The organism is Sinomonas sp. T428B, assembly GCF_056780155.1.
The window spans coordinates 2,250,490-2,362,291 of record NZ_JBRAZR010000001.1 but is presented as its reverse complement, the minus strand read 5'-3'; the positions used below and the strand labels follow the sequence as shown (position 1 = coordinate 2,362,291).

Here is a 111,802-nt window from a genome sequence, read left to right as displayed (position 1 = left end):
CCTTGGGCATGACCTTGGCGGGGTTCTCGGTCTCGCCGGCGGCGGTGCCGACGAGCTCGACGGAGGCGTAGGCGAACACGACGCCCTGCATGAGCAGGATCATCGGGGCGATGCCCATGGGGAAGATGCCGCCGTTGTCGGTGATCAGGGAGAACCCGGTGGGGGCGCCGGTGGGGGTGCCGAAGAGCACGAAGTAGATGCCCAGGGCCAGGAAGGCCAGCAGGGCGGCGACCTTGATCAGGGCGAACCAGAACTCCATCTCGCCGAAGACCTTCACGGAGACGAGGTTCAGGGCCAGGACCAGGACCAGGGCGATCAGGGCCCAGGCCCACTGCGGGACGGCGCCGATCCAGGGCACGTAGCGGCCGAAGAAGTTCATGTACAGGGCCGCGGCGGTGATGTCCACGATCGTGGTCATGGCCCAGTTGATCCAGTAGAACCAGCCCGAGACGTAGGCGGCCTTCTCGCCGAAGAACTCCCGGGCGTAGGAGACGAAGGAGCCCGAGGAGGGGCGGTGGAGGACGAGCTCGCCCAGGGCGCGCAGGATGAGGAAGACGAACGCGCCGCAGATCGCGTAGGAGAGCACGAGCGAGGGCCCGGCCGCGGCCAGGCGGCCGCCGGCGCCCAGGAACAGGCCCGTGCCGATCGCGCCGCCGATCGCGATCATCTGGATCTGCCGCGCCTTGAGGCCCTTGTGGTACCCCGCGTCCTCGGCATGGAGCACATGGTCCGCCGCATGCGCGTGGCCATGGTCCTCGAGATGATCAGGGATGTCGGCACTCTGAGGCTGGGCGCCCTGGGGCTGGGCAGGGGGGATGGAGGACATCAGTGTCTCTTTCACTGGGGGATGGGGGCAGGGGGCAGGGTCAGGGGGAGGGCGGCCGGGAGGAACCCGGCGCCTACCGGCTCAGGTTCGCGAGCCGCTCGGGGCGCAGGAGCTCCTCGAGCCGGTCGGCGGTCAGGAGGCCGCGCTCGAGCACGAGTTCGGCGACGCCGCGGCCGCTTGCAAGCGCCTCCTGCGCGATGGACGTCGCGGCCGCGTAGCCGAGGTACGGGTTGAGCGCCGTGACGAGTCCGATCGACTGCTCGACGGAGGCGCGGAGGCGCTCCGCGTTGGCCGTGATGCCGCGCACGCAGCGCTCGGTGAGCGTCTCGCACGCGGCCGTGAGGTGGGTGATGCTCTTGTGCAGGCTGTGTACGATCACGGGCTCGAAGGCGTTGAGCTGGAGCTGGCCGCCCTCGGCCGCGAGCGTGATCGTCACGTCGTTTCCAATGACCTCGAACGCGACCTGGTTGACCACCTCGGGGATCACGGGGTTGATCTTGCCGGGCATGATCGAAGACCCGGACTGCACCGCGGGAAGGCTGATCTCGGCCAGCCCGGCGCGCGGCCCGGAGGAGAGCAGACGAAGGTCGTTGCAGATCTTCGAGAGCTTGACCGCCACGCGCTTGAGCACGCCCGAGAGGTGCACGAAGGCGCCCATGTCCTGGGTGGCCTCGATGAGGTCGGGGGCGGTCACGAGGGGCAGGCCGGTCGCCTCGCTGAGGTGTCGGCAGGCGGCCTCGGCATACCCGGGAGGGGCGTTGAGCCCCGTGCCGATCGCGGTCGCGCCCAGGTTGATCTCGTGGATCAGCCCAGAGGCGTCGCTCAGGCGTTCGCGGTCCTCGCCGATGGTGATGGCGTAGGTGCCGAACTCCTGGCCCAGCGTCATGGGCACGGCGTCCTGGAGCTGCGTGCGCCCCATCTTCACGACCGTGCGGAACTCGGCGGCCTTCTCGGCGAACGCGTCCTCGAGCCGCGAGAGTGCGCCGAGCAGCTCCTCGATGCCGGCCACCGTCGCGACCCGGACGGCAGTGGGATAGACGTCGTTCGTGGACTGGCTCAGGTTCACGTGGTCGTTCGGATGCAGGTAGGCGTACTCGCCCTTCGCGTGCCCGAGCAGCTCGAGCGCGCGGTTCGCGATGACCTCGTTCGCGTTCATGTTCGACGACGTGCCGGCGCCGCCCTGGATGACGTCGACGACGAACTGTTCGATGAGGTGCCCGTCGAGGATCTCGCGGCACGCGGCCTCGATCGCCCCGCCGCGCTCGTCGTCGAGCAGCCCGAGCTCGCGGTTGGTCCGCGCCGCGGCGAGCTTGACGGCGGCGAGACCGCGCACGAGGTGCGCGTTGGTCGAGAGCGGCTGCCCGGTGATCGGGAAGTTCTCGACGGCCCGCAGGGTGTGCACGCCCCAGTAGGCCTCGGCCGGGACGTCCCGGTCGCCGAGGAGGTCATGGTCGGTCCGGTATGCACCGTCCTTGGAGTCCTCGAGCGAGGTGGTCGGCTGGGTCATGGCGGTGTCGCCTTTCGGATCGGGTCGCGGGCAGGGGCAGAGGAGGGTGGGCTGGTCAGGAGGCCGGGAACGCGTCGTCGAGGGCCACGAGGATGCCCATCGGCCGGCCGCCGCCGAGCACGTCGGGACGCGCGAGCGGGGCCAGCGGCCCGCCGTCGAGCGCCTCCGGGACGCCGAGCGCCGCGAGCGCGCGCACGGTGATCGGCATGCGGGCGCGGTCGCCGCCGTCGGCGACCTTGAGGGCGAGGCCCCGCCCGTCGGGCAGACCCACGAGCTGGACGCCCTCGAAGCCGTCCTTGGCCACGGACCCGGGGAGGAGGCGCATGAGTGCCGTGACGTCGCGGCCCTCGCCCGCGACCATCTCGGGCCGGGCACTCATCGCGCGGCCGACGGCGGCCTCCGCGCCCGGCTGCGCGGCGTCGCCGTCGTGCGGGCCGGCGCTGGGCGCTGCCTCAGCGGCGGCACGCGCGAGGATGCCGTAGGCGCGGGCCATGCCGGCGAGCGTCACGGCGGGGACGGGCGTGCCGCAGCCGTCGGTGCTCCACGTATGGGGCGTCTCCCCGGTCAGCTCGGCGACGGTCTCGGCGACGAGCCGCTGGAGCGGGTGTGCGGGATCGAGGTATCCCTCGACGGGCCAGCCGTTGAGGGTGCAGACGGCGGCCATCGCGGCGTGCTTGCCCGAGCAGTTCTGGCAGAGCTGGTCCGGCGCGCCGGAGGCGCGGAGCCACGCCTCGCGCTCGGGGGCACCGTAGGGCAGGTCAGTGGTGTTGGCGAGGGCCGAGGCGTCGAGGCCGTGGAGCTCGAGGATCCGCAGGGCGCCCTCGCGATGCTCGGGGCTGCCGCTGTGGCTTGCGGCGGCCAGGGCGAGCAGTCCGTCGTCGAGGCGGAGGCCTGCGCGGACGAGGGCCACGGCCTGCAGGGGCTTGAGCGCTGAGCGCGGGTAGAAGGGCCCCGTATCGCCCGCGGCCCACAGGAGCTCGCCGTCCGCAGCCGTCGCGGCGACGCTGCCATAGTGCACGCTCTCGACGAGGTCCCCGCGCCACTGGGCGGCGAGGGGGACGTGCGCGGGCAGGGCACGCGCGGCGAGAGGCCGCCGGATGGCTGTGGGCAGTGCGGCTTCGGGCAGGGCGGGTGAAGGCGTCATGGTTCCTGAGAAGTCGGGGCGGAAGGGGGTGCTGGCCGGCTGGGGGAGGCGGGCAGGGGCAGTGCGGAGAGGTCAGCCTCCGGGCGTGAGGGAGCCGAGGGCCCGGCCGACGGCCTCGAGATGCTCGGCCATGGCCTGGCTCGCGAGCTCGGCGGAGCCTGCTTCGATCGCGGCGAGGATCTTCTGGTGCTCGACGTCGGAGGCGCGCTGCCGGTCCGCCATGAGGTTGAGGGTCTCGGACTGGTGGGTGAGGGCGTCGCGGAGGTCCGTGACCACGGATTCGAAGACCTTGTTCCCGCTCGCCCGGGCGATGAAGCCGTGGAAGGTCGCGTCGAGACCGACCCAGGTGGCGGGGTCGTCCTCGACCGCCATGTCGGCGACGATGCCCTTGAGCGTCGCGAGGTCCTCGTCGGAGCGGCGCACGGCGGCGAGGCCGGCGGCGGGGATCTCGATGTGGGGCCGGGCCTCCATGAGATCGCGAGCGGAGTACCTGCCGAGGACGAGGTCGCCCGAGACGCGGCCCGAGACGACGAACGTTCCCTTTCCCGTGTGTGTCTCGGTGAGACCGAGGGACGCGCACGAGCGCAGTGCCTCGCGCACCACCGACCGGCTCACGCCGTAGCGGGCCGCGAGGGCCGCCTCGGAGGGGAGCCGCGACCCGACGGGGACGGTGCCGGACTCGATCTCCGAGCGGAGGTCGGCCAGCACCGCCTCGGCAGCGCTGAGGCGGGCGATCGGCCGGCGATCCGCCGATCCCACCGCCCCTTCAGGCTGTCGAGGTGTCGAGCTGTCTGACAGGTTCACGGCAATGACTATGGCAGGCGTCACAGGAGCCTGTCAAGCTCCGGCAGGACAACGGGGACTCAGCGCTGGGATCCAGGGCCGGAGGACTGGGCCGGAGGACTGAGGGCAGGGGGACTGAGGGCAGGGGGACTGAGGGCCGGGGTTCAGCCGGAGGCCGCCGCCACGGGATTCACGAGCGTCCCGACCCCGCCGACCGTGCATTCGACCCTCGCCCCCGGCGCGATCGCCGCCGATACGCCCGGGAAGCCCGCGAGGATGACGTCGCCAGGGTGGAGCGTCATGAAGGAGCTCGCGTAGACGAGGATCTCCTCGAGGCCCCAGCCCAAGTCCGCGACCCGGCCCGCCGGCAGCGGCGAGCCGTCGACGGCGACGCTCAGCTCGGCGTCGTCCGCGGGCCGCCGCGTGACGATCCACGGGCCGAGCGGCGTGAACGTGTCGGCGCTCTTGGCGCTGATCCAGAGTTCGTCGACGCCCTGGGCATCGCGGTCGGTGACGTCGTTGCCGACCGTGTAGCCGAGGACGGCGGACATCGCGCCCTTGCGCGTGAGCCGGCGCGCGGTTCGGCCGATGACGAGGGCGAGCTCCGCCTCGGGCTCGACCCGGGCGCCGGGGGGAACCTCGATCGCGTCGCCGGGGCCGACGACGCTCGTGGCCGCCTTGTGGAAGGCCTGCGGCGGCAGGGCCCGGCCCGCGGGGCCGGTGTTGTGGGCCATGCCGAGGATGTTCGCCGGAACGCACGGGGGCAGGAAGCGGAAGGAGTCCTCGTGCACCTCGTCACCCGGCGCCCAGCCGGGCCGTGCTGGGGAGGACGCGTTCGACGGCGACGGGCCGAGCGGAGACTCGGTCACCGTCCAGAGGCGGCCGGCGGGGGAGGCGAAGTCCTCGGCGTCGCACCCCACCCAGAACGCTTCGGGGCCGGCTGTGCTGGCCGTGCCCTCAGGGCCGGCGAGCGGACGGACGCGGGCGATCCGACGGGGCAGGGCGACGGGCGCCTCGGGAAGCAGGGTCACCCGGCCATCCTAGGGGCCCACGGTTCGCTAGGGTGGGCACCATGGACGCCGTCCCGCCGCGCCGCCGCCGCCTTCGTGGACCCATCGCCGGACCCATCGCCCGCGGACCCCTCGCCGCGGCCGCCCTGGCCACGTGCGTCCTCGCCCTCATCGCCGCGTGCTCGGCCCCGCCCAGCGCTCCTCTGTGGACGGGGACGACGAGCGGGGCGCCGTCGGCCACTCCCGCCGGCTCGGCCGCCGCCAGCCCGAGCGGAAGTGCCACCGGCACCGCAGGCGGCACCGCCACGCCGTCGTCCGCCCCGACCTCCCGCGAGTGGAAGACGTTCACCGACCCCGGCAGGACGCTGAGCTTCGAGCTGCCCGCGGCCTGGATCGTCCAGTCTGCCCCGCCCGATGCGGGGTCGAGGCCCGGCGCGCTGCGGTTCGACGTCAAGACGGGCGAGGGCGAGCCGGTCGCGACGCTGCACACGGGCGTTCCGGTCGCGTTCCCGGAGTCCTGCCCCGAGGGGGAGCGCCACGGGTACACCGTGCTCGTGAGCGAGCCCGTCGATGTCCCGTTCGCCGACATCCCGGGGGCCATCGAGCCGCGGTTCGTCCTGCGGGCCGTGCACTCGAGGTCGTTCATCGCCTCCTACGGCCTCACGAACATGCCGACGGCGGTCGAGGGCAGCGTGTGCCAGCTGCAGAACAGGGTCTCGGGGCCGGAGGGCAAGGGCGGCTTCTGGTTCGCCGACCAGCCGTTCGTCGATCCGGGCTCGGCGGAGTTCGGGTCCACCCGGACGATGTTCGATACCCTTGCCGAGGCGTCGTCCTATGCGAGCAGCTCGCCCGAGTTCGCCGACGCGCGGCGCATGATCACGTCGCTCAAGTTCACGTCCCAGCCCTAGCCCCGTTCGGAGCCCCATGCAGCGAAACGTCAGCGCCCGCCTGTCCTTCACCACCGCGGCGCGGACCAAGCTCGCGATGGCCGTGGCCGTCGCACGCCACCCCGGCTACGCCTCCTTCGAGGAGGAGCTCGTTGTCACCTCCGGCGGCGAGCGGATCGAGGCGCGCGAGCTGCTCGACGGGCACGGCGGACGCTTCCACGTCCTTGAGCTCGACGAGCCCGCGGAGATCGAGGTCGCCTACTCGGCGCGCGTCGGCGGGACGTGCGAGCCCGAGCCGGTCGACGAGATGGAGCTCATCCGGTACGTCCGCCCCAGCCGGTATGCCGAGAGCGACAGGCTCCTGCCGACCTCGTACGCCCAGTTCGGCTCGCTCCGGGGGATGGACCTCGTCACGGCCGTCCGCAACTGGGTGCACGGCCAGCTCTCCTACGTGAGCGGGTCCTCGCGCGGCACGGACGGCGCCGTCGAGACGCTCCTGCACCGCCGCGGGGTGTGCCGCGACTACGCCCACCTGGCGATCGCGCTCCTGCGCGCCAAGGACGTGCCCGCCCGGCTCGCCGCGGTCTATGCGCCCGGCCTGCGCCCCATGGACTTCCACGCGGTCGCCGAGGCCTACGCCGACGGCGCGTGGCACGTCATCGACCCGACCGGCCTCGCGCCGCGCTCGACGATGCTGCGCATCACGGCCGGCCGCGACTCCTCGGACACGGCCTTCCTGTCCACCGTGGGCGGGAGCCTCACGCTCAAGCGCCTCAGCGTGGGCGCCGAGGTCGAGGGCGAACTCCCCGCCGAGGACCCGGCCGCCGTGGTCCGCCTCTCCTGAGGCCGCGCGCAGCGGTGCTGGTTCTCTCCGGGCACTGAGTCTGGACGGCCGTTTGGAGCATCGACTACCGGGTATTTGGGTGAGTCGAATGAGGAGCCCGGCGTGGAGGCCGCTATGAAGTCAAAGATGAAGGTCTTCTTGGGAGTCGCCGCGTTATTGCTGGTCGTTGGCGGAGGACTGTTTCTCTATACCAGCATCCGTCCTGCCCAGAGTTGGGCGGACTACAACCCGCAGATCAACCCAGCTGACTTCACCACTGAGATTTCCAACACGTACTTCGCCCTTCCCCGCGGCAAGAAGCTGGTCTACGAAGCCACCAACAGGGGCGGCAGCGAGAGAATTGAGATTGAGATTCTCAAGGACACCAAGATCATCGAAGGCATCGAGACTGTCACCTATCTGGACAGGGAATTCAAGAACGGGCAGCTCGTCGAGGAGACGAGAGACTATCTGGCCCAGCACAAGAGCGGCGATGTCTGGTACTTCGGCGAAGACGTCAGCAACTACGTGGACGGAAAGCTGAAGGACCATTCCGGATCCTTCCTCCACGGCAAGGACGGTGCAAAAGCCGGCATCTGGATGAAGGCCGAGCAGAGAGTCGGAGATTCCTACCGGCAGGAATACTACCGGGGTCATGCGGAGGACATGCGGGATATTGTCGAAACCGGCCTGACCGTCTCAACGGGAATGGGCACCTTCACCGACTGCGTCAAGGTGTATGACTGGACGCCGCTTGAACTGACGTCCAGAGAGCACAAATACTACTGCCCGCAGGTCAGTTCCCTGGTCCTTATCGAGGACCTGGTCAGCGGCAAACGGACAGAGCTCACACAGATGGATCTGCCCACGACGGGCTAGCGTTCAGTCGCGCTCCGGCGCTCCTGTGTTGAGGACCTGGAAATCCGCTCCCAGTTCCACGTCAACCTCGGAGCCGTCCGGAAGGATGATCTCCACCTCATAGGCGGAGCCGGCCTCGTTCTCACGTTCCACTTCGCCTACGCGGCCCTGGCCAACCCTCGCCAATGCGGCTTGTCCGGCCTTGTCCCTCTCCTCGGCGCTCAGAGTCGCCCCGGAGCCGGACCCGTCATCGTCCTGCTCGGTCGCTACCACGTGGAACGAGCTGTTCAGCTCCACCTCGACAACGCTGCCGTTGTCCAGCCGAACGCCCACTTCATAGGCCGTGTTGGCGTCGTTGTCGGTTTCCGCGCTGGTCACCGTGCCCTGGCCCGTGTGCGCGATGGCCGCATCGCTGGCCTGCTGCAGGGCCGGTCCCGACAATGGCTGATCGTCGCCTGCCGTGCTGCCCGCAACGGCTGCGGACGCCCCGCCCAGGGCGGCTGCGGCTGCGGCAAGGCCGGTCATCCAAAGGGCTTTCCTGCCCATGACAGTCTCCTCTTGTCTGTCCCCAGCCCCACTCGATGTTTTCCCATCATCCTCCGGAGCTCATTCCGAGGAAAGGAAACGGGCTAGGCGAACAGGCCTCGTCTCAGCTGCCTCTCAGGAGCCGCGGACGCACCGTGCGCTAGAGCGGGTGGTTCGCGACGACGTGCTCCCGCAGCCGTGCGGTGAGGCTCTGAAGCGTCGCGAGCTCGTCGCTGTCGAGGGCGCCGTCGAGGATCCGGGCGATCTCGCGCACGTGGGCGCGGCCGATCTCCCGCTGGAGCTCGCGCCCGGCATCCGTGAGCCGAACGACGATGCCGCGCCCGTCCTCCGGCGCGCTCTCGCGCGAGACGAGGCCCTGCTTGTCGAGCCGCTCGACGAGGCGCGAGAGGCTCGACTGGGCCAGGAGCACGTGGTCGTTGAGCTCGTTGAGGCGCAGCCCGCCGCCCGGACAGGAGCTGAGCGTGAAGAGCACGTCGTACTCCTTGATGCCGAGGCGCCGGAAGGCGGGGTCGCGGGAGAGGCGGCGCATGACGGCGACCTGGGCCCGGAAGAGCGACTCCCACGCCTCGGCGGCCTCGCGCACCGTGGAGGTGCGCGGGGCCGCCTGGCCGTCGGCCTTGGACAGGGCTTCGGTCACGGCCGCACCGCCCCGGCTGCCCCGGCGCTGGCCGCATCGGCTCCCGCCGCCCCGGCGCCGGCCGCATCGCCGTCCTCCGCGGCGAGCTCGGCTGCCCGCTTGGCCGCGACCCGGGCGGCATGGGTGGGAGCCTCGGGGACGTCCGCGGGCCGGCCCTCGGCGAAGCCGGCCTTGAGCTGCGGCAGGACCTCGCCGAGGAGGTCGAGCTGCTCGAGGACGGTCTTGAGGGGGAGCCCGGCGTGGTCGACGAGGAACAGCTGGCGCTGGTAGTCGCCGAAGTAGTCGCGGAACGCGAGCGTCTTCTCGACGAACTCGGCCGGGCTGCCCACCGTGAGCGGGGTCTGCGCCGTGAAGTCCTCCATCGACGGGCCGTGGCCATAGACCGGCGCGTTGTCGAAGTACGGGCGGAACTCGCGCTTGGCGTCCTGGGAGTTCCTCCGCATGAAGAACTGTCCGCCGAGGCCGACGATCGCCTGGTGCGCCTTGCCGTGGCCGTAGTGCTCGTACCGCTCCCGGTAGAGGCTGATGAGCCGGATGTAGTGCTCCTTGGGCCAGAAGATGTTGTTCGCGAAGAAGCCGTCGCCGTAGTAGGCCGCGAGCTCGGCGATCTGCGGGGTGCGGATCGACCCGTGCCAGACGAACGGGGCTACCTCGTCGAGCGGGCGGGGGGTCACCGTGAAGTTGTGCAGCGGTGTGCGGAACTTCCCGCTCCACGTCACCGTCTCCTCGTCCCACAGGCGGCGCAGGAGCGCGTAGTTCTCGATCGTGAGCTCGAGGGAGTCCTGCGGGTTCTTGCCGAACCACGGGTAGACGGGCGCGGTGTTGCCGCGGCCGAGCACGAGGTCCGTCCTGCCGCCCACGAGGTGCTGGAGCATGCCGAAGTCCTCGGCGATCTTGACCGGGTCATTGGTCGTGATGAGGGTCGTGGCGGTGGAGAGGATGAGCCTCTCCGTCTGGGCGCCGATGTAGGCGAGCAGCGTCGTGGGCGAGCTCGGGTAGAACGGCGGGTTGTGGTGCTCGCCGGTCGCGAAGACGTCCAGGCCCACCTCCTCGGCGTGCTTGGCGATCTTCACGATCGCCTGGATGCGCTCGCCCTCCGTCGGCATGCGCCCTGTGGTCGGGTCGAGCGTGACATCACCGACGCTGAAGATTCCGAACTGCATGGGAGAGACCCCTTCCTGGAGGATGCTGGCCCTCGGTCTTCCGAGAGTCTAGCAGGATAGATGCATTTGCATCTACTTGAACCCAGCCGGGGGCGGATCCATTCCCGCCCCCGGGATCAGGGCTTCGCCGCGCGCCGTCCGCTGACCCGGGGCACCGCGCCGGTCGTCCAGTCGCTGTCGGCCTCGCGCTCAGACCCGTCCTCGGAGCCTGCCCCGCCGTCGGTTGCCCGGGCGTCGGGCTCTGCCTGCCCGGCCCCCTGCTGCGGCAGGAGCCTGAGCCCGCGCAGGAGGCGGCGTCGCTCGAGCCGGCCCTCGACGAGCCGGTACAGTACCGGGACGATCACGAGCGTGAGTGCCGTCGAGGAGACGAGTCCCCCGATGACGACGACGGCGAGCGGCTGCGCGATGAACCCGCCCCCGCCCGTGAGTCCGAGCGCCATGGGCGTGAGGGCGAAGACGGTCGCGAGGGCCGTCATGAGGATGGGCCGCAGGCGCTGGCGCGCCCCGCGCTCGATCGCCTCGCCGAGATCCAGGGCGGCCCGGCCGGGGGCGGGACGGCGGTACTGGTTGATGAGGTCGATGAGCACGATCGCGTTCGTCACGACGATGCCTACGAGCATGAGCAGGCCGATGAGCCCGGGCAGGCCGAGCGGGATCCGCGCGATGAGGAGGGCCGCGATCGCCCCCGTCGCGGCGAACGGGATCGAGACGAGGAGGATGAGCGGCTGCACGAGGCTCTTGAACGTCGCGACCATGATGACGTAGACGATCACGATCGCGGCAAGGAGGGCGAGCCCGAGCTGGCGGAAGGACTCCGCCTGCTGGGAGCTCGCGCCGCCGACCGTGGCCGTCGCGCCCCGGTCGAGGCTCAGGGCGTCTATCCGCCGCTGGACCTCGGCGCTCACGGCCCCGAGGTTCGTGTCCTCGGGCGAGACCGAGACGGTGGCCGTGCGCTGCCCGGAAGTGCTCGTGACGGTCACCGGGACCTCGACCTCCTCGACGCTCGCGATCGCCCCGAGGGTCAGGCCGCCGGGAGCTCCGGGGACCGGGAGCGAACGGACGGCGTCGACGCTCGTGAACTGCGTCCCGCGCCCGATCCGCACCGGATAGTCGGTCGTGCCGAAGCGCACGGTCCCCGCGGGCAGAGGGCTCGCCGTGGCCGCGAGGGCTCCCGCGATCTGCTGCTCGCTGAGCCTCGCAGCGGCGGCCTTGGCACGGTCGACCCGGACCTGCACGACGGGCTGGCCCGCCGCCAGGTTGCTCGTCACGCCCGTGGCCCCCGGGACGCCCTCGAGGGCGGCGAGGACGTCCTCGTTCGCGGCGGCGAGGGCCTCGGCGTCGGGCGCCTGGACGGTGACGTCCACCGTCGAGGAGGTCCCGAACCCGCCCTGCTGGCGCCCGACGCTCACGGTGCCGACGCCGTCGAGGCGGCCGACGGCGTCGCGCACCTGGGCCTGGAGGGCCGCCTGGTCGCGGTCCTCCTCCGTGATGACCGTGAAGGTCGCGTTCGAGGCGCCGGTCGAGAGGAAGGCGCCGAAGCCCGTGGTCGAGTTGCCGACCGTGACCTGGACGGTCCGCACGCCGTCGGTGCCCCGAAGGAGCCCCTCGACCCGCTCGGCGGCCTCGGCGGTGGCCTCGAGGCTCGTCCCGGGCGCCAGGCTCTGACGCACCGTGAAGCTGTTCTCGCCCGAGCCGCTCAGGAGGTTCGTCTGCAGGAGCGGGGTCATCGCGAACGTCCCCGCGAGCACGAGGCCGCCGGCGACGAGCGTGAGCACGGGCCGCCGCTGGGTCGTGCGCAGGATCGGGAGGTAGCCGCGCTGGAGCCGCGAGGACTTCTCCCTCTCGATCGCCTCGGCGGCTGCCTCGCGCGGATCCCGGGCCTGCGCCGCGTGGTGCCCGAGGAACCAGTAGGCCAGGACGGGGACGATCGTGAGCGCGACGAGGAGGGAGGCGAGCAGCGCGAGCGTCACGGTGAGCGCGAACGGGCGGAAGAGCTCGCCGGCGAGGCTGCCGACGAACGCGATCGGGAGGAAGACCGCGACGGTCGTCAGGGTCGACGCCGTCACCGCCCCGGCGACCTCGCGCACGCCGTTGAGGATCGCCGTCGTCTTCTCCTCGCCGTAGCCGAGGTGGCGCTTGATGTTCTCGATGACGACGATCGAGTCGTCCACGACGCGGCCGATCGCGATCGTGAGGGCGCCGAGCGTGAGGAGGTTGAGCGAGTACTCGGCGGCGTACAGCCCGATGAACGTGGCCAGCAGGGACAGCGGGATCGACACGGCCGTGACGAGCGTCGCCCGCACCGAGAGCAGGAAGACGAGGATCGTCAGAACGGCGAAGCCGAGGCCGAGGAGCCCCTCGGTCGTGAGGTCCTTGATCGAGGTCTCGATGAACGGCGCCTGGTCGAACACCGTGGTGAGCCGCGCGTTCGAGCCGAGCTCGGCCTCGAGCTGGGGGAGGAGGTCGCGGACCGCGTGCGAGATCGCGACGGCGTCGCCCTCGGGCTTCTTGGTCACCGAGAGGGCGAGCGTGGGCACGCCGTCCGTGCGGGTGATCGACGTCGCGTCGTCGTCCTCGAGGGCGACGGCAGCGACGTCGCGGATCGCCGTCGGCGCCTTGGCCCCGGGCAGCGGCAGGGCGCCCACGGCCTCGGGGGACTCAAGCCGGCTCCCGGCCTGGAGGGAGAGCGTGCGGCCCTCCTCCTCGACGGTGCCCACGGGCACGAGGTTCCCGTTGTTCTCCAGCGCGGCGCGGATCGCGCCGACGTCGGTGCCGCGCGCGGCGAGGGCGCCCGGGTCGGGCGTGATCTGGAGGTGGCGGGTCGCGCCGCCGGTGACGTCCGCGCCGCGCACGCCCGGGATGCGCTGGATCTTCGGCACCGCGAGCTCGTCCAGCTGCGCGCTGAGCTCGCTGAGCGGCCTGTCCGAGGATGCCGCGAGGAAGACGATCGGGAAGTCGCTGATGCTCCCGGCGACGGTCTGGGGCTCGACGCCGTCCGGCAGCGTGCGCCGGACGGTCGAGATCGCGCGGTCCACCTGGTTGCGAGCCCGGTCGAGATCTGTCCCGTAGGCGAACGAGAGCCGGATCGTCGAGACCCCCGACCGGGAGGTCGAGGCCGAGCTCTCGAGCCCCTCGACCGCCTGGAGCGCCTTCTCGACGGGCTCGCCCACCTGCCGGTCGACCACCTCCGGGGAGGCCCCGGGCATCGAGGAGACGACCGTGAGCTGCGGGAACTCGATCGACGGGATGAGCTCCTGCTTGAGGCTCCCGGCGGTGATGACGCCGAACGCTGCGGCGCAGACCGTGATGAGGGCGATCAGCGCCCTGTTGGCCATCGAGAGGCGGGCGAGGCTGAACAATGATGCCCTTTCACGTCAGGCGGCGAGCGGCCCGTGCCCTGATGGGCACGGGCCGCTGGCCTGTCTACTGTGCGGGTGCCGCGAGCTGGAGCGCCGAGGCGGTGCTCGCGGCGACCTCGGCCGCGAGGGCCGGATTCTCGTCGAGCTTGACGCCGTAGCCCGGCATCATCTCCCGGAGCCTGCCCTCCCAGCCCTTGTAGAACTTCGGGAAGCAGCGCCGCATGAGCTCGAGCATGATCGGCACGGCCGTCGAGGCGCCCGGGGATGCGCCGAGGAGCGCCCCGATCGAGCCGTCGCGCGCGGTGATGACCTCGGTGCCGAACTGGAGGACGCCGCCCTTGGCCTGGTCCTTCTTGATGATCTGTACGCGCTGGCCCGCGGTGATGAGCTCCCAGCCGTCGCCCTTGGCCTGGGGGAAGTACTCGCGCAGCGCGTCGATCTTCGCGTCCCGGCTCTTGGCGACCTCCTTGATGAGGTAGGCCGTGAGGTCCATGTTGTCCTTCGCGACGGCGAGCATCGGGATGATGTTGCCGAGCCGGATGGAGAGCGGCAGGTCCAAGAGCGAGCCGTTCTTGAGGAAGTTCGTCGAGAACCCGGCGTAGGGGCCGAAGAGCAGGGACCGCTTGCCCTCGACGTAGCGCGTGTCGAGGTGGGGGACGGACATGGGCGGGGCGCCGACGGAGGCCTGGCCGTAGACCTTCGCGTTGTGCGACTCGGACACGGAGTCGTCGGTGCAGCGCAGGAACTGGCCCGAGACGGGGAAGCCGCCGTAGCCGCGGCTCTCGGGGATGCCCGAGGCCTGGAGGAGGTGGAGGGCCCCGCCGCCCGCGCCGACGAACACGAACTTGGCGTGGATCCCGCCGCGCTCGCCCGAGGCGAGGTGCTTCGTGGAGACGTCCCACCCGCCGCGGGAGCGCGTGAGGTCCGTGACGTCGGTGCCGTAGTTGACCTCGACGCCGCTGCGATCGAGGAAGCCGACGAGCTCGCGGCTGAGCTGGCCGAAGTCGACGTCGGTGCCCTCGGCGACGCGGGTCGCCGCGACGCGGCCCTTCCCGCGGCCCTTCATGACGAGGGGGGCCCAGGCCTCGATGACCGCGGGGTCCTCGCTGTGCTCCATCGAGGAGAACAGCGTGTGCGGCTTGAGCGCCTCGTAGCGCTTCTTGAGGTAGTCGGCGTGGGCGTCGCCGATCACAAAGCTCATGTGCGGCACGGTGTGGATGAACTGCGACGGGTCGCCGATGCTGCCCTCGGTCACGAGGTGCGACCAGAACTGGCGCGAGAGCTGGTAGCCCTCGTTGATGCTCAGCGCCTTCGCCGGATCAACCGAGCCGTCCTTGGCCTGGGGGGTGTAGTTGAGCTCGCAGTAGGCCGCGTGGCCCGTTCCCGCGTTGTTCCACGGCCCCGAGCTCTCGAGCCCCACGTCGTCGAGGCGCTCGAAGAGGACGATGCTCCAGCTCGGTTCCAGCTTCTTGAGGAACGCCCCCAGCGTGGCGCTCATGATGCCGCCGCCGATCAAGACGACGTCGGCGGACCGGGTGGTGGAAATGAAGGTCACTGATGTCTCCCTGCGCAAATGGACCAGAGGCAGAATATCCCTCGCCCGGGCGGTTCGCTAAATCCCCGAAGGTCCCTGCGTCAAGGCTTCTCGGCCTATTTTTTCTCTGCTGCTTTCGTCTGCTTTCCTCAGCTCTTCCTGAGCCGGACCTTGTTGAACATCTCGTGGAGCACGGGCGAGGTCGGATAGCTCTCGACCCGGGCCGAGGTCGCCACCGCGGAGATCGGGAACGCGATGGGCACGGCGGGGACGGTCCCGGCGAGCTGGCCATTGATGTCGATGTACGCGTTCTGCCGCTGCGGGCCGTCGGGGAGCGAGCGCGCGCGCTCGATCTTGCTGAACAGCTGGGCGTCGAAGAAGCCGAACTCCCCGTTCCTGGCCCCGAAGAGGGACGTGAGGAAGTTGTCGGGATCGGAGTATGAGCCGTTGAGGCCGAGCAGGTGGAACGCGTGGTCGCCCCGGGAGGTGACCCGGGTGAGGTAGCCCTCGGACCACTCGATGGGCACCGGCTTGATGTTCAGCCCGACGGTCGTGAGCTGGGCGCTGAGCTCGGCGTAGATCTTCTCCGGCGTGGGCAGGTAGGACCGGCTGACGTTGAGCGGGTAGCAGAAGGGGAGCTCCTCGCCCTTGTAGCCGGCCTCGGCGAGGAGGCGCTTGGCCCGCTCGGGGTCGAATCCGGGGAAGTTGACGGACGAGTTGAAGCCCGTCACCCGGGGCGGCACGAACTGGCCCGCCGAGGACGAGTCGTCGACGAAGAACCTCCGGATGAGGGCGTCCTTGTTGATGGCGGCGGCGACCGCCTGACGCACCTTCTCGCTCTGCAGGGGCACCGACTCCTGGTTCATCCCGAGGTAGAAGACGGAGAACGGGTCCCGGCGCGCGACGGGCAGGCCGCGGCGCACGAGGGCCTCCATCGTGTCGACCGTGACGGGGTCGAAGCCGTCCACGCGACCGTCGACGAGGGCCTGCAGGCGGCTCTGGGCGGTGTCGTAGACGACGAAGCTGAGCTTCGCGATCTCGCCCCGTTCGCCCCAGTAGCCCGGGTAGCTCGCGAGCTCGACCCGGTCCGCGGAGCGGGCGACGAACGAGAAGGGGCCCGTGCCCACCGGATGCAGGCCGTAGCGGGAGACGGGGCCGGCCGGGGTGGCCTGGTCGAGCACGTCCGCGGTGCCCTCGGCGAGGGCACGGGGCGAGGAGATCGCGAACGCGGGCATGGTCAGGGCCTCGAGGAACGCGGTGAACGGCCGAGAGAGCTCGATCCGCACCTCGTGGGCCGAGACTGCTGTGCACGCCTTGAAGACCGAGAGGTCCGCCTGGTCGGCGTGGGCCCGGAAGACGGACGTGAAGGACATCGTCGGGTTCGCGGCGCGGAAGTCGGGGCTGGCCGCGAACCACCTGTCGAAGTTCGCTTTGACCGCCGCGGCGTCGAAGGGCGTCCCGTCGTGGAACGTGACCCCCTCGCGCAGGGTGAAGGTGTAGGCGAGCCCGTCGTCGCTCGCTGCCCACGAGGTCGCGAGGGCGGGGGAGGGCTGGGATGTCGTCAGGTCCGCCGCGACGAGCCCCTCGAGGACCTGGCGCGAGACCCGCCACGACTCGAGGTCCGAGGTCGCGGCAGGATCGAGGGATGCGGGGGCGGCCGGGACGGCGAAGACGAAGGACGCCGCGGGCTCCACGGACGACGGCGTGGGGCTGGGGGCGGGGGCGGGCTGCGGCTGCGGCGTGCATCCGGTGAGGACGAGGGCGGCGGCCGCCGCCTGCAGCACGCTCCTGCGCGCAATGTCTCCTGCCACGTTCCCTGCCACAGCCCGCCTTTCCCTGCGCCCCCGCCCATCCGAGGATGCGGGGACGAGGGGAATCTCAAGAGTGCGCGAGGAGGGACTTGAACCCTCACGTCCGAAGACACAGGAACCTAAATCCTGCGTGTCTGCCAATTCCACCACTCGCGCGCGTGTCCCGCGCTGGGGCGGGACCGCCCGGCCAGTCTACCGGGCGGGCCCGCCCCCGAGGCCCGTGACGGCGCCGGGCACGCCGGGACGGATGCGCTACGCGCCGGCCGCCGCGGCGATCTTCAGGTCGCGGTGCAGCTTGGCCACGTGGCCCTTGGCCCGGACGTTGTACTGCGCGAGCCCGATGCGCCCGTCCGGCTCGACGACGAACGTGCTCCGGATGAGCCCCTGGTAGGTCCGCCCGTAGTTGATCTTCTCGCCCCACGTGCCGTAGGCCTCGGCGACCGCGTGGTCCTCGTCGGCGAGGAGGAGGAAGCCGAGCTCCTGCTCGCGCGCGAAGGCCCGGACGGCGTCGGCCGGGTCGGGGGAGACGCCGACGACCGTGTACCCGGCCCCCGACAGGGAGGCGAGGCTGTCCCGGAAGTCGCATGCCTGCTGCGTGCACGCGGGGGTGTCGACCTGCGGGAAGAAGTAGAGGAGGACGCGCTGGCCCGCGAGGTCCTTCAGGGACGTGGTCCCGCCGGCCGAGTCCGGGAGGGAGAAGTCCGGCGCCGGGTCGCCGACTGAGAGGCGGCGCTGTGGAGACTGTGGTGCTGACGTGGTCATCTGGCCAGCGTAGCGCCGGGCGAGAGGGTCCCTTGGGGCCGTGACGCACCTCACCCGCGGAGGCGCCCCGGCCGATTTCACTTGCCCGTCGAAGTCGTGTAGAGTTTCATGTCGTTGCGGGGCACGGCGACGGACCGAGAGGGACGGCGCAGAGCATGCACGGAACGCGCCTCTAGCTCAACTGGCAGAGCAATTGACTCTTAATCAATGGGTTCCGGGTTCGAGTCCCGGGGGGCGCACACCAAACGGATGGGCTCCGTCACCAGCAGGTGACGGGGTCCTTTCGTCGTTAAGGGCTCCGGTGGACGCGAGTCTGGTGCTGTTGTCCTCGAAGCCGAGCAGGTACGTGACGCGGATGCGGCCGGACGTCACGCGCTCGATCGCGAACAGCTCGTCTACGCTCCAGGCTTGCGCGCCACTCAGCCGCCTCGACATGCCCTGCTGGACGATGCCGAGCATGCGGCCGAGCTCGGCCCCGGAGATTCTCAGTTCCCCCAGCTTGCCGCGCAGGCGGCGGGCAACGCCCTCGTGCGGGGCTTCATAGTCGAATGCAGCTTGTGCGCTCATGCAGCGAGCGTACTACACGGAAAATGTGTCACACAACCATTAATCGTGTGGCGTGGGAAGATGGGTCCGGCAGTCGATCTTTGGACCCAGGGCAGAGCTCGCGCTGCCCATCATCCTCCGGCTAGCGGCGCTTGACCAGAATTCGACACAACGGGTTATTGTGCAAACACACGTTATGGATTAGATTTTCACCTTTTCGGCGTGTTGCGCCACGTCGGCTTGTTTGTCACATGGATTTGTTGTTACTGTCCTGCCATGGCGAACCCCATTGGAGAAAGAATCAGGGTAGAAGCCGCCAGGCTCCGCCTCTCTCAGGCCGAGCTCGGTCAAGCGATCGGGGTAACCCAGCAGGCGGTCTCGCGCCGGCTGGCCAACGACGCTCGACTTCGCGCTACTGACATCACTAAGCTCGCCGACCTTCTCGGCGTCAGCGTCTCGTACCTCTACGGAGAGCAGCGGGAGCAGATCCCGGCCTAGACCCCCGGCGCCCGTGGGCCTTCCCCCCATAGCCCACGGGCGCCGGGCCCCTGGAAACAAAGATGACCCTCAGCCGCGCCAACGGCTGAGGGTCGAGAAGGAATCCCCTGGAAAGGAAAACCTGATGTCCATCGTACAGAAGACTGCCCTCGGGGGGCAGTGCGGGCGCCCTGAGGCTGTCCGGTGAGTGCCCTGCAGCTCGAATGGGTCGAGGAGCCGCCCCGCCGCGCCGCCCGCGGGCAGGCGAGCCTGGTCCAGCGGGTGGTGGAGGAGCTGAAGAAGCGCCCCGGAAAGTGGGCGAAGGTCCAGGAGGGCATCGCGAGCACCTCGGGCGCCGCGAAGTGGAGGAAGGCCGGTTGCGAGGCGTACAGCCACCGCCCGGACACCACGTCGAACAAGTGCGACGTCTACGCTCGCTGGCCCGAACCGACGCCCGAGCAGGTCGCGAAGGAAGCCGCGAGGGCGCGCGCGAAGAGCGCCACTCCCGAGGAGCTCGCGGCAGCATATGCAGCGAAGCGCGGCCACACCTCTGCCCCTGCCGCGCCGGCGCCAGACACGCCGGAGGGCGTGAAGGCGCAGCTCGCGGCCCGCCTGACTCATAAGCCGGTGGCCCGATGAGCACGCCGTCGTCGCTGTACTTCGGCTGCTGGGACCGCCCGGACCTGCGCCCTGAGGAGTACGGCGCGACGCCGTCCCCGCTCACGGCCTCGGCGCCCGTGCGCCTGGCTTCCGAGCAGCAGAGCCGTCGCGCGACATTCGACGCCACCGTGCGCAAGGTCGAGGACCTCAAGCAGGCGCTCCTCGCCCTCCGCCGCTTCGACACGACGGGCAACGCGGATCTCGCGCTGGATCACCTCATGGCCACCGAGGGTCAGCTCCGCGCCCAGCTCCGGGTCCTCGTGGACCACGTCGAGGGTGTCTACGCCAGGTTCGCCGAGCCCCTCGGCCCCGTCTCGGAACCGCTGCCCACGCCCGAGCCGGCGTCCGAGCCCGTCCAGGCGCCAGCGCCAGTGTCGGCACCGCCGCGCTCGCCGTCCCCCGCCGACCTCGCGCGGCGCACTGAGCGGAAGGCATCGTGATGGCCAAGCCGTACCGGGTCCGCCAGGATGCCACGATCCAGCCGATCACCACCGCCGAGGGTGGGTCCAAGTCTGCGGGCCGCCCTCTCCGGCAGCGCGCCGCGCTGCCCTGGCGCTCGGGTAGGCCGGCCGAGCTCGAGCACCAGCTCGCGGCGTTCTGCCGCTCGATCTGGCCGTCCGGGCAGATCATCGTCGACCGCACGCCGAAGCACGTTGAGTCCAACGGCAACCTCCGCGCTGACGGGTCGATCTTCGTCGACGGCCGCGAGGCCGCGTACTTCTACCTCAACGACCCGGCTCCCGAGCCGCAGCGGCAGGAGGGGCTCCTGTGATCGCCCTCGCCCTGCCCCAGCGCGCCGCCGCGCGGCGCCGTCGTCTCGCTTTCGTGTACACGCCGACCTTCACGGTCGGCGTCGTGACCCTCGCCGCCGCCGGTCCCGTCGTGAACGGTGCTTGGGTGGCCGGCGCAATCCTCGTGGTCCTCGGCGCCGTCGGCGTCGTCCTTGATCTGGAGCCCGTCATGACCGAACAGCCCATCGAACCCGCCCCCCTCTCCATCACCGAGCAGCAGTGGCTCGGTAACACGCCCGCGGCCAGCCCCGAGGCGGTCGCGCTCGCCGAGACGGGGACGCCTCAGGGAATGGACCCGATCTTCGCCGCGGCGTTTGACAGCGCCTCCGACTCGCTTGACGCCGCCGGGGACGCCCTGGAGAACGGCGACCTCGCTTCTGCCAAGTACCACGCCCTGAACCTCGTCGGTCGCATCGCCCGCATGCAGGCCCTCTCCAGCTAAGGAGCCCCACTCGTGTCCGCAACAACGGTCATGCCCGAAGTCCTGTCGGTCCAGCAGCTCAGACCGCACCCGAAGAATGTCCGCCGCCACGTGGAGCCCTCCGAGGAGCTCGTCGACTCGATCAAGGCCCACGGCGTGCTCCAGCCCCTCCTCGTCGTCCCTCACCCCGACCTTGAGGGCGACTTCCTGGTCATCGCCGGGCACCACCGCCTAGCCGCGGCCCGCCGCGCGGGCCTCCTCGAGGTGCCCTGCACCGTGAACACCTCGCTCACGGACCCGGCCGAGCAGCTCGCCGTGATGCTGGTCGAGAACCTCCAGCGCACCGACCTCACTGTGGGGGAGGAGGCGAAGGCCTATCAGCAGCTCCTCGAGTTTCCCGGCTGGACCGAGGCGAAGATCTCCAAGCGCACCGGTCGCGCGAAGGCCACGGTCCACGGCCGCGTGCAGCTCGCCCAGATGGGCGATCCCGCGATCAAGGCTGTCGAGGAGCGCCGCGCGACCCTCGACGACGTCCTCAAGCTTGCCGAGGCCGGCGTGCCCGAGGAGCAGCAGGCCGAGGCCCTCAGCGTTCGGGACGTGTCGTGGGAGATCAAGCGCGCGATCGGCTCCTGGGAGAAGGAGCAGGCCGCGCCGGCCCTGCGCGAGGAGCTCCGTGCTAAGGGCTTCCCCGTGATGGACCGCGAGGACGTTCCCGAGGGCAGGGGCAAGGTCTACCCGTACGAGTTCGAGGCCGGTGACGCCCGGATCCTCGAGCGCTACGACATCAGCGCCGTCGTCGTCGATGCGAAGTCCGGGTGGGCGCCGGAGTACTTCGGCAAGTACCGATCCGCCAGCAGCTCCGGCATGGCGGCCGCGGCCCCGCGCGAGCTCAGCGAGGCGGAGCAGGCCGACATGGAGCGCCGCAAGGAGCTCGAGGCCGGCCTCCGCATAGCGGCCCAGGTCCACGAGGAGCGGGTCCGCAAGACGATCCGCACCGAGCGGACCATCGAGAACGGCCGCGCCCGCGAGGCCATGACGAGGCTCTGCGCCGACCTCGTCAACGCCTATCAGCGCAAGACCCTCGCCCGATGGCTCGAGGTCAACCCTGACGACGACGAGGCAATCCAGAACGCGCTCGCCAAGCTCAACCTCGGCGGCCTCGTCCTGGTTTACTTCGCGGCCCAGCGCCTCAACGAGCGGACGATGGAGAGCCTCGAGGACCTCGACGAGTGGGACCAGAGCTACTACCTCAAGAACACCGTCGTCCCGGCCCTCTCGATCCTCGGCTCTGACCTCAGCGACGTCGAGCGCGAGGCGATCGACTACTGGAAGTCCCGCTCCTGCCACTCCTGCGGCGAACCCCTCGACGAGGACGGCCAGAGCGACTGCGACTGCGACTTCGACGACGAGGAGGCCGACGATGACGAAGAAGCGTAGCCCGAAGAGGCTCAGCGCCCACTTCGCGCAGCCCCGCTGCACCCCACCGTGGACAACGCCCATCGAATTCCTCGCCGTCTGCGCGGCCCATATCGGCGGGCAACTCGTGATGATCCTGGACAACAGCCTCATCGCATCACTGATCGGGACGGCCGTGGTCATCGTGACCGCGCTCGCCGTCATCGGGGCCCGCGTCCGGGCCGTCTCGCGGGCCCATGACTGCGGCGCCCAGGGACAGGCTGAGGTCCTCCTGAAGGACCTCAAGGACGCCGGCCTGAAGGTGAAGATCATCCGGGTCGACGAGAGCGGGGCGACGGAGCTGTGACGAAGCTTTCCAGCAGCCTCCCCAAGGAGGACACCGGCCGCAACGGGCTGACCGCCGTGAACCAGGACCTGATCGCGGCCCCAGGCGAGCCCGTCTACGTCGTGGCGAAGCTCGTGTGCTCGAAGGTCACGAAGGACATGTTCACCGGCGGCGAGGAGGCGACCGTGCTCGTCGAGCACGTCGAGGTCGCGGACGGTCTCGCTGCCGACACCGTGCGGCAGATCCTCGAGCGCGAGTTCGAGCGCCGCAACCCCCGCCCTGACCCGCTCCCCGGGACCGAGTCTCTGGGGCATGGCGTCACCGTGACGCGGGTCGACTTCGGCACTGGCGAAATCGGAGAAGACGATGACGACGACCTTGCCTGAGGCGCCTATCGATGTCCCCAGCCCCACAAGATCGAGGGAGCACGAGCGCCCGTTTACGGCCGGGCACCAGCGGAAGTGGCCTCGCGCCGGCGTCCGCCGCCGCGAGGATGGCGCATGGGGCCTCATGATCTGGGCCGAGCCCGACGTCTCCGTGGCATGGTACGCGAACGTCGCCTTCGCCGAGCGTGGGGACGCGATCGACCTCGGCGCGACCCTGGCCGGCGCCTACCGCTCTGGGGGCGTGGTGGAGGCCGTCTCATGAGCCGTCACCTCGCCGCCGCGCCCGCCTGGGTCGAGACGCCGCCCCGGAAGGGCCACGGCGGCGGCACGCCCTCTCGGGTTCAGGAGCGCATCGAGGACTTCGACTGGCTCCTCAGCACGGGGGAGGACCCCGTCCAGGCTGCCCTCCGCGCCGGATGGCCCAGTATCGACGCCGCCGAACAAGCTCTCCGCCGCGCCGGCGGCCACCCCCGGCTCCGCGACCTAAGACGCGCCCAATGGGCCGTTCGCCACCGTGACCGCAGGGCTGCGGCATGACGGCCGCCGTTGATGCGCCGACCGCGGCCGATCTCGAGGAGATCGTCGGGCCCCTCGAAGCGATCCCCTGCGAGCTCGATCATCCTGACTCACCACCGGAGGCCAGCGACTACCTCAGGATGACCTGCTGCGGCAATGGCGTCGGCCCCACGTGCGCCGAACACCGCGACTCGTACATCACCCGCTGGTCCAGGGCGTTCTTCATCAGGTGCCGGTTCTGCGAGGCCTGCGCCCCCGGCCGCCTCTGGCACCGCATCTGCCGCTTCGAGCCCATCCCCAAAGGATCCCGCCATGACCACTGACCCCCGAACCAACCTCCGCGAGCAGCCCGCACACCCCGAGCGCTGCCCCTCCTGCAACGGCGTCATCAACCCCCACACCGGAGAGTGCAGGTGCTCCGAATGACCCTCACCGACACCGAGCTCACAGACTGGCTCACCAAGCTCCGCAACGACGCCGCTGCAGCCAGCCGCGCCGCCGCCGTCGCCACCGGCGACGAGAACACCCGAAACATGCTCGCCAGCGCTGCCGACGTCGCCAAGCGCCGCGCCGAGTGGCTGCGCTCGCGGGCACTGCCCGCCGAGGCGTGCACCTGGTGCGACGCCGTCGGGGAGCCGTGCGCGACCTGCAAGGCGCGAGCGGGGGCCGTCAGTGTCGGTTGAGCAGCTCCTCGAGCTCCAGCTCGCCGCCGAGGCGGACGCCACAGAGGCCATGGCCGAGTGGGGCAGCACTCCGCCCGAGCAGGTCGAACGCATCACCGAGCTCGCGCAGCAGCACACTGAGGCGGCCGGCGCCGCCCGCTGGCTCGCCAGAAAGGTGGCCGCCCAGCGGGAAGAGATGAGCGCTCGCGCACTCGCCGAGGAGCGTTACCGCGCAGCCCGCCGCGAGGCCGAAGCGGGCCTACCGCCACTCGTCTCGCCAGACTGCCGGGACGGCAATCACCACAAGTGCTACGGGTCCGCATGGCACGACCAGGAGGATCGGCCCGTGAACTGCCAGTGCACATGCCACGCGAAGGAGACCCTGAACCATGCCTGAGCGCTACGCCAACGGCTATGCGACCCTCATCGCCCGGGCCGAACAGGAGGAGCGGGACGGCCAGGAGAGCGCCGCCGTCAACTGCAAGTGCACCTGCCACTCGAAGGAGACCCTTAACCATGGCTGACGCCAGCATCCCCGAGCACCTCGAAGGTCAGGTGTCCACCTCCTTCACACGTCAGTGCAGAACGTGCGGTCGCACCGTCCATGTCGTCCACACTGAGGCGCAGCCCCACAAGTGCCACCCGATCCCCGAGGCCGCCGTCGCCGCCGCGGCGGAAGCCATGTGGTGGGTTGACCACGCCGAGTGCGAGGACCGCTGTACGTGGGAGCGGCTCGTCAACGTCGAGCCGGAGCAGCACGAGGCGTACAGGAGCGAGGCGCGTGCCGTCCTTTGGGCAGCACTGCCGGCACTGGCAACTGAGTGGAAGGCCCGCGCCGAGCTGGCCGAGGAGGAAGCCCACGAGCAGGCCAAGCTCGTGGCTATCTGGTCTGACCGAGCCGAGAAGGCTGAGGCGAAGCTCGCCGAGGCCGAGAAGCAGGTTGTCACCGCCGAGGAGGAGCTCGACGCGCTCCCGGTCGGGTCCGTCGTGCTCTCGGGCGTCTACGACACCCCCGTGGTTGGCGGGATCGCGTTTCAGAAATGGGAAGACGGATGCTGGCACCGCGGACGCCGCACGGGAGACACCCACCCCGACAACTTCGTGCCCGCCACGGTGCTGCACAGGGGGCAAGGATGACCGAGGCCCAGGCCATCGGCCTCGTCGTGACGGCGGCGCCACTCGTCGCCGCCGTCGTGGTCCACACCTGGCTCACAATCCGGCGTGAGCGGAGGCGCCGCAGATGACCCAACCCGAACCGGACCCGTGGCAATGCGCCAGCTGCGGTACCACGTACGTCGTCTCTAGCCTCGCAAGGATCTGCGAGGCCAAGCACAGGAAGAACGAGGAGGACCAGGCGGATGCCATGGCTGAGGCAGAGCGACACGGCGGCGAACCACCCGATCGTGCTCGCAGCCCTCGAGATGGACGACGCCGATGACCGGATCCTCAACGAGCTCTTCGGCTTCGTGCTCCGCTGCGCCACGCAGTCCGCCGCCTATGAGACCGACTACGTCGTCACCGTCGGCACCGCCCGCGCGCTCGCGGGCGGCGTCGGCCGGTACCGGGCCCTCGCGGCCGCGGCTAAGCGCTGCGGCTACTGGACCGAGACAACGATCCTCGTCGACGGCGAGGAACGCCCAGCGTGGAAGCTGGTCGAGGACGAGGACCTCTTCCACATGATCCTCAAGGCCGAGCGGGCCTGGACGAACCAGCGGAAGAAGGACTCCCGCGACACGGACCTCACAGTCCCGGTCAGGCTCCGTGATGGCGACGCCTGCCGCTACTGCGGCAAGACGGTGTCGTGGAAGGACCGCAAGAGCGGCCGCTCGGCCACGTACGACCACACCCATCCCGGCGACGCCGCCACTCCAGAGACCTACGTGGTCTGCTGCCGAGAGTGCAACGGCCGCCGCCAGGAGGACCCCGAGAGCGTATGGAGGACGCTCCCCGCCCCCACCGAGCCGCTGTACGGCCCGGAGACCACCGACTTCCTCGCCAAGTACGGCGTCGACGTCGAGCCCACCTACACCAGATCAGAGACTCCCGCGCCGGCCAACGGTACGGGCAGCGGCGAGGCAACGGTTCCTCCGGCCTCGACCAGCGGCAACGGTTCCTCCGGCCGCGAGCTGTCCCCGGACCCGGACGCGGTCGAGCCCCCGACGGCAACGGTTCCTCCGGCCGCGGGGCGCGAGGCAACGGTTCCTCCGGCCTCGCGAGCGGCAACGGTTCCTCCGGCCGCCCGATCTGGTCAGGAATCTGGGTCCGATCTAGGACAGAGGTCTCCCGGTTCTGTCCGCGTCGGGACGGGACGGGAATGGATTGGATTGGAAGGGCCGGGTCTGGACGGGACGGGTCGGCACCCAGGTCCGCCAGCGTGGGCCTTGGATCCTCAGAGACGGTCACGCCCTGGCCGGAAGAGGAGGGGACGATGACCCAGATCAGGATCCCCAAGGGAATGCCCCTGCCTCCGAACTGGCAGTGGGCCAAGAGATACCCCGTGGTCGTCGATGGCAGGGTGCGCATGGTCCCGTACGAGCTGGCGCGCCGCGCTGTCCGCGTCTCGGGCTGGTGCATCACTGCCCACAGCGACGGGCCGGTCCAGGCCGAGGCAGGATCGTGGCTGTGCTGGCGCTGCCGGGATGATCTCAGCACTGCGCTCCTCGGGATCGAACGGGCGTGGCCAGCACTGCAGGATCTGCTGCACCCATCCCGCGCCGGCGGGGAAGTCGGGTCCAAGTCCGTCGACCCCGCCGTGCCCGTCGAGCTCGGCATCATCTCGGTCATCGCCAAGGTCGAGGCGGCGGTGAGCCCGCTCGCCGCGCAGCTCCTCGAGGACCGGCCTGACCTGCAGCTCAGCCGGGGCCAGGACGCGGGCCGGGTGGCCGGTGCGATCGGGCGCTGGCATCTGTCCTGGCTCACTGGGCACCCGAGCTCATCGCTGGTCGAGGCCACGCTCGAGGAAGTGTGGGAGGCGTGGAGCTCGATCCCGCGTGATGCAGGACAGCGCCGCCGAGACCTGCCGCCCGTGACCAGATGGATCGAGCACGCGAGGAGCCAGCATGCCTAGGCCGGCAGCATGGGTCGACGTCGAGTCGGTCAAGCTGCTCACCGGCTGGTCCGCCGGGTGGGTCCGGCAGGTGGCCAGGCGTGACGGGTGGAAGTCGATCGAAGGCAGCCGGCCCCGGCTGTACGCCATGGCTGATGTGCTCCGCTCGGCAGAGGGGCACAAGGCGCACGCCGTCGAGCGGCATCTGACCCGGAAGCATCTCGGCACGACACGCCGGGCAGGGCAGGGCCTGCACAGCACAGATGCTTGACAGGGTGTAACCTCAGGAACTGATGGTGGCGCAGTGTCACCAAGCAAGGGCTCGGCCAGATGGCCGGGCCCTTCGCTGTGCACCCGGAGCCCCCGAGTCGCGGCGGGGCGAGACCGCGGCGACGGGACGGCGCGGTCTGTGCACGAGGCCGCGCCGCCCCACAAACGATTCTCACAGGAGGCCCACCGTGTCTGAAGTCACCGCCAAGGTTCGCTGCTATGCCAAGACCGAGCTGCACGACGGCGCGCAGCGAGTGCAGTTCAACGCGGACTACGCCGACGAGCGGAACAAGGAGTGGTCGCACTACACGCCCGCCCTGGCTATCGACATGACGCTGAGCCCGGAGGCCGGCCACCTGTTCGAGCAGGGCAAGGCGTACACGCTCGCCTTCTCGCCGGAGGAGTAAGGCCTGCCCCGACTGTCCGAGTGGGATCCGAGGCGCGGCCGGCAGGGTCGGGAGTGGCGGCGCATCTGCAGCGAGATCCTCGTGCCCGGCGTCGCATGCGCGTGGTGTGACCTGGAGATTGACGTGACCCTGCCCGCCCGGCATCGCTGGTCCGGCACGGTCGACCACATCGTGAAGCTGGAGGACGGCGGCCACCCGACGGCGCGCTCGAACCTTCAGCCCATGCATCGCAGGTGCAACACGATCAAGGAGAACCAGACCAGGGCCGCACGACGCCGCGCGGCGGCCATGGCACCGGCCATGCAGCGCTCGCGGGACTGGGGCGACTGAGCAGAGTTTCCGCAGATCAGCGCGCACTTCGCTGGTTTTTGGAGAGGCCCCACCGGGCGACCCGCCCGAGGCGACCGTTTTTTCTCCCCCCGCATTTCCCGGGGTAGCGCCCTCGCGGCGTAGCGCGTTTTGATCTGCCCTCGTCTGCCCCGGATTCCCTTGTGTTTCCGCCGATCTTGCTGGGAATGGAGGTGGGATCGTGGCAGATGATTCTGGAGTTGAGAACGTCCCCTTCCTTCACGGGGAGTCCGGGCCGTCCACCACGGGATACCGCAAGGGCTGTCGATGCGGCGGGTGCCGGCGGAAGCACTCAGACAAGATGAAGGCGTACCGCCTCGCCAAGCGGCTGCGCGAGGCTGGAGACATCCCGCCCGAGCGTTTGGCGCCATTGGACTTCGAGCCGTCGTCGGCGGCCATCTCGTGGGACGCGCCCGCCGGGCCGATCGAGGAGACGCTCGCGCGCGAGCTCGAGTCGATGCAGTTCGCCGACCCGCCGTTCAAGGAGACCCTCATCGTGCTGGCCAAGTACGACGCGCGGGTGCTCGACCAGGCGCCCCGCCTCGAGCGGCTCGATCTGGTCAGCGGGATGCAGTCCCGGCTATTCAACGTCTTCGACCGGCTGCGCAAGGCGAACGCCCCGGCCAGCGCGGCCGACGGAGCGGAGGCGTTCCTGCAGTCGCTCGGGATGCCGGAGAGTGACTGACGTCCACAATCCGCCGCCGCGCTGGGGGACACCGCGGAACCCGGCCCGGCCGACGCTCGGTCCCGCGGTGGGCAAGGTCATGGCCGCGTTCGGAAACCCGAGGATGCCCTGGCAGCGGGACTTCCTCGACGTCGCCTGCGAGCTCGACCCAGCGACCGGCCTCTACTGGTACTCGAAGGTCATCCTGATCCTGCCGCGTCAGGGCGGGAAGACCTCGACGTCGCGGGGCAAGGTCGTCCATCGGGCTCTCACCACGCCCAACGGCCGCATCCTGTACACCGCCCAGGATCGGAACAAGGCGCGCAAGCGGCTCGAGGAGAACTTCGAGATCCCGATCAACTCGTCGCCTCTCAAGGCCTTCATGGGCCGCCCGACGTGGCAGAACGGAAACGAGGCTCTGCGGTGGAAGAACGGCGCGAAGCTCTCGATCGACGCCGTGTCCAAGAAGACCGGCCACGGCGACACGCTGCACGAGGCGCACCTGGACGAGTCCTACGCGCACAGGGACAACACCATCGAGGGCGGCATCGGCCCGACGATGGCGACTGTGCCAGGGGCGCAGCGCTGGGTCACCTCGGCGGCCGGGAACCTCGAGTCGGCCTACCTCCTCTCGCAGCGGAACATGGGCCGCGCGCTCGTCGAGTCCGGCCAGGAGTCGAGGACCCTCTACTGGGAGTTCAGCGCAGAGGAGGACGCGGACCCGCACGACCCGGCGACGGCGCTCGCCGCCCACCCCGCGATCACTCACACGATCAGCTTGGACTTCGTCATGAACGAGCTCCGCACCGACCCAGACCCGGCCGAAGTGCAGCGCGCCTACCTCGGCTGGTGGCCGGTCCCGAAGGGGCCGGAGCCGGTCATCCCGGTCGCGTCGTGGGAGGACTGCCACGTCCCGGACGAGGGCGAGTACTGGAAGGGCCAGCCCCTCTGGATCGTCGACGTCTCCCCAGACCGGCAGTGGTCCTCTGTCGGCATGGCGGGCGTTCCCATCGAACAGCGGCCCGGAGGCACCCGGTGCTTCCTCGAGCTGATCGATCACGAGGTCGGGACCGACTGGGTCGTGGACCGGGTCAAGCGGCTGCGCTCGCGGTTCGGCGGCGACGTCGTCGCGCTCGACGGCGGGGGCGGCGCGAAGAGCCTGACGACCGACCTCGAGGAGGCCGGCTTCGAGATCCTCAAGATGCCCTCGGCCGACCGGGCCGAGGCGTGCACGGGGTTCTACGACGACGTCCTGGCGCAGCGCCTCGCGATCGCAAAGCACACCTCGCTGAACAAGGCCCTCGGGGCCGCGAAGAAGATGCGCTCGGGGCCGTCATCCTGGGTGTTCACGAGCAGCACGGGAGAAGACATCTCGCCGATGTACCAGATGGTCGTCGGCCGGTGGGCCGTCGTGAAGCACGGCGACCGGCTGGCCGGGTTCGAGGAGACGCTCGGGTGAGAGGGGGACAGCTGATGCGCGCATGGGTCACGACGGCGCTCGACCTGGTCGGAGCCGGTCTGGTGGTCGCGGGGGTCGCCCTCCTCAGCGTGCCCGCGGCGTTCATCGTCGCGGGCGCTGCCCTCCTCGCGATCTCGTGGAGGTCGAGCCGATGAGCCTGTTCTTCCGGTCCTCCCGTGCCGGCGAGGAGCAGCGCGCCGACACGTGGGGCGCGTTCACCCGCGGCGAGCCGACGAGCTCGGGCGTCGTCGCCGCCCTGCGGGTCGCCCCCGTGTACTCGGCCGTGGGCCTGATCTCGGACTCGCTCGGCATGCTGCCCATGGCCGCGTACCGCGACCAGGGCGGGGTGAAGCGGAAGCTGGACATCCAGCCGAAGCTCGTCACGGCGCCGCACCACAATCCGGGCTTCACGAGGTTCGAGTGGCTGCAGCAGTACGCGGCGTCCTTCCTGCTCCGCGGCAACGCCTACGGGCTGATCACCGGAATCGACTCGGTCGGGACGCCGACGAACATCGCCTGGCTGAACCCCGACGCGATCGAGGTCAAGGACAAGGGCGGGATCCCGCACTACCGGCACAACGGCCAGGAGCTCGACCGGGCCACCATGGTGCACGTGCCGAACCAGGCGCCCCCGGGCGCCGTCGTCGGGCTGTCGCCGATCAGCCTCTTCCAGGCGCAGATCGAGACCGCCGGCTACGCGGCCCGCTACGGGCGCGACTGGTTCCGCCACGGGACCGCGCCCTCGGGGCACCTGAAGTACAAGCAGCGGGCCATCACCGAGGCGCAGGCCGAACGCGCACGCGCTCGGTTCAAGGCCTCGGTCGCGAACAACGACATCTTCGTCTCCGGCAGCGACTGGGAGTGGGAGCAGCTCGCGGTCAAGCCGCAGGAGGCGCAGTTCCTCGAGACCATCAAGGCGACCGCGACCACGATCGCCTCGATCTTCCACGTCGACCCCGAGGACATCGGCGGCGCCAGCGGCTCGTCGATGACGTACTCGACGCTCGAGCTGAACCAGATCAAGTTCCAGGTCCGGGCCCTCATGCCCCTCTTCACCCGGCTCGAGCTGCACCTGTCCCGGCTCCTGCCCGGCGGGCAGTACGTGAAGTTCAACGCCGACGCCATCGTCCGCACCGAGCTCAAGACCCGCATGGAGGCCCACGGCCTGGCGCTCGACAAGGGCGTCCGCACCAACGACGAGGTCCGCGCCCTCGAGGACCTCCCACCGCTCACGCCCGAGGAACGCAACCGCTGGCGCGCGGACTACGGCAAGAACCCCACCCCGGCACCGACAGGAGGCCCCAACGATGCGTGACATCGAGCAGCGCGCGACCCCGCGTCCGGTCGAGTTCCGGGCATCCCCCGACGGCGGCCCCGGCGTCCTCGCCGGGTACGCCGCCGTGTTCAACCGGTACAGCCAGAACCTCGGCGGCTTCGTCGAGCAGGTCGACCCCGGCGCGTTCACGAAGTCCCTCGCCGACGGCGTGCCCGTTGTGGCCCGCTTCAACCACGACGACAGCCTCCTGCTCGGCACCACCGAGGGAGAGACGCTCACGCTCGAGGTCGACGGCACGGGGCTGCGCTACGAGCTCCCGCTGCCGGACACCACCGCCGGCCGCGACGTCGCCGAGCTCGCCCGCCGCGGCGACCTCCGCTACTCGAGCTTCGCGTTCCGCACCCTCGCCGACGACTGGGACTTCACCAAGGAGGGATTCCCGCTGCGGACCCTCCTCGGCGTCCAGCTCGTCGACGTCGCCCCCGTGACGTCCCCCGCGTACCGGGACACCACGACCGGCCTGCGCTCGCTGGCCGAGCACCTCCACGTCGACCTCGACACGGTCAGGACGGCGGCGGAGAAGGACGAGCTGCGCTCGCTGCTCGCCCCCAAAGACACCGGCGCCCACGGCGGCGGTCATCAGGAGCGCGGCGAGGGGCAGGCAGACAGCCACCCCGCGCTGTCGCTCCGTCGGCGCTGGCTGGACCTCCAGACCGGCGTCTAGCTCCGAAACCGTGGGCAGGTAGCCAACCACCCGCATCCCGTCTCTGAGGGCCTCACAGGAAAGCTGTGCGGCTCTCGCCCATGTCCCCTGAAGGAGGGAATCAGCATGTCCAAGGCTCTTGCCCAGGCGCTCATCGAGCGCCGCAAGAACCTCGAGACCCAGGCGCGGGCGATCATCGACCGCGCCGAGTCCGAGAAGCGGGACCTCTCCGCTGAGGAGCAGTCCCAGTTCGACCAGATCAGCGCCGACATGACGGCGCTCCGGCAGCGCTCCGACCAGCTGGTCGAGTTCGAGGCCGAGTCCCGCGCCGCGGAGGAGGCCCTTCGCGGCGCCGGCCACCGCGACGGCCAGGGCGAGGAGCAGCGCGGCGGCGGCAAGTCCATCGCCCAGCAGTTCCAGGAGCTGCGCCACGGCCAGATCCGGGAGCTCGAGATGCGGGCCACGCCCGAGGAGTTCCGCGCCCTCTCCAAGGGCACGGCGACGGCGGGCGGCAACACCGTCCCGACTAGCTTCATCGGCCGCCTCTTCGAGCACCTGATCGAGACGGCGAACCTCATCAACGCCGGCGCCACCATCATCACGACCGACTCGGGCGAGAACCTCGAGTGGCCCGTCACGACGAGCCACGGCACCGCCGCGCAGGTCGCGGAGGGCGGCACGATCGGCGGCACCGATCCGGTCTTTGGGAAGCGCACGCTCGGCTCGTACAAGTACGGCGAGCTGATCCGGGTCCCGCGCGAGCTGCTCGAGGACACCGGCGTCGACCTCGAGGGCTACCTCGCCCGCATGGCCGGCCGCGCCCTCGGCAACGCCATCGGCGCGAAGCTCGTCACCGGCACCGGCACGGGCGAGCCCACCGGCCTGATGGCCTCGACCACGCTCGGCGTCACGTCGGGCACGGGCGTGGCCGGCGCGCCGACGTTCGACAACCTGATCGACCTGTTCTACAGCGTCATCGCGCCGTACCGGAACAGCCCGGCCGCCGGCTGGCTGTTCAAGGACTCGACGGCCGGGACGATCCGGAAGCTCAAGGACTCCTCCGGGCGCTACCTGTGGGAGGCCTCGACGGTCGCGGACCAGCCGGACCGCATCCTCTCCAAGCCGGTCTACACGGATCCTAACGTCGCGGCCACGGCCGTGAACGCGAAGTCGATCGCCTTCGGCGACCTCTCCGCGTACGTCGTCCGCCTGGTCAACGGCATCCGCTGGGAGCGCTCCGACCAGTTCGCCTTCGACACGGACACCGTCGTATTCCGGGCGATCCTCCGCGGCGACGGCGTCCTCGCGGACCAGACCGGCGCCGTGAAGCACTTCGTCGGCGCCGCGACCTGATTAGCAGCTGAAGACACGGCGGCGCGCCGGAGGACCCCTAGAGCCCCGGCGCGCCGCCGCTCCCAACCCCGCCACGACCTGGAAGGACAACGAGCATGGCACGCACCACGAAGCCCGCAGACGAGCCTCAGGCTCCCATCGAGAAGGCCGTCACGCCCGAGCCCCAGAAGGCCGTCGACCAGCCCGCCGAGGCCGCGTCTCCGGCGGCCGTCGAGACCCGCACGGTCGTCATGAAGGGCCGGATCTCCGGCACCCGCGACGGCGAGGACTGGCCCGCCCCGGGCGAGACCATCGAGCTCCCGGCGGACGAGGCCGAGGCTCTCATCCGCAATGGCATGGCCGCGCTCGAGGCCGCCACGGACGACGCGCCGCCGCCCGGCCTCCCGGGCGACGAGCAGCAGCAGACCGGCGGCAGCATCCGCGCCGCGGAGGCGGCTGACGACTGATGCCGTCCATCGACCTCGGCGCGAAGGCCACCGTGAAGTGGGCCACCGCGCCCAGCACGGGAACGTACGCGCTCGCGGTCACCCGCCCCGACGGGACGGCACTGAGCCCGGCCCCCACCGTCACCGGCTCGGGCGCCTCGGTACAGGCGGAGCTCGTCCCCACGATGGCCGGCCGGCACCTGCTGTCCTGGTCGGTCGCGGGCACGGCAGCGTACACGGACATCCTCGACGTCTGGCCCGCCGACCCGCGGTTCCTCGTCGGCCTCGATGACGCGCGGAACTCGCTCAACCTCACGGCGGCGCAGACCTCCCAGGACTCGGACCTGCGCCTGTACGTCGCTGCGGCGACGCCGGTCATCGAGGACATCACGGGCCCCATGCTCTCCGCGCAGCGCTCGTACACCGGCGCCGGCGGCCGCGGCGCCGTCGTCCTGCCAGACGACGCGACGGAAGTCGTGTCGGTCGCGGTCGAGGGCGTCACCCTCGCGCCGGACCTGTACTGGGAGGAGCACGGCGTTCTCTACGCCGGGTCGAGACTGTCCCCCTCGACGTTCTCGAGCGGCGGCGTGGCCGTCGTGTACAAGGTCGGCTCCGGAATCGTCCCGCCCAACGTGCAGCTCGCAACGCGCGAGCTCGTGCGCCACTGGTGGCAGCTCGGCCGCCAGGCAAACCGGGGCGCACCCTCGTTCGACCAGACCGGGGCCGAGTTCACGCCTTCGGGCTTCGCCGTCCCGCGCCGCGTGATCGAGCTCTGCGCCCCGCACGCCCGCCTCGGAGGGTTCGCCTGATGCCCGTCTCCACCACCACACACGACTTCAAGACGGCGTTCCATGCTGCCGTCGTCGCGCTGTACGCAGCGGCCGAGGGAACCCGGGCCGTGCACGTCGTCTTCGGCCAGCCCGGCACCCTCGACCCAGACGACATTGTCAGCGTCGGCCGGGTGTCCGTCGGCCAGGCGCCGGCGACCCTCGGTACGAACCGGTCGCGCGAGGAGACCCTGCAGCTCGACGTCCTCCTCTCCTGCTACCGCGGCGGGGGAGAGGAGGCCGAGCAGATCGCGCACGACCGCGCGTTCGAGCTGCTCGGCCTCATCGAGCGGCACGTGCGCATGACCGACCCCACCGTCGGGGGAACAGTCCGCGACTGCGCCCTCACGCAGATCGAGAGCGACGGCCGCACCCCGCCGGAGCTCATCGCCCAAGGCCGCGTCCTCGAGGTCACGGCCACGTTCACCGCGCACGCGCGGATCACCGGATAGGAGCAGCAATGCCCAAGATCAGGAACGTCTCCCCGCTCGGGGAACTCGACGTGCCGCTCCTCGGCGCGGTGGTCGAGCACGGCGCCGCCGTCGACGTCAGCAAAGAGCACGCAACCGTGCTCCTCGCCCAGGAGGCCAACTGGGAGCCGGCCGACAAGGCCGCGAAAGACATCCTCGCCGCGCTCGCGGGCGAGGGCGACGAGGAGCCCGCGCAGGACGCGGCGGAGGAAGGCGGTGATGGCCAGTGACCACGCAGCAGGACTGCAGCATCGGCCTCGCGAAGGAGACGACGTACGGCACCGGCGTCACGCCGACGGTTTTCCCGGAGTTCCTCACGGAGTCCCTCGCTTGGCAGCCGGAGTTCAAGCAGGGCGCTGGGCTGCGCGTCGGCTCGCGCTTCGCCCGCTCCGCCCGCCGCGTGCTCGGGAAGCAGCAGGCGGGCGGCGACATAGAGGTCGAGATGGTCTCCAAGGGCCTCTCCAAGATCCTCGAGGCGCTCTTCGGCACGGGGACCTCGACGCTAGTCGAGACTGGCGTCTACCAGCACCTGTTCACGCCCACCACCACGGACCCGCTGCCGTCGTACACGGTGCAGAAGGGCATCCCGACCATCGGAGGCGGGGCGACCCAGGCGCTGACCTTCCGCGGCGGCGTGTGCACATCGGGGGAGTTCTCGGCGTCGAACGGCGACATCGTCAAGCTCAAGACGACCTGGAATTTCAAGGACGTCGACACGGCCACCGCATACGCGGCGCCGTCGTACGCCGTCGCCCCGCAGCTGTTCAGCTTCGTCCACGGCGCGATCACCATCGGCGGGTCGGCGACCATGCCTACGGCCACCGCCCTCGCGACTGGCGGCGCGGTCGCAGCGAACATCGCCGACTTCAGCCTGTCCCTGGACAACAAGCCCGACGAGGGCGGCTTCACGCTCGGCGCCGGGGGCAAGCGCGGCCGCAAGCCCGTCGTCGGCATGGCCGAGGCCAAGGGCAAGATCACGGCCGAGTACACCGACAACACCCTCAGGGACGCCTTCCTGAACCAGACACCGCTCTCACTGGTGCTCACGTTCACGGGCCCGACCCTGATCGGGGCCACGAAGTACCCCGCACTCCAGATCGCGATCCCGGAGATCCGCCTCGAGGGCGAGCTGCCCAAGGCGAACGGCGGCGAGCTCGTGACGCAGTCGATCGACTTCGCGGTCCTCGACGGCAGCGTGGCCTCGTCCCCGCTGTACGCGGCGCTCGTCACGACTGACACCGCGATCTGATCGGCCATGGCTGACCCGACGACCGAGATCTCGGTCCGGATCGACCCGGGCAGCCTGCGCACCCTCGTCCAGGCGTCCCGGGCATGGGACAAGGCGGCCCGCCGCGGCCTGCGGGACAACCTGCGGGCCGCGGCCGAGCCTGGCGTCGCAGCCGTGCGCGCCGAGGTGTCGGGCCCGGCCCCTGCCCAGGAACGCGCCTCGGGCGCCCGGCAGCGGGACCGCAAGGTCATCCGCGGCGCGCTCGAGGCCGGCGTCTCCGTCTCTATCCGCACCGGCCGGGTCTCGAAGAAGACCGGCGACGTCACCGGCGAGGGCGTCCGCGTCGTCGCCCGCGGCACCCGCCTGCCCGAGGGCCACAAGGAGATGCTCTACCTCTACGGCCGGGCGGCGTTCCGCCATCCCGTGTTCGGGGACACCGAGACGTGGGTGACCCAGCGCGGCAAGCCATGGTTCTACCGCCCCATCGCACGCCAGCGCGCGGCCCTGCAGCGCGCCGTCGTGCAGACCATCGAAGAAGCAGCCCGGGAAATCGGAGGCACCACCGCATGAAGCTGATCGTCGGAGAACGCTCCTACGACCTCGAGGCAGGCATGCAGGGCACGTCCCTGCTGGACCTCATGGAGTTGCAGGCCAAGGCCGGGCTCGGCATGAAGGGCCTGCTCAAGGCCGCGGAGCGGATGAAGAAGGCGAAGAATCCTCTCGACTTCCTCGACGACTACGAGATGACCCGGGCCTTCGCCGGGATCATCTTCCTCGCCCGTCGCGCCGCCGGGGAGAAGACCACGTGGGAGGAGGCCGCTGGCACGCCGCTGAGCGCCTATCGGATCGAGGGCGACCCTGAGGCCCCGGAGGCGGATGCCGAGGACCCTACGCAAGCCCCGACGGCTTCCGCTCCGGCCGCCGGGAAGGGCAAGCCCAGGGAGACCTGAGCCGGCACGTCGAGGACGTGCGCCAGTCCGTCGTCGACAACATCGCGTTCCTCGCCAGGTTCTTCTCGGTCGACCCGGCCACCGTCATGCAGATCCGCTACGACGTCTGGCTGCGGCTGCTCGCGGCCGCGACGGAGCTCAGGGCGGAGCTCAAGAAGAGGGGGTGAGCCGGAGTGGCGCAGCTGTTCTTCGATATCTTCGGCCGTGACCAGGGCGTCGGCGACATGCTCGACGGTGTCTCCGGCAAGGCCAAGGGCATGGGTGGCGTCTTCGCGGGCGTGGCCGCCGCGGGCGCCGCTGTGGGCGCGGCCGTCATCGGCGGGGCGGCGGGGCTCTTCGCTGTCGGCGCCGTCTTCGACGACGTCGCCGACACGATCCGCGTCGGCACCGGAGCCTCGGGGGAGGCCCTCGACGGGCTCGTCGACGTCGCCAAGCAGGTCGGCACACAGGTCCCGGCCAGCTTCGACAAGATCGGCCCCGTCGTCGCCGACCTCAACACCCGCCTCGGCCTCTCTGGGGACACCCTGCAGACCGTCGCCTCGCAGTACCTCGAGGCCGGCCGAATCCTCGGCGAAGAGGTCGACATCAACGCGACCTCGGCCGCGTTCTCCGCCTTCGGCATCGAGGGCGAGGCCGTCTCCGGCGCCATGGACCAGCTCTTCCGGGTCGCCCAGGCCACCGGGCTGGGCATGAACGAGCTCGCCGGCATCGTCCAGTCCGCGGCCCCCGCCATGCAGAACCTCGGCTTCAGCTTCGACGAGACCGCCGCGCTCGCGGGCACCCTGGACAAGGCAGGCCTGAACACCGAGCAGGTCATGAACTCGATGTCCAAGGGCCTCGTGACGCTCGCGAAGGCGGGCGAGGAGCCGCAGGAGGCCTTCCGGCGCACCGTCACGGAGATACAAGGCTTCCTCCAGGCCGGGAACGATGCCGGCGCCCTTGACCTCGCGAGCAAGGTCTTCGGCACAAAGGGTGCGACTCAGTTTGTAGGGGCGCTGCAGGCCGGGAAGATCGACCTTGACAACCTCGCGGGCGCGGCTGGGACGACCTCGGACACGATCCTGGGCCTCGGGCAGGAGACCGCCGACGCCGCCGAGGCGTGGCAGCTCATCCAGAACAAGGGCCTCGCCGCCCTCGCGCCCCTGGGCGAGGCCGTGTTCAACCTCGCCGGGCAGGGCCTCGGCTGGGTGGCGTCCAACATGGACGTCGTCACGTCCAAGGTCCAGCCGCTCATGGACGGCGTCTCGGGAATCTTCGGGATCCTCACGAGCGGGGACTTCTCCGGCCCGATCTTCGGGCTCGAGGAGGACTCCGCCTTCGTCGACTTCCTGTTCAGCATCCGCGAGAGCTTCCAGGGGATCCTGCCCGTCGTGCAGGAGCTGTTCGCCCAGCTCGGGCCGGCGTTCGGGCAGATCATCCCCATGGCCCTGCAGCTGTGGCAGGCGATCTCGCCGCTCGGGCTCATCTTCCAGATCATCGGCCCGCTCGTGCCGATGCTCGCCGCGGCATTCGCCACGCTCGTGCCGGTGATCGGTGGGCTTGTGGGGCAGATCGTCCCGCTCGTCACGCAGCTGACGGGTGCCCTCGTGCCCATCATCGTGCAGCTCGTCGCGGCGGTCCTGCCGCCCGTGGTCGCGGTGTTCGCGCAGCTCGTCGCCGCGGTCGGGCCCTTCGTGACCATGATCGCCGGCCTGCTCATCCCCATCGTGCAGGCCCTGCTGCCGGTCATCACGACGGTCTTCACGGCCGTCGCGTCGATCGTGCAGGCGGCCATGGGCATCGTGCAGGGGATCATCCAGGTCGTCACGGGCATCATCTCCGGCAACTGGTCCATGGTCTGGGAGGGCATCCAGAACGTCTTCGCCGGGATCTGGAACACCATCGGGGCCATCCTGTCCGGGGCGTGGTCGGTGATCCAGTCGCTCATCTCGGCCGGTCTCGGGATCATCCGCGGCCTCTGGGAAGGCGCCTGGAACGGCATCACCGGGTTCTTCAGCGGGATCTGGGACGGCCTCTCGCGCGCCGTCTCCAGTGGCCTCGACGGGATCTTCGGGTTCTTCCGCGACCTGCCGGGCAAGATCGGTGGCTTCTTCGCCGGCGCCGGGCAGTGGCTGTGGAATGCCGGCGTGGACCTTGTCAACGGCCTCCTGAACGGCGTCCGCTCCCTCGCGGGGACGATCGGGAACTTCTTCCTCGACCTCATGCCCGAGTGGATCCGGGGCCCGTTCAAGGCCGCGCTCGGTATCGCATCCCCGTCGCGCGAGTTCATGGGCTACGGCCGCAACATCGGCGAGGGCGTCCTGCTCGGCGTCGGCCAGATGGCCGGCCGCATCCAGGACACCATGGGCTCGCTCGTGCAGGTCCCGGACCTTCCGGCCATAGGCGGTCCTGCGCTCGCGGGCGTTGGCGGCGGCGGCCAGGGTGGCGGCTCAATCGCCGGGGAGCTGGCCGAGATCAAGGAGCTCCTGCGCTCCCAGCGGCCGATCGAGGTCCGCCCCGCGCCCGGCATGTCTGAGGAAGCCGTGGGGCGGATGACGGCTGAGCAGCTGATGTGGAGGGGAGGCCTCAGGTGACTGCGGCTCGAACGGTGACCGTGGAAGGCCTCTCGTGGGGCACCGAGGGCGCCCCCAGCGCGGACGGCTTCACGGGTTGGCTGAACGACCTCAAGGGCTGGGAATCGGGCCCCGGCGTGCGTCGCGACCGGGCCCCGCGCATGTGGGCGCATGGCGAGTTCGGGGAGCGCGGCTGGCGGGACGCCCGGCTCCTGACCCTCGAGGGGGACCTGATCGCCACCTCGCTCATCGGCGCGCAGGCGGCTGCGGACAGCTTCGCCGCGGTCCTCGCCGACGGCGAAGCCGGGACCCTCACCGTGGTCGACGCTGCGGCGCCGACGAAGACGGCCGAGGTGTACCTCGCGTCGGAGCCGAAGATCGAGCCGATCAATGACCTGTCGTACGCGGTGCAGCTGCAGCTCCTCGCGCCGGACCCCAGGAAGTACGGGGCGGCACAGACGGGGACCACGGCGCCGCCGACCGCGGGCGGCGGGCTGGCGTTCCCGCTCTTCTCGCCGGCGCCCCCGGGAGTGCTGGACTTCGGGGCGGCGGGGACGCCAGGGACCGTGACTCTGCAGAACATGGGCACCGCCGACACGGCGCCGAAGTTCTCCGTCACGGCCGCGTCCGCGCCCTCGGGCTTCTCGATCCGCGAGGTCGCCTCCGGGCGCCGGCTCGTGTACTCGGGCGCCGTCGCTCCGGGCCAGACCATCGTCCTCGACGCCCGCGACGGATCCGTGCTCCTGGACGGCTACGCCGATCGCTCGGCACAGCTGACGGTGCGTGAGTGGACCCGGCTCGCGGCGAAGTCCTCGGGGACGTGGCTCTTCGAAGCCGTCGGCGCGTCGGCGGCTCAGCTGACTGTGGAGGTGAAGCCGGCGTGGTGGTAGATCCCGGGTTCCGGCTCTTCGTGGGCGACCTCGTCACGGGCCGGATCACCGCGGACCTCCCTGCCGCGTCCTGCAAGTGGGGCATGCGCCTGAACGGCCCCGGCCTCGTGGATACCTCGACACGCCCCCGCGCTCGTGAGCTCGCGACCATGGACGTCAGCGCCGCCACAGCACCCCTCAAGCAGTACCTCGCCGTCGCCTTCGAGGACCGCATCCTCGAGGCTGGCCCGATCTGGAAGCGGAAGTGGTCGGCCCGCTCTGGCGAGCTCACCGTCTCCGCTGCAGGGCTCTGGTCTCTGCTGGACCGGGTCAAGATCCTCTCCTGGGGGGCCATCAACGCCGGCACCCCAACGACCCGAACGTCCGTCGACGTCACCGGCCGGTCTCTCGGATCGATCGCGCGCGAGATGTACAGGATCGCCATCAACCTCAACCCCGGGAACCCCGGCCTGCCCGTGGCCCTCCCGGCCGACGTCGCAGGCGCCCACGAGCGGCACGTGAAGGGCTACGAGCTCCAGTGGCTCGGCGAGTACCTCAAGAAGCTCACCGAGGTCGACGGCGGCCCAGACATCGACTTCCGGCCCCGCTTCACCGCCGACCGGCGCGGGATCGAGTGGGCCATGGTCACAGGGTCCGACGCGAACCCGCTGCTCTGCCAGGCTGGGCAGGACTGGATCTGGGACGGCACGGTCGAGGGCTCCGGCGTTGCCGAGCTCGACGTGGACGAAGACGCTACCGGCATGGCCGCCCGGGTCTGGCAGCCCGGCGAAGGGTCCGAGCTAGACATGCGGCTCGCCACCGCTGTCGACACGACCCTCATCACGCAGGCCGGATATCCCTGGACCGAGGCAGACCGGGCATCCAAGGACGTCGACGACCTGGGCCTCCTGAACGACTACGCGCTCGCGGGCCTTGCGGCGGCCCGGCGTCCGGTGGAGACGTGGGGACTGACCGTCAGGGCCGATTCGAGCCCACGTCTCGGGGAGTACCGGCCCGGCGATTTCGCCGTGATCCACACGCCCGGAGGGCATCCCCTCGTGGGGGAGGGCGAGCACCGTGTGCGGCTGATGGCGGTCGACGGCGACGGGACCCTCGGCGTGAAGCTCACCCCCGCGCCGCTGCCAGGGCAGCTCGGCCAGACCGCCCGAGGCGACTCCCGGACGGAGTACGCGCCGGCCACGGCCGTCTTCCCCTCAGAGGACCTGTACCCGTCCTCGTCCATATATCCGGGCATCTCAACCGTCCGCATCGATCTCTGAACGGAGGGGACCCAATGGACGACATCCCTCGCAGCGTGCCCGACCCCGACCCGCAGGCGAGGTTCTGGGAGCGGCAGGGGCAGACCCAGACCGCGGTGGAGCGCCTCGAGCGCGGCGCGCCGCAGCGGTCGATGTCCATCAGCGACGACACCGGCCGCGGCATCCGCGCCGACGAGACGGGCTTCCGGACGGTCGACGCCGACGGCGACACGATCGCCATCCTCCAGACCTCCGACGGCACCTTCGTGGTCCTGGACCCCGCCACGGGCGCGCCCCGCGCCCGATTCGGCGCGCTCCTGTCCGCCCCGGGCGAGTACGGCGGCGAGATCTGGGACATCACGAACGGCGTCTGGGTCCGGCTCGTCACCGGCGCCTCGGTGTCCTGGGAGGCGATCACCGGAAAGCCGGCCACCTTCCCACCCTCGTCGCACACCCACGCCGGCGGCGACGTCACGTCCCGGGTAGCATCCGCGACCGACGCGATCGGCACCGCCTCCGGCTGGGCGAACAACGTCCAGGGGACCACGTTCTACGCCATGTGGGCCGGAAACGACGGCGCGTTCAGCTTCGGCCGGAACACCTCCTCGCTCCGGTACAAGCAGAACGTCCGCGACCACCCCGTGGACCCCGCCGCCGTCCTCAAGCTGAGGCCGCGGCTCTTCGACCGCAAGGACTACAACGACGCCGAGACCGGCGAAGTCAAGCAAGGCGCCCGGAACGAGTACGGCCTGATCGCCGAGGAGGTCCAGGAGCACGTCCCCGAGCTCGTCACGTGGTTCGAGGGGCAGATCGACGGCATCCGCTACGACCTCATCGGAGTAGCCCTCCTCGACGTCGCCCGAGCCCAGCAGACCCGCATCGAAAAGCTCGAGCAGCGCCTCGCCGCGCTCGAAGGAGGAGGCATCATTCCATGACCGCGAACCGCGCCATCGGCGTCCCCGTCAACGGGAGCGTCGGCACCACGCCCCTCGAGGCGCGCCTCGCGCTCGCGGGTCTCTACGCCGAGAACGCCCCCGGCGTACCCCGCTCCGGGGTCCTCGCGCAGTCGTCCTCGAACCTCGTGACCGCCTCCGCATCCGACATGTCCTACAACATCGGGCCATGTCAGCTGGTCATCAGCCGCTCCGCCTCCGAGGGCGTGTACAACCCGACCCTGACCGGGACCTCGAATATCGCCACGACGGCGGCCCCGGTCTCGGGATCCCGCTGGGACCTCGTCTACGTCCTGCAGCGGGACCAGGCCAAGGGCGACGCGGACAACGCGCCCATCATCGGCGTCGTGCAGGGAACCTCGGGGGCGACTCCCACGAAGCCCTACGCCTCCGTTCCGGCAGGCGGCTACGTGCTCGCAGAGGCGCAGATCTTCGCCGGAACGGCCAACGCCGCGGCGGCGCCCAACACAGTCGCCCAGGTATGGCGCCACACGGCGACGCGCGGTGCGCCGGTCCCGGTCCGGAGCGCGACGGAGCGGGCCGAAATCACAGCCCCGCAACTGGGCATGGTTGTCGCCCGCCTGGATCTTGGCGGCACCTTGCAGGTATGGGACGGGACCGCATGGAGGTGGACGTCCCCGGTCCAGTTCGAATCGAACGTCGCCAAGCCGGCCGGCTCCGAGTGGAGGACGTTCAACGGTCTTGTCAGTGCAGTGGCGGGAACTGATGCCAACGGCTACGGGGAGTTCCAATTCGGGGTCAACGGACTGCCGACCTTCACCGGCGTAGCCAACGTTCAGCTGACGGCTTTCCACCCCGTCGACACCTTCATGTTCACGGCTACTGTCCAGGTCTTCGACACGACCAAGATCCGCTTCCGTGCCCGCCGCCTTGATGGCTCCGGGTGGGCGAATGGCTATGGGTCGATCTCTTGCTACATCTCCGTGGTCGGCTGGTGATCCTGTCCCCGATGCGCTGTGACTACTAAGGACGGACAAGACGTGTGGACCTTCAATGGCTCGTGCCCGTCACGGGACTCCTCGGCGCTATCGGGACGGGGGTCGGGTTCCTCATCAGCAGGGCCGACAAGCGGCGCGAGGCGAGGGAGGGTGCCGTGATCGCGACCCTCAAGGAGATCATCGCCGAGCTCAAGGGCCAGAAGCGGCGCCTCGAGCGGAAGGTGCACATGCTGCGCCGGACGGCGGGCAGTTGGCGAGAGCAGCTCATCCGCCACAACATCACCCCCGATCCAGAAGAGTGGCCGGAGGACCCAGAAGATGACGAGCAGTGAGAAGGACTGGGACGCGGACCTTGAGCAGCAGGAGTCGGACCTCCGCCGCCGCAACCGCGCAGTCAGGCGCAGGAACCTCCTGCTCTTGGCAATCGCCGCGCTCGCGGTGATGTTCGCAGCCGTGAGCATCGGCCTCGCGCTGGAGAACCAGCGCCTGGCGGCGACACAGGCAGCCGAGAAGAAGAGCCTGGCCGAGGAGTTCGCCGCCGCGTGCGAGCGGGAGGACTTCGCGTCGTCGACGGCCGGACGGAACATCTGCGCCAAGGCCGCCACGGTCGCCGCGTCGCCGGAGCCCGTCGCGGGCCCGGCCGGAAGGGACGGCATCGACGGCAAGGACGGCGCCGAAGGGGCTCCCGGCGCCCAGGGCCCCGCAGGTCCCCCGGGCCCCGGTGGGCCGCCAGGTGAGCCCGGACCCCAAGGGATACAGGGAGAGCCGGGAGCGACGGGCCAGACGGGCGCCACAGGGGCGACGGGCGCGACCGGGCCACAGGGCGAGCCCGGCCCCCATGGAGAACCCGGTCCGCAGGGCGAGCCGGGTCTAGCAGGTCCGGCGGGACCGGCCGGGCCGCAAGGCGAGCCCGGCGCAGCGGGCCCCGCGCCGTCTTCGTTCACCTTCACCGACGTCACCGGCCGCACCTACAGGTGCACCCCCAACCCGCCGGGCTCGACCACCTACACGTGCGAGCCCACCCCGACAGGAGTCCCCTGATGGTCAACCTCGCCGTCACATATCAGCGGCCGGACGGGGCCTCGGCCTCGCTGTGGGCGGAGATCCAGGCATGGGCTGGGTCGAGGGCGCAGACGAAGGGCTTCGTGGCAGGGTCGGGCGCGACCACATGGAACATCACGAGCCACAATGCAGACCGCCTGGGCGTCGCCCATGCGGTGGATATCGGCGTCGACATCGAGGGCGATGGGACGGGCTTGACCCTCGCCCAAGCCGAGTGGCTCGCCGAGCATCTGCGCGAGCTCGGCCGCGTCGACTACGCCGCCGGCAGGCCGGGCCGCCTCGCGTACATCATCTACCGCGGCCGAATCGCTGGCGACCACACGGGCTGGGCGTGGGTCGCCTACACGGGATCCTCTCCGCATCTGGACCACATCCATGTGTCCACGTGCTTCGACTTCTACTGGGGCGATCCCGTGTGGGGGACACCCCAGTCCGTGTGGGACGACCGCTCATCGTGGGGCGTCTCCGGCATCAACCCCGCCGGCGGCGGAAACACCACCCCAATCGAAGTTCCCGAGGAGGACATCATGGCATCCATCGAAGACCTGAAGGCGGCGCTTACCAGCCCGGAGGTTCTGAAGGCCCACTATCAGGCGGTCTGGTTCGGCGTCCCAGGAGCGGACCTGATCCTGAACCACCGGCTCAACCGTGGCGAGTGGCCGAACACTCTCCTGGGGGCGAGCGAGCGCCGTATCGCCCTCGAGATTCTTCCCGCCGCTCTCGGCGCCATCAAGGCGGGCGGGGAAGTTGACCCGGAAGCCATCGCCAAGGCCGTCGTGGACGCCTTCGGTTCGGATGTCGCCACGCTCGTGGCCGACAAGCTCAAGGTGGTCGCCAATGGCTGAGCACCGCGCGACTCAGACCGAGCACCCGTGGCGCGCCGCGATCCGGACGTTCGTGCAAACCGTGATCCCCGCGCTCATCGGTCTCGCGCTCATCGTCCCGCTGGTAGTCCAGACCGCGCTCGACGGCGTGGGGCACCTGATCCCGCCGGAGTGGGCCGCGGCCGCGACCGGCATCGCCGTGTCGATCGCGGCGGTCGCCGCCATGGTCGCGAGGGTCATGGCCCTGCCCGCCGTCGTCGAGTGGACGAAACGCTGGGTGCCCTGGCTCGCGCCCACCGCACGGGATGAGGGGGACGGATGACGCGCAACTGGGTCGACGGCGCCGCCGGCGGGACGCCGATCAATGCCGCCCGCCTCAACGGCATGGAGGCCGACATCCTCGCCGCCCTCGGGGTACCCGACGCTGCGCTCGCGGGCCGGATCTCGAACACCGGATCGCAGGCGCACGCCGCACTATCCGATGCATTTGTGAAGAAGGGCGCCCTCGTCCTCAACGTCAAGGACTACGGCGCGAAGGGCGACGGCGCCACCGATGACACGGCAGCGATCCAAGCGGCCATCACCGCGGCCACGGCCGGCGCAACGATCTTCTTCCCATGGACCGGCTCGGCTGCCTACTACAAGACCACGGCCAAGATCACCGTCACCAAGGCCAACCTCCGATTCCTCGGCGCACCACGGGATGGGTACGCCGTGTCCATCCGATGCGCCACCGCGAGCGTCACCATGCTCGAGGTCAAGGCGTCCGGGTTCGTCCTCCAGGACATCGCCCTGTTCGGGGACTCATCCGCGACCAACGGTGCAGGGGCAACCGTGACCGGGCTGGATCTCTTCGGGGACACGGATGGGAACATCGACGCGGCGATCCGCGGAGCCACGTTCCAAGGCCTCGCTGTCGCGGCGAAGACCCGTGGCCGCAACGCCGTGTTCTCGGCCGAGACCATCGTCTCGAACTGCCTCAAGGGCTTCGTGATCGACGGGAAGGATGCCGTCTACCACACCGGCCCGAATGCGGACCAGAATCGCGGCAACACCGTCAAGGACTGCCGGTTCCACAACATCGGGAACGCCTCCACCGACGCCGCTGTCGAAGTCACAGTTGCCGCGAAGATGCTCCACGGGATCATTGAGGGGAACTTCTTCGACTCCAACGGCGTCGGCCGCCACATCGTCGCGACGGGTGACGCGACCAATCCATGCAAGGGCCTGACCATCCAGGGGAACAAGCACACCGAGACGCAGGCCGACGTCTACGCGCTCACCTACGTGCACAACACCACGCTCCGGGGTGCAGACATGATGGGCAACGCCGGGGTTGGCGGGTCGCTGTCCAACGGGATCGTCGCGAACAACTGCGACACGCTGCGCATCCTCGACGTGTCCGGCCTCCAGCTCGGCAAGTCCGGGCTCATGGCCCGCAACTGCATCCGCCTCGTCGTCCGCAACGTCCACTTCCGAGCCATCGGCACCGACTCCGGTTCGACCGGACACGGGTTCGATGTGGACTCCACGAACAGCCAGTGCGACTTCACCAACCTGAGCGTCGAGACCACGGACGGGTGGGGCTTCACCGGATCCCCCACGACCTCGAAGCTCGGCCGCTACGCCTTCCGTTCCTGCACCCTCGGAGGGATCGACTCGACCACGTTCATCCCAGATCAGGTGTACCTTCCCGCGTCCGAGATGGGTGCGATCACCGGCTCCCCGACCCTCGCAGGCCAGCCCGGCGTCGGCTACCCCATGGCGTGGCAGCTCGACGCCACGACCGTCGAGCAGGTCGTCGGCCAGATCAACGCCCTCCCGAACGACTGGGAGACCTTCGACGCCTACATTGTGTGGGCGGCGACGGACGGCGCGGCTGGGAACGTCATCTGGGACCTGAACTACTCGTTCATCATCCAGGGCCAGCTCACGAGCAACGGCAATACCGCGAATCCGGGCACGGCGCAGGCAGTGCCTGGTGTCGCGGGGCAGGTGATGAGGTACAAGATCGCCTCGGGGAAGGCGCGGAGCACGGCCCCGATGGTCATCCGGGTGGACCGCAACGCGGCCAGCGGCAGCGACACGTACGCCGCCGACGCCTCGCTTCTCGGCGTGCAGCTCGTCCGCGCCTCCTAGGTACGGCGGCGCGGGGAGACTGACCCTCCCCGCGCCGCCACTGACGGGCGTTTGAACCGAGTACAGGCGCCGTGGCTTAAGTCAGTCCCGGGAAATTAAGCGAGTAGCCATTACGGTTGTTTGGGGAATCCCTGACGGATAGCTTCTTCATATGGCGAGGGAGTCCGACAGGAATGACCAGCCGGCATCCCCAAACGGAGCCGGCGTAAAGCGGCGCGGGGTAATCCGATTCGGGACACTAATAGCCGCGATTACCGGCGCGTCAATTTCAGCCGTCGGCACAAATGGTGCCGTGGCTGCACCCCCCAAAGACAACACGGCGTACGTGCCCACTGCCGAGAAGGGCGCCCCGTCGGGTGTGGCGACACTGGACGCCGTGTCGAAGATTCCGACCGTGCAGATTCCAGACCTCTCGGGCATCTATGGGCGCAGGAACGACACCTTCATCGACGACTTCCCGAGGCGGGATGGGGAGGCCGACGATGCGCCGCGTCTCGGCCGAGCCGTTGCCGCCGCGGTCGCGGGCAACGGGCCCAGGGTGATCCGGTTCGGGACCGGCACCTACACGCTGAATGCCAAGACGACCATCTCCGATTCCGAGATCTGCTTCGTAGGCAATGGGGTCTCCACAGTCCTGACCAATGGCAACGACGCCGTGATGGTCGATGTGACCGGCGCCGGGTTCCAGATGCGAGACCTGAAGGTGGGGGTGACGGACACCGCCAGGAGCAATTTCCCGGTCACCGTCACGGGAGGCGTTCGGCCCTTATTTGAGAACCTGTACTTTGACGGGGTCGCGGGGTCTAACCGGGCGGGGATCAATTTCGTCAGCGGCTCGATGGGGACCGTTCACGAATGCATCTTCAACCATTCCTGCATCAGGATCAGTACATGGGATGTGAAGATAGACAAGGTCTATGTCTGGGCGATGACCTGCGAATTCGGCGTCGGCATATTCAACGGTGCCGGGAATACCACGATCATGAACACCGACCTCGTCCCGCCGCTGCAGAGCACGCCGGCCGCGGTCGCGGCGATCTTCACATCCGGGGCGTGCTTCAACACCAAGCTGAGCAACATCTACCTCGACGGCAACCCCACGCTGGACACCCGCAAGGGCATCTACATTGGCCCGAGCGCGGCGGGTGTCCTCATGGAGAACATCAACGCGAACCGGATGGACGATGACGTCATCACCATCGACTCGGCCTACAACGTCCTCCTCAACGGCTACTCCGGGCACACCAACAATGACCGCGGGCGGGGGTCGCGGGAGATCGTCGTCACCAGGACGGGCGTGCAGGGCGTGGAGAACGTCCGCCTGACTAACGTCCAGTGCCTCCGGACGACTCCGGTCACCGGCACTCCGGCCGCCGCCATCGAGGTCGACCCTTCCGTGGACGGCTCGCAGGTCAGCATCGAAGGGTTCGGGATCAAGCAGCCATCCAGGGGCGGAGGCTACACCGTTCCGGAGGTCAAGGCCGATGCCACCAAGACCTCCCTGTCGGGCAAGGGGCAGCTCTCCAGATACGCAGCGCAGGGGTCGGTAGCGTTCGCTGCCGGCGCCACGGGAGTCACGATCGCTCTCTCGACGCCGTACCCACTGGCCTACCGCCCGCTGTCCTCTGACATCGCCCTGACGTTCGACACGGCTGTCCCCTCGTCGCCCAGGATCCAGTTCGTCACCGACAACCAGGTCTACGTGTCATGGTCCGGGTCAGCGGTGAGCGCGGGGCGGGTCTTCTGGCGAGTGGATTTCCGGCGCTAGTCTTCCTCCTCGCCCCTTCGCCATTGCCACCACCACAGGACCGCGCCTAGGGCGACCATGCCCACTATCACCGGTGGCCCGACCGGGCCGTGGACCACCCCCGACGCCCACGCCGTGAGGGACGTGGCCAGGACGCCGAGGGCGATCACCAACGCGAGGGGACGGGTCAAGGGTAGTCCTTCCCGGCTTCCTCGAATGCTTGACCATGAGGTACCAGAAGTAGATGACGAACAAGTTCTCGATGCGGAGCATGATGCTCTCGGAGTTGAAGTAGAAGCACGTGGCGATGAGGAATGCGATGTCGGTGTGTCGGCCGGCGCGGAAGAGATTCTTGGTGGCCCGGTAGAACAGGACGACCACGATCCCGCAGAGGAGGATCCCCCCGCCCACGAGCAGGTGCAGGTATGAGTTGTCCACGATGGTCACGACTCGGTCGAAGTACTTCACGCCCGTGGACAGCAGGTAGTCGTCGGGCCGCAGAGCGCCGAGGAACGCGGCGTACCAGCGCGGACGGTTGCTCCAGAGGGCGTTCGCGGCCGGGTCATCGGCGAGGCTGGCGAGGCCGAACGCGACGGGCAGGAAGATCAGCGGCAGAAGGCCCACCAGGACCCGGAGCAGATGGACCCGCGCCAGGTGCGGGACCACGAACAGGAGCCCCACGAACGCCAGCAGGGAGAAGTAGCCACCGCGGGCGTCCGTGGCTAGGAAGAGGCTCGTGGCGAGCCCGAGAGCGGCCAGCAGGACCAGCGTGCGCCGGCTGCGGCGCCAGGCCTTCCGGGTGTAGAGGATCGCGAGGGCACACGCCCCGTAGACGAGGTTGAAGAAGAACGGGACGCCGTCCGTGCCGAACGTCTGACGCTCCCGCAGGGCCAGCACCTCGTTCTGGGTCACGCCGGTCCAGAGGAAGACGAACACCAGAAGCAGCGACACCGCCGATCCGAATGCCAGCGCTCGGGTCACGCGTCGCTCGTCCAGTGGGAGCATGCCCGCCACGAGGAGCAAGACGAACACGTAGGAGAGCTGGTCAGGGTTGTCCCGGATCAGGAACAGCCCCAAGGACATGACGATCGTCAGTGGGATCAGTCGTGGGATGCGGGTGTCGTTGAAGAACATCGCCACGACCAGCAGCCCCATCGACCCCACGCGGAGCACGTTCTTGAGCTGCGACTCTTCCGGCACGACGGTCTGGATCAGGACGGCGTTCACCGCGAGTACCATGAGGACCGCGTAGACGACCAGCTCGAGCCCGCCGTCGCCGAAGGTCTTCCCCCGCGCAGGCAGCGCGAGTGTGTTCATCCTGGACAAAGGCGTCCCCCAATTACCTTCGAAGTGACAGGATCAGAGTCTAGCCCCCACCCGCCCTCAAGGGTGGGGGCTAGACCTATCGTCTGCCCCCACCTACGGCCAGATGCGGCCCGGGTGGGGGCGCTTTCGTGCGTCATAGGGGCGGCGCACACTGGCGGCATGGAGTGGGTAGCCGACGGCAAGCGGCATGTGTACGAGTTCGAGGACCCCGACCCGAGGGAGATCACGAGCGTCCCCTACGGTGAGGACGTCCGCGTGCAGGTCACGTTTCCCACTTGCTCCGTGTACGCCCAGACCCGGTTCTGGACTAAGGACAAGGTCTGCGTCCACTGGCACGACGAGGAGTCCTGGTACAAGACCTGCTGGGTCCCCGCCGACTGGGTGCGCAGGGTCAGCGCGGAGGAGTATGGCGTCTACATCGAGGAGCAGATCAACAGGATCCGCCGCCCCGGCCCAGACGAGCCGTGGAAGGGCTATCCGCTGCCGGGCTGAGTGCGCCGCGTGAGACGCCGCTCACGTCTCACCTGCCGCCAATTTCCCATGCGCACCCGCCAGTTTTGGGCTCGAATGCGGATCGAGGTCCTCGGCGGCTTCCCGCTCCGGACGAGGCGCAGGACCTCGTCATGGGTTCTTATCCAGTCGAGGGTCATCGCGTTTCGCCCCGGACCCCAGACCATGTCCGGGTCACCGGTGAGGCCCTCCTGCACCCTCTGGAGGTCCTCGGAGATTCCGAAGAAGCCGTACGCTGCGGAGTGGATCTTGTGGTCCGCGACGAGCTCGATGTACGACACCAGGCTGCGCATCTCCTCGATCTCCCTCGCCGTCTCAGCCGGGTCCACGCGCTTGGCCCCGCCCGCCGGGTTGGCCACCGCGTCGAAGGCGTAGTAGACGATCCTTCCCTTGGCGAGGAGGTCCGCTACATGCTTGCGAACGTCATGGAGGACCGTCTGCTTTCGCTGCCACCGAATCGACATGTAGCTGATCCCCGAACCGACGAGTACGCCGAGAAGGGTAAAGGCCGGGGTCAAGAGGGGAGCATAGGTGGGGTCGATCAATTGCGCGCCCATGGGGGAATCGTAGGTCACGACGCGGCCGCGAGGACGGCATTGCGCAGCGCGTTGGTGGGGATGGCGGTGTAGCGCCGCGTGGTCTCTGGCATCGAATGCCCCAGCAGCTCCTGGACGGCGAGCAGGTCGCGCTCGGCCGAGTAAGCCACGGAGGCGAAGCGGTGCCGCAGCGTGTGCCCCGTGTACGTGCCCGGCAGTGCCGCGGAGAGCAGCTTTGAGACGTACGCCGAGGACAGGTGCCCGTCGATCCTCCCCGGGAAGATCCAGCCGCGCTCGCGGGCCAGCAGCTGCGCGGCGAGACCGGGGGAGAGAGGCACGACACGGACGCGGTCGCCCTTGCCGACGACTCGCAGGGTGTGCCCGTCGAAGGCGTCGGGTTCGACGTCGTCGGTGTGGACCTTGCAGATCTCGCAGCAGCGCAGGCCCGCCTCGGCCGCGAGCCGGATCATGAGCTCGTCGCGCTCGTCGGCCGCGAGCCTCGCGGTGCGGATCACGATCTCCGGCGCGGGGCGTGGCCGGCCGATCCTCGGCCGGACGCTGGGCAGCAGCGCGGCCGGGTTCGAGTCGGCGCGCCCGGTGCTGTGCCCCCAGCTGTAGAAGGACCGGAGCATGGCGCGGTGGCTGCGCAGCGTCTCGGCGGCCCACTGGTGCGAGCCGAGCCAGGCCGCGAGCTCGTCCGTGCTCAGGTCGAAGGGACTCCGCTCGGCATACGCCTCGGCCAGGCGGCGCAGCTGCGTGCGGCGGAGCTTGATGGTGTTCTGTGGCTTGCTGGAGGCTCTGAGCCAGGACAGCCAATCAGTGGCAGCCGGCGCCCATCCCCCAGGCACTGGGCGTTCGACAATCATGGCCTGACCGTAGGGCGACAACAAGCTTGAAGGTCAAACCGAATCAGCGGCCAGGAGGGCCGGGAGGCAGCTGCAGTCCCCGTCGGCGTCGTGGTGGTAGCCGATGCAGCGGTCGTCGGGGCAGCCGCATCGGTCGCCGTGCCACCTCCCGTCCTCCCAGAATCGGAGGGAGTACGTCTTCGTGCTCATGCCGTGCTCGTGGATGGCGCGGCGTGCTGGCATGCCGAGGACGGCCATCAGAGGGCCGCCTTCCGCTCGAGGGGGAGCACGACGGCGCTGAGGCGCTCGCTGGCGGCCTCGCGGCGCCGGGCGAGGGGGATGACCTCGCCGAGGTCCTCCTCGGGCTCCGTGGGGGCGTCTGCCGGCTCCTGGGCGGGGAAAGCGATGATGTCGGCCTCGCCTTCGGGGGCCTCGGGTGTTAACCAATGGGTTCCGGGTTCGAGTCCCGGGGGGCGCACCGAAGAGATCGAAGGGCTCCGGCTGATGCCGGAGCCCTTCGGCGTTCCTGGCCCCGCTCAACTGGTCTGCGGGCCCAACCGGTCTGCGGGCCCAACAGGCCTGCCGGCCGTCAGCCTGGTCTGTCAGCCCGGCCTGCGGGCCGCGAGGAGCCGGTGGCGCCCGCGGCGCGACGTCGAGCCGTCCTCATGCAGGATCATCCACGTCCCGAGGGCGAGGGCGATGCACGCCGAGATCAGAATGAGCAACCAGTCCATGGCGTTTCCTTCGCGCGGCCCCCGTCCGGTGGAGGCGGATGAGGCCATTGAACGACGAGCCGTTCGGCGTGTCCACCACCGCGGCCGGCGCAGATCCGGCATGTCGGGCCGGACGTGGCTACAGGCCGGCGAGCTCCTCGAGGAATGCGGCGAGGTCGGCCGCGTCGTCCTCCTGCTCCAGCACCCCCGCCGGTGCTCCGGGGAGGGGGAGCGCGCACTCGGTGCGCAGCGTGAAGGTCACGACACGCCCAGTGCTCGTGGCGACGTCGAATGCGCCCTGCCCGGCCACCGTGACGTAGGCGAGGTTCGTCAGGTCGATCGTCGTGGGCTGGCCCGCGGGGGCGAGGCTCGTCCGGTCGAAGGGCGCGAGCACGAGCTCGACCGGCCGGCGCCGGTAGCCGAGGACGAGGCCCCGCGCCGCCGGAGCCCCGGGGACCTGCCCTGTGACGGTGCCCCCGCACTCCGTCGCGCACACGAGGTTGTAGTCGCCGTAGTTCGGGATCTGGCCGTCGAAGACACGATGGAGCGCGGCCTTCAGAAGGCCGTCGGACTCCGCGTCCCGCAGGCTGGACTCTGCTGTGCTCGCGTCGCTGCTCACGCCGGGAGGCTCCTTTCGCCGCCCCCAGTCTACGGACAGTCCTAGACTGTGCCCCATGACCGATGAGAGCCAGGCCACAGGATCCCGCGCGGACGTCGACGTCAAGCCCCGCAGCCGAGCAGTCACGGACGGCATCCACGCAGCCCCCTCCCGGGGCATGCTGCGGGCGGTCGGCTTCGGCGACGAGGACTTCGCCAAGCCGCAGATCGGCGTCGCGAGCTCGTGGAACGAGATCACCCCCTGCAACCTCTCCCTCGACCGGCTCGCCAAGGCGGTCAAGGAGGGCGTCCACGCCGCGGGCGGGTTCCCGATGCAGTTCGGCACCATCTCCGTCTCCGACGGCATCTCCATGGGCCACGAGGGCATGCACTTCTCCCTCGTCTCGCGGGAGGTCATCGCCGACTCGGTCGAGACCGTCATGCAGGCCGAGCGCATCGACGGCTCGGTGCTCCTGGCCGGCTGCGACAAGTCCCTCCCGGGCATGCTCATGGCCGCGGCCCGCCTCGACCTCGCGAGCGTCTTCCTCTACGCCGGATCGATCATGCCCGGCTGGGTCAAGCTCGAGGACGGCACCGAGAAGGACGTCACGCTCATCGACGCCTTCGAGGCGGTCGGAGCGTGCGCCGCCGGCAAGATGTCGATGGGGGACCTCGACCGGATCGAGCGGGCGATCTGCCCGGGCGAGGGCGCGTGCGGCGGCATGTACACCGCAAACACCATGGCCAGCGTGGCCGAGGCCCTCGGCATGTCCCTCCCGGGATCCGCGGCCCCGCCCTCGGCGGACCGCCGCCGGGACGCGTTCGCCCACCGCTCCGGAGAGGCCGTCGTCAACCTCCTGCGCAGCGGCATCACCGCGCGCGACATCCTCACGCGCGAGGCGTTCGAGAACGCGATCGCGGTCGCCATGGCCTTCGGCGGCTCCACGAACGCCGTGCTCCACCTGCTCGCGATCGCCCGCGAGGCGGAGGTCGAGCTCGAGCTCGAGGACTTCAACCGCATCGGCGACCGCATCCCCCATCTGGGCGACCTCAAGCCCTTCGGCCGCTACGTCATGAACGACGTCGACCGCGTCGGCGGCGTGCCGGTCATCATGCGCGCGCTGCTCGACGCCGGGCTCCTGCACGGCGACGCCCTCACCGTCACCGGCAGGACTGTCGCCGAGAACCTCGCGGACATCAACCCGCCGGACCTCGACGGGAAGATCCTGCGGGCCCTGGACAACCCCATCCACGCCACCGGCGGCATCACGATCCTGCACGGCTCGCTCGCCCCGCAGGGCGCCGTGGTCAAGACGGCGGGCTTCGACGCCGAGGTGTTCGAGGGCACGGCCCGCGTCTTCGAACGCGAGCAGGGCGCGCTCGACGCGCTCGACGCCGGGCAGATCACGGCGGGGGACGTCGTCGTCATCCGCTACGAGGGCCCCAAGGGCGGCCCCGGCATGCGCGAGATGCTCGCCATCACCGGGGCGATCAAGGGCGCCGGCCTGGGCAGGGACGTCCTCCTGCTGACCGACGGCCGCTTCTCGGGCGGGACGACCGGGCTGTGCATCGGCCACGTCGCGCCGGAGGCGGTCGACGCCGGCCCCATCGCCTTCGTGCGCGACGGCGACCGCATTCGAGTGGACATCCCCGCGCGCCGCCTCGACCTGCTGGTCGACGACGCCGAGCTCGCGCGCCGCAGGGAGGGCTGGGAGCCGCTGCCGGCGCGCTACACCCGCGGCGTGCTCGCGAAGTACGCCAAGCTCGTGCACTCGGCGAGCGAGGGCGCCGTCGTCGGCTGACCGCCGGCTGAAGACCCTCTGCTGAAGACCCTCGGCCGAGGAGGGCAGCGGCGGCCGAAAATCGGCCCACAGTCTCACGTGCTGGAAGAGGGTCCGCAATGTGAGACGCCCTTGGGGCAAATTGACACTCTTGCTGGCCAGCGGCAAGACTGTGGGCATGCAGACCGAACCGACCGGCATGGTGCTCGATGTCGTCGTCCTTGCCAAGCGCGTGGCTCACTGAGCCCGTCTGGCACGATCTGTCACGCGCAACCCCTCGCAAAGCCTCAAGGCTGCAGGGGTTGTTTTTATTTGAGCACAGCACTTCGCCACGAAGATCCTAAGGAAGAGACTGATGAGCAAAGGAACGCCGATCAGCCCATCGCTGATGGCTTCGAAGCCGTCCGCGGCCAAGGCCGCGGATTCTGTCGACACCGTCGACTCTGCCTCTGCCGTCCTGGGGCCCAACCGCGTCGTTGAGCCCACAGAGATGACTGGATCTGAAGCAATTGTCCGCTCGCTCGAGGAACTGGGCGTGGACGATGTCTTTGGTCTTCCGGGCGGCGCGATCCTGCCGACCTACGACCCTCTGATGGCTTCGAAGATCAACCACGTGCTGGTGCGCCACGAGCAGGGCGCAGGCCACGCTGCCCAGGGGTATGCGATGGTCACCGGCCGTGTGGGAGTCTGCATCGCGACGTCGGGACCGGGAGCCACCAACCTGGTGACCGCGATCGCCGATGCGCACATGGACTCCGTTCCCCTCGTCGCAATCACCGGCCAGGTCTCGAGCGCGGTCATCGGCTCGGACGCCTTCCAGGAAGCGGACATCGTGGGCATCACCATGCCCATCACGAAGCACTCCTTCCTCGTCACAAAGGCCGAGGACATCCCGCGCACGCTCGCCGAGGCCTTCCACCTCGCCTCGACCGGCCGCCCGGGGCCCGTCCTCGTGGACATCACGAAGGACGCCCAGCAGGCCAAGACGACGTTCAGCTGGCCGCCCAAGATCGACCTGCCGGGCTACCGCCCCGTGACCCGCGGCCACAGCAAGCAGGTGCGCGAGGCCGCCCGGCTCATCGCCGCCTCGTCGAAGCCCGTCCTGTACGTGGGCGGCGGCATTGTCAAGGCGCACGCCTCGGCGGAGCTCCTCGCCCTCGCGGAGGCCACGGGCGCCCCCGTCGTCACGACGCTCACCGCGCGCGGCGCGTTCCCCGACTCGCACCCGCAGCACATCGGCATGCCCGGCATGCACGGTGGCGTCGCGGCCGTGACGGCGCTCCAGCAGGCCGACCTGCTCATCACCCTCGGCGCCCGGTTCGACGATCGCGTGACCGGCGTCCTGAGCACCTTCGCGCCGAACGCCAAGGTCGTCCACGCCGACATCGATCCCGCCGAGATCTCCAAGAACCGCACGGCTGACGTGCCGATCGTGGGCTCGGTCAAGGAGATCATCCCGGAGCTCACCGAGGCCGTCCGCGCGTCCGGCGCCGCTCCCGACCTGGAGTCGTGGTGGTCGTTCCTGCGCCGCCTCCTCGAGGACTACCCGCTCGGGTGGACCGAGCCCGAGGACGGGCTCATCGCCCCGCAGCGCGTCATCAAGCGAATCGGCGAGCTCACCGGCCCCGAGGGCGTCTACGTCGCCGGCGTCGGCCAGCACCAGATGTGGGCCGCGCAGTTCATCCAGTACGAGCGTCCGCACGCATGGCTCAACTCGGCCGGCCTCGGCACGATGGGCTACTCGGTCCCGGCCGCCATGGGCGCCAAGGTGGGCAACCCGGACCGCGTCGTGTGGGCGATCGACGGCGACGGCTGCTTCCAGATGACCAACCAGGAGCTCGCGACCTGCGCCCTGAACAACATCCCGATCAAGGTCGCGGTCATCAACAACTCCTCGCTGGGCATGGTGCGCCAGTGGCAGACCCTCTTCTACGACGGCCGCTACTCGAACACCGACCTGCACACGGGCCACGAGACCGTGCGCATCCCGGACTTCGTCAAGCTCGGCGAGGCCTACGGCTGCGCGTCCTTCCGCGTCGAGCGCGAGGAGGACATCGACGCCGTGATCAAGGAGGCGCTCGAGATCAACGACCGCCCGGTCGTGATCGACTTCGTCGTGAGCCCCAACGCGATGGTGTGGCCCATGGTGCCCGCCGGCGTGAGCAACGACCTGATCCAGGTCGCCCGCAATTCCACCCCCGACTGGGAAGAGGAGGACTGAGTGTCCCGCCACACCCTGTCCGTGCTGGTTGAGGACAAGCCGGGCGTCCTGACGCGCGTCGCCGGCCTCTTCGCCCGCCGGGCCTTCAACATCCACTCGCTCGCCGTCGGCCCGACGGAAGTGGACGGCGTCTCCCGCATCACGGTCGTCGTCGACGCGGAGGGCGACCTCCTCGAGCAGGTCACGAAGCAGCTGAACAAGCTCGTGAACGTCATCAAGATCGTCGAGCTCGTCCCCGAGAACTCGGTCCAGCGCGACCACGTGCTCATCAAGGTCCGCGCCGACGCCGTCACGCGCCTCCAGGTGACGCAGGCCGTCGACCTCTTCCGGGCGTCGATCGTCGACGTCTCGACCGACTCCCTCGTGGTCGAGGCCACGGGGACCACCGAGAAGCTCGACGCGCTCCTGGGAGTGCTCGAGCCCTTCGGGATCCGCGAGATCGTCCAGTCGGGCACCCTTGCGGTCGGCCGCGGCTCGCGGTCCATGAGCGACCGCGCCCTGCGCGCGAGCTAGCCCCCCAGTTCCCAGTCCCAGCCAAGGAGAAAACCAAGTGACTGAGCTCTACTACGACGACGACGCCGATCTTTCGATCATCCAGGGCAAGAAGGTCGCCGTCATCGGCTATGGCAGCCAGGGCCACGCCCACGCCCTCAACCTGCGCGACTCCGGCGTCGACGTCCGCGTCGGCCTCAAGGAGGGCTCCAAGAGCCGCCCGAAGGCCGAGGAGGAGGGCCTGCGCGTCCTGACCCCGCGCGAGGCCGCGGAGGAGGCCGACGTCGTCGTCATCCTCGCCCCGGACCAGGTGCAGCGCCACCTGTACGCCGAGGACATCGCCCCGGCCCTCAAGGATGGCGACGCCATCGTCTTCGGCCACGGCTTCAACATCCGCTTCGGCTACATCAAGCCGGCGCCGGGCGTCGACGTCATCCTCGTCGCCCCGAAGGCTCCGGGCCACACGGTTCGCCGCGAGTACGTCGCGGGCCGCGGCATCCCGGACATCATCGCCGTCGAGCAGGACGCCACGGGCAAGGCCTGGGATCTCGCGAAGTCCTATGCGAAGGCCATCGGCGGCACCCGCGCGGGCGTCATCAAGACGACCTTCACCGAGGAGACCGAGACCGACCTCTTCGGCGAGCAGGCCGTGCTCTGCGGCGGTGTCTCCCACCTCGTCCAGGCGGGCTTCGAGACGCTGACCGAGGCCGGCTACCAGCCGGAGATCGCCTACTTCGAGGTCCTCCACGAGCTCAAGCTCATCGTCGACCTCATGTGGGAGGGCGGCATCGCCAAGCAGCGCTGGAGCGTCTCCGACACGGCCGAGTACGGCGACTACGTCTCCGGCCCGCGCGTCGTGACCCCCGCGGTCAAGGAGTCGATGAAGGAGATCCTCGCCGACGTCCAGTCCGGCGCGTTCGCCAAGCGCTTCATCGACGACCAGGACAACGGCGCCAAGGAGTTCCTCGAGCTCCGCGAGAAGGAGGCGGAGCACCCGATCGAGGCCACGGGCCGCGCGCTGCGCTCCCACTTCTCCTGGAAGCAGCAGGACGCCGACTACACCGAGGGCTCCGCAGCCCGCTAGCCGGGCACGGCGGCGGGCGCGAACGTGGTGCCCGCCGCCGCCCGCCGTCGTCCACCCCTTCCCCTCGCATCTTTCATCCCCTGAAACCGAAAACTGGAGAGGCCCCCCAGTGAGCACCGAGAAGCCCGTCGTCCTCCTCGCCGAGGAACTGTCCCCTGCCACCATCGAGGCCCTCGGCCCGGACTTCGAGATCCGGCACACCGACGGCGCCGACCGCGCCCAGCTCCTCGCCGCGATCGCCGACGTCGACGCGATCCTGGTGCGCTCGGCGACGCAGGTCGACGCCGAGGCCATCGCCGCCGCGAACAAGCTCAAGATCGTCGCCCGCGCGGGCGTCGGACTCGACAACGTGGACATCAAGGCCGCGACCCAGGCCGGCGTCATGGTCGTCAACGCCCCGACCTCGAACATCGTCTCCGCCGCCGAGCTCACGTGCGGGCACATCCTCTCTCTCGCGCGCAACATCCCCGCCGCCAACAGCGCCCTCAAGGGCGGGGAGTGGAAGCGCTCGAAGTACGCCGGCACCGAGCTGCTGGACAAGAAGCTCGGCGTCATCGGTCTCGGCCGCATCGGCGCGCTCGTGGCCGCCCGCATGCAGGCCTTCGAGATGGAGATCCTCGCGTACGACCCGTACGTCACCGCCGCGCGTGCCGCCCATCTCGGCGTCAAGCTCGTCACGCTCGACGAGCTCCTCGAGCAGAGCGACTTCATCACGATCCACATGCCCAAGACCCCCGAGACCGTGGGCATGCTCGGCAAGGACGCCTTCGCGAAGATGAAGCGCAGCGCCTACGTAGTCAACGTCGCGCGCGGCGGCCTCGTGGACGAGACGGCCCTCGCCGAGGCCCTCGACGCGGGCGAGATCGCCGGCGCCGGCATCGACGTGTTCGCGAAGGAGCCGAGCACCGACCTGCCGTTCTTCGGCCACGACAACGTCGTGGTGACCCCGCACCTCGGCGCGTCCACGGACGAGGCCCAGGAGAAGGCCGGCATCTCGGTCGCGAAGTCGGTCCGGCTGGCCCTTGCGGGCGAGCTCGTGCCCGACGCCGTCAACGTCGCAGGCGGCGTCATCGCCCCCGACGTCCGCCCCGGCATCCCGCTCATCGAGAAGCTCGGCCGCGTCTTCACGGCCCTGGCCCACGAGTCGTCGGTCACGCAGATCGACGTCGAGGTCGCCGGCGAGATCGCCGCGCTCGACGTCAAGGCGCTCGAGCTCGCGGCGCTCAAGGGCGTCTTCACCGACGTCGTGTCGGAGAACGTCTCCTACGTCAACGCCCCCGTGCTCGCCGAGCAGCGCGGCGTCGCCGTGCGCCTGCTCACGACCACCGAGGCCGAGGACTACCGCAACGTCCTCACGATCCGCGGCCTGCTCCAGGACGGCTCGCAGGTCTCCGTGGCCGGCACGCTCACCGGGCCCAAGCAGATCCAGAAGATCGTCGGCATCAACGGCTACGACGTCGAGATCCCCGTCACGGAGCACCTCGTCGTGATGTTCTACTCCGACCGCCCCGGCGTCATCGGCACGATCGGCCACATCCTCGGCATGAACGAGATCAACATCGCCGGCATGCAGGTGGCCCGCTCCGAGGCCGCCGGCCAGGCCATGGCCCTGCTCACCGTCGACTCGGCGATCCCGTCGAATGTCCTCGAGACGGTCAAGAGCGAGATCGGGGCCTCCGTGGTCCGCGAGATCGACCTCGAGGACTAAAGGCCCGGCGCACGACGGCGACCCCACCGCATGCGGTGGGGTCGCCGTCGTCTTTAACGCCGGTGCCCGGGACTGCGGTAATTTCTTAGGGTGACGTCGACTGCCAAGACCCCCTTCTACATCACCACCGCCATCACGTACCCGAACGGCGAGCCGCACATCGGCCACGCGTACGAGTACATCTCGGCGGACGCGATGGCGCGCTTCAAGCGCCTCGACGGCTACGACGTCTTCTTCCTCACGGGCACGGATGAGCACGGGCTCAAGATCGCCCAGACCGCCCAGAAGGCCGGGCTCACCCCCAAGGAGTTCGTGGACCGCCAGGCGGAGGTGTACCGAGAGGTGCACGAGCTCGTCGGCACGACCTTCGACCGCCTCATCCGCACCACCGACGCGGACCACTACGCCGCCGCCCAGGACATCTGGAAGCGCATGGAGGCCAACGGGGACATCTACCTCTCCAAGTACGAGGGCTGGTACTCCGTGCGGGACGAGGCCTTCTACACCGAGGAGGACACGGTGGTCCGCGACGGCGTCCGGTACTCGAAGGAGACCGACACCGAGCTGACCTGGACCGCCGAGGAGAGCTACTTCTTCCGGCTGTCCGCGTACCAGGACAAGCTCCTCGCGCTCTACGAGGCCCAGCCAGAGTTCGGGGCCCCGACCTACCGGTTCAACGAGGTCATCTCGTTCGTGCGGCGCGGCCTCGAGGACCTCTCGATCTCCCGCACGTCCTTCGACTGGGGCGTCCCCGTCCCGGGCTCCGAGAACCATGTGATGTACGTGTGGGTCGACGCACTCACCAACTACCTGACCGGCGTCGGCTACCCCGACGTCGAGTCGGAGCAGTTCACGAAGTACTGGCCCGCGGACGTGCACATCATCGGCAAGGACATCTCGCGCTTCCACGCGATCTACTGGCCCGCCTTCCTCATGAGTGCGGGGATCGAGCTGCCCAAGCGCGTCATGATCCACGGCTTCCTGCAGAACAACGGCGTGAAGATGTCGAAGTCGCTCGGCAACGTCGTGGCTCCGCGGGACATGATCGGCCAGTACGGGCTCGACACGATGCGCTACTTCCTGCTGCGCGAGGTCCCGTACGGCGCCGACGGCTCCTACAACCACGAGGCGATCGTGTCCCGCATGAACGCGGACCTCGCGAACAACCTCGGCAACCTCGCCCAGCGCTCCCTGTCCATGGTCGCGAAGAACCTCGACGGCGTCGTGCCCGAGCCGGGGGAGTTCACCCAGGCGGACCGCGCCATCCTCGACGCCGCCGCCGGGCTCCTTCCGGCCGCGCGCGCCGCGTTCGAGAAGCAGGAGTTCTCCCGCGCCCTCGAGGCCATCTGGGGCGTTCTCGGCGACACGAATGCGTACTTCGCCGACCAGGCGCCGTGGGTGCTGCGCAAGACGGACCCCGCCCGCATGGCGACGGTCCTGTACGTCACCCTCGAGGTCGTCCGGCAGGTCGCGGTCCTGGTCCAGCCCGTCATGCCGGGCTCGGCGGCGACGCTCCTCGAGGTCCTCGGCCAGCCCGAGGGGGAGGCGCGGCAGTTCGCCGCCCTCGCCACGCCGATCGCGCCGGGCACCCAGCTGCCCGCCCCGGCGCCGATCTTCCCCAAGTACGAGGAGCCGGCCGGCGCCTGACCTCGGCCCCCGCCCGCCGAGGTGGGGGTTTCTGCCGCCGAGGTGGGGGCCTGTGCCGCCGAGACGGGGCCTGCACCGCCGGGGTGGGGGCTTGTGCCGCCGAGGTGGGGGACACACGACGGCGACCGCTCGCCGTCGTGCCCCCGGCCCCGCCACCGCTCGGGGCGCTCGACGCGACCGAGTCGGGCCCGTGGGGAGGCGTGAGGAACGCGCGCAGGGCCTCGACGTCGTCGAGCTCCGGCCAGTAGATGTTCAGCACCCGCCATCCAGCCGCGATGAGCCGGGCCTCCCGTGCCTGCTGCGCGGCCACCTTGGCGTCCGGCGGGCCGTAGTCGAAGTACGTCGCGAAGCCGTGCACTTCGATCACGAGCCGCCGCTCCGCCCAGCCGAAGTCCACACGCTCGCGCCCGCCCGCCGTCGTGATCCAGAGCTGAAGCTCCGGCTCCGGCAGATTCCACTCGGCCAGGAGGAGCCTGAGGCGCGTCTCGGCGGGGGACTCGGACCTGCCGTCGGCGGCCGTGAGGACCTCGCGGACGCGACGGATCCCGCGTGTTCCCTTGCCCTCGAGGACGAGCCGACGGAGTTCCCCGACATCGGCGCCGTGAGCCAGGCCAGAGTCGGCGACGATGACGGCCAGCTCGAAGGGCAGGAGCCGCGCGCAGTCGATGATGGTCCGCTCGAGGGACGTGACGCGTATGCCGTTGTGGATGCGGATGTCGCGATCCGGGATCCTCTGATTGTGCCGGACCACATCGTCGCGGACCCCGGTCTCGCCGGCGCGGCTCGCGTGCCCACATGCACGAGCGGCCGGGCCCGCCACAGCGACAATCCCCAGAGCAGTGCCGCAGACGTGTGCGTATACACATGGGACTCGCCCGACGCCGCGGCGTTGTGCGCGCAGATCCGCACGATCATCGGATCCGGCGTCCCGGACAGGTTGGGCGCATAGTTCCCCCGCTCGTGCCGGGTCAGTTCCCCGGAGTCGACCAGCCCACGGATGCCGGTCCTGTCCACGCCCCATGCGAGGAGCTCCGCCGTCGTGAGGACGGGCGACAGCGCGTGGCTGGCAAGGGCGTGAAGGCGTCTGCGGGCGTCCGGGTCCAGATTGAGGTCCATGCTCGGAGTGTCCCGTGAGATCCTCGGCCTGCGGCGTCCTTGTCACTGGATGTGGACAAGGTGGCCGAAACTGTGGGGCTGTGGAGGAGGTTTCGACGCCCCCATGTCGGCGGCGTACACCCCCATCTCGGCGGTGCGCGCCCCCATTTCGGCGGCCTGGCGGGAGGAGTCTTCTATCCTGTGGGGCATGGACTCGACGGCCGCGGTGCGGCAGCGCCTCGCGACCCAGCGGCTCACCGCCGAGCCCCTCGGCTCTGCCGGGGACGCAGTGCGGCTCCTGCTGGGGGTCCAGGCCCAGGAGCGTGAGCACGCCCTGTCGTCCCTCGTGCTCCGCTCGCGCGTCCCCTCCATCGCCGCCGCCAGGGCCGAGCTGGACACTGGGTCGTTCGTCCGGACCCACATCCTGCGCCAGACGTGGCACTTCGTCGCCGCGGAGGACCTGCGCTGGCTGCTCGATCTCACGTCGCCCAGAGTCGAGGCGAAGGAGATGGCCCATGTGCGCAAGTTCGTGCCGGAGCCGCGCGACCTCGACCGCGCCCTCGACCTCATCGGTTCGGCGCTGGCGGGCGGAAGGCTCTCGACCCGCAAGGAGCTCGGCGCGCTCATGGCAACGCACGGCCTGCCAGGGGCGGGGGAGGCGGTCGGCCACGTGCTCATGATCGCCGAACTGCGCGGCCTCATCTGCGGGGGTCCGATCCGCGGCAGGGAGCACACGTACGGCCTGGTTGCGGACCTCATCGATGCGCGACCGGACACGCCGAGCCCGGACGGGATGTCGGGTTCGCGCGAGGCCTCCCTCGGCAGGCTGGGCCTGCGGTTCTTCGCCGGCCATGGACCCGCCTCGGCCAAGGATCTCGCGCGGTGGGCCACGCTCACTGCCGCGGACGCGAAGGCCGCCGTCGCCGCTGCGCGCTCCTCCGGCGACCTCGAGGAAGTCCAGGTCGACGGGATCCCGCACTGGTTCTCGCCCGCAGCGTCGGCGGCGCCGGCCGCAGCCCGGGTGGCGGAGGCCTTCCTGCTCCCGGTCTACGACGAAGCGGTCCTCAGCTATCCGCTCGTCACCTTCCCGTCGCTCGCGGATGCGCCGGCGGTCGGGGGCGTCGAGGCCTCGTGGGGGTGGGTCGTCCTCGACGCGACCCGCGTCGGCCTCTGGAAGCGGACCGTGCACGCGGACCGCGTCACCGTGGAGACGCGGCTCGCCCCCTCGCTCGGCCGCGGGGAACGACGGCGGGTGGCCGCCGCCGTCGACCGCCTCGCCGCGGCCAACGGACTCCCGCCCGAGCACGTCGAGGTCTGATGGCCGGAACCGGGCCGTCCGCACTTCGAGACGACCTGACCAGCATGTGGATGCCGCCGATATCCTAGGGCCATGACGCAGACGCAGCTCGACCTCGCAGTGATCCCCGGCGACGGCATCGGCCCCGAAGTGACGGCCGAGGCCCTCAAGGTCCTCCGCAAGGCCCTCGAGGGCACGGACCTCGATGTCAAGGAGACCCACTACAGCCTCGGCGCGCAGCACTGGCTCGAGACGGGGGAGACGATCTCCGACGAGACGCTCGCCGACATCCGCGGCCGCGACGCGATCCTCTTCGGCGCCGTCGGCGCGGCGCCCGGCGACACGCGGATCCCCTCGGGCCTCATCGAGCGGGAGCTGCTCCTCAAGCTGCGCTTCACGCTCGACCACTGCGTCAACCTCCGGCCGTCGAAGCTCTACGCGGGCGTCGGCAGCCCCCTCGCCAACCCGGGCGACATCGACTTCGTCGTCGTGCGCGAGGGCACCGAGGGCCCGTACACCGGCAACGGCGGCGCGCTGCGCGTCGGGACCCCGCACGAGATCGCCACCGAGGTCTCGGTCAACACGGCGCACGGCGTCGAGCGCGTCGTCCGTGACGCCTTCCGCCGCGCCGAGGGCCGCCGCAAGAAGGTCACGCTCGTCCACAAGCACAACGTCCTCGTCTACGCGGGCCACCTCTGGAAGCGCACGGTCGAAGCCGTCGCCGCCGAGTTCCCCGGCGTCGAGCACGACTACCTGCACGTCGACGCCGCGACGATCTTCCTCGTCACCGACCCGGCCCGGTTCGACGTCATCGTGACCGACAACCTCTTCGGCGACATCCTCACGGACCTCGCCGGCGCAGTCACGGGCGGCATCGGCCTCGCCGCGAGCGGCAACATCAACATCGACCGCACGGCGCCGTCCATGTTCGAGCCGGTCCACGGCTCGGCCCCGGACATCGCCGGGCAGCAGAAGGCGGACCCGACCGCGGCCATCCTCTCCGCGGCCCTCCTCCTGGACCACGTCGGCCAGTCCGAGGCCGCGGCGAGGATCGAGGCGGCGGTCACGGCGGACGTCGAGTCCCGCACCCCCGGCCAGAAGCGCACGACGGCGCAGGTCGGCGACGCGATCGCGGCTCGCCTCTAGTTGTATCTGCCGCTGGCGCCGCCGCCCATGTGGGGCGGAGCCCGGGCGTAAGCTGTAGGAACTGACAGCCCCGATGCGGGAGTGCCAGCGGCTTCCCGGCTCGGAAGATGTGGAGGAATCATGACTCAGAACGCCCTCGGCGTGGAATTCTCGCAGCGCCTCTCGGAGACCCCGAGAAGCGCTGAGGAGCGTGCTGCCATCCTGGCGAACCCGGGGTTCGGCAACCACTTCACGGACCACACCGCGGTCGTCGACTACACCGTCGACGCGGAGGGCAAGGGCGGCTGGCACGATGCACGGATCGAGCCGTACGGCCCCATCGCCATGGACCCGGCAGCCGCCGTACTGCACTACGGGCAGGAGATCTTCGAGGGCCTCAAGGCCTACCGCCACGCGGACGGCTCCGTCTGGTCGTTCCGCCCCGAGGCGAACGCCGCGCGCTTCAACCGCTCCGCCCGCCGCCTGGCCCTCCCCGAGCTCCCGGCAGAGCTCTTCATCGAGTCGCTCCGCCAGCTCGTCTCGGTGGACAGGGAGTGGGTGCCGAACGGCGAGGGCGAGTCCCTCTACCTGCGCCCGTTCATGATCGCGACCGAGGCGTTCCTCGGCGTGCGCCCCGCCCGCGAGGTCTCCTACCGGGTCATCGCGTCCCCGGCCGGGAACTACTTCGGCGGCGAGCTCAAGCCCGTGTCGATCTGGCTGTCCGAGAAGTACGCGCGCGCCGGCCACGGCGGCACCGGCGAGGCCAAGTGCGGCGGCAACTACGCGGCGTCGCTCGCGGCCCAGCTCGAGGCAGAGGCCAACGGCTGCAAGCAGGTCCTCTTCCTCGACCCGACGAACGACTTCGCGGTCGAGGAGCTCGGCGGCATGAACGTCTTCTTCGTGTTCAAGGACGGCACGCTCGTCACGCCGGCGCTCAACGGCAACATCCTCCACGGCGTGACGCGGGACTCCATCCTCCAGCTCGCCGTCGACCGCGGCCTCGCGGTCCAGGAGCGGAAGATCACCATCGACGAGTGGCGCGAGGCCGCCCAGGCCGGGACGATCAGCGAGGTGTTCGCGTGCGGCACCGCCGCCGTCATCACCCCGATCGGCGAGCTCAAGACCGCGGGCGGCTCGCTCGTGACCCCTCCGCTCGAGGGCGAGTCCGTCGCCATGAGCATCCGCGAGCAGCTCCTCGGGATCCAGACCGGCGAGGTCGAGGACCTGCACGGCTGGCTCACGCAGCTCGCCTGAGCCCTTTCCGCACAGCGCACGACGGCGCGTCCCCGCTACCGGGGGCGCGCCGTCGTCGTGCATTGGCTGGCATGCGTTGACAGAGTCTGTTGTGCACGTGTCGTTTCATGAATGGTAGCGTGACAAGGGTCACGCGCATCCGCACTGGATGCCCCACGGGCGGCGAGGGCGCCGCCAGGAAGGCAGCACAGCACATGCACACGAACACCCTGACCCACCCCGTCGCCCGCCGGCTCTCGGCGGCGGTCCTCGCCGGCCTGCTCACGGTCGGCGGGCTCGGAGCCGCCAGCACGGCCGCCCACGCCGTCGGAGAGGGCCCCAACCCGGGGAACGGGTCGGTCCAGACCTCCATCCTGCACACGTACGAGGAGCTCGTCGCGGAGCTGCAGAAGCAGGACGCCGCGCAGGAGAGCCTCGAGCTCGAGGTCATCGGCCAGTCCGTCAAGGGCCGGGACCTCTACCTCGCGAAGTACGTCACGGACCCCTCGAAGCCGACCATTCTGTACCTCACCCAGCAGCACGGCAACGAGCAGCTCACGACCGAGGGCGCCCTGGCCTTCATCAAGTCCCTCGGCAACGCGAGCACGAAGGGCATCCTCGACGGCGCGAACATCCTCGTCGTGCCGATGCTCAACCCCGACGGGGCCATGGGCGACGTCGACTTCAGCCTCGAGGACTACGTCGCCGACGGCGACCGGCACCTCACGCGCTACAACGCCAACAACGTGGACCTCAATCGGGACCACGTGGCCAAGGAGCAGCCCGAGACCCAGGCCCTGCACGAGAACGTCCTCGCGAAGTACGGCGTCGACTACATGGTCGACCTCCACCACCAGGGCACCCAGAGCGAGGTCAACGGCGAGTACGTCTCCGGTTCGATCCTCTACCCGACCTCGCCGAGCGTCGATCCTGCCGTGGTCGAGGGCTCGAAGCGCCTCGGCTCCGTCGTCTACGGCGCGATCCAGCCGACAGGGTGGGGCAGCCTCGGCAAGTACGTCGGCGGGACCGCGAACACGATCGGCCGCAACGGCATCGCCGACCAGTACGGCATCTCGACCCTCCTGTTCGAGATGCGCGGCATGTCGGACCACTACATCGACTCCTACGCGCTCGGCCAGAAGAGCAACGGCTACCTCATCCAGCAGACCGTCCTGACCCTCACCGCGACGGCGCGCGCGGTCGCGGACGGTTCCGTCGAGACGGCGGACGTGTCCTTCTGGGACACCCTGCCCGAGCAGACCACGCGTCCGGGGGCGGCGGGGGAGGACGACGGCGAGTAGCCGCCCCACCCGACACGCGACGGCGCGTCCCCGCTCGCGCGGGGCACGCGCCGTCGTCGACCCGGCATCGCCTGGGGAGGCCCAGCGATAGGGTAGGGGGCATGCGCATTGCCCGTTGTGTCCTGGACTCCGAACCCTTCTACGGCGTCGTGCAGGGGGAGCCCGGCCAGGAGCGGGTCGCCGTCATCAAGGGCGACCCCTTCTTCGCCGGCGTCGAGCCCACCGGCGTCACCCACCCGCTCGAGGACGTCCGGCTCCTCGCTCCGATCATCCCCCGCAGCAAGGTCGTGGGGATCGGCCGCAACTACGCCGAGCACGCGAAGGAGCTCGGCAACGAGGTCCCCGCCGAGCCGGCCATGTTCCTCGTGGCCAACACCGCGGTCGCCGGGCCGGGCGACCCCGTGGTCCTGCCCGAGTGGAGCGAGGAGGTCTCCTACGAGGGCGAGCTGTGCGTCGTGATCGGCCGGATCTGCAAGGACGTGCCCGCCGAGAAGGCGGACGACGTGATCTTCGGCTACACGGTCGGCAACGACTTCACGGCGCGCGACAAGCAGCGCGCGGACGTCCAGTGGGCCCGCGCGAAGTCCTTCGACACCTCGGCCCCGCTCGGCCCGTGGATCGAGACCGACCTCGACACGGAGGACCTGCGCCTCGTGACCCGGCTCAACGGCGAGGTCAAGCAGGACGGCACGACGGCGGACATGATCTTCGGCGTCCGCGAGCTCGTCGCCGCCGTCTCGTCCGCCTTCACGCTCCTGCCGGGCGACGTCATCATGACCGGCACCCCCGCCGGGGTCGGCCTCGTCTCCGAGGGGGACCGGGTCGAGGTCGAGATCGAGGGCATCGGCACGCTCTCGAACCCTGTCGTCCGCCGGTAGCCCTGGGGCTCCCCAGGGCGTCGGGCCGGCGCGGACGACGGCGGGTGCCCGGCCCGCGCGGCCCGGCCACCCGCCGTCGTGCGCGCCCTAGAATGGTGCCACTATGACTTCCTCCGCCGAGTTCAACGCTGCCCCCGCCGCTGCATCCTCCGAGATCCCCTCCGTCACGCCCGACACCCCCGTGCGCGTGCGCTTCTGCCCGTCCCCGACGGGCACGCCGCACGTGGGCATGATCCGGACGGCCCTCTTCAACTGGGCCTACGCTCGCCACACGGGCGGGACGTTCGTGTTCCGCATCGAGGACACGGACGCCCAGCGCGACACCGAGGAGAGCTACGAGCAGATCGTCGAGGCGCTGCGCTGGCTCGGCCTGACGTGGGACGAGGGCATCGACGTCGGCGGCCCGCACGAGCCGTACCGCCAGTCGCGCCGCCTCGAGCTCTACGCGGACGTCGCGGCCAAGCTCAAGGACGCGGGCTACCTCTACGAGTCCTACTCGACGCCTGAGGAGATCGAGGCCCGCCACAGGGCCGCCGGCCGCGACCCGAAGCTCGGCTACGACAACTCCGACCGCGACCTCACGGCGGAGCAGGTCGCGGCCTTCCGCGCCGAGGGCCGCGAGCCCGTCCTGCGCTTCCGCATGCCGGAGGAGGACGTGGTCTTCGACGACCTCATCCGCGGCGAGATCCGCTTCCGGGCCGGCACCGTGCCGGACTTCGTCGTCGTCCGCGCGGACGGCTCGCCGCTCTACACGCTCGTGAACCCCGTCGACGACGCGCTCATGGGCATCACCCACGTGCTCCGCGGCGAGGACCTCCTGTCCTCGACCCCGCGCCAGGTCGCGCTCTACCACGCGCTGCACGCCGTCGGCGTCGCGAGCTACATGCCGCTCTTCGGCCACCTCCCGTACGTCATGGGCGAGGGGAACAAGAAGCTCTCGAAGCGGGACCCGCAGTCGAACCTGTTCCACCACCGCGACCGCGGCTTCATCCCCGAGGGCCTCCTGAACTACCTCGCCCTGCTCGGCTGGTCGCTCTCGGCGGACGAGGACATCTTCACGGTCGACCAGCTCACCGCGCACTTCGACATCGCCTCCGTCCTGCCCAACCCGGCGCGGTTCGACCAGAAGAAGGCCGAGGCCATCAACGGCACGCATGTGCGCATGCTCGGCGCCGACGACTTCCGCAACCGCCTCGTGCCGTACCTTCGGGCGGCCGGCCTCGTTGGGGAGGCCCTCACGCCGCGCGAGGAGGAGATCCTCGCCGAGGCCGCGCCGCTCATCCAGGAGCGCATCACGCTCCTGGGCGAGGCGCCCGAGATGCTCGGCTTCCTCTTCGCCGACGACGACGCGATCGTGATCGCGGACGACGCGCGCAAGGGCCTGCCCGAGAACCTCGCCGAGGTGCTCGACGCCGCCCTGGCCGCGCTCGAGCCGCTCGAGGACTGGACCGCCGAGTCGATCCAGACCGCGCTCAAGGCCGCGCTGGTGGACGGGCTCGGGATCAAGCCGCGGCTCGCCTTCGGCCCCGTGCGCGTGGCCGTCTCCGGCCGACGCGTCTCGCCGCCGCTCTTCGAGTCCATGGTCATCCTCGGCAAGGAGTCCTCGCTCGCGCGCCTCAAGGCCTTCCGTGGCTGAGGACGCCCTGCGCGTCGAGGACGCCGTGGGCGCGGTGGTCGTTCCCCGCGTGCGCGGCGTGCTCCTCGACATCGACGAGACCCTCGTGGACCTCGAGGGCGCCATGGACCGCGCCCTGCGCGAGGTCTCGAGGCCGCTCCTGCCGCACCTGGGCGAGGACGAGTGGGTGACGTTCTGCCGCATCTTCACGCGCGGCTCGGACGACATCTACGCGCGGTACATCGACGGCGAGATCACCTTCGCCCAGCAGCGCGTCCTCCGCGCCGAGCGCTGCCTCGCCCACTTCGGGGCGGCGTTCGGTTCGGGCGAGGACGCGCTCGCGTGGCTCAGCGCCTACGAGACCGCCCAGCCGGCGTACGTCCAGGCGTTCGACGACGTCGCGCCGCTCCTCGACGCCCTCGACGCGGCCGGCGTCGCCTACGGCGCCGTGAGCAACAACGTGCACGACTACCAGCGCGCCAAGCTCGACCACGCGGGCCTGTCCCGCATCGCGGTGCTCGTGGGAATCGATGCCGTCGGGGTGGCCAAGCCGGACCCGGCCATCTTCCGCGAGGGCCTGCGGCGCCTCGGCACGGACGCCGAGGAGACCGTCTACGTCGGGGACAATCCCGACCACGACGTCATCGGCGCGGCCGGGGCCGGCATCCGCGGCATCTGGCTCAACCGGCGGGCCGCCGTCCTGCCGGCCGAGACGGCTTCGTCCGTCCCAGAGCAGGTCAGCAGCCTCGCAGAGCTGCCCCGTCTCATCGGCCTCGGCTGACGGCTCGACTGGGTCTTGCCTGCGTCGCGAGGAGCGAGCGGGGCGATTTGGCGGGGCGGGGACCATCGGGTACAGTAATTACTCGTGCTGAGGGGCACGGAAGGACTGCGAACGGGATTCCTGAGGGACCTGGACGCGGTGCAGAAGGCCTCGAATGCAGTGGGATATGGTGTAATTGGCAACACGACTGATTCTGGTTCAGTTATTCTAGGTTCGAGTCCTGGTATCCCAGCTCCTGATGCTTCGCTCCTGTGGGGCTGAAGGTGTGCCCGGATGGCGTCCGGGCGAACGGTAAAGTACCACGGCCCCATCGTATAGCGGCCTAGTACGCCGCCCTCTCACGGCGGTAACGCGGGTTCGAATCCCGCTGGGGTCACGGTTGGACGCTCCACACGGGGCGCCGCCACAGGATGGCCCGCTCTCGGGCGGGACCATCAAGGGAAGTCCTGCTGCGGCAGGACGTGCGAGGCCCCATCGTATAGCGGCCTAGTACGCCGCCCTCTCACGGCGGTAACGCGGGTTCGAATCCCGCTGGGGTCACCTCGGGAAGGGCCCGGTCTTCGGACCGGGCCCTTCTGCTGTGTCTGGGGCCATGCGGCATGATGAGAGTGTGGACTCTCACACGAGCCCCTCCGGTGCAGGCCAGACGCCCGGGGACGGGACGCTCGCGCGGCTCGAGGCGCTGCGCGAGGCGCTCGGCGCGCTCCGGCTGCCGCTCGCGGCGCCCGGCACGGACGACGCGCGCCGGGACGCGGCGTCGTCCATCGCCCAGCTCGACGACTACGTGCTCCCGCGCTACAGAAGCTTGGATGCCCCGCTCCTCGCCGTCGTCGGCGGATCCACCGGTGCGGGCAAGTCGACCCTCGTCAACGCGCTCGTGGGGCACCCGGTCACCCGGGCGGGCGCCGTGCGCCCGACGACGCGCCAGCCGCTCCTCGTCCACCATCCCGACGACGCCGCGTGGTTCGAGGGGACCCGGATCCTGCCCGGCCTCGCCCGCCTGCGGGGGGAGCGCGCCGCAGCCCCGCGCCCCGCGGCCCAGGCGGGTCCCGCCCCAGACCCCGGGGCCATGGGCACGCTCGTGCTTCTCGCCGAGGACGCCGTGCCCCGCGGCCTGGCCTTGCTCGACGCCCCCGACATCGACTCCGTCTCTGCGGACAACCGCCGTCTCGCGGGCCAGCTGCTCGCCGCGGCCGACCTCTGGGTCTTCGTCACGACCGCCAACCGCTACGCCGACGCCGTCCCCTGGCGCCTCCTCGCCGACGCCGCCTCCCGGGACATCACCGTCGCGGTCGTCCTGGACCGGGTCCCCGCCGAGGTCGAGGACGAGGTCCGCGAGGATCTCGTGGCGATGCTCGCCCGCGAGGGCCTCGGCGGAGCGCGGCTCGTCGTCGTCCGAGAGGCCCGCCTCGACGCGATGGGCATGCTCCCCGCCGGGGCCGTCGAGCCGCTGCGCGAGTGGCTCACAGGCCTCGCCGACGACGCGTCGGCCCGGGCCGCCGTCGCGCGCCGCACCCTCGACGGCGCCGTGAAGGGGATCGTGGCCCGCGCCCGGGGCGTCGCGGAGGCCGGGGCTGCCCAGCGCGCCCTCGCGGCCCAGCTCGCGGAGGACGTCGAGTCGGCCTACGGCAACGCGCTCGCGCGCATCACGGCCGCGACCCGCGACGGCGCGCTCCTGCGCGGCGAGGTCCTCGCGCGCTGGCAGGACTTCGTGGGCACGGGGGAGTTCCTCCGGGGCGTCGAGGAGGGGATCGGCCGCGTGCGGGACCGGATCGGCGCGTACCTTCGCGGCCAGCCGCCGCCCGCCGTCACGGTCGAGACGGCCATCGAGACGGGCCTGCTCGCCGTCATCGTCGACGAGGCGGGGACCGCCGCTGAGGACGCCGACAGGCGGTGGCGCTCCGAGCCCGCCGGCCGCGCGCTGCTCGGTGCCGACGACCTCTCCGGAGTGTCGCCCGGCTTCGAGGACGAGGCAGCGCGGGAGATCCGGGCCTGGCAGGGGGACCTCATGGAGCTCATCCGGGCCGAGGGCGCCGACCGGCGCACCCGTGCGCGCTGGCTCTCGTTTGGGGTCAACGGCCTCGGGGCCGCCCTCATGGTCGTCGTCTTCTCGATGACTGGCGGGCTGACGCTCGCCGAGGGCGGCATCGCCGCGGGCACCGCCGTCGTGGGCCAGAAGGTCCTCGAAGCCGTGTTCGGCGAGGACGCCGTGCGCCGGCTCGCGCAGACGGCCCGCGAGGACCTCACGGCCCGCTGCGGTCGGCTCCTCGACGCCGAGAGGGACCGGTTCGGCCGCCGCCTCGACGCCGTGGACTCCGCCGAGGCGGTCGAAGCCCTGCACCGCGCCGCCGCCGGCGTGGCCCGCCTCGGGGACCTCGGGGAAACAGCGTGAGCCGGCACCGCGCCGAGCGGGCGGGTTCTCGCCTCGACCGGCGGCTCGAGGCCCTCGACGAGGCCCGGAGGCTCGCCGAGGGCGTCCTGCCCGAGGCCCCCCTCGCCGAGGCCTACGGGGTCCTCGACCGTGCGGCCTCCCGCCGCTCGCTCTCGGCCGAGCACACTGTCGTCGGCTTCTTCGGCGCGACCGGGAGCGGCAAGTCCTCGCTCTTCAACGCCGTCCTCGGGGCCGACGTCGCGCGCGTCGCCGCCCGGCGCCCGACGACGAGCGAGCCGCTCGCCGCCGTGTGGGGGACAGAGGGCAGCGACCCGCTCCTGGACTGGCTCGACGTCCCGCACCGGCACGCGGCGGCGCCCGTCGACGGCCTCGCCGACGCCTCGGCGGGCCTGATCCTGCTCGACCTGCCCGACTTCGACTCGACGGCCCGCGAGCACCGGGAGACGGTCGAACGGCTCGTGGGCATGGTCGACGTCATGGTCTGGGTCCTGGACCCGCAGAAGTACGCCGACGACGCGCTGCACTCCGGGTTCCTGGGGCGGCTCGGCGGCCACGGCGCCGTGACCCTCACGGTCCTGAACCAGGCCGACCGGCTCGCGCCGGGGGAGCGCGGCGCGGTCCTCGAGTCGCTCGGGGCCCTCCTCGCCGCCGAGGGCCTCGGCGACGGGCACGGAGCCCGCCGCGTGATCGCCGCCTCGGCCCTGACGGGCGAGGGCGTCGGCGAGGTGCGAGCGGCGATCCGCCGCGTCGTCGCCTCGAAGCGAGCGGCGTCCGAGCGGCTCGAGGCGGATTCCCGCGCCGCCGCGGCTGCCCTCGCCGAGGCGAGCGGGGAGGGCACCCCCGCCGGCGTCACGCCCGGCGCCCGCCGCCTGCTCGCGGACGAGCTCGCCGCCGCCGCCCGGGTGCCGCTCATCGCCGAGGCGGTGCGGCGCTCCTACCGCAGGGAGGCCGGGCGCCGGACGGGCTGGCCGCTCACGCGCTGGGCCGCGCGGCTGGGCCGCGACCCGCTGCAGCGGCTCGGGCTGCGCCGTGACGATCCCGCGCACGTCGTCCGCACGTCCCTCCCTCCTGCCTCCGCGGCCGAGCGTGCGCGGACGGACGCGGCCGTGCGCCAGTTCGCCGACGCCGCGAGCGAGGGCGCGCCGGGGCCGTGGCGCGCTGCGATCCGGGCAGCGGCCCGCGACGGGCGGGAGCGCCTCCCCGATGAGCTCGACCAGGCCGTCGCGGGCACGGATCTGGGAGCAGCGCGGCGCTCGTGGTGGTGGGTCCCCGCGAACCTGCTCCAATGGCTCGCGCTCCTCGCCGCGATCGTCGGCCTGGGCTGGCTCGGCGTCCTCGCCGTCCTCGGCTACCTCCAGCTGCCGGTCCCCGAGGTCCCGCGCGTCGAGGGCTGGCCGATGCCGACGCTCCTGCTCGCCGGGGGAGTCCTCTCCGGGGTCCTCCTTGCCCTCGTGCTGGCTCCGGTGGGGGCGCTGGGCGCACGATGGCGCGCGGCCCGCGCCCGCCGCCGGCTCGCCGAGGCTGTGGGCGCGGTCGCGGAGCGCGAGGTCGTCGAGCCGGTCCGCGGCGAGATCGCCCGGCATGGCGCGTTCGCCGCGGCGCTCGCGCGGGCACGGGACTGAGCCCGGGCGAGCCGCTCAGGCGAAGGCGGCCTGGACCTTGAGGATCGTGCGCAGGTTGCGCGTCGTCGTCGTGGCCTTGAACTTCGGCTTGGCCGTGGCCTTGGACAGGGGGGACTCGAGCGTCGACCCGCGCGGGGCGAGCCACGCCGTCGCCCCCGGGGCGAGGCGCTTCTGCCCGTCCGCGCCGCCGGCCGCCGCGGCGAGCTCGTCGAGGGCCGCCGGGTCGGAGGCGAGCGTGATGTAGGTGTGCGTGGAGGCGTCGTCGGGCGGGTAGGGGCAGGCCTCGACGATCGCGTCCACCTCGGCCCGGGCCAGCACCACGACCCAGGCCTCGTAGCCGAAGGCCGCCCGCAGCGCCTTCTCGACGGCGTCCTTGAGGGCGGCCGCGTCGAGGTCGGTGGACAGGACGATGTTGCCGCTGGCCAGGAGCGTCTTCACGTCCGTGACCTCGAGGCGGCCGAGGACGTCGCGCACCTCGGCCATCTTGAGGGTGATCCCGCCGACGTTCACGCCGCGCAGGAAGACCGCGTACTCAGTCATTGCCCTTGCGCAGGGCCTCGGTGAGCAGCCGTCCGGCGTTGCAGACGACCTCCGCATGCTGACGGCCCGGCTGGCGCGTCAAGCGCTCGATGGGGCCCGAGATCGACACGGCGGCGATGACGCGCCCCGAGGGGCCGCGGACCGGGGCCGAGACGGAGGCGACCCCGGGTTCGCGCTCCCCGAGGCTCTGCGCCCAGCCGCGGCGGCGGACGCCGGCCAGGACGGTGGGCGTGAAGCGGGCCTGGTTCAGGCCCTCGAGCAGGCGGTCGTGGTCCTCCCACGCGACGAGGACCTGGGCGGCGGAGCCGGCCTTCATGCTCAGCTGGGTGCCGACGGGGATCGTGTCGCGGAGGCCGACGGGCCGCTCGGCGGAGGCGACGCACACGCGCCAGTCGCCCTGGCGCCGGAAGATCTGCGCGCTCTCGCCGGTCGCGTCTCGCAGCTGGACGAGGATCGGTCCGGCGGCGGCGATGAGGCGGTCCTCGCCGGCGGCCGAGGCGAGCTCGACGAGCCGCGAGCCGAGCACGAAGCGGCCCTGGATGTCGCGGCTCACGAGGCGGTGGTGCACGAGGGCGAGCGCGAGGCGGTGGACGGTGGGCCGGGCGAGGCCCGTCGCCGAGACGAGCTGCGCGAGGGTCGTCGGGCCGGCCTCGAGGGCGTCGAGCACGAGGGCGGCCTTGTCGATCACGCCGACGCCGCTAGAATTGTCCATAGATTGATATTGCCGTCTCAATATCTGAGATGCAAGTCCGCCGGGTGGCCAGCGCGAGAGCGTCACTGGTCCACTGGAATCCGAGGCGGCCGGACCGGCCGCCGCCAATGCGAAGGGAGCTGGGCCGTGGGACGCACACTGGCCGAGAAGGTCTGGGACGCGCACGTCGTGCGCAAGGGCGACAACGGGCAGCCCGACCTCCTCTACATCGACCTGCACCTCGTGCACGAGGTGACCTCCCCGCAGGCGTTCGAGGGCCTCCGCCTCGCCGGCCGCCAGCTCCGCCGCCCGGACCTCACGATCGCGACCGAGGACCACAACACCCCGACGCTCGACATCGACAAGCCGATCGCCGACCCGACGAGCCGGACCCAGATCGAGACCCTGCGCGCGAACTGCAAGGAGTTCGGCGTCCGCCTGCACCCGCTGGGCGACAAGGAGCAGGGCATCGTCCACGTGGTCGGCCCGCAGCTCGGCCTCACCCAGCCGGGCCTCACGATCGTCTGCGGCGACTCGCACACGTCGACCCATGGGGCGTTCGGCGCCCTCGCCATGGGCATCGGCACGTCCGAGGTCGAGCATGTCATGGCCACGCAGACCCTCCCGCTCAAGCCGTTCAAGACCATGGCCATCACGGTCGAGGGCACGCTCAAGCCCGGGGTGAGCTCAAAGGACATCATCCTCGCCGTCATCGCCAAGATCGGCACCGGCGGCGGCCAGGGCTACGTGCTCGAGTACCGCGGCTCGGCGATCCGCGCGCTCTCCATGGAAGCGCGCATGACGATCTGCAACATGTCGATCGAGGCCGGCGCCCGCGCGGGCATGGTCGCCCCCGACCAGACGACCTACGACTTCATGAAGGGCCGCCCGCACGCCCCGCAGGGCGCGGACTGGGACGCCGCGGTCGCGTACTGGGACACGCTGCACACCGACGAGGACGCCGTGTTCGACGCGGAGGTCTTCCTCGACGCCGACGAGCTCGAGCCCTTCGTCACGTGGGGCACCAACCCCGGCCAGGGCGTCTCGCTCTCCCAGGCCGTCCCGGACCCGGACTCCTTCGCGGACGAGAATGCCAAGGCCGCCGCCCGCCGCGCCCTCGAGTACATGGACCTCGCCGCCGGCACGCCCATGAAGGACATCCGGGTCGACACGGTCTTCCTCGGCTCGTGCACGAACTCGCGCCTCGAAGACCTCCGGGCCGCCGCCGACGTCCTGCGCGGCCGCACCAAGGCCGAGAACGTCCGCATGCTCGTCGTCCCCGGCTCCGCGCGCGTGCGCCTCGAGGCCGAGGCCGAGGGCCTCGACAAGGTCTTCACCGAGTTCGGCGCCGAGTGGCGCTTCGCGGGCTGCTCGATGTGCCTCGGCATGAACCCAGACCAGCTGGCCCCGGGCGAGCGCTGCGCGTCGACCTCGAACCGCAACTTCGAGGGCCGCCAGGGCAAGGGCGGGCGCACGCACCTCGTCTCGCCCGTCGTCGCCGCGGCGACGGCCGTGCGCGGGACCCTCTCCTCGCCGTCGGACCTCGACCCGCTGCCCACCTCCTCCGACGCCGCCAGCACGGCCGCCGCCTAGAAAGGCCCCGAACGAACCATGGAGAAGTTCACGACCCACACCGGCATCGGCGTCCCGCTGCGGCAGAGCAACGTCGACACCGACCAGATCATCCCGGCGGTCTTCCTCAAGCGCATCACGCGCACGGGCTTCGAGGACGCGCTCTTCGCGAGCTGGCGCAAGGACGAGGCGTTCATCCTCAACCGCGAGCCGTTCAGCCGCGGCTCGGTGCTCGTGGCCGGGCCGGACTTCGGCACCGGCTCCTCGCGCGAGCACGCCGTGTGGGCCCTCAAGGACTACGGCTTCAGGGTCGTGCTGTCCTCGCGCTTCGCGGACATCTTCCGCGGCAACTCGGGCAAGCAGGGGCTCCTGGCGGCCGTTGTGGCCCAGGACGACATCGAGCTCATCTGGAAGGAGCTCGAGAACCACCCCGGCACGCAGATCACGGTGGACCTCGAGTCCAAGACCGTCACGTGCGGGAACCTCGTCGCACCCTTCGAGATCGACGACTACACGCGCTGGCGCCTCCTCGAGGGCCTCGACGACATCGGCCTGACCCTCCAGCACGAGGAGGACATCGCCGCCTATGAGGCGACAAGGCCCTCTTTCAAGCCGACCACCCTACCCGCACGCAGCTGATCCGCCGCCACGGGCGGAGCAGCACTCCCGGCTCGCGTCCGGCGTTTTCCCGACGCCGGACGCGAGCTTCTATGCTTAGCTGGGTCCGCCGCAGGGGACGCTCCAGGCCCGGCGCCCGGGCAGCGAGCAGTCAGTGAGGAAAAGGTGCAGATGAGCAGTGTCCTGACCATCCGAGGGGGCATCCCCCTCTCGGGGAGGGTGGCCGTGCGCGGCGCCAAGAACCTCGTCCCCAAGGCCATGGTCGCGGCGCTGCTCGGCAACGGCCCCTCTGTGCTGCGCAACGTCCCCGAGATCAAGGACGTCGCAGTCGTCACGAGCCTCCTGCAGCTGCACGGCATCGCCGTCGACCGCGACCCGGCCACCGGCGACCTCACGCTCGACCCGAAGGCCGCCACCGCAGCCCCCTCGGCCGCGATCGACGCCCACGCGGGCGACTCGCGGATCCCGATCCTCCTGTGCGGCCCGCTCATCCACGCGATCGGCGAGGCCTTCATCCCGGACCTCGGCGGCTGCCGGATCGGCGACCGCCCCATCAACTACCACCTGAACGTCCTGCGCGAGTTCGGCGCCGTCGTCGACAAGCGCCCGGGCGGGATCAGCATCTCCGCCCCGCGCGGCCTCCGGGGTGCGAAGATCGCCCTGCCGTACCCGAGCGTCGGCGCGACTGAGCAGGTCCTCCTGAGCGCTACGCGCGCCGAGGGCATCACCGAGCTCACGGGCGCCGCCACCGAGCCCGAGGTCATCGACCTCATCGCCGTCCTGCAGAAGATGGGCGCGCTCATCAGCGTCCAGACGGACCGCACGATCCGCATCGAGGGCGTCCCCGAGCTCGGCGGCTACAGCCACCGTGCCCTGCCGGACCGGAACGAGGCGGCCTCGTGGGCCTCCGCTGCAGTCGCGACCCGCGGGGACATCTTCGTCGAGGGGGCGTGCCAGCGGGACATGATGACCTTCCTCAACGTGTTCCGGAAGCTCGGCGGCGGCCTGGCGATCGAGGACGACGGCATCCGCTTCTTCCACCCCGGCGGCAAGCTCTCCCCGCTCGTGCTCGAGACCGACGTCCACCCGGGCTTCATGACGGACTGGCAGCAGCCGCTCGTCGTCGCCCTGACCCAGGCCGACGGGGTCTCGATCGTCCACGAGACCGTCTACGAGAACCGCTTCGGCTTCACCGAGGCGCTGCGCCGCATGGGCGCCACGATCCAAGTCCACCGCGAGTGCCTCGGCAGCGTCCCCTGCCGGTTCGGCCAGCGGAACTTCCACCACTCCGCGGTCATCTCGGGCCCCACCGAGCTGCGCGGCGCGGACTTCGACATCCCCGACCTCCGCGGCGGCTTCAGCCACCTCATCGCGGCCCTCGCGGCCCAGGGCGTCTCCCGTGCGACCGGCGTGGACATCATCAAGCGCGGCTACGAGCGCTTCACCGACAAGCTCCAGGCGCTCGGCGCCGACTTCGACCTCGAGGAGAACCGTTGAGACGTCGGCACGGCAGCGAGAGCGCCGGGGAGAGGTTCGCGTTCGCCATCGCGGCGACGATCGTGCGCCCGCTCATGAACCTCCTCATGGACAAGGAGTGGCGGGGCACCGAGAAGCTCGCAGCCCTGGGCAGCCGGCCGGGCGAGTCAAGCTCGGCTTCAGGCAGCGGCGGCTTCATCGCCTGCCCCAACCACTGCACTGAGATCGACCCGCTCACCATCGGCCACATGCTCTACAACAACGGCCGCTTCCCGCACTTCCTGGCCAAGGCCGGGCTCTTCAGGCCGCCGGTCCTCGGCCAGATCATGCGCGGGACCAAGCAGATCCCCGTCGACCGCGGGGGCGCCGGCGCGGGCTCGTCCCTCGAGGTGGCCCGCGAGGTCATCGACGAGGGCGGCGCGATCATCGTCTACCCCGAGGGCACCCTGACCCGCGACCCCGGGCTGTGGCCTATGAAGGGCCACACGGGCGCCGCGCGCCTGGCGCTCAAGACGGGCGCGCCGGTCGTGCCGATCGCCCACTGGGGGGACCACGAACTGTTCCCGCGCTATGCCAAGCGGCTGCACGTGTTCCCGCGGAAGAAGGCCGTTGTGCTCATCGGCGACCCGGTCGACCTCGACGACCTGCGGGGCCGGCCCATGGACAAGACGACGCTCCTCGAGGCCACCGAGCGGATCATGGACGCGATCACCGGCCTCCTCGCGCAGCTGCGCGGCGAGGAGCCGCCGGCCGAACGCTGGGACCCCACCGCGAACGCCCAGAGCCTGCACGGCCGCGACGTCGCACGCGGCTCGCGGGCTCCCCAGGCGGACGACGGCGGGACGGCCGCGTGAGCGCTGCGAACCCGGCGCTGGGGGAGGCACCCGCGGGGACGCGCGAGCCCCTGCGGCGGATCGCCGTCATGGGCGCAGGCAGCTGGGGGACGACCTTCGCGAAGGTTCTCGGCGAGGCGGCCGAGAGCCACGGCACCGAGCGCAGCATTCGCATCTGGGGCCGGCGCGAGGAGGTCGTAGCGGACATCAACGCCCACCGCAACTCGCGCTACCTCGATGCCATCCCGCTGCCGGCCTGCATCACGGCGTCGACCGACCCGGCCGAGGCCCTCGAGGGCGCCGAGGCGGTCGTCCTCGCCGTGCCCGCGCAGTCCCTGCGCGGCCAGCTCACGGCCTGGGCCGCCCACATCCCCGCGGACGCCGTCGTCGTCTCGCTCATGAAGGGCCTCGAGCTCGGCTCGGACGCGCGCATGAGCGAGGTCATCGAGGAGGTCGCGGGCGTGCCGCGCGAGCGCATCGCGGTCGTCTCCGGGCCGAACCTCGCCCTCGAGATCGCACGCTGCGAGCCCACGGCGTCCGTCGTCGCGTGCAGCGACGAGCCCACCGCCCACTGGCTCGCCGAGGCCTGCACGGCCCCGTACTTCCGCCCCTACACGAGCACCGACGTCGTCGGCGTCGAGATCGGCGGGATCGTCAAGAACGTCATCGCCCTCGCCGTCGGCATCTGCGAGGGCAAGGGCATGGGGGACAACACGAAGGCCTCCGTGATCACCCGCGGGCTCGCCGAGACCACCCGCCTGGCCGTCGCCCTCGGCGGCGACCCGCAGACCATGGCCGGGCTCGCGGGCCTCGGCGACCTCGTGGCGACCTGCTCGTCGAAGCTCTCGCGCAACCACACCGCCGGCGCGCTCCTGGGCCAGGGCCTGAGCGTCGAAGAGGTCGGCGTGCGCATGACCCAGGTCGCGGAGGGCATGAAGTCCGCCCCCGCGGTCAACGAGCTCGCCCAGCGGCTCGGCGTCGACATGCCCATCACGGCCGCCGTCGTGGCCGTGCTGCGGGGACAGCTCCCCGTGGACCAGCTCGGACAGCTGCTGCTCGCGCGGCAGCTCAAATCAGAAGGCGACTAGCTGTGGATTCCAACGCAACGACCGGCTCCAAGATCCGCGTCGCGCTCCTGTTCGGCGGCCGCTCGAGCGAGCACGCCGTCTCGTGCGTGACGGCGGCAGGCGTCATGGGCGCGATCGACACGGACAAGTACGAGGTCGTGCCCGTCGGCATCACGCGCGAGGGCCAGTGGGTGCTCTCGGACGGCGACTGGCACGAGTGGGCCCTCAACCAGGGGCAGCTGCCCGAGGTCGGCCCGGCGGAGGGCACGGTCCAGCTCGCCGAGGGCTCGGGCCGCACGCGCCTGGTCGTGTCCGAGCCGAACCGGGTCCCGCGCGAGCTCGGCGAGGTCGACGTCGTCTTCCCCCTCCTGCACGGCGCGTTCGGCGAGGACGGCACGATCCAGGGCCTCCTCGAGCTCGCGGACGTCCGCTACGTCGGCGCCGGGGTCCTCGCCTCCGCCGTCGGGATGGACAAGCACTTCATGAAGGTCGCCTTCGCCGCCGCCGGCCTTGCCGTCGGGCCGTACGTCGCGGTGACCGACAAGCAGTGGCGCCGCGACCCGGACGGGGTGCGCGACGCCGTCGGCCGTCTGGGCTACCCCGTGTTCGTCAAGCCGTGCCGCGCGGGCTCGTCGGTGGGCATCTCGAAGGTCGACGGGCCCGAGGGGCTCGACGCCGCGATCGAGGAGGCCCGCAGGCACGACCTGCGGCTCGTCATCGAGGCGGGCATCGTGGGCCGGGAGATCGAGTGCGGCGTGCTCGAGGGCCGCGGCGCCGACGGCCCGAGGACGTCCCTGCCCGGCGAGGTCTCCGTCGCCGGAGGCGGCCACGCGTTCTACGACTTCGAGGCGAAGTACGTCGAGGACAACGCCGCCGCGCTCTCGTGCCCCGCGGACCTGCCCGAGGAGGCGATCGCGCGCGTGCGCGAGCTCTCCGCGGCCGCGTTCGACGCCGTCGCCGCCGAGGGCCTGAGCCGCGTGGACTTCTTCTACACGCCCGAGGGCGAGTTCATCATCAACGAGATCAACACCATGCCCGGCTTCACGCCCATCAGCATGTACCCGCAGATGTGGGCCGCGACCGGCGTGTCCTATCCCGAGCTCATCGACGAGCTCATCCAGCTCGCCCTCGAGCGCCCGACCGGCCTGCGCTGAGGCCGGCTGGGCCTGTCCAGCCTTCGCGTGTCTCAGCCTGCGGCCGGGAGGCCGGCGAGGTCCTCCTGGCCCACGCACTTGCGCACGGCTGCGATCTTCTCGACGGCCCCGGAGAGGCTCGCGAGCACCGTCGCCGAGCTGACCCGCTCCTCGTCGAGCAGGACCTCGGTGGCGGGCTCGCGCCCGTACGTCGTGAGCGTGTAGTAGGGGTCTCCCTCGGTGATGACCCAGTCGACGCCGTTGACGGTCACGCACCGCTCGGTCGTCGGGCCCGGTGCCGGAACGCCGCAGCGGAGCACGACGGCGGACGGGTCGCCCCACGCGGCGGTCGCCTGGCTCGTCGTCTTGCGCAGCGCGGCGTCGCCCAGGGTGTCCGGGAGCGCGATCATGAGCGGAGCGCAGGCCGGGTTGGCAGCGTCCGGCGCGGGCTCGACCGAGACGGGGGCCGTGCAGCCTGTGAGGGACGCGCCGAGCAGACCGAACAGCCCGAGCAGAGCAGCGGCGGTGCCGCGTCCCACGGTGGCGCGGGAGCGGGCGGGGGTTCGGCGCGCGGGCATGCTTCTCCATCCGGGGTCGTGGGGGTCCATCCAGCCTACCGCCCGGGGGGAAGCGCCACGAAGGGACAGCCGCCAGAGGCGCCGCGGCTAGGCTAAGAGGGTGACGGACACCCAGAGGAAGCCGGCCCTCGTGCGCGAGCTGAGCGAGTCGGAGCTCCTCGAGCGCATCTTCCCCCGGCTCGACGTCCTCGGCGCGGCCCTCCTCGGGCCGGGCGACGACGCCGCCGTCGTCGCCGCCCCGGACGGGCGCGTCGTCGTCAGCACCGACACGCAGACGCAGGATGCCGACTTCCGGCTCGAGTGGCCGAGCGGCTACCGCAGCACGGGTGCCGACGTCGGCTGGAAGGCCGCGGCGCAGAACCTCTCCGACATCAACGCGATGGGCGCCGTCGCGACCGCCATGGTCGTGAGCCTCACGCTCCCGGGCGAGACCGCGGCCGAGTGGGTCGAGGACTTCGCCGACGGGCTCGTCGAGGCCATCCGCGCCCTCGGCGCCGAGCAGTGCACCGTGGCGGGCGGCGACCTCGGGCGGGGCCGTGAGCTGTCCGTGACCGTGACTGTCCTCGGGAGCCTCGAGGGCCGAGCCCCGCTCCTGCGCTCTGGCGCCCGCGCGGGCGACGTGCTCGCCGTCGCCGGCCGCCTCGGCGCCGCCGCGGCCGGCCTGGCCCTGCTCGAGCACGGCCCGTCCCACGCGACGCTCCCGCCGGCCCTGGCGGAGGCCGTGCGCCGGCAGACCCGGCCGGTCCCGCCCCTCGCCGCCGGGCCCGCCGCGGCCCGCGCGGGCGCCCACGCCCTCATGGACCTCTCCGACGGGCTCCTCAAGGACGGCCAGCGCCTCGCGGCGGCCAGCGGTGTCGGCCTCGACTTCGACGCCGAGGCCCTCGCCGCCCACGCCGCGCTCCTGGCCGGGCCGGCGGCCGCGGTCGGGGCGGACCCGCTCGGCTGGGTGCTGGGCGGCGGGGAGGACCACGGACTCCTCGGCGCGTTCCCCGCCTCCGTTCAGCTCCCCGAGGGCTTCGCTGCGATAGGCTCGGTCGTGCCCTCGGCCGGCGGGCCGGGCGGGGTGGCCATTGGCGGGCGCCCCGTGCAACCGAGCGGATGGGATCACTTTGCACGCTAAGATCGCCTCGAATGCCGCGGCCATGCGGCGCTGGCTCGCCGACGCCGAGACCGTCCTGGCCAACCACAGCGACCGCCTGAACGCGATCAACATCTTCCCCGTCGCGGACGGGGACACGGGCACCAACCTCTACCACACGGTCCGGGCCGCCGCCTCGGCCGCAGCGGACACTCCGGGCACGGACGTGGGCGAGGTCCTCGCCGCCGCCGGCCAGGCCGCGATGGAGGAAGCCTGGGGCAACTCCGGGACCCTCCTGGCCGTGTTCCTCGACGCCGTCGCCGCGACCCTCAAGGGGCAGACCCGCCTGAGCGGCCCACTCCTCGCCGCCGCGCTCCACCGCGCCCAGATCCGCGCGTGGTCGGCCCTGAGCGAGCCGGTCGCCGGGACGATGCTCTCGGTGCTCGAGGCCGCGGCCGACGGCGCCGCGTCGGCCCGCACCGCCCACTCTGGCACCGGCGACGGAGGCCCCGACAGCAACCAGGCCCTCGCGGCCGCGCTCGACGGCGCGGTCCAGGCCGCCGTCGGCGCCGTCGTGGACACCGAGTCCCAGCTCGGCGTCCTCACGAGCGCCCGCGTCGTGGACGCCGGCGGCGTCGGCCTGCTGCTCGTCCTCGCCGCCCTGCGCTCGGCGGTCCTTGGCGAGGGGCTCTCCGACGACGTGCTCGACGGCCTCCACGGCTACCGGGTGGACGATCCGCACATCCACGCGGACCAGCCGCACGCCGTCGGCGTCGAGCTCATGTGCACCGTGACCCTGAGCCCGCTCCATGCGGCGGGGCTGCGCCAGCGCCTCGACGAGATCGGCGACTCCGTCATCATGAGCCCCGTCGGGGCGTTCGACGACGGGGCCGGAGTGTGCCGCTGGCGCGTCCACGTGCACGTCGCCGACCCGGACGCCGCGCTGGCACTCATCCGCTCGCTCGCCGAGCCCGAGAAGATCTCCTTCACCGAGCTGCACGCCGAGCCGCCGGCCGGTGAGCACGCCGCCGAGGGCGGAACCGTTGGCCGCTGAGCGGGACCGGCCCCTCTCGCGGCTGCTCGGGGCCTCGTCCGCGAAGAAGATCAGGGACAGCCTCGGGCTCGAGACCGCCGGGGAGCTGCTGGACTACTTCCCGCGTCGGTACGTCCAGCGCGGCGAGCTCACCCCCATCGCGCTCCTGCCGCTCGACGAGGACGTGACGCTCATCGCGCGCGTCGTCAGGGCCGCGACCCGGCGCATGGCCACGCGGAAGGGCTCCATCACCGAGGTCGTCGTCTCGGACGGGTTCGGCGACCACGGCCCGGACGCCATCAGCCTCACGTTCTTCAACGCGTTCCAGGCCTCGAAGCAGCTCACCGTGGGCACGGTCGCGATGTTCTCGGGCCGGGTCGGCCGGTACAAGGGGAAGCTGCAGCTGACCAACCCCGACTACGTGCTCCTCGATCCCGAGGACTCCGCCGAGGGGACCCCGGAAGAGCTCGCCGCGCGGCCCATCCCGGTCTACCCCGCGACGGCCAGGCTCACGACCTGGCGGATCGAGAAGGCCGTCAAGACCCTCCTGCGCCAGATGGACCTCGGCCCGCTGCCGGACCCGCTCCCCGCGGAGCTCCGGCAGAGGTACCGGCTGCCCGGGCTCGCCGACGCCTACCGGATGATCCACGAGCCTGCGACGCAGGAGGCGTGGATGCTCGCCCGCCGCCGCTTCCAGTACGAGGAGGCCCTCGTCCTCCAGACGGCCCTCGCGCGCCGACGGATCCAGCACGCCCAGCTGCCGTCGCGGCCGAGCCCGGCCCGCCGCGGCGGGCTGCTCGACGCGTTCGACGCCCAGCTCCCGTTCGAGCTCACCGCGGGCCAGCGGGAGGTGGGGGAGGAGCTCGCCGCCGAGCTCGCGGCCCCGCACCCCATGAACCGGCTCCTGCAGGGCGAGGTCGGCTCGGGCAAGACGGTCGTCGCCCTCCGCGCGATGCTGCAGGTCGTCGACGACGGCGGCCAGGCCGCACTGCTTGCCCCCACCGAGGTGCTCGCGGGGCAGCACTACGAGTCGATCCGGCGCACGCTCGGCCCCCTCGCGCGCGAGGGGCTGCTCGGGGCCGATCTCGAGGCGGCCGGTGTCGAGGTCGTCCTGCTCACGGGCTCGCAGTCAGCGGGCGAGCGCAAGCGCGCGCTCCTCGCGGCCGCGAGCGGGCAGGCGGGCATCGTCGTCGGGACCCACGCCCTGCTCTCGGAGGCGGTCCAGTTCGCGGACCTGGGCCTCGTCGTCGTCGACGAGCAGCACCGTTTCGGCGTCGAGCAGCGCGACGCCCTGCGCGCCAAGAGCCTCGCGACGCCGCACCTGCTCGTCATGACCGCCACCCCGATCCCGCGCACCGTCGCGATGACCGTCTTCGGGGACCTCGAGACCTCCGTCCTGCGGGAGCTCCCGGCGGGCCGGGCGCCGATCGCGACCCACGTCGTCGGCCTCGCCGAGAACCCCTCGTGGGAGCGCCGGATCTGGGCCCGGGCACGCGAGGAGGTCGACGCCGGGCGGCAGGTCTACGTCGTGTGCCCGCAGATCGGGGAGTCGAGCGGGGAAGAGGGCGACCTCGCGGCCCTCGACGCCGCCACGTGGGGAGGCACGGCCCTGGCCGACGGCGCGCCGGCGCCGCCGCCGGCCGCCTCGGTCGCCGGGACCATGGAGCAGCTCGAGGGGGAGCCCGCCCTCGAGGGCGTCCGGCTCGGCATGCTGCACGGCCGCATGGACAGCGCGGACAAGTCGGCGTCCATGGAGGCCTTCGCCGCCGGGCGCACCGACGTCCTCGTCGCGACGACCGTCGTCGAGGTCGGGGTGGATGTGCCCAACGCGACGCTCATGGTCATCCTCGACGCCGACCGCTTCGGGATCGCGCAGCTGCACCAGCTGCGCGGCCGCGTCGGGCGCGGCGGCCACGCGGGCACGTGCCTGCTCGTGACCGCCCTCGAGCCGGGACACCCGAGCCGGGCGCGGCTCGACGCCGTGGCGGCGAGCACCGACGGCTTCGTCCTGGCCCAGAAGGACCTCGAGCAGCGCCGCGAGGGGGACATCCTCGGGGCGACCCAGTCCGGGCGGCGATCGACCCTGCGCCTCCTGCGCGTCCTGCGGGACGCCGACGTCATCGAGCAGGCCCGCGGCGACGCCCTCGGGCTCGTGGCCGAGGACCCGGCTCTCGAGCGGCAGCCGGCCCTGAGGTCCGCCATCGACGAGTACCTCGGGCCTGAGAAGGAGGTGTTCCTCGAACGTGGATGAGGCACGCACGCAGGCACCCGCGCACGGGGGCGCCGCACGCCGGGGGACTCCGTGAGCCGGATCATCGCGGGAATCGCCGGGGGCACGACGCTCGCGTCCGTCCCGGGCTCGGCCACGCGGCCCACGACCGACCGGGTCAAGGAGGCCCTCTTCTCCCGGCTCGACGCCCTCGGCATGCTCACCCGCTCCCGGGTCCTCGACCTCTTCGCGGGCTCGGGCGCGCTCGGCGTCGAGGCCGCGAGCCGGGGCGCCTCGACGGTCGAGCTCGTCGAGGCGGACGCGAAGGCCGTGCGGGTGTGCGAGCGCAACGCCCGGCTCGCGAACGACGCCCTCGGCCGGCGCGCGGTGACCGTCCACCGATCCAAGGTCGCGGGCTTCCTCGAGCACACCCTGCCCGGGAGGCACTGGGACCTCGTCTTCATGGACCCGCCCTACCCGCTCGGGGAAGGGCCCCTCTCGGCGGTCCTCGCGGCCCTCCTGCCGCACCTCGCCGAGGACGGGCTCGTCGTCGTCGAGCGCTCGGCCCGCTCGCCCGAGCCAGACTGGCCCGAGGGCCTGGTCCTCTTCGCCGAGAAGAAGTACGGCGAGACGCGGCTGTGGTTCGCCGAGCCGGCGCCAGCACCGTCGGAGCCCCCCGCTACGGTGGAGGCATGATCGACCCCCTCGCCCAGGCGGCCGCCCAGACTGGGTCGGAATCCATCCCCCAGTGGTGGGACATCCTCGCGGCCTTCGCCCCCGTCGGGACGTTCGCCGCGGCCGTCGTCGCCGCGTTCGTGGGCCTGAACACCATCCGCCAGCGCTCGTACTCGGACCGGCGCGCGGAGTTCTGGCGGCGCACAGAATGGGCCCTCGAGGCTTCGGTGTCCCCCGACCCGCAGCTCCAGGCGATGGGCACGATGGTTCTCGCGAGCCTGGCCAAGAGCGACCTCATCGCCAGCGAGGAGGAGCTCAGGCTCCTCGACGCGGTCTGGATCGACCCCATCGCAGAGGCCGCGGAGGCCGGGCTGGACGAGGAGCTCGGCGGCGACGGCGGAGGCGACGGTGGCCCGGGGGACCCGCCGGAGGGCGACGACGGCCCGGGGGACCCGCCAGAGGACGGCGGCCGTGGCTGATGCGTGGACGCCCCCGGCGCCGCCGGGGATACTGGGAGGAGAGCTGCGCGGCGGACGCAGCGGCGCGAAGGGGTCTGATGTGAGCAAGCACGAGGCACGTCCCGGCGCAGGCCGCCACACGTCCGAGCCGCCGACCGAACGGCGGCCGGGGTCCTCCGACCGGCGCGTCCAGATCGCGGCCGCGCGGCTGCGCGTCGTGCTCGACGAACGGCTCAACCGGCCCACCCCCGAATGGGTCAAGCGCCTCGCCGAGCAGAAGCTCGCGAGCTGACCCCTCTCAGCAGGGCCGACTCATTCTGACAGCGGGTCAAGATCGACCCCGCGCACGAGCACGCCCGGGTGCGGTCCCGCCGCCTCGAGCCTCTCTGTCCAGCCCTCGGGCCACGGACCCCTGAGCCCGACGGCGACGATGTTGCCCGGGAACCGCCCCGTGAGCATCTCCGGCTCGGTGAGCACGGCGACCTCGGCGAGGACCGAGCGCATGGCCGCGAGCTGGGAGCGCACGAGGGTCAGCGGCGGCTCGTCCCCGATGTTGACCATGAGCGCGCCGCCCGGCGCCAGCAGCTCCGCGGCCTCGGCATAGAAGCCCCGGTCCTCGAGGTGCGCCGGGGCGTCGGGCCCCGAGAACACGTCGAGGACGACGACGTCGTACGGCCCCCGCGCGGCGACGGCGGGCAGCTCCCACCGCGCGTCGCCGATGACGGTCTCGAGGTCGGTCCCCACCGGCAGGGGCAGGTGCTCGAGCACGAAGTCCGCGAGCTCGCGCTCGAGCTCGACGGCGGTCTGCACCGAACCGGGCCGGGTCGCCTGGATGTACCGGGCCAGGGTCAGGGCACCCGCGCCGAGGTGGAGGGCCCTGACCGGGTCCCCGGCGGGGGCGACGGCGTCGACGACGTTCGCGATGCGGCGCAGGTAGGCGTAGAAGACGCGCTCGGGGTGGTCGAGGTCCACGTGGGACTGCTCGGCCCCGCCGATCGAGAGGATCCACGCGCCCGGGACGAACGCATCGGGCTCGACGGAGGCGTGGGCGCCAATGCCGCGCAGCCACCGGGTGCCGCGGGGCCCGCTCTGGCGCCCCGCTGAATCGTGCCTCACGGCGGCCTGCCTCACAGGGCTTCGGCCAGGCCCGAGAGGCGCCGGGCGGCCTCGTGCAGGAGCGGGGCCTTCTTGCAGAACGCGAAGCGCAGGAGCGAGCGCGTGCGCTCGGCGCCCCCCGGGTGGCAGAAGACGGAGACCGGGATAGCGGCGACCCCGACGAGCTGGGGGAGGCGCCGGGCGAGCGAGAGGGCGTCGTCGATGCCCAGCGGCGATGTGTCCGCCGTGATGAAGTACGTGCCCTCGGGGACGAAGACGTCCAGCCCCGACGCGCGGAGGCCCTCGGCGAGGATGTCCCGCTTGGCCCGCAGCGTCTCCGCGGCCCCCTGATAGAACTCGTCCGGATAGCCGAGGCCGAGTGCCACGGCCTCCTGGAACGGCGTCCCGGAGCTGTAGGTGAGGAACTGCTTGATCGTGCGCACTCGCGTCACGAGCTCCTCGGGCCCGCTGATCCAGCCGACCTTCCAGCCCGTGAAGGAGAAGGTCTTGCCCGCCGAGGAGATCGTCACCGTGCGGTCCCGGGCCCCCGGCAGGGAGGCCACGGGCACGTGGCGGTCCCCGAAGACGAGGTGCTCGTAGACCTCGTCGGTGACGATGAGGGCGTCGTGCCGCGCGGCGAGCTCGACGACGCGCTCGAGGGTCTCGCGGGGGAAGACCGCGCCGGTCGGGTTGTGCGGGTTGTTCAGCAGCACGAGGCGCGTGCGGGGCGTGAAGGCGGCCTCGAGTTCGGCGAGGTCGGGCTGGAACGACGGCGCGTGCAGGGGGACGGTCGTGTGCTCGGCCCCCGCGAGGGCGATCATCGCCCCGTAGGAGTCGTAGAACGGCTCGAAAGTGAGGACCTCGTCCCCGGCGCCGGCGAGGGCGAGGACCGCGGCGGCGATCCCCTCGGTTGCCCCGGTCGAGATGATGACCTCCCGCATCGGGTCCAGCTGGATCCCGTAGAACCGCGCCTGGTGCTCGGCGACGGCCTCGCGCAGGCGGGGGATGCCCTGGCCCGGGGCGTACTGGTTGGCGCCGGAGAGGATCGCGGAGCGGGCGGCCTCCATCATCTCCGCTGGGCCGTCCTCGTCCGGGAACCCCTGGCCGAGGTTGATGGCGCCGTGCCGGACGGCGAGGCCCGTCATCTCCTCGAAGATGGTCACGCCGAGCCGGCCGTCGGCCCCGAGGAGGTTGGCGCCTGCTGCTGTTCGCTGCCACGCTGAAGTCATCCGCCCATGCTATGACCAGTGCGGCCAGTGCGGGCGCGGAGGGTGCCTGGCGTCCCCGCCGGGGCGGGGCCCATGGAGTATGTTGGCGGTATGCGACGTGCGGTGTGCCCCGGTTCCTTCGACCCGATCCACAATGGGCACCTCGAGGTGATCGCACGCGCGGCGAACCTCTTCGACGAGGTCATCGTGGCCGTCTCGACGAACTACACGAAGCAGTACCGGTTCACCCTCGACGAGCGGATCGCGATGGCCCGGCGCACGCTCAGCGCCATCAGCGGGATCATCGTCGAGCCCATGGGGGAGGGGCTGCTCGCGGAGTACTGCCGCCAGCGCGGCGCGACGGCGATCGTCAAGGGGCTGCGCTCGTCGAGCGACTTCGACTACGAGCTGCCGATGGCGATCATGAACCGCCAGCTGACCGGCGTCGAGACGGTGTTCCTGCCTGCCGAGGCCCACTACGTCCACCTGTCCTCGACGCTCGTCAAGGAGGTCCATGACCTCGGCGGCGACGTGTCCGAGTTCGTCCCCCGCTCCGTCCTCACGCGCCTCGCCGAGGGCGTGCCTGGCCGCTGAACCGGCTGCGGGCAGCTAGACTGGTCGGGCACAGCGGGCGCGGCCATCGCGGCCTTTTGGCAGCGCGGCCTGGTTTGGGGCAAGCGGTCCCCACAGGCTAGGATGGTTTGTCGGTCTATGTTCTACAGGAGTTCTCATTAAGCGCGAAGCACGTTCGCCTTTGATGTTCGATGTCAAGGACCTCGGGCGCAGCCCGGGGACTATGCGGACCCTCACGGAGCATGTACCCGCACCGAGCGACCTCGGTGTGGCGCTCATCGGCGTCAGCGAAGGATCCCCCGTGGGTCTGGACCTGAAGCTCGAGTCGGTGCACGAGGGGATCCTGGTCTCGGGGACAGCGCACGTCACAGTGACGGGCGAATGCGGCCGGTGCCTGGATCCCATCGAGTACGGACTCGATGCCGAGGTGCAGGAGCTTTTCTTCTTCGAGGGCCACGCGCCCTCGGACGGAGAAGACGATGAAGAGCAACGTCGAGTCGAGCACGAGTCCATCGATCTTGAGCCGGTGTTGCGGGACGCAGTAGTGACCCTGCTGCCGTTCCAGCCGGTGTGCCGGGAAGACTGCGAGGGCCTGTGCTCCGAATGCGGAGCGCGTCTCGCGGACGAGCCGGGGCACCACCATGAGGTCGTCGACCCCCGGTGGGCTGCCTTGGCAGATTTGGTGAAGCCAGACCGGCACGACGATGAGTAAGTGTTGGCACTAGAAGAGAAATGAGTTAGCCGTGGCTGTTCCCAAGCGGAAGATGTCTCGCTCGAATACCCGCGCCCGCCGCTCCCAGTGGAAGGCCTCCGTTCCCACCCTGGTCAAGACCGTGGAGAACGGCCGCGTGACCTACAGCCTGCCGCACCAGGCCAAGGTCGTGACGGACTCGGCCGGGACCGAGCTGTTCCTCGAGTACAAGGGCCGCAAGGTCGCCGACGTCTGAGCGGCGGTTACCCTCGCGCATGAGCACTCATGACGAGCTTTTGAAGCGTCTCGGCGTCGGTATCGACGCCGAGACGCTTCGTCTTGCCCTGACGCACCGCTCCTACGCCTACGAGAACGGCGGCATCCCGACGAACGAGCGCCTCGAGTTCCTCGGCGACTCGATCCTCGGCTTCTCCGTCACGGAGCTGCTGTACCGCGAGCACCCCGACCTCACCGAGGGCGAGCTCGCCAAGCGCCGCGCCGCCGTCGTGAGCACGCGCGCCCTCGCGGGCATCGCCCGCCGCCTCGGCGTCGGCGAGCACATCTACCTCGGCCAGGGCGAGAAGGTCACGGGCGGCAAGAACAAGTCCTCGATCCTCGCGGACACCATGGAGGCGCTCATCGGCGCCACCTTCATCTCCAACGGCCTCGAGACCGCGCGCCAGCTCGTCGTGGACCTCGTCGGGCCGCTCCTGGCCGACGCGGCCGTCCTCGGCGCGGGCACCGACTGGAAGACGCACATCCAGGAGCTCGCCGCCAACCGCCAGCTCGGCGCCATCCACTATTCGGTCGAGGGCGAGGGCCCCGACCACGCCCGGGTCTACACCGCGACCCTCCTCATCGGCGGCACGCCCTACGGCACCGGCATGGGCAACTCCAAGAAGGAGGCCGAGCAGCAGTCCGCGGCGAACGCGTGGAAGGTCCTCGGCCCCGACGGGCAGGGCCCGTCAGCGTCGGCCTAGCAGATGCCCGAGCTTCCCGAAGTCGAGGTCGTCCGGCGCGGGCTCGCCTCGTGGGTCGTGGGCCGCACGGTCGAGGGCGTCGAGGTCGTCGACCCCCGCTCGGTCCGGCGCCACGCCCTCGGGCCGCAGGACTTCGCGGGCCAGCTCGAGGGGGCGACGGTGCTCGACGCCGTGCGGCGCGGCAAGTTCCTCTGGCTCACGCTCGGCGACTCCGACGGCGGTGGCCCGGACGACGCCGCCGGCACTACGCCCGCAGTGCCGCACACCGCGCTCATGGCCCACCTCGGCATGAGCGGGCAGCTCCTCGTCGAGGACGAGGGCCAGCCCCGCGAGAAGCACCTCAAGGTCCGGCTCGAGCTGAGCGAGGCCCGCCACATGCCGCGGGAGCTCCGCTTCGTGGACCAGCGCATCTTCGGCGGCCTCGCCGTCGTGCCGCTCGTCCCGACGCACGACGGCGGGCCCGGCGGCCGCGGCGAGTCGCCCCTCGCGCTCGTCCCGGCCGAGGCGGCGCACATCGCCCGCGACCCGCTCGACCCGCTCTTCGACGCCCACGCCTTCCACACGAGGCTGCGCGCCCGGCGCACCGGCATCAAGCGCGCCCTCCTGGACCAGCGGCTCGTCTCCGGCATCGGCAACATCTACGCCGACGAGGCCCTGTGGGGCGCCCGCCTGCACTACGCCCGCCCCACGGACACCCTGCGCCGGGCGGAGACGGGCCGGCTCGTGGACTCCGTCCGGGACGTCATGGAGCGCGCCCTCGAGGCCGGCGGGACGAGCTTCGACTCGCTCTACGTCAACGTCAACGGCGCCTCGGGATACTTCTCCCGCTCGCTCGACGCCTATGGCAGGGCCGGGCTGCCGTGCCGCCGGTGCGTCGCCGAGGGCCGCACCGGCGTCATCGTGCGCGAGCCGTTCATGAACCGGTCCTCCTACCGGTGCACGCGCTGCCAGCCGGTGCCGCGCAACGGGCGCTGGTAGCCGCGGCCCCCGCGCGGCCGCCCGCCGTCGTGCCCTGAAACCGGGGGCACACCGGCCAGATGCCCGTCCCGCGGGGTGTCGCGGCGTAAATTGGAGCATCATCGGCCGCCAAGCGAGACAGCAGGACCCTTGCACCTCAAAACCCTGACCATCCGAGGCTTCAAGTCCTTCGCCTCGGCCACGACCTTCGAGTTCGAGCCGGGCGTCACCGCCGTCGTGGGCCCGAACGGCTCGGGCAAGTCCAACGTCGTGGATGCGCTCGCGTGGGTCATGGGGGAGCAGGGCGCCAAGACGCTGCGCGGCGGCAAGATGGAGGACGTCATCTTCGCGGGGACCGCAGGGCGCCCGCCCCTGGGCCGCGCGCAGGTCTCGCTCACGATCGACAACGCGGACGGCGCCCTGCCCATCGAGTACAGCGAGGTCACGATCTCCCGCACGCTGTTCCGCGCGGGCGGCTCGGAGTACGCCATCAACGGGACGCCGTGCCGGCTCCTGGACATCCAGGAGCTCCTGAGCGACTCGGGCCTCGGGCGCGAGATGCACGTGATCGTCGGCCAAGGGCAGCTCGACCGCGTCCTGCACGCGACCCCCGAGGACCGGCGCGGCTTCATCGAGGAGGCCGCGGGGATCCTCAAGCACCGCCGCCGCAAGGAGCGCACGGTGCGCAAGCTCGAGGCCATGCAGGCCAACTTGGCCCGCCTGACGGACCTCACCGGCGAGATCCGCCGGCAGCTGGGCCCGCTCGGCCGCCAGGCCGAGGTGGCCCGCCGCGCCCAGCGCATCCAGGCCGACGTGCGCGACGCCCGCTGCCGCCTGCTCGCCGACGACATCGCGACCCTCGCCGCCGCGCTCGAGAAGGAGGACGCCGACGTCACCGCCCTCGTCCAGCGCCGGGCCGAGGTCGAGCGGCGCCTCGACGCCGGGCGCCGCGAGCAGGCCGAGGCCGAGCGGGCCGCCGCCGCCGCGACCCCCGCTCTCAACGCGGCCCGGGACACGTGGTACCGGCTGGCCCAGGGCCGCGAGCGGCTGCGCGCCCTCGCCTCCCTCGCGCTCGAGCGCCGCCGACTCCTCGGCTCGTCGGACGCCCCGGTTCGGGGCCGCGACCCGGAGGCGCTCGAGCGGCAGGCCGAGGCCCTCCGGCTCGAGCTCGAGGCCGTCTCCGAGACCGTCGAGGTCAGGGCCGAGGCCCTCGCCGCGTCCGAGGAGGCCCGCGCTGCCGCCGAGGCCGAGGCCACGGCTGAGGACCGCCGCCACACCGCCCTCCTCCGCGCCCAGGCCGACCGGCGCGAGGGCCTCGCGCGCCTCGCCGGGCAGGTCGCCGCCGCGCGCGGCCGGGTCGAGGCCGCCGAGGGCGAGATCGGGCGCCTCCAGGCGGCCCTCGGCTCGGCGAGCGAGCGCGAGCGCGCCGCGCAGGAGGAGTACACGGCCCTCGAGACCCAGATCGCCGGCGTCGAGGAGGGCGAGGGTGATCTCGACGCCGAGTACGAGGAGGCGGCGGCCGAGCTCGCGGCCGCCGAGGAGGAGCGCGAGGCCGTCCTCGAGCGCCGCCGGAAGGCGGCCGCGGACCGGCAGGCCGGGCAGGCCCGCCTCGAGGCCCTCTCGGCGGGGCTCAAGGACCGCGACGGGACGGGGGCCGTGCTCTCCTCGGCCGCCGGCGTCCTCGGACCGGTGGCCGACATGGTGCGCGTGGCGCCCGGCGTCGAGGCGGCCGCCGCGGCGGTCCTCGGCCCCCTCGCCGAGGGGATCGCGATGGCCGGCCCCGACGAGGCCGCCGCTGCTCTTGAGGGGCTCAAGCGCGACGGCGCGGGCCAGGCCGCCCTGCTCGTGGGCGGGGAGCCGCCCTCGGCAGCCGGCACGGAGCCGGCCGGCGACGACGACGGCACCCGTCCCGCCCTCCCGCCGGGCGCGCGCTGGCTCGCCGACGCCGTCGACCCCGACCCCCGCGTGGCCGCCGCCGTCGGCCGTCTCACCCGGCATGCCGCCGTCGTGCCCTCGCTCGCCGTGGCCGCCGCGCTCGTCGCCGAGCATCCGCGGCTCGTCGCAGTGACGGCCGACGGCGACCTCGTCACCGCCGCGTCGCTGCGCGGCGGCTCGGCGGGCGCGCCGTCCACGATCCAGCTCCAGGCCGACGTCGAGCGCGCCCAGGCCGCCCTCGACGCCGCCCAGGCGGAGTACGAGCGCTGCGGCTTCGCGCTCGCCTCGGCCACCGAGCACGAGCGGGCCGCCCGGGAACGGGCCGAGGCGGCCCTCGCCGCGCTCAACGACTCGGACGCGCGGTTCGCCGCCGTAGCCGAGAAGCTCGCTGCGCTCAACGCCCAGCTGCGCGGCGCGGCCGCCGAGGAGGAGCGCCTCGCCGCGTCGCTCGCGCAGGCCCGCGCCCAGCTCGAGTCGGAGCAGCTCGCGCTCGAGGCCGCGGCCGAGCGGCTCGAGCTCGCCGAGGAGGCACCCGAGGAGGAGCCCGCCGCCGACGAGCGGGACCGCCTGCATGCCGAGGCGGTCGCGGCCCGCTCCGCCGAGCTCGAGGCGCGGCTCGCGCTGCGCACTGCCCAGGAGCAGGAGCGGACCCTCGAGGCGCGGGCCCAGTCCCTCGAGCGCGCGGCCGCCTCCGAGCGCAGGGCCGCCGAGGAGGCCAGACGCCGGGCCGAACGGCGCGCCCGCCAGGCCGCCCGGGCGCAGGCCGTGGCCCAGGCCGCGCAGGCCGGGCTCGCGGCCTTGGACGCCGCCGTCGAGGAGGCGGCCGCCGAGCGGGACGAGGCCGAGGCCCGGCGCGCGCAGCTCGACGAGCGGCTCTCGGGGCTGCGCCGGGGGAACGACGAGCTCGCGCGAGAGCTCGCCGAGCTCAACGACGCAGCCCACCGCGACGAGCTCGCCCGGGCCCAGCAGAGGCTCCGGCTCGAGGCCCTCCACGAGCGGGCCGTCGACGAGCTCGGGCTCTCCGCCGAGGCCCTCGTGGCCGAGTTCGGCCCGCACCGCCGGGTCCCCGTGCCCGAGGGGCCCGCCGACAAGTGGGCCGCCCTCCGCGTCGAGGTCGACGACGACGGCACGCCCGTCGAGGAGGGCGTGCCGTTCGTCCGCGCCGAGCAGGAGAAGCGCCTCCGGCGGGCCGAGCGGGACCTCGCCGCGCTCGGCAAGGTCAACCCCCTCGCCCTCGAGGAGTTCGCCGCGCTCGAGGAGCGCCACCGCTTCCTGAGCACCCAGCTCGACGACCTCAAGGCGAGCCGCAAGGACCTGCTGAAGATCATCGAGGAGGTCGACGAGCGCGTGCAGCGCGTCTTCGCCGAGGCCTTCGCCGACACGCAGGAGCAGTTCGAGCGGGTCTTCGCGCGGCTGTTCCCCGGCGGCGAGGGCCGCCTCGTGCTCACCGACCCGGCGGACCTGCTGACCACCGGGATCGAGGTCGAGGCCAGGCCCGCGGGCAAGAAGATCAAGCGCCTCTCGCTCCTCTCGGGCGGGGAGCGCTCGCTCACCGCAGTCGCGCTGCTCGTGGCCATCTTCAAGGCCCGCCCCTCGCCCTTCTACGTCATGGACGAGGTCGAGGCGGCGCTCGACGACACCAACCTCGGCCGGCTCATCACGGTGTTCGAGGAGCTGCGCGAGTCGAGCCAGCTCATCGTCATCACGCACCAGAAGCGGACCATGGAGGTCGCGGACGCCCTCTACGGCGTCTCGATGCGCGGCGACGGGGTCTCGACGGTCATCAGCCAGCGGCTCGAGAGGCTCGAGCCCGCGCGGTGAGCTGCGAGCAGTGACCGGCGGCCGGCGGCTCCGGGGGCCTGTGAGAAGCTAGGAGGCGTGACAGACCTCTCCGCCATCCTGCCCGTCATCATCGTCGTCGCGATCGCGGTCCTCGTCGTCGCCGGGGCCGTCCTCGGGCTCGTGCGCGGCCGCCGGAAGAAGATCGAGTACACCGGCCCGCGCGACGCCAACGACCCGGTCATCACCCCCACCCGCCCGAGCGCCGTCGACACCGAGCCTGCCCCGTCCGGCGTCGAGACCCTGCCCGAGCCCGCCGAGCCCGAGGCCGAGGCGCCCGCCCGCGACGTCGTCGACGAGTCGGTCGTCGAGGCCGTCCCGACCGAGACGCCGGCCCCCGTCGCGGGCCGGCTCACGCGCCTGCGCGAGCGGCTCGTCAAGAGCAACAGCATCCTCGGCAAGGGGCTCCTCGCGCTCCTCGCGAGCGACAGGATCGACGAGACCGTCTGGGAGGAAGTCGAGGAGACCCTCCTGCTCGCAGACATCGGCACCGAGCCCAGCATCGCGCTCGTCGACTCGCTCCGCGACCGCGTCAAGGTCATGGGCACCCGCAGCCCCGACGAGGTCCGCGCGATGCTCCGCGAGGAGCTCGTCGCGCTCGTGGACCCCTCGCTCGACCGCTCCCTCAGCGTCGACCGCAAGGCCGGCAAGCCCGCCGTCGTGCTCGTCGTGGGCGTCAACGGCGTCGGCAAGACGACGACGGTCGGCAAGCTCGCGCGCGTCCTCGTTGCCGAGGAGAAGGACGTCCTCCTCGGCGCCGCGGACACGTTCCGCGCCGCCGCCGCCGAGCAGCTCGCCACGTGGGGCGCGCGCGTCGGCGTGCCCACGGTGAAGTCCGACGTCGACGGCGCCGACCCGGCGTCGGTCGCCTTCGAGGCGGTCAAGGCGGGCATCGAGCAGGAGGTCGACGTCGTCATGGTCGACACCGCGGGCCGCCTCCAGAACAAGGTGGGCCTCATGGACGAGCTCGGCAAGGTCAAGCGCGTCATCGAGAAGCAGGCCGAGGTCGACGAGGTCCTCCTCGTCCTCGACGCGACGACCGGCCAGAACGGCCTCAACCAGGCCAAGGTCTTCTCCGAGGTCGTCGACATCACGGGCATCGTCCTGACCAAGCTCGACGGCACCGCCAAGGGCGGGATCGTCGTCGCGATCCAGCGCCAGCTCGGCGTCCCCGTCAAGCTCGTGGGCCTCGGCGAGGGCCCGGACGACCTCGCGCCGTTCGACCCCGAGGCGTTCGTCGACGCGATCCTCGCCTAGCGACGCCGCAGGCTCACGACGGCGCCCGTCCCCGCTCGGGGACGGGCGCCGTTGCGCTGTGGTCACGGAAGGCCCACAGCGGCGCCGCGGCAAGGAGGCACGCGCCCGAGACTGCGAATGCCCAGCCGTAGCCGATGCCGTCCGCGAGCGCCCCGGCGACGAGCGGGCCCAGGATGCTGCCGATGTCCGCGGCCATCTGGAACACTGCGAGCGGGCGCCCGCCGCTGCGCTCCGCCCCGATCGTGTCCGCGACTGTGGCCTGGAGGGACGGGCCGAGGAAGCCCGAGCCGAACCCCGCCGCGACGGAGAGGGCAAAGAACGCCGCCTCGGAGCCGCTCACGCCCAGAAGCGCCGTGGGCACGGCCGTCCCGGCGAGCCCGAGCAGGGCGACGGGGCGGCGTCCCCATCGGTCCGTGAGCCGGCCCGAGAATGTCAGCGACGCCGCGGTCCCGGCTGCGAAGAGGGCCAGCGCGAGGCCCGCCGTGCCCGAGCCGGCCCCGAGGGCCGCCGTCGCGAAGAGCGGCACGAGCGCCATCCGGATGCCGAAGGTCGCCCACCCGTTGGCGAAGTTCGACCCCACGGCGGCCCTGAACGCGCCGCTGTCCAGCGCCTCCGCAAGCCCGAGGGGCGGACGCGCTGCCCCCTTGCCGCGACCCGGCGCTCCCCGCCCGAGAAGGAGGTGCACGACGGCGGCGGCCACGACGAGCGCGGCGGCGTAGACGAGGAACGGCACGCGCAGGCCGAAGCCTGCGAGGAGGCCTCCGAGGACGGGGCCCGCGATGCTCCCGAGCAGGAAGGAGGACGCGTAGAGCCCACTCACGCGCCCGCGCGCGTCGGGCGGCGCGAGCCGGACGATGAGGCCCGCCGCGGAGATCGTGAACATCGTCGAGCCGATCCCGCCGAGGCCGCGCACGGCGAGGAGCGTCCAGTAGTCGGGCGCGAAGGCGCACGCGGCGCTCGAGGCGGCCACGAGCAGCAGGCCGGACGCGTAGACCGGCCGCTCGCCGAGCCGGTCGACGAGCCGCCCGGCGGCGGGGGCGAGGCACAGGCGCGCGAGGGCGAAGGCGCTCACGATCACCGATGCCGCCGTGGCGCCGACGCCGAAGCTCGTGGCCAACTGGGGGAGCACGGGGGCGACGAGGCCGAACCCCACCGCGATGACGAACGCCGCGGCCACCATCACCCAGACGTCACGGGGCACGGACGGACGCGCGGGGAGTCGAGGCATGCCTCCACCCTAGGGCAGCGTCGTCCTCACACCGCGATGCGCCCGGTGTGAGGAAGAGAACCCTCGCGGGACGCGGGCGAAACACGCGCGAAACGAACCCGTAGCGAGCGCTTTACGCGCGGGAGCAACTTGTAACGGGAGCGCAATCTGTGCCGCGACCGGCTGAAACACCGCCGCCGGATGCTTGATGTCAGGTTCAGGGCTGCGGGAGGCCGCCTCCGGCGCCATGAACGCCCCTTCGTCGCCCGCACACTCGAAAGGCTCCACCATGGACACTGGTGACACCGCCTGGGTTCTCATTTCCGCGGCCCTCGTGCTGCTCATGACGCCCGGCCTCGCGTTCTTCTACGGGGGCATGACCCGTGCCAAGAGCGTCCTGAACATGATGATGATGAGCTTCGGGGCCATCGCCCTCGTCGGTGTCCTGTGGGTCACCGTCGGGTACTCGATGTCCTTCGGCACTGACATCGGCGCCGGCCTGCTCGGCAACCCGCTCGAGAAGTTCGGCCTCGAGGGCGTCCTCACCACGGGTGAGGCGGCGCCGCTGGCCGGCACGATCCCAGAGATCGTCTTCGTCGGCTTCCAGGCCGTCTTCGCGATCATCACCGTGGCCCTCATCTCCGGCTCGATCGCCGACCGCGCCAAGTTCGGCTCGTGGATGGTCTTCGCCGGCCTCTTTGCGGTCCTCGTGTACTTCCCGGTCGCGCACTGGGTCTTCGACTTCAACAAGGATGCCGAGGGCAACCCGATCGGCGGCTGGATCGGCCAGGGCCTCGGCGCCATCGACTTCGCCGGCGGCACCGCCGTGCACATCAACGCCGGCGCGGCGGGCCTCGCGCTCGCGCTCATCCTCGGCAAGCGCAGCGGCTTCGGCAAGGACCCGAACCACCGCCCGCACAACCTCCCGTTCGTCATGCTGGGCGCCGGCCTCCTGTGGTTCGGCTGGTTCGGCTTCAACGCCGGCTCCGCCCTCGCGGCGAACTCCGTGGCGGGCTACGCCTGGATCAACACCCTCGTCGCCCCGTGCGCCGCGATCCTCGGCTGGCTCATCGTCGAGAAGCTGCGCGACGGCCACGCCACGTCGCTCGGCGCCGCATCCGGCATCGTCGCGGGCCTCGTGGCCATCACTCCCGCCGCCTCGGCGATCACCCCGCTGTGGTCCATCGTCCTCGGGCTCATCGCCGGCGTCCTGTGCGCCCTCGCCGTCGGCCTCAAGTACCGCTTCGGCTACGACGACTCGCTCGACGTCGTGGGCGTCCACCTCGTCGGCGGCGTCCTCGGCACGCTGTTCATCGGCTTCGCGGCCAACCCGGAGTCCCCGGCGGCCGGGCAGGGCCTCTTCTACGGCGGCGGCCTCGAGCTCCTCGGCAAGCAGGCCATCGGCGCCGGCGCGGTCCTCGCCTACTCGTTCGTGCTCTCGCTCGTGATCGGGTGGCTCATCAGCAAGACGCTCGGGTTCCGCGTCTCCTCGGAGGCGGAGGAGGCGGGTGTCGACATCGCGCTCCACGCCGAGACGGCCTACTCGTCGAGCTCGGCGGGCTCCGGCTTCCACCCGCTCGGCCACCGCGCCGAGGCCGAGGTGCAGGCATTCAACGCGGACGACCTCCTCTCCGAGAAGTCCGCCGGGAAGAAGGTTGAGGCATGAAGCTCATCACGGCGATCGTCCGGCCTGAGAAGCTCGATGCGATCCGTGAGGGCCTCGAGGCCTACGGGGTCCAGGGACTGACCGTCAGCTCGGCATCCGGCTACGGCCGCCAGCGCGGCTACACCGAGGTGTACCGCGGCGCCGAGTACAGCGTGGACCTCATCCCCAAGCTCCGCGTCGAGGTCCTCGCGACTGACGAGCAGGCGGACGACATCCTGGACGTCATCATCACGACGTCGAACACGGGCCGGGCCGGCGACGGCAAGGTCTGGACGATCGATGTCCAGGAGGCGGTCCGCGTCCGCACCGGGGAGCGCGGGGCGGCCGCGATCTAGGGGTCGCGGACACAGCAACCGAAGACAGCGCGTTTCGCACGGACGACGGCGGGTTCCTTTCCCGCCGTCGTCCGTGCGAAACACTGCGTTAACACGCCGGTGACGAGGTCTTAACGCCAGGGGGGATTCCTGTAACACGGGTGCAACCCGGATGGCGGCTGCCTGAAACACGGGGACGGGAGTCTATTCGCCAGCGGTCCGCGCGCGGCGCCCCGGGGGGAGCGGCGCGGCGGACAGATGCCCGTCCTCCGCCCCGTGACCTGCGTGAAAGGCACCCCCATGAATGCTGGCGACACCGCCTGGGTCCTCGCCTCCTCAGCCCTCGTGCTCCTCATGACTCCCGGCCTCGCGTTCCTCTACGGAGGCATGACCCGGGCGAAGAGCGTGCTGAACATGATGATGATGAGCTTCGGCGCCCTCGCGCTCGTCGGCGTCCTGTGGGTCACGGTGGGCTACTCGATGTCCTTCGGGACCGACCTCGGCGGCGGCCTCGTGGGCAGCCCGTTCGAGGCCTTCGGCCTCGAGACGCTCCTCGCGACCGGCGAGGACACGCCGCTCGTCGGCACCGTTCCCGAGCTGGCCTTCGCCGCGTTCCAGGGCACCTTCGCCGTCGTGACGGTGGCCCTCGTCTCGGGCGCGATCGCCGACCGGGCCAAGTTCGGCTCGTGGATGGTCTTCGCCGGCCTCTTCGCCGTTCTCGTGTACTTCCCCGTCGCCCACTGGGTGTTCGACTCGAGCACGGACGCCGACGGCGTCTTCGCCGGCGGCTGGCTCAACGGCCTCGGCCTCATCGACTTCGCCGGCGGGACTGTCGTCGAGGTCAACGCGGGGGCCGCGGGCCTCGCCCTGGCGCTCGTCCTCGGCAAGCGCAGGGGCTTCGGCACGGACCCGAACCACCGCCCCCACAACCTCCCGTTCGTGATGCTCGGCGCGGCCCTGCTCTGGTTCGGCTGGTTCGGCTTCAACGCCGGCTCCGCCCTCGCCGCGGACGGCGTCGCCGGCTTCGCGTGGATCAACACGCTCGTCGCCCCGTGCGCCGCGGTCCTCGGCTGGCTCGCCGTCGAGAAGCGCCGCGACGGCCACGCGACGTCCTTCGGCGCCGCCTCGGGCGCGGTCGCCGGCCTCGTGGCCATCACTCCCTCGTGCGCGGCCCTCACGCCGCTGTGGTCCGTCGTCCTCGGCCTCGTGGCCGGCGCCGTGTGCGCCGTCGCCGTGGGCCTCAAGTACCGCTTCGGCTACGACGACTCGCTCGACGTCGTGGGCGTGCACCTCGTCGGCGGGATCGTCGGCACGCTGTTCATCGGCCTCGCGGCCAGTCCCGAGGCGCCGTCGGGCGGCCAGGGCCTCTTGTACGGCGGTGGCCTGGACCTCCTCGCGGTGCAGGCTGTCGGCGTCGTCGCGGTCATGGCCTACTCGTTCGCGGTCTCCCTCGTGCTCGCCCTGGCCATCAAGGCCACGATGGGCTTCCGGGTCTCGGAGGAGGCCGAGGAGACCGGCGTGGACCTCGCGCTCCACGCCGAGACCGCCTACGCCCACGGCACGCCCGGCGCCTCGGGCGGATCGTTCCACCCGCTCGGGCTCAGCATCCCGGAGTCTCGCGCGGAGTCGGGGTCCGGGGACCGCGCGCCGTCCGACGCCGGCGAGCTCGCGGGCGCCGCCGCCCGCTGACGACGGCGTCAGGCGGGGTCACGGCGCGACGTCGCCCACCCCGCGGGCCCGGTCCCGCCGGCCTCGTACTCCTCGAGGGGGACCTCTCCGCGGGCCCACGCCTCGAGGACGAGGCCGACGACCTGCCAGCAGTCCTCCGCCGTGTCGCCGCGGACCGAGAGGAGCGGGTCCCCGGAGAGCACGCCGTCGAGCACCTCGCCGTAGGGGAGCAGGTCCGGGGCGTTGAGGTCGGCGTCGAGCGTGACCCTGTTGAGGCTGAGCACGTCGCCGGGGCCGTTGACGTCGACGTCGAGCCGCAAGGTGTCGGGGCCGAAGCCGATCCGCAACCGGGTCGGTGTGTCCATGCCGCGGAAGCCGTTCGGAAGGTGCGGGACCTGCCGGAAGGTCACGACCGCCTCCTTCCGCTTGGCTCCCATGCCCTTCCCCGAGCGCAGCACGAAGGGGACCCCGGCCCAGCGCCAGCTGTCCACCGTCACCGTGACCTCGGCCAGGGTCTCCGTGCCGCGGGCCGGGTCCACGCCGGGCTCGGCGGCATAGTCGGGCACGCTCCTGCCGTTCAGGGCGCCCGCGGTGTACCGCGCGCGGCGCGTCGTCTCCGTGTAGGGGAGGGGGACCCTCGCGGCCCGCAGCACGGTGCTGACGGCGTCCCGCAGGTCCCGCTCGTGCAGGGCTGCGGGGGCGTCGATCGCGAGGAGGGCGAGGATGTGCAGGAGGTGGCTCTGCACCATGTCGCGCAGCGCCCCCGCGCTGTCGTAGTAGCCCGCCCGGCCCTCGAGGGCGAGGTCCTCGTCGAAGACGATCTCGACCTTCTCGATGTGGTCGCGGTTCCACACTGGCTCGAGGATCCGGTTCGCGAACCGGAGCCCGAGGATGTTCAGCACCGTCCCCTTGCCGAGGAAGTGGTCGACCCGGAACACCTGCTGCTCGGGCACGAGGCGGCGCAGGTGCGCGTTGAACTCCGCCGCTGACTCGGCGCTGGTCCCGAAGGGCTTCTCGAACACGAGCCGGGTTCCGGGCGGGAGGTCCTCGTGGTCGAGCAGGGCGCACGCCGCGACGCTCACGCGCGGGGGGAGGGCGAAGTAGACGGCCACCGGCGCAGGGAGGGAGCCGATGAGCTTCGCGAGCACGCCGGGAGCGGTGACGTCGGCCTGCCGGTAGTCCGATTCGTGCCGGAGCCGCTCGAGGGTCCGGCGGCCCTCCTCCGTCGCATCGGAGAGCGCGCCCTCCGTCGCATCGTGCACGCGCCCGGTCCACTGCTCGGGCGTCCACGGCTCGTGGCCCGCCCCGACGAGGGCCAGCTGCGGGTGCCGGCCCGTCGCGAGCAGCTGGGCCAGGCCGGGGAGGAGCAGCCTGCCGGTGAGATCGCCCGAGGCGCCCAGGACCAGGAGCGTGCGGGTCGGCTCGGACTCGGGGATCGGCGCAGTCACCGTGCCAGCATGCCATCCGCGGGTGGCCGTTGATACCCTTGGGGATGAGCCGCGGCGCGTCGCGGTGCTGGGCGGCGGAGTCAGTTCGCCCGCCGCCAGCCGCGCGCCGGGAACCGGATAGATACCCGTTACTGAAAGAAGTGCACCCCGCGTGTTCAATTCCCTCTCGGATCGCCTGAGCGCCACCTTCAAGAACCTCCGCGGCAAGGGCCGGCTGAGCGAAGCGGACGTCGACGCCACGGTCCGCGAGATCCGCCGCGCCCTCCTCGACGCCGACGTCGCCGTGCCCGTCGTGCGCGACTTCGCCGCGAGGATCCGCGAGCGGGCCCTCGGCGAGGAAGTCTCGGCGGCCCTGAACCCGAGCCAGCAGGTCGTCAAGATCGTCAACGACGAGCTCGTCGGCATCCTCGGCGGGGAGACCCGCCGCCTGCGGCTCGCGAAGAACCCGCCGACCGTCATCATGCTCGCCGGCCTCCAGGGCGCGGGCAAGACGACCCTCGCCGGAAAGCTCGCGAAGCACCTCAAGCGCGAGGGCCACTCGCCCCTCCTCGTCGCCGCGGATCTCCAGCGGCCCAACGCCGTCACCCAGCTCCAAGTCGTCGGCCAGCGGGCCGGCGTCGGCGTCTATGCCCCGCACCCCGGCGTGCAGTCGGAGTTCGAGGCCGCCACCGGCGACCCGGTCGCCGTCGCCCGCGGCGGCGTCGACGAGGCGCGCGCCAAGCTGCACGACGTCGTCATCGTCGACACGGCCGGCCGCCTCGGCGTCGACGCCGAGATGATGCAGCAGGCCGCGGACATCCGCGCCGCGATCAACCCGGACGAGGTCCTCTTCGTCATCGACGCCATGATCGGCCAGGACGCGGTCAACACGGCCAAGGCCTTCGAGGAGGGCGTCGACTTCACCGGCGTCGTGCTCTCGAAGCTCGACGGCGACGCTCGCGGCGGCGCGGCGCTCTCCGTCGCGTCCATCACCGGCCGCCCGGTCATGTTCGCGTCCACGGGCGAGGGCCTCGACGACTTCGAGCTCTTCCACCCGGACCGCATGGCCTCCCGCATCCTCGACATGGGCGACATCCTCACGCTCATCGAGCAGGCCGAGAAGAGCTGGGACAAGGACGAGGCCGCCCGGATGGCGAAGAAGTTCGCCGACCAGGAGGACTTCACGCTCGAGGACTTCCTCGCCCAGATGCAGCAGATCCGCAAGATGGGCTCGATGAAGAAGATGCTCATGATGATGCCGGGCGCGCAGAACTTCCGGCAGCAGCTCGAGCAGTTCGACGAGCGCGAGATCGACCGCGTCGAGGCCATCGTCCGGTCCATGACCCCGCACGAGCGCCTCGCCCCGAAGATCATCAACGGCTCCCGCCGGGCCCGCATCGCCCGCGGCTCGGGCGTCCACGTCTCCGAGGTCAACGGCCTCCTCGAGCGCTTCGGCCAGGCGCAGAAGATGATGCGCAAGATGGCCCAGGGCGGCGGCATCCCTGGCATGCCCGGCGTCCCCGGGATGGGCGGCGCCTCGCGCAAGCCGGCCGGGAAGAACGCCAAGAAGAAGGCCAAGTCGGGCAACCCCGCCAAGGCCGCGCAGCAGCTGCGCGAGGCCGAGGCCCGCCGCGCCGCCGGGGCGCAGTCCGCGCCGGGCTCCGCCTTCGGGCAGCAGATGCCGGAGGACTTCGACCCCTCGGCCCTGAACCTGCCCAAGGGCTTCGAGAAGTTCCTCGGCAAGTAGCCTGGCCGCTCCGGCATCCAACCGGGCACGAGAAAGGGGCGCCTCCGCTGGGAGGCGCCCCTTCGCGTTCCTGGCTACTCCGGAGCGCCGACGCTGATGGTCTCCGGCAGGTAGACCTTGCCGCCCTGGGCGAGGAACTCCTCGCTCTTGCGCCGCATGCCCTCGGCGATGCCGACAAGCTGCTCCTGCGCCTCCTTGGACCCGAACTCGTTCCGGATGTCCTGTGAGATGCGCATCGAGCAGAACTTCGGCCCGCACATCGAGCAGAAGTGCGCGGTCTTGGCCGGCTCGGCGGGGAGGGTCTCGTCGTGGAACGCCTCGGCGGTCGCCGGGTCGAGCGAGAGCGAGAACTGGTCCTTCCAGCGGAACTCGAAGCGGGCCTTGGACAGGGCGTCGTCGCGCTCGTGGGCCCCCGGGTGCCCCTTGGCGAGGTCCGCGGCGTGCGCGGCGATCTTGTACGTGATGACGCCGGTCTTCACGTCGTCCTTGTTCGGCAGGCCGAGGTGCTCCTTGGGCGTGACGTAGCACAGCATCGCCGTGCCGTACCGGGCGATCTCCGTCGCGCCGATGGCCGAGGTGATGTGGTCGTAGCCCGGGGCCACGTCCGTCACGAGCGGGCCGAGCGTGTAGAACGGCGCGCCGTCGCACAGCTCCTGCTGCCGCTCGACGTTCTCGCGCACGAGGTGGAACGGGATGTGACCGGGCCCCTCGACCATGACCTGGACGTCGTACTCCCAGGCCCGCTTCGTCAGCTCGGCGAGCGTGTCGAGCTCGGCGAACTGCGCGGCGTCGTTCGCGTCCGCGGTCGAGCCGGGGCGCAGACCGTCGCCGAGCGAGAACGCGACGTCGTACTGGGCGAAGATCTCGCACAGCTCGTCGAAGTGCGTGTAGAGGAAGTTCTCCTCGTGGTGCGCGAGGCACCAGCCCGCCATGATGGACCCGCCGCGCGAGACGATGCCCGTGACGCGGTTCGCCGTGAGCGGGACGTAGCGCAGCAGGACGCCCGCGTGGATCGTCATGTAGTCCACGCCCTGCTCGCACTGCTCGATGACCGTGTCCCGGAAGACCTCCCACGTGAGCTTCGAGGCGTCGCCGTTGACCTTCTCGAGCGCCTGGTAGATGGGCACGGTGCCGATCGGCACGGGGGAGTTGCGGATGATCCACTCGCGGGTCGTGTGGATGTCGTCCCCGGTCGAGAGGTCCATGACCGTGTCCGCGCCCCACTTGGTGGCCCACTGGAGCTTGTCGACCTCCTCGGCGATCGAGGACGTCACGGCCGAGTTGCCGATGTTCGCGTTGATCTTCACGAGGAAGGCCTTGCCGATGATCATCGGCTCGGACTCGGGGTGGTTGATGTTGCTCGGGATGATCGCGCGGCCCGCGGCGACCTCGCTGCGGACCAGCTCGACGTCGCAGTTCTCCCGCAGCGCGACGAAGCGCATCTCTGGGGTGACGACGCCGGCGCGCGCGTAGTGCATCTGGGTCACCCGCCGCCCGGCCTTGGCGCGGCGGGGAACGGGCTTGGCGCCCCGCCACTCGGCGGACGCCGCGCCGCGGCGCAGCGCCGAGCGGCCGTCGTCGAGCAGGTTCCGCTCGCGGCCCTCGTACTCCTCCGTGTCGCCGCGCTCGGCGATCCACGCCGCGCGGTACGGCGGCAGCCCCACGACGGGGTCGCTGCCCGGGCCGGCCGTGCGGTACACGGTCAGCGGCGGGTTGGCCTCGCCGTTGGGGGAGTCGTCGAGCGCGATCTGCGTGACCGGCACCCGGATCCCGTGCTCCGCGTCCTCGAGGAAGGACAGGGAGTGGGCGGGGTGCTGCTCGCTGGAACTGGTTTCGGTGCTCGCAATGCTCATGATGAGCCCTCACTTCCTACGCCGGCATGACCCGGACAGGTTCGACGGTCGCAGGCCGCGCCAGCCTGATCTCAGCCCCTGCGAGGGCACCCGTGTGGACCCGACGAGACTAGCCCGGGCCGGAGCGGGAAGCCAAAGCGGGGCTCTCGTTACGCTGGAGCGCATGAGCCCCATCATCCATCTCACGGGTCCGGTCCTGCCCGCGGTCAGGGACGAGCGCCCCGAGGCCTGGGCGGTCGACGGCCGCATCACCTACGTCCGGCCGGCGGCCGCGCCGGACGCCACGCTCGCCGGCTGGGCCATGCCGGGCCTCGTGGACGCACACTGCCACCTCGGCCTCGTGGCCGGCGGGGCCGCGGACGACGGCGCGACGCTCGCCCAGGCGCGGGCCGAGGCGGCCGCCGGGGTGCTCCTTGTGAGGGACTGCGGGAGCCCGGCGGACACCCGCTGGCTCCAGGCGCGTGACGACGTCCCGCGCCTCCTGCGCGCCGGCCGGCACATCGCGCGCAGCCGCCGCTACCTCCCCGGCCTCGCCCTCGAGGTCGAGCCCGAGGGCCTCGTCGAGGCGGTCCGCAAGGAGGCCCGCGGGGGCGACGGCTGGGTCAAGATCATCGCGGACTGGATCGACCGCCGCGCCGGCGACCTCGCGCCCGCCTTCCCACCCGCCGTCGTGCGCGATGCCGTGGCCGCCGCCCACGCCGAGGGGGCCCGCGTCACCGCCCACACGTTCTCCGAGGATGCGATCGAGACCCTGCTCGACGCCGGCATCAACTGCCTCGAGCACGCCACTGGCCTGCTGCCGCGGCACATCCCGCGCCTCGCGGACGCCGGCGTGCCGATCGTCCCGACGCTCGTGAACATCGGGACGTTCCCCGGGATCGCCGCCCGTGGCGAGGCGAAGTTCCCGCGCTACGCGGCCCACATGCGCGCGCTCTGGGAGGGCCGGTACGAGCGGATCGCCGCAGCGCACGCCGCGGGAGTGCGG

Annotated in this window: 117 protein-coding genes, 5 tRNA genes and 1 riboswitch (2 of these 123 running past the window's edge); of the genes, 93 read left to right on the top strand and 29 right to left on the bottom strand. The window is 71.2% G+C overall.

The window, feature by feature from the left end; genetic code table 11:
* The 5 genes from ACUYMY_RS10965 to ACUYMY_RS10945 form a co-directional block, all read right to left on the bottom strand.
* Nucleotides 1-826: the 5' portion of an amino acid permease gene (locus ACUYMY_RS10965; protein WP_481703590.1), read on the bottom strand. 719 nt of this gene lie to the left of the window's left edge; only the first 826 of its 1,545 coding nucleotides appear in the window; it begins with the start codon at nt 824-826; the stop codon falls past the left edge of the window.
* Between the two features lie 73 nt (nt 827-899).
* Nucleotides 900-2,333 (bottom strand): aspartate ammonia-lyase, encoded by a 1,434-nt coding sequence (gene aspA, locus ACUYMY_RS10960; RefSeq protein ID WP_481703589.1) that lies wholly within the window; start codon nt 2,331-2,333, stop codon nt 900-902.
* 55 nt (nt 2,334-2,388) lie between these two features.
* Nucleotides 2,389-3,477: an asparaginase gene (locus ACUYMY_RS10955; protein ID WP_481703588.1), complete on the bottom strand. Its 1,089-nt coding sequence runs from the start codon at nt 3,475-3,477 to the stop codon at nt 2,389-2,391.
* 72 nt (nt 3,478-3,549) lie between these two features.
* On the bottom strand, nt 3,550-4,281 hold the full coding sequence (locus ACUYMY_RS10950) for a FadR/GntR family transcriptional regulator (RefSeq protein ID WP_481703587.1): 732 nt from the start codon (nt 4,279-4,281) through the stop codon (nt 3,550-3,552).
* A gap of 143 nt (nt 4,282-4,424) precedes the next feature.
* Nucleotides 4,425-5,291 carry a fumarylacetoacetate hydrolase family protein gene (locus ACUYMY_RS10945; protein WP_481703586.1) on the bottom strand — a complete coding sequence of 289 codons (867 nt, stop codon included), beginning with the start codon at nt 5,289-5,291 and terminating at the stop codon, nt 4,425-4,427.
* A 41-nt stretch (nt 5,292-5,332) separates the two neighbouring features.
* Between ACUYMY_RS10945 and ACUYMY_RS10940 the strand changes: the two genes are divergently transcribed.
* The 3 genes from ACUYMY_RS10940 (at nt 5,333) to ACUYMY_RS10930 (ending at nt 7,859) form a co-directional block, all read left to right on the top strand.
* Nucleotides 5,333-6,178 carry a hypothetical protein gene (locus ACUYMY_RS10940; protein ID WP_481703585.1) on the top strand — a complete coding sequence of 282 codons (846 nt, stop codon included), beginning with the start codon at nt 5,333-5,335 and terminating at the stop codon, nt 6,176-6,178.
* A gap of 16 nt (nt 6,179-6,194) precedes the next feature.
* Nucleotides 6,195-7,001, top strand: a complete 807-nt coding sequence (locus ACUYMY_RS10935) for a transglutaminase-like domain-containing protein (RefSeq protein ID WP_481703584.1) — start codon at nt 6,195-6,197, stop codon at nt 6,999-7,001.
* 102 nt (nt 7,002-7,103) lie between these two features.
* Complete coding sequence (locus tag ACUYMY_RS10930) at nt 7,104-7,859, top strand: hypothetical protein (protein WP_481703583.1); 756 nt, start codon at nt 7,104-7,106, stop codon at nt 7,857-7,859.
* 3 nt (nt 7,860-7,862) lie between these two features.
* Here ACUYMY_RS10930 and ACUYMY_RS10925 read toward each other — a convergent pair whose 3' ends face one another.
* From ACUYMY_RS10925 to bcp, 8 genes are all read right to left on the bottom strand, one after another.
* On the bottom strand, nt 7,863-8,384 hold the full coding sequence (locus ACUYMY_RS10925; protein WP_481703582.1) for a PepSY domain-containing protein: 522 nt from the start codon (nt 8,382-8,384) through the stop codon (nt 7,863-7,865).
* Between the two features lie 139 nt (nt 8,385-8,523).
* Entirely contained in the window at nt 8,524-9,021 is a 498-nt protein-coding gene (locus ACUYMY_RS10920) for a MarR family winged helix-turn-helix transcriptional regulator (RefSeq protein ID WP_481703581.1), read from the bottom strand.
* Complete coding sequence (locus ACUYMY_RS10915; protein WP_481703580.1) at nt 9,018-10,184, bottom strand: LLM class flavin-dependent oxidoreductase; 1,167 nt, start codon at nt 10,182-10,184, stop codon at nt 9,018-9,020. The genes ACUYMY_RS10920 and ACUYMY_RS10915 overlap by 4 nt, the downstream gene beginning before the upstream one ends.
* A gap of 116 nt (nt 10,185-10,300) precedes the next feature.
* Nucleotides 10,301-13,543: an efflux RND transporter permease subunit gene (locus tag ACUYMY_RS10910; protein ID WP_481703579.1), complete on the bottom strand. Its 3,243-nt coding sequence runs from the start codon at nt 13,541-13,543 to the stop codon at nt 10,301-10,303.
* 64 nt (nt 13,544-13,607) lie between these two features.
* Complete coding sequence (locus ACUYMY_RS10905; protein WP_481703578.1) at nt 13,608-15,098, bottom strand: malate:quinone oxidoreductase; 1,491 nt, start codon at nt 15,096-15,098, stop codon at nt 13,608-13,610.
* Between the two features lie 128 nt (nt 15,099-15,226).
* On the bottom strand, nt 15,227-16,888 hold the full coding sequence (locus ACUYMY_RS10900; RefSeq protein WP_481703577.1) for an ABC transporter substrate-binding protein: 1,662 nt from the start codon (nt 16,886-16,888) through the stop codon (nt 15,227-15,229).
* 74 nt (nt 16,889-16,962) lie between these two features.
* Nucleotides 16,963-17,044 (bottom strand) — tRNA-Leu (locus ACUYMY_RS10895).
* Nucleotides 17,045-17,140: 96 nt separating this feature from the next.
* Nucleotides 17,141-17,650 carry a thioredoxin-dependent thiol peroxidase gene (gene bcp / locus ACUYMY_RS10890; protein ID WP_481703576.1) on the bottom strand — a complete coding sequence of 170 codons (510 nt, stop codon included), beginning with the start codon at nt 17,648-17,650 and terminating at the stop codon, nt 17,141-17,143.
* 166 nt (nt 17,651-17,816) lie between these two features.
* Here bcp and ACUYMY_RS10885 point away from each other — a divergent pair.
* Nucleotides 17,817-17,889, top strand: a tRNA-Lys gene (locus tag ACUYMY_RS10885).
* On the opposite strand, the gene ACUYMY_RS10880 is transcribed toward ACUYMY_RS10885, so the two are convergent.
* Nucleotides 17,855-18,217: a hypothetical protein gene (locus tag ACUYMY_RS10880; RefSeq protein ID WP_481703575.1), complete on the bottom strand. Its 363-nt coding sequence runs from the start codon at nt 18,215-18,217 to the stop codon at nt 17,855-17,857. The two genes, ACUYMY_RS10885 and ACUYMY_RS10880, sit on opposite strands and share 35 nt — an antisense overlap.
* A 255-nt stretch (nt 18,218-18,472) precedes the next feature.
* Here ACUYMY_RS10880 and ACUYMY_RS10875 point away from each other — a divergent pair, with 255 nt between their 5' ends.
* The 45 genes from ACUYMY_RS10875 to ACUYMY_RS10655 all read left to right on the top strand — a co-directional run bounded on the left by ACUYMY_RS10875 (nt 18,473) and on the right by ACUYMY_RS10655 (nt 49,661).
* Nucleotides 18,473-18,694, top strand: a complete 222-nt coding sequence (locus tag ACUYMY_RS10875) for a helix-turn-helix transcriptional regulator (protein WP_481703574.1) — start codon at nt 18,473-18,475, stop codon at nt 18,692-18,694.
* A gap of 183 nt (nt 18,695-18,877) precedes the next feature.
* The gene (locus tag ACUYMY_RS10870; RefSeq protein ID WP_481703573.1) at nt 18,878-19,312 is read left to right on the top strand and encodes a hypothetical protein; all 435 of its coding nucleotides are present in this window, start codon (nt 18,878-18,880) and stop codon (nt 19,310-19,312) included.
* Complete coding sequence (locus ACUYMY_RS10865) at nt 19,309-19,773, top strand: hypothetical protein (protein ID WP_481703572.1); 465 nt, start codon at nt 19,309-19,311, stop codon at nt 19,771-19,773. Before ACUYMY_RS10870 ends, ACUYMY_RS10865 begins: the two co-directional genes overlap by 4 nt.
* A complete protein-coding gene (locus ACUYMY_RS10860) occupies nt 19,773-20,105 on the top strand; it encodes a hypothetical protein (RefSeq protein WP_481703571.1) in 333 nt (110 codons plus the stop codon). The genes ACUYMY_RS10865 and ACUYMY_RS10860 overlap by 1 nt, the downstream gene beginning before the upstream one ends.
* Nucleotides 20,102-20,566, top strand: a complete 465-nt coding sequence (locus ACUYMY_RS10855; RefSeq protein ID WP_481703570.1) for a hypothetical protein — start codon at nt 20,102-20,104, stop codon at nt 20,564-20,566. The genes ACUYMY_RS10860 and ACUYMY_RS10855 overlap by 4 nt, the downstream gene beginning before the upstream one ends.
* A 12-nt stretch (nt 20,567-20,578) precedes the next feature.
* A complete protein-coding gene (locus ACUYMY_RS10850; RefSeq protein ID WP_481703569.1) occupies nt 20,579-21,982 on the top strand; it encodes a ParB/RepB/Spo0J family partition protein in 1,404 nt (467 codons plus the stop codon).
* Entirely contained in the window at nt 21,966-22,307 is a 342-nt protein-coding gene (locus tag ACUYMY_RS10845; RefSeq protein WP_481703568.1) for a hypothetical protein, read from the top strand. The genes ACUYMY_RS10850 and ACUYMY_RS10845 overlap by 17 nt, the downstream gene beginning before the upstream one ends.
* The gene (locus ACUYMY_RS10840; protein WP_481703567.1) at nt 22,304-22,672 is read left to right on the top strand and encodes a hypothetical protein; all 369 of its coding nucleotides are present in this window, start codon (nt 22,304-22,306) and stop codon (nt 22,670-22,672) included. Before ACUYMY_RS10845 ends, ACUYMY_RS10840 begins: the two co-directional genes overlap by 4 nt.
* 124 nt (nt 22,673-22,796) lie before the next feature.
* Nucleotides 22,797-22,934, top strand: coding sequence for a hypothetical protein (locus ACUYMY_RS10835; RefSeq protein WP_481703566.1), 138 nt, complete (start codon nt 22,797-22,799; stop codon nt 22,932-22,934).
* On the top strand, nt 22,931-23,209 hold the full coding sequence (locus ACUYMY_RS10830) for a hypothetical protein (RefSeq protein WP_481703565.1): 279 nt from the start codon (nt 22,931-22,933) through the stop codon (nt 23,207-23,209). Before ACUYMY_RS10835 ends, ACUYMY_RS10830 begins: the two co-directional genes overlap by 4 nt.
* A complete protein-coding gene (locus tag ACUYMY_RS10825) occupies nt 23,206-23,511 on the top strand; it encodes a hypothetical protein (RefSeq protein WP_481703564.1) in 306 nt (101 codons plus the stop codon). Before ACUYMY_RS10830 ends, ACUYMY_RS10825 begins: the two co-directional genes overlap by 4 nt.
* A 99-nt stretch (nt 23,512-23,610) precedes the next feature.
* A complete protein-coding gene (locus tag ACUYMY_RS10820) occupies nt 23,611-23,871 on the top strand; it encodes a hypothetical protein (RefSeq protein WP_481703563.1) in 261 nt (86 codons plus the stop codon).
* Complete coding sequence (locus ACUYMY_RS10815; protein WP_481703562.1) at nt 23,861-24,247, top strand: hypothetical protein; 387 nt, start codon at nt 23,861-23,863, stop codon at nt 24,245-24,247. The genes ACUYMY_RS10820 and ACUYMY_RS10815 overlap by 11 nt, the downstream gene beginning before the upstream one ends.
* The gene (locus ACUYMY_RS10810) at nt 24,240-24,374 is read left to right on the top strand and encodes a hypothetical protein (RefSeq protein ID WP_481703561.1); all 135 of its coding nucleotides are present in this window, start codon (nt 24,240-24,242) and stop codon (nt 24,372-24,374) included. Before ACUYMY_RS10815 ends, ACUYMY_RS10810 begins: the two co-directional genes overlap by 8 nt.
* Nucleotides 24,367-24,987: a hypothetical protein gene (locus tag ACUYMY_RS10805; RefSeq protein ID WP_481703560.1), complete on the top strand. Its 621-nt coding sequence runs from the start codon at nt 24,367-24,369 to the stop codon at nt 24,985-24,987. Before ACUYMY_RS10810 ends, ACUYMY_RS10805 begins: the two co-directional genes overlap by 8 nt.
* Nucleotides 24,988-25,208: 221 nt before the next feature.
* Nucleotides 25,209-26,282 (top strand): HNH endonuclease, encoded by a 1,074-nt coding sequence (locus ACUYMY_RS10800; protein ID WP_481703559.1) that lies wholly within the window; start codon nt 25,209-25,211, stop codon nt 26,280-26,282.
* On the top strand, nt 26,279-26,917 hold the full coding sequence (locus ACUYMY_RS10795; protein ID WP_481703558.1) for a hypothetical protein: 639 nt from the start codon (nt 26,279-26,281) through the stop codon (nt 26,915-26,917). The genes ACUYMY_RS10800 and ACUYMY_RS10795 overlap by 4 nt, the downstream gene beginning before the upstream one ends.
* The gene (locus tag ACUYMY_RS10790; RefSeq protein WP_481703557.1) at nt 26,910-27,167 is read left to right on the top strand and encodes a hypothetical protein; all 258 of its coding nucleotides are present in this window, start codon (nt 26,910-26,912) and stop codon (nt 27,165-27,167) included. The genes ACUYMY_RS10795 and ACUYMY_RS10790 overlap by 8 nt, the downstream gene beginning before the upstream one ends.
* Nucleotides 27,168-27,354: 187 nt before the next feature.
* Nucleotides 27,355-27,573 (top strand): hypothetical protein, encoded by a 219-nt coding sequence (locus ACUYMY_RS10785; RefSeq protein ID WP_481703556.1) that lies wholly within the window; start codon nt 27,355-27,357, stop codon nt 27,571-27,573.
* A 123-nt stretch (nt 27,574-27,696) separates the two neighbouring features.
* On the top strand, nt 27,697-27,903 hold the full coding sequence (locus ACUYMY_RS10780; protein WP_481703555.1) for an HNH endonuclease: 207 nt from the start codon (nt 27,697-27,699) through the stop codon (nt 27,901-27,903).
* Between the two features lie 319 nt (nt 27,904-28,222).
* Nucleotides 28,223-28,606: a hypothetical protein gene (locus ACUYMY_RS10775; RefSeq protein ID WP_481703554.1), complete on the top strand. Its 384-nt coding sequence runs from the start codon at nt 28,223-28,225 to the stop codon at nt 28,604-28,606.
* A complete protein-coding gene (locus ACUYMY_RS10770; RefSeq protein WP_481703553.1) occupies nt 28,599-30,044 on the top strand; it encodes a hypothetical protein in 1,446 nt (481 codons plus the stop codon). The genes ACUYMY_RS10775 and ACUYMY_RS10770 overlap by 8 nt, the downstream gene beginning before the upstream one ends.
* Before the next feature lie 14 nt (nt 30,045-30,058).
* Complete coding sequence (locus ACUYMY_RS10765) at nt 30,059-30,199, top strand: hypothetical protein (protein WP_481703552.1); 141 nt, start codon at nt 30,059-30,061, stop codon at nt 30,197-30,199.
* Complete coding sequence (locus ACUYMY_RS10760; protein WP_481703551.1) at nt 30,196-31,359, top strand: phage portal protein; 1,164 nt, start codon at nt 30,196-30,198, stop codon at nt 31,357-31,359. Before ACUYMY_RS10765 ends, ACUYMY_RS10760 begins: the two co-directional genes overlap by 4 nt.
* Nucleotides 31,352-32,044 carry an HK97 family phage prohead protease gene (locus ACUYMY_RS10755; protein WP_481703550.1) on the top strand — a complete coding sequence of 231 codons (693 nt, stop codon included), beginning with the start codon at nt 31,352-31,354 and terminating at the stop codon, nt 32,042-32,044. The genes ACUYMY_RS10760 and ACUYMY_RS10755 overlap by 8 nt, the downstream gene beginning before the upstream one ends.
* 105 nt (nt 32,045-32,149) lie before the next feature.
* Entirely contained in the window at nt 32,150-33,376 is a 1,227-nt protein-coding gene (locus ACUYMY_RS10750) for a phage major capsid protein (RefSeq protein ID WP_481703549.1), read from the top strand.
* 95 nt (nt 33,377-33,471) lie between these two features.
* A complete protein-coding gene (locus ACUYMY_RS10745) occupies nt 33,472-33,822 on the top strand; it encodes a hypothetical protein (RefSeq protein WP_481703548.1) in 351 nt (116 codons plus the stop codon).
* Nucleotides 33,822-34,610: a hypothetical protein gene (locus ACUYMY_RS10740; protein WP_481703547.1), complete on the top strand. Its 789-nt coding sequence runs from the start codon at nt 33,822-33,824 to the stop codon at nt 34,608-34,610. Before ACUYMY_RS10745 ends, ACUYMY_RS10740 begins: the two co-directional genes overlap by 1 nt.
* Nucleotides 34,610-35,080, top strand: a complete 471-nt coding sequence (locus ACUYMY_RS10735) for a hypothetical protein (protein WP_481703546.1) — start codon at nt 34,610-34,612, stop codon at nt 35,078-35,080. The genes ACUYMY_RS10740 and ACUYMY_RS10735 overlap by 1 nt, the downstream gene beginning before the upstream one ends.
* Nucleotides 35,081-35,088: 8 nt before the next feature.
* On the top strand, nt 35,089-35,328 hold the full coding sequence (locus ACUYMY_RS10730) for a hypothetical protein (protein WP_481703545.1): 240 nt from the start codon (nt 35,089-35,091) through the stop codon (nt 35,326-35,328).
* Nucleotides 35,325-36,347 (top strand): phage tail tube protein, encoded by a 1,023-nt coding sequence (locus ACUYMY_RS10725; protein WP_481703544.1) that lies wholly within the window; start codon nt 35,325-35,327, stop codon nt 36,345-36,347. Before ACUYMY_RS10730 ends, ACUYMY_RS10725 begins: the two co-directional genes overlap by 4 nt.
* A 6-nt stretch (nt 36,348-36,353) precedes the next feature.
* A complete protein-coding gene (locus ACUYMY_RS10720) occupies nt 36,354-36,896 on the top strand; it encodes a hypothetical protein (RefSeq protein ID WP_481703543.1) in 543 nt (180 codons plus the stop codon).
* Nucleotides 36,893-37,276 carry a hypothetical protein gene (locus tag ACUYMY_RS10715; RefSeq protein ID WP_481703542.1) on the top strand — a complete coding sequence of 128 codons (384 nt, stop codon included), beginning with the start codon at nt 36,893-36,895 and terminating at the stop codon, nt 37,274-37,276. Before ACUYMY_RS10720 ends, ACUYMY_RS10715 begins: the two co-directional genes overlap by 4 nt.
* Nucleotides 37,277-37,293: 17 nt before the next feature.
* Nucleotides 37,294-37,443 (top strand): hypothetical protein, encoded by a 150-nt coding sequence (locus ACUYMY_RS10710; RefSeq protein ID WP_481703541.1) that lies wholly within the window; start codon nt 37,294-37,296, stop codon nt 37,441-37,443.
* A gap of 6 nt (nt 37,444-37,449) precedes the next feature.
* Nucleotides 37,450-39,849 (top strand): phage tail tape measure protein, encoded by a 2,400-nt coding sequence (locus tag ACUYMY_RS10705; RefSeq protein ID WP_481703540.1) that lies wholly within the window; start codon nt 37,450-37,452, stop codon nt 39,847-39,849.
* Nucleotides 39,846-40,718: a phage distal tail protein gene (locus ACUYMY_RS10700; RefSeq protein WP_481703539.1), complete on the top strand. Its 873-nt coding sequence runs from the start codon at nt 39,846-39,848 to the stop codon at nt 40,716-40,718. The genes ACUYMY_RS10705 and ACUYMY_RS10700 overlap by 4 nt, the downstream gene beginning before the upstream one ends.
* The gene (locus ACUYMY_RS10695; RefSeq protein ID WP_481703538.1) at nt 40,709-41,977 is read left to right on the top strand and encodes a hypothetical protein; all 1,269 of its coding nucleotides are present in this window, start codon (nt 40,709-40,711) and stop codon (nt 41,975-41,977) included. Before ACUYMY_RS10700 ends, ACUYMY_RS10695 begins: the two co-directional genes overlap by 10 nt.
* 14 nt (nt 41,978-41,991) lie before the next feature.
* Nucleotides 41,992-42,891, top strand: a complete 900-nt coding sequence (locus tag ACUYMY_RS10690) for a tail fiber domain-containing protein (protein ID WP_481703537.1) — start codon at nt 41,992-41,994, stop codon at nt 42,889-42,891.
* Nucleotides 42,888-43,868: a hypothetical protein gene (locus tag ACUYMY_RS10685; protein WP_481703536.1), complete on the top strand. Its 981-nt coding sequence runs from the start codon at nt 42,888-42,890 to the stop codon at nt 43,866-43,868. The genes ACUYMY_RS10690 and ACUYMY_RS10685 overlap by 4 nt, the downstream gene beginning before the upstream one ends.
* 44 nt (nt 43,869-43,912) lie before the next feature.
* Nucleotides 43,913-44,200 carry a hypothetical protein gene (locus ACUYMY_RS10680; protein WP_481703535.1) on the top strand — a complete coding sequence of 96 codons (288 nt, stop codon included), beginning with the start codon at nt 43,913-43,915 and terminating at the stop codon, nt 44,198-44,200.
* Nucleotides 44,187-44,909, top strand: coding sequence for a hypothetical protein (locus ACUYMY_RS10675; RefSeq protein WP_481703534.1), 723 nt, complete (start codon nt 44,187-44,189; stop codon nt 44,907-44,909). Before ACUYMY_RS10680 ends, ACUYMY_RS10675 begins: the two co-directional genes overlap by 14 nt.
* The gene (locus tag ACUYMY_RS10670) at nt 44,909-45,775 is read left to right on the top strand and encodes a hypothetical protein (protein WP_481703533.1); all 867 of its coding nucleotides are present in this window, start codon (nt 44,909-44,911) and stop codon (nt 45,773-45,775) included. The genes ACUYMY_RS10675 and ACUYMY_RS10670 overlap by 1 nt, the downstream gene beginning before the upstream one ends.
* Nucleotides 45,768-46,076, top strand: a complete 309-nt coding sequence (locus ACUYMY_RS10665) for a hypothetical protein (RefSeq protein ID WP_481703532.1) — start codon at nt 45,768-45,770, stop codon at nt 46,074-46,076. The genes ACUYMY_RS10670 and ACUYMY_RS10665 overlap by 8 nt, the downstream gene beginning before the upstream one ends.
* The gene (locus tag ACUYMY_RS10660; protein ID WP_481703531.1) at nt 46,073-47,893 is read left to right on the top strand and encodes a glycosyl hydrolase family 28-related protein; all 1,821 of its coding nucleotides are present in this window, start codon (nt 46,073-46,075) and stop codon (nt 47,891-47,893) included. Before ACUYMY_RS10665 ends, ACUYMY_RS10660 begins: the two co-directional genes overlap by 4 nt.
* A gap of 292 nt (nt 47,894-48,185) precedes the next feature.
* Nucleotides 48,186-49,661, top strand: coding sequence for a hypothetical protein (locus ACUYMY_RS10655; RefSeq protein ID WP_481703530.1), 1,476 nt, complete (start codon nt 48,186-48,188; stop codon nt 49,659-49,661).
* Here the strand turns inward: ACUYMY_RS10655 and ACUYMY_RS10650 are convergent.
* Nucleotides 49,611-50,957, bottom strand: a complete 1,347-nt coding sequence (locus ACUYMY_RS10650; protein ID WP_481703529.1) for a hypothetical protein — start codon at nt 50,955-50,957, stop codon at nt 49,611-49,613. The two genes, ACUYMY_RS10655 and ACUYMY_RS10650, sit on opposite strands and share 51 nt — an antisense overlap.
* A gap of 168 nt (nt 50,958-51,125) precedes the next feature.
* Here ACUYMY_RS10650 and ACUYMY_RS10645 point away from each other — a divergent pair, with 168 nt between their 5' ends.
* Entirely contained in the window at nt 51,126-51,458 is a 333-nt protein-coding gene (locus ACUYMY_RS10645; protein ID WP_481703528.1) for a hypothetical protein, read from the top strand.
* On the opposite strand, the gene ACUYMY_RS10640 is transcribed toward ACUYMY_RS10645, so the two are convergent.
* From ACUYMY_RS10640 to ACUYMY_RS10615, 6 genes are all read right to left on the bottom strand, one after another.
* Nucleotides 51,440-52,033: a hypothetical protein gene (locus ACUYMY_RS10640; RefSeq protein WP_481703527.1), complete on the bottom strand. Its 594-nt coding sequence runs from the start codon at nt 52,031-52,033 to the stop codon at nt 51,440-51,442. The two genes, ACUYMY_RS10645 and ACUYMY_RS10640, sit on opposite strands and share 19 nt — an antisense overlap.
* Before the next feature lie 14 nt (nt 52,034-52,047).
* Nucleotides 52,048-52,878, bottom strand: a complete 831-nt coding sequence (locus tag ACUYMY_RS10635) for a tyrosine-type recombinase/integrase (protein WP_481703526.1) — start codon at nt 52,876-52,878, stop codon at nt 52,048-52,050.
* A 33-nt stretch (nt 52,879-52,911) separates the two neighbouring features.
* Nucleotides 52,912-53,067, bottom strand: coding sequence for a hypothetical protein (locus ACUYMY_RS10630; protein WP_481703525.1), 156 nt, complete (start codon nt 53,065-53,067; stop codon nt 52,912-52,914).
* Between the two features lie 47 nt (nt 53,068-53,114).
* Complete coding sequence (locus ACUYMY_RS10625; RefSeq protein WP_481703524.1) at nt 53,115-53,336, bottom strand: hypothetical protein; 222 nt, start codon at nt 53,334-53,336, stop codon at nt 53,115-53,117.
* Between the two features lie 123 nt (nt 53,337-53,459).
* Entirely contained in the window at nt 53,460-53,591 is a 132-nt protein-coding gene (locus ACUYMY_RS10620) for a hypothetical protein (protein ID WP_481703523.1), read from the bottom strand.
* 118 nt (nt 53,592-53,709) lie between these two features.
* Nucleotides 53,710-54,189 (bottom strand): hypothetical protein, encoded by a 480-nt coding sequence (locus ACUYMY_RS10615; protein ID WP_481703522.1) that lies wholly within the window; start codon nt 54,187-54,189, stop codon nt 53,710-53,712.
* Nucleotides 54,190-54,244: 55 nt separating this feature from the next.
* Here ACUYMY_RS10615 and ilvD point away from each other — a divergent pair, with 55 nt between their 5' ends.
* From ilvD to ACUYMY_RS10520, 19 genes are all read left to right on the top strand, one after another.
* Nucleotides 54,245-55,969, top strand: a complete 1,725-nt coding sequence (ilvD, locus tag ACUYMY_RS10610) for a dihydroxy-acid dehydratase (protein WP_481703521.1) — start codon at nt 54,245-54,247, stop codon at nt 55,967-55,969.
* Nucleotides 55,970-56,303: 334 nt separating this feature from the next.
* A complete protein-coding gene (locus tag ACUYMY_RS10605) occupies nt 56,304-58,169 on the top strand; it encodes an acetolactate synthase large subunit (RefSeq protein WP_481703520.1) in 1,866 nt (621 codons plus the stop codon).
* On the top strand, nt 58,170-58,682 hold the full coding sequence (ilvN, locus tag ACUYMY_RS10600) for an acetolactate synthase small subunit (RefSeq protein WP_077487636.1): 513 nt from the start codon (nt 58,170-58,172) through the stop codon (nt 58,680-58,682). It abuts the gene before it with no gap.
* A gap of 37 nt (nt 58,683-58,719) precedes the next feature.
* Nucleotides 58,720-59,745 (top strand): ketol-acid reductoisomerase, encoded by a 1,026-nt coding sequence (gene ilvC / locus ACUYMY_RS10595; protein WP_481703519.1) that lies wholly within the window; start codon nt 58,720-58,722, stop codon nt 59,743-59,745.
* 109 nt (nt 59,746-59,854) lie between these two features.
* Nucleotides 59,855-61,453, top strand: coding sequence for a phosphoglycerate dehydrogenase (serA, locus tag ACUYMY_RS10590; RefSeq protein ID WP_481703518.1), 1,599 nt, complete (start codon nt 59,855-59,857; stop codon nt 61,451-61,453).
* Nucleotides 61,454-61,543: 90 nt separating this feature from the next.
* Nucleotides 61,544-63,100: a methionine--tRNA ligase gene (gene metG / locus ACUYMY_RS10585; protein WP_481703517.1), complete on the top strand. Its 1,557-nt coding sequence runs from the start codon at nt 61,544-61,546 to the stop codon at nt 63,098-63,100.
* A 352-nt stretch (nt 63,101-63,452) separates the two neighbouring features.
* Nucleotides 63,453-64,049 carry a hypothetical protein gene (locus ACUYMY_RS10580; RefSeq protein WP_481703516.1) on the top strand — a complete coding sequence of 199 codons (597 nt, stop codon included), beginning with the start codon at nt 63,453-63,455 and terminating at the stop codon, nt 64,047-64,049.
* 354 nt (nt 64,050-64,403) lie between these two features.
* Entirely contained in the window at nt 64,404-65,513 is a 1,110-nt protein-coding gene (locus ACUYMY_RS10575) for a DNA glycosylase AlkZ-like family protein (RefSeq protein WP_481703515.1), read from the top strand.
* Nucleotides 65,514-65,585: 72 nt separating this feature from the next.
* Nucleotides 65,586-66,638: a 3-isopropylmalate dehydrogenase gene (locus tag ACUYMY_RS10570; protein WP_481703514.1), complete on the top strand. Its 1,053-nt coding sequence runs from the start codon at nt 65,586-65,588 to the stop codon at nt 66,636-66,638.
* A gap of 120 nt (nt 66,639-66,758) precedes the next feature.
* A complete protein-coding gene (locus ACUYMY_RS10565; RefSeq protein WP_481703513.1) occupies nt 66,759-67,871 on the top strand; it encodes a branched-chain amino acid aminotransferase in 1,113 nt (370 codons plus the stop codon).
* A gap of 194 nt (nt 67,872-68,065) precedes the next feature.
* The gene (locus tag ACUYMY_RS10560) at nt 68,066-69,151 is read left to right on the top strand and encodes a M14 family zinc carboxypeptidase (RefSeq protein WP_481703512.1); all 1,086 of its coding nucleotides are present in this window, start codon (nt 68,066-68,068) and stop codon (nt 69,149-69,151) included.
* A 101-nt stretch (nt 69,152-69,252) separates the two neighbouring features.
* The gene (locus ACUYMY_RS10555) at nt 69,253-70,029 is read left to right on the top strand and encodes a fumarylacetoacetate hydrolase family protein (protein WP_481703511.1); all 777 of its coding nucleotides are present in this window, start codon (nt 69,253-69,255) and stop codon (nt 70,027-70,029) included.
* A 103-nt stretch (nt 70,030-70,132) separates the two neighbouring features.
* Nucleotides 70,133-71,665, top strand: a complete 1,533-nt coding sequence (gene gltX, locus ACUYMY_RS10550; RefSeq protein ID WP_481703510.1) for a glutamate--tRNA ligase — start codon at nt 70,133-70,135, stop codon at nt 71,663-71,665.
* Nucleotides 71,658-72,425, top strand: coding sequence for an HAD family hydrolase (locus ACUYMY_RS10545; protein WP_481703509.1), 768 nt, complete (start codon nt 71,658-71,660; stop codon nt 72,423-72,425). The genes gltX and ACUYMY_RS10545 overlap by 8 nt, the downstream gene beginning before the upstream one ends.
* 160 nt (nt 72,426-72,585) lie before the next feature.
* Nucleotides 72,586-72,657, top strand: a tRNA-Gln gene (locus tag ACUYMY_RS10540).
* Between the two features lie 71 nt (nt 72,658-72,728).
* Nucleotides 72,729-72,801, top strand: a tRNA-Glu gene (locus ACUYMY_RS10535).
* Between the two features lie 91 nt (nt 72,802-72,892).
* A tRNA-Glu gene (locus ACUYMY_RS10530) sits at nt 72,893-72,965 on the top strand.
* Between the two features lie 52 nt (nt 72,966-73,017).
* Nucleotides 73,018-74,817 carry a dynamin family protein gene (locus ACUYMY_RS10525; protein WP_481703508.1) on the top strand — a complete coding sequence of 600 codons (1,800 nt, stop codon included), beginning with the start codon at nt 73,018-73,020 and terminating at the stop codon, nt 74,815-74,817.
* On the top strand, nt 74,814-76,439 hold the full coding sequence (locus ACUYMY_RS10520) for a GTPase (protein WP_481703507.1): 1,626 nt from the start codon (nt 74,814-74,816) through the stop codon (nt 76,437-76,439). The genes ACUYMY_RS10525 and ACUYMY_RS10520 overlap by 4 nt, the downstream gene beginning before the upstream one ends.
* Before the next feature lie 15 nt (nt 76,440-76,454).
* Here ACUYMY_RS10520 and ACUYMY_RS10515 read toward each other — a convergent pair whose 3' ends face one another.
* Nucleotides 76,455-76,979 (bottom strand): DUF1697 domain-containing protein, encoded by a 525-nt coding sequence (locus ACUYMY_RS10515; protein ID WP_481703506.1) that lies wholly within the window; start codon nt 76,977-76,979, stop codon nt 76,455-76,457.
* The gene (locus tag ACUYMY_RS10510) at nt 76,972-77,691 is read right to left on the bottom strand and encodes an IclR family transcriptional regulator (protein WP_481703505.1); all 720 of its coding nucleotides are present in this window, start codon (nt 77,689-77,691) and stop codon (nt 76,972-76,974) included. The genes ACUYMY_RS10515 and ACUYMY_RS10510 overlap by 8 nt, the downstream gene beginning before the upstream one ends.
* 126 nt (nt 77,692-77,817) lie before the next feature.
* On the opposite strand from ACUYMY_RS10510, the gene leuC reads away from it, so the two are divergent.
* The 6 genes from leuC to ACUYMY_RS10480 all read left to right on the top strand — a co-directional run bounded on the left by leuC (nt 77,818) and on the right by ACUYMY_RS10480 (nt 84,390).
* Nucleotides 77,818-79,263: a 3-isopropylmalate dehydratase large subunit gene (gene leuC, locus ACUYMY_RS10505; protein WP_481703504.1), complete on the top strand. Its 1,446-nt coding sequence runs from the start codon at nt 77,818-77,820 to the stop codon at nt 79,261-79,263.
* An 18-nt stretch (nt 79,264-79,281) separates the two neighbouring features.
* Nucleotides 79,282-79,881 carry a 3-isopropylmalate dehydratase small subunit gene (gene leuD / locus ACUYMY_RS10500; protein ID WP_481703503.1) on the top strand — a complete coding sequence of 200 codons (600 nt, stop codon included), beginning with the start codon at nt 79,282-79,284 and terminating at the stop codon, nt 79,879-79,881.
* Nucleotides 79,882-80,031: 150 nt separating this feature from the next.
* Nucleotides 80,032-81,357, top strand: a complete 1,326-nt coding sequence (gene murA, locus ACUYMY_RS10495) for a UDP-N-acetylglucosamine 1-carboxyvinyltransferase (RefSeq protein ID WP_481703502.1) — start codon at nt 80,032-80,034, stop codon at nt 81,355-81,357.
* A gap of 74 nt (nt 81,358-81,431) precedes the next feature.
* Nucleotides 81,432-82,190 carry a lysophospholipid acyltransferase family protein gene (locus tag ACUYMY_RS10490; protein ID WP_481705042.1) on the top strand — a complete coding sequence of 253 codons (759 nt, stop codon included), beginning with the start codon at nt 81,432-81,434 and terminating at the stop codon, nt 82,188-82,190.
* 17 nt (nt 82,191-82,207) lie between these two features.
* On the top strand, nt 82,208-83,257 hold the full coding sequence (locus ACUYMY_RS10485) for an NAD(P)H-dependent glycerol-3-phosphate dehydrogenase (protein WP_481705041.1): 1,050 nt from the start codon (nt 82,208-82,210) through the stop codon (nt 83,255-83,257).
* Between the two features lie 2 nt (nt 83,258-83,259).
* Complete coding sequence (locus ACUYMY_RS10480; protein WP_481703501.1) at nt 83,260-84,390, top strand: D-alanine--D-alanine ligase family protein; 1,131 nt, start codon at nt 83,260-83,262, stop codon at nt 84,388-84,390.
* 32 nt (nt 84,391-84,422) lie between these two features.
* Here ACUYMY_RS10480 and ACUYMY_RS10475 read toward each other — a convergent pair whose 3' ends face one another.
* Nucleotides 84,423-84,947, bottom strand: a complete 525-nt coding sequence (locus ACUYMY_RS10475; RefSeq protein WP_481703500.1) for a DUF3515 domain-containing protein — start codon at nt 84,945-84,947, stop codon at nt 84,423-84,425.
* 100 nt (nt 84,948-85,047) lie between these two features.
* On the opposite strand from ACUYMY_RS10475, the gene ACUYMY_RS10470 reads away from it, so the two are divergent.
* The 6 genes from ACUYMY_RS10470 (at nt 85,048) to ACUYMY_RS10445 (ending at nt 90,692) form a co-directional block, all read left to right on the top strand.
* Nucleotides 85,048-86,067, top strand: coding sequence for a thiamine-phosphate kinase (locus ACUYMY_RS10470; protein WP_481703499.1), 1,020 nt, complete (start codon nt 85,048-85,050; stop codon nt 86,065-86,067).
* A gap of 22 nt (nt 86,068-86,089) precedes the next feature.
* Nucleotides 86,090-87,079, top strand: a complete 990-nt coding sequence (locus tag ACUYMY_RS10465; RefSeq protein WP_481705040.1) for a DAK2 domain-containing protein — start codon at nt 86,090-86,092, stop codon at nt 87,077-87,079.
* Nucleotides 87,069-89,309: an ATP-dependent DNA helicase RecG gene (locus tag ACUYMY_RS10460; protein ID WP_481703498.1), complete on the top strand. Its 2,241-nt coding sequence runs from the start codon at nt 87,069-87,071 to the stop codon at nt 89,307-89,309. Before ACUYMY_RS10465 ends, ACUYMY_RS10460 begins: the two co-directional genes overlap by 11 nt.
* Before the next feature lie 51 nt (nt 89,310-89,360).
* A complete protein-coding gene (gene rsmD / locus ACUYMY_RS10455; protein ID WP_481703497.1) occupies nt 89,361-89,963 on the top strand; it encodes a 16S rRNA (guanine(966)-N(2))-methyltransferase RsmD in 603 nt (200 codons plus the stop codon).
* On the top strand, nt 89,960-90,421 hold the full coding sequence (locus ACUYMY_RS10450) for a hypothetical protein (RefSeq protein WP_481703496.1): 462 nt from the start codon (nt 89,960-89,962) through the stop codon (nt 90,419-90,421). The genes rsmD and ACUYMY_RS10450 overlap by 4 nt, the downstream gene beginning before the upstream one ends.
* Nucleotides 90,422-90,500: 79 nt before the next feature.
* Entirely contained in the window at nt 90,501-90,692 is a 192-nt protein-coding gene (locus ACUYMY_RS10445) for a hypothetical protein (protein WP_481703495.1), read from the top strand.
* Nucleotides 90,693-90,712: 20 nt separating this feature from the next.
* On the opposite strand, the gene ACUYMY_RS10440 is transcribed toward ACUYMY_RS10445, so the two are convergent.
* Complete coding sequence (locus ACUYMY_RS10440) at nt 90,713-91,516, bottom strand: spermidine synthase (RefSeq protein ID WP_481703494.1); 804 nt, start codon at nt 91,514-91,516, stop codon at nt 90,713-90,715.
* 11 nt (nt 91,517-91,527) lie between these two features.
* Complete coding sequence (locus tag ACUYMY_RS10435; protein ID WP_481703493.1) at nt 91,528-92,724, bottom strand: aminotransferase class I/II-fold pyridoxal phosphate-dependent enzyme; 1,197 nt, start codon at nt 92,722-92,724, stop codon at nt 91,528-91,530.
* 90 nt (nt 92,725-92,814) lie between these two features.
* Between ACUYMY_RS10435 and coaD the strand changes: the two genes are divergently transcribed.
* From coaD to ftsY, 7 genes are all read left to right on the top strand, one after another.
* On the top strand, nt 92,815-93,297 hold the full coding sequence (gene coaD / locus ACUYMY_RS10430; protein ID WP_481703492.1) for a pantetheine-phosphate adenylyltransferase: 483 nt from the start codon (nt 92,815-92,817) through the stop codon (nt 93,295-93,297).
* Between the two features lie 160 nt (nt 93,298-93,457).
* Nucleotides 93,458-93,988, top strand: a complete 531-nt coding sequence (locus tag ACUYMY_RS10425; protein ID WP_481703491.1) for a YceD family protein — start codon at nt 93,458-93,460, stop codon at nt 93,986-93,988.
* Between the two features lie 31 nt (nt 93,989-94,019).
* Entirely contained in the window at nt 94,020-94,223 is a 204-nt protein-coding gene (rpmF, locus tag ACUYMY_RS10420; protein ID WP_066498296.1) for a 50S ribosomal protein L32, read from the top strand.
* 19 nt (nt 94,224-94,242) lie between these two features.
* Nucleotides 94,243-94,947 carry a ribonuclease III gene (rnc, locus tag ACUYMY_RS10415; RefSeq protein ID WP_481703490.1) on the top strand — a complete coding sequence of 235 codons (705 nt, stop codon included), beginning with the start codon at nt 94,243-94,245 and terminating at the stop codon, nt 94,945-94,947.
* Between the two features lie 3 nt (nt 94,948-94,950).
* Nucleotides 94,951-95,925: a bifunctional DNA-formamidopyrimidine glycosylase/DNA-(apurinic or apyrimidinic site) lyase gene (gene mutM, locus ACUYMY_RS10410; protein ID WP_481703489.1), complete on the top strand. Its 975-nt coding sequence runs from the start codon at nt 94,951-94,953 to the stop codon at nt 95,923-95,925.
* A gap of 129 nt (nt 95,926-96,054) precedes the next feature.
* Entirely contained in the window at nt 96,055-99,660 is a 3,606-nt protein-coding gene (gene smc, locus ACUYMY_RS10405) for a chromosome segregation protein SMC (RefSeq protein WP_481703488.1), read from the top strand.
* Between the two features lie 57 nt (nt 99,661-99,717).
* A complete protein-coding gene (gene ftsY / locus ACUYMY_RS10400) occupies nt 99,718-100,935 on the top strand; it encodes a signal recognition particle-docking protein FtsY (RefSeq protein ID WP_481703487.1) in 1,218 nt (405 codons plus the stop codon).
* Nucleotides 100,936-100,948: 13 nt separating this feature from the next.
* Here the strand turns inward: ftsY and ACUYMY_RS10395 are convergent, their stop codons facing one another.
* Nucleotides 100,949-102,163, bottom strand: a complete 1,215-nt coding sequence (locus tag ACUYMY_RS10395) for an MFS transporter (protein WP_481703486.1) — start codon at nt 102,161-102,163, stop codon at nt 100,949-100,951.
* Between the two features lie 268 nt (nt 102,164-102,431).
* Here ACUYMY_RS10395 and ACUYMY_RS10390 point away from each other — a divergent pair, with 268 nt between their 5' ends.
* From ACUYMY_RS10390 to ACUYMY_RS10380, 3 genes are all read left to right on the top strand, one after another.
* Nucleotides 102,432-103,808 (top strand): ammonium transporter, encoded by a 1,377-nt coding sequence (locus ACUYMY_RS10390; RefSeq protein WP_481703485.1) that lies wholly within the window; start codon nt 102,432-102,434, stop codon nt 103,806-103,808.
* Nucleotides 103,805-104,143, top strand: coding sequence for a P-II family nitrogen regulator (locus ACUYMY_RS10385; protein WP_481703484.1), 339 nt, complete (start codon nt 103,805-103,807; stop codon nt 104,141-104,143). The genes ACUYMY_RS10390 and ACUYMY_RS10385 overlap by 4 nt, the downstream gene beginning before the upstream one ends.
* Before the next feature lie 279 nt (nt 104,144-104,422).
* Nucleotides 104,423-105,811: an ammonium transporter gene (locus ACUYMY_RS10380; RefSeq protein WP_481703483.1), complete on the top strand. Its 1,389-nt coding sequence runs from the start codon at nt 104,423-104,425 to the stop codon at nt 105,809-105,811.
* Nucleotides 105,812-105,819: 8 nt separating this feature from the next.
* On the opposite strand, the gene ACUYMY_RS10375 is transcribed toward ACUYMY_RS10380, so the two are convergent.
* The gene (locus tag ACUYMY_RS10375; protein ID WP_481703482.1) at nt 105,820-107,238 is read right to left on the bottom strand and encodes a glucose-6-phosphate dehydrogenase; all 1,419 of its coding nucleotides are present in this window, start codon (nt 107,236-107,238) and stop codon (nt 105,820-105,822) included.
* A 151-nt stretch (nt 107,239-107,389) separates the two neighbouring features.
* Between ACUYMY_RS10375 and ffh the strand changes: the two genes are divergently transcribed.
* Entirely contained in the window at nt 107,390-108,964 is a 1,575-nt protein-coding gene (gene ffh / locus ACUYMY_RS10370; RefSeq protein ID WP_481703481.1) for a signal recognition particle protein, read from the top strand.
* A gap of 74 nt (nt 108,965-109,038) precedes the next feature.
* Here ffh and thiC read toward each other — a convergent pair whose 3' ends face one another.
* The gene (thiC, locus tag ACUYMY_RS10365; RefSeq protein ID WP_481703480.1) at nt 109,039-110,817 is read right to left on the bottom strand and encodes a phosphomethylpyrimidine synthase ThiC; all 1,779 of its coding nucleotides are present in this window, start codon (nt 110,815-110,817) and stop codon (nt 109,039-109,041) included.
* A riboswitch (TPP riboswitch) is annotated at nt 110,814-110,921 on the bottom strand. Its footprint overlaps the gene before it by 4 nt.
* A gap of 59 nt (nt 110,922-110,980) precedes the next feature.
* Between thiC and ACUYMY_RS10360 the strand changes: the two genes are divergently transcribed.
* On the top strand, nt 110,981-111,802 hold the 5' portion of the coding sequence (locus ACUYMY_RS10360) for an amidohydrolase family protein (RefSeq protein ID WP_481703479.1). 279 nt of this gene lie beyond the right edge of the window; the window shows 822 of its 1,101 coding nt (coding positions 1-822); its start codon is at nt 110,981-110,983; its stop codon lies beyond the right edge, outside the window.

Excerpts from the sequence above, each read along its gene's own strand:
- ACUYMY_RS10860 (WP_481703571.1), top strand. The coding sequence starts at position 19,773 with ATGGCCAAGCCGTACCGGGTCCGCCAGGATGCCACGATCCAGCCGATC.
- ACUYMY_RS10665 (WP_481703532.1), top strand. The coding sequence starts at position 45,768 with ATGGCTGAGCACCGCGCGACTCAGACCGAGCACCCGTGGCGCGCCGCG.
- ACUYMY_RS10730 (WP_481703545.1), top strand. The coding sequence starts at position 35,089 with ATGCCCAAGATCAGGAACGTCTCCCCGCTCGGGGAACTCGACGTGCCG.
- ACUYMY_RS10720 (WP_481703543.1), top strand. The coding sequence starts at position 36,354 with ATGGCTGACCCGACGACCGAGATCTCGGTCCGGATCGACCCGGGCAGC.
- ACUYMY_RS10940 (WP_481703585.1), top strand. The coding sequence starts at position 5,333 with ATGGACGCCGTCCCGCCGCGCCGCCGCCGCCTTCGTGGACCCATCGCC.
- ACUYMY_RS10790 (WP_481703557.1), top strand. The coding sequence starts at position 26,910 with ATGCCTAGGCCGGCAGCATGGGTCGACGTCGAGTCGGTCAAGCTGCTC.
- ACUYMY_RS10865 (WP_481703572.1), top strand. The coding sequence starts at position 19,309 with ATGAGCACGCCGTCGTCGCTGTACTTCGGCTGCTGGGACCGCCCGGAC.
- ACUYMY_RS10685 (WP_481703536.1), top strand. The coding sequence starts at position 42,888 with ATGACCGCGAACCGCGCCATCGGCGTCCCCGTCAACGGGAGCGTCGGC.
- rnc (WP_481703490.1), top strand. The coding sequence starts at position 94,243 with ATGAGCACTCATGACGAGCTTTTGAAGCGTCTCGGCGTCGGTATCGAC.
- ACUYMY_RS10450 (WP_481703496.1), top strand. The coding sequence starts at position 89,960 with ATGATCGACCCCCTCGCCCAGGCGGCCGCCCAGACTGGGTCGGAATCC.
- ACUYMY_RS10395 (WP_481703486.1), bottom strand. The coding sequence starts at position 102,163 with ATGCCTCGACTCCCCGCGCGTCCGTCCGTGCCCCGTGACGTCTGGGTG.
- ACUYMY_RS10525 (WP_481703508.1), top strand. The coding sequence starts at position 73,018 with ATGCGGCATGATGAGAGTGTGGACTCTCACACGAGCCCCTCCGGTGCA.
- ACUYMY_RS10630 (WP_481703525.1), bottom strand. The coding sequence starts at position 53,067 with ATGAGCACGAAGACGTACTCCCTCCGATTCTGGGAGGACGGGAGGTGG.
- ACUYMY_RS10715 (WP_481703542.1), top strand. The coding sequence starts at position 36,893 with ATGAAGCTGATCGTCGGAGAACGCTCCTACGACCTCGAGGCAGGCATG.
- bcp (WP_481703576.1), bottom strand. The coding sequence starts at position 17,650 with ATGACCACGTCAGCACCACAGTCTCCACAGCGCCGCCTCTCAGTCGGC.
- ACUYMY_RS10575 (WP_481703515.1), top strand. The coding sequence starts at position 64,404 with ATGGACTCGACGGCCGCGGTGCGGCAGCGCCTCGCGACCCAGCGGCTC.
- ACUYMY_RS10510 (WP_481703505.1), bottom strand. The coding sequence starts at position 77,691 with ATGGACAATTCTAGCGGCGTCGGCGTGATCGACAAGGCCGCCCTCGTG.
- ACUYMY_RS10820 (WP_481703563.1), top strand. The coding sequence starts at position 23,611 with ATGACCCTCACCGACACCGAGCTCACAGACTGGCTCACCAAGCTCCGC.
- leuD (WP_481703503.1), top strand. The coding sequence starts at position 79,282 with ATGGAGAAGTTCACGACCCACACCGGCATCGGCGTCCCGCTGCGGCAG.
- ACUYMY_RS10660 (WP_481703531.1), top strand. The coding sequence starts at position 46,073 with ATGACGCGCAACTGGGTCGACGGCGCCGCCGGCGGGACGCCGATCAAT.
- ACUYMY_RS10915 (WP_481703580.1), bottom strand. The coding sequence starts at position 10,184 with ATGCAGTTCGGAATCTTCAGCGTCGGTGATGTCACGCTCGACCCGACC.
- ACUYMY_RS10765 (WP_481703552.1), top strand. The coding sequence starts at position 30,059 with ATGCGCGCATGGGTCACGACGGCGCTCGACCTGGTCGGAGCCGGTCTG.
- ACUYMY_RS10560 (WP_481703512.1), top strand. The coding sequence starts at position 68,066 with ATGCACACGAACACCCTGACCCACCCCGTCGCCCGCCGGCTCTCGGCG.
- ACUYMY_RS10650 (WP_481703529.1), bottom strand. The coding sequence starts at position 50,957 with ATGAACACACTCGCGCTGCCTGCGCGGGGGAAGACCTTCGGCGACGGC.
- ACUYMY_RS10690 (WP_481703537.1), top strand. The coding sequence starts at position 41,992 with ATGGACGACATCCCTCGCAGCGTGCCCGACCCCGACCCGCAGGCGAGG.
- mutM (WP_481703489.1), top strand. The coding sequence starts at position 94,951 with ATGCCCGAGCTTCCCGAAGTCGAGGTCGTCCGGCGCGGGCTCGCCTCG.
- ACUYMY_RS10825 (WP_481703564.1), top strand. The coding sequence starts at position 23,206 with ATGACGGCCGCCGTTGATGCGCCGACCGCGGCCGATCTCGAGGAGATC.
- ACUYMY_RS10935 (WP_481703584.1), top strand. The coding sequence starts at position 6,195 with ATGCAGCGAAACGTCAGCGCCCGCCTGTCCTTCACCACCGCGGCGCGG.
- ACUYMY_RS10380 (WP_481703483.1), top strand. The coding sequence starts at position 104,423 with ATGAATGCTGGCGACACCGCCTGGGTCCTCGCCTCCTCAGCCCTCGTG.
- aspA (WP_481703589.1), bottom strand. The coding sequence starts at position 2,333 with ATGACCCAGCCGACCACCTCGCTCGAGGACTCCAAGGACGGTGCATAC.
- ACUYMY_RS10955 (WP_481703588.1), bottom strand. The coding sequence starts at position 3,477 with ATGACGCCTTCACCCGCCCTGCCCGAAGCCGCACTGCCCACAGCCATC.
- murA (WP_481703502.1), top strand. The coding sequence starts at position 80,032 with ATGAGCAGTGTCCTGACCATCCGAGGGGGCATCCCCCTCTCGGGGAGG.
- ACUYMY_RS10755 (WP_481703550.1), top strand. The coding sequence starts at position 31,352 with ATGCGTGACATCGAGCAGCGCGCGACCCCGCGTCCGGTCGAGTTCCGG.
- ACUYMY_RS10640 (WP_481703527.1), bottom strand. The coding sequence starts at position 52,033 with ATGGGCGCGCAATTGATCGACCCCACCTATGCTCCCCTCTTGACCCCG.
- ACUYMY_RS10385 (WP_481703484.1), top strand. The coding sequence starts at position 103,805 with ATGAAGCTCATCACGGCGATCGTCCGGCCTGAGAAGCTCGATGCGATC.
- ACUYMY_RS10795 (WP_481703558.1), top strand. The coding sequence starts at position 26,279 with ATGACCCAGATCAGGATCCCCAAGGGAATGCCCCTGCCTCCGAACTGG.
- ACUYMY_RS10565 (WP_481703513.1), top strand. The coding sequence starts at position 66,759 with ATGACTCAGAACGCCCTCGGCGTGGAATTCTCGCAGCGCCTCTCGGAG.
- ilvD (WP_481703521.1), top strand. The coding sequence starts at position 54,245 with ATGACCGATGAGAGCCAGGCCACAGGATCCCGCGCGGACGTCGACGTC.
- ACUYMY_RS10805 (WP_481703560.1), top strand. The coding sequence starts at position 24,367 with ATGGCTGACGCCAGCATCCCCGAGCACCTCGAAGGTCAGGTGTCCACC.
- ACUYMY_RS10555 (WP_481703511.1), top strand. The coding sequence starts at position 69,253 with ATGCGCATTGCCCGTTGTGTCCTGGACTCCGAACCCTTCTACGGCGTC.
- ACUYMY_RS10800 (WP_481703559.1), top strand. The coding sequence starts at position 25,209 with ATGCCATGGCTGAGGCAGAGCGACACGGCGGCGAACCACCCGATCGTG.
- ACUYMY_RS10775 (WP_481703554.1), top strand. The coding sequence starts at position 28,223 with ATGAAGGCGTACCGCCTCGCCAAGCGGCTGCGCGAGGCTGGAGACATC.
- gltX (WP_481703510.1), top strand. The coding sequence starts at position 70,133 with ATGACTTCCTCCGCCGAGTTCAACGCTGCCCCCGCCGCTGCATCCTCC.
- ACUYMY_RS10435 (WP_481703493.1), bottom strand. The coding sequence starts at position 92,724 with ATGACTTCAGCGTGGCAGCGAACAGCAGCAGGCGCCAACCTCCTCGGG.
- ACUYMY_RS10645 (WP_481703528.1), top strand. The coding sequence starts at position 51,126 with ATGGAGTGGGTAGCCGACGGCAAGCGGCATGTGTACGAGTTCGAGGAC.
- ACUYMY_RS10845 (WP_481703568.1), top strand. The coding sequence starts at position 21,966 with ATGACGAAGAAGCGTAGCCCGAAGAGGCTCAGCGCCCACTTCGCGCAG.
- ACUYMY_RS10605 (WP_481703520.1), top strand. The coding sequence starts at position 56,304 with ATGAGCAAAGGAACGCCGATCAGCCCATCGCTGATGGCTTCGAAGCCG.
- ACUYMY_RS10635 (WP_481703526.1), bottom strand. The coding sequence starts at position 52,878 with ATGATTGTCGAACGCCCAGTGCCTGGGGGATGGGCGCCGGCTGCCACT.
- ACUYMY_RS10670 (WP_481703533.1), top strand. The coding sequence starts at position 44,909 with ATGGTCAACCTCGCCGTCACATATCAGCGGCCGGACGGGGCCTCGGCC.
- ACUYMY_RS10925 (WP_481703582.1), bottom strand. The coding sequence starts at position 8,384 with ATGGGCAGGAAAGCCCTTTGGATGACCGGCCTTGCCGCAGCCGCAGCC.
- ACUYMY_RS10735 (WP_481703546.1), top strand. The coding sequence starts at position 34,610 with ATGCCCGTCTCCACCACCACACACGACTTCAAGACGGCGTTCCATGCT.
- ACUYMY_RS10880 (WP_481703575.1), bottom strand. The coding sequence starts at position 18,217 with ATGAGCGCACAAGCTGCATTCGACTATGAAGCCCCGCACGAGGGCGTT.
- ACUYMY_RS10875 (WP_481703574.1), top strand. The coding sequence starts at position 18,473 with ATGGCGAACCCCATTGGAGAAAGAATCAGGGTAGAAGCCGCCAGGCTC.
- ACUYMY_RS10745 (WP_481703548.1), top strand. The coding sequence starts at position 33,472 with ATGGCACGCACCACGAAGCCCGCAGACGAGCCTCAGGCTCCCATCGAG.
- coaD (WP_481703492.1), top strand. The coding sequence starts at position 92,815 with ATGCGACGTGCGGTGTGCCCCGGTTCCTTCGACCCGATCCACAATGGG.
- ACUYMY_RS10810 (WP_481703561.1), top strand. The coding sequence starts at position 24,240 with ATGCCTGAGCGCTACGCCAACGGCTATGCGACCCTCATCGCCCGGGCC.
- thiC (WP_481703480.1), bottom strand. The coding sequence starts at position 110,817 with ATGAGCATTGCGAGCACCGAAACCAGTTCCAGCGAGCAGCACCCCGCC.
- ACUYMY_RS10390 (WP_481703485.1), top strand. The coding sequence starts at position 102,432 with ATGGACACTGGTGACACCGCCTGGGTTCTCATTTCCGCGGCCCTCGTG.
- ACUYMY_RS10760 (WP_481703551.1), top strand. The coding sequence starts at position 30,196 with ATGAGCCTGTTCTTCCGGTCCTCCCGTGCCGGCGAGGAGCAGCGCGCC.
- ACUYMY_RS10475 (WP_481703500.1), bottom strand. The coding sequence starts at position 84,947 with ATGCCCGCGCGCCGAACCCCCGCCCGCTCCCGCGCCACCGTGGGACGC.
- ACUYMY_RS10620 (WP_481703523.1), bottom strand. The coding sequence starts at position 53,591 with ATGGACTGGTTGCTCATTCTGATCTCGGCGTGCATCGCCCTCGCCCTC.
- ACUYMY_RS10830 (WP_481703565.1), top strand. The coding sequence starts at position 22,931 with ATGAGCCGTCACCTCGCCGCCGCGCCCGCCTGGGTCGAGACGCCGCCC.
- ACUYMY_RS10675 (WP_481703534.1), top strand. The coding sequence starts at position 44,187 with ATGACGAGCAGTGAGAAGGACTGGGACGCGGACCTTGAGCAGCAGGAG.
- ACUYMY_RS10835 (WP_481703566.1), top strand. The coding sequence starts at position 22,797 with ATGATCTGGGCCGAGCCCGACGTCTCCGTGGCATGGTACGCGAACGTC.
- ACUYMY_RS10465 (WP_481705040.1), top strand. The coding sequence starts at position 86,090 with ATGCGGCGCTGGCTCGCCGACGCCGAGACCGTCCTGGCCAACCACAGC.
- ACUYMY_RS10740 (WP_481703547.1), top strand. The coding sequence starts at position 33,822 with ATGCCGTCCATCGACCTCGGCGCGAAGGCCACCGTGAAGTGGGCCACC.
- ACUYMY_RS10515 (WP_481703506.1), bottom strand. The coding sequence starts at position 76,979 with ATGACTGAGTACGCGGTCTTCCTGCGCGGCGTGAACGTCGGCGGGATC.
- ACUYMY_RS10570 (WP_481703514.1), top strand. The coding sequence starts at position 65,586 with ATGACGCAGACGCAGCTCGACCTCGCAGTGATCCCCGGCGACGGCATC.
- ACUYMY_RS10490 (WP_481705042.1), top strand. The coding sequence starts at position 81,432 with ATGAACCTCCTCATGGACAAGGAGTGGCGGGGCACCGAGAAGCTCGCA.
- ACUYMY_RS10750 (WP_481703549.1), top strand. The coding sequence starts at position 32,150 with ATGTCCAAGGCTCTTGCCCAGGCGCTCATCGAGCGCCGCAAGAACCTC.